Origin of the sequence: Aeromonas sp. FDAARGOS 1414 (genome assembly GCF_019047065.1) — a bacterium.
GTDB lineage: Bacteria > Pseudomonadota > Gammaproteobacteria > Enterobacterales > Aeromonadaceae > Aeromonas > Aeromonas veronii_A.
Map to the genome: position 1 here is coordinate 1550405 of NZ_CP077210.1, position 115343 is coordinate 1665747.

General features: G+C 58.1%; 105 protein-coding genes, 1 tRNA gene, 1 other RNA gene and 1 pseudogene (2 of these 108 running past the window's edge). 49 read left to right on the forward strand and 59 right to left on the reverse strand.

All coding sequences use genetic code 11. The features are described 5' to 3' along the window. The 4 genes from I6L44_RS06885 to I6L44_RS06900 all read left to right on the forward strand — a co-directional run. Window positions 1-248, forward strand: partial view of a DMT family transporter gene (locus I6L44_RS06885; RefSeq protein WP_254204290.1) — the end only. 595 nt of this gene lie to the left of the window's left edge; 248 of the gene's 843 nt are visible here — the last part of the coding sequence; its start codon lies beyond the left edge, outside the window; the stop codon is at window positions 246-248. Between the two features lie 85 nt (window positions 249-333). Further along, window positions 334-1512, forward strand: a complete 1179-nt coding sequence (gene purT / locus I6L44_RS06890; protein ID WP_216953653.1) for a formate-dependent phosphoribosylglycinamide formyltransferase — start codon at window positions 334-336, stop codon at window positions 1510-1512. Window positions 1513-1637: 125 nt separating this feature from the next. Beyond that, window positions 1638-2297, forward strand: a complete 660-nt coding sequence (gene hxpB / locus I6L44_RS06895) for a hexitol phosphatase HxpB (protein WP_115522396.1) — start codon at window positions 1638-1640, stop codon at window positions 2295-2297. Between the two features lie 272 nt (window positions 2298-2569). Next, on the forward strand, window positions 2570-2773 hold the full coding sequence (locus I6L44_RS06900) for a CPXCG motif-containing cysteine-rich protein (protein WP_042012540.1): 204 nt from the start codon (window positions 2570-2572) through the stop codon (window positions 2771-2773). Between the two features lie 80 nt (window positions 2774-2853). Here I6L44_RS06900 and I6L44_RS20510 read toward each other — a convergent pair. Both I6L44_RS20510 and I6L44_RS06905 read right to left on the reverse strand, forming a co-directional pair. Continuing rightward, a pseudogene (locus I6L44_RS20510) lies at window positions 2854-3142 on the reverse strand (IS5/IS1182 family transposase); the annotation flags it as partial. A 42-nt stretch (window positions 3143-3184) separates the two neighbouring features. Next, on the reverse strand, window positions 3185-3832 hold the full coding sequence (locus I6L44_RS06905; RefSeq protein WP_254204268.1) for an Arm DNA-binding domain-containing protein: 648 nt from the start codon (window positions 3830-3832) through the stop codon (window positions 3185-3187). A 188-nt stretch (window positions 3833-4020) separates the two neighbouring features. Here I6L44_RS06905 and sbcB point away from each other — a divergent pair, with 188 nt between their 5' ends. Together sbcB and I6L44_RS06915 are read left to right on the forward strand one after the other, a co-directional pair. Beyond that, window positions 4021-5436, forward strand: coding sequence for an exodeoxyribonuclease I (gene sbcB, locus I6L44_RS06910; RefSeq protein WP_216953654.1), 1416 nt, complete (start codon window positions 4021-4023; stop codon window positions 5434-5436). 155 nt (window positions 5437-5591) lie between these two features. Continuing rightward, the gene (locus I6L44_RS06915) at window positions 5592-6092 is read left to right on the forward strand and encodes a hypothetical protein (RefSeq protein ID WP_005360277.1); all 501 of its coding nucleotides are present in this window, start codon (window positions 5592-5594) and stop codon (window positions 6090-6092) included. 78 nt (window positions 6093-6170) lie between these two features. On the opposite strand, the gene I6L44_RS06920 is transcribed toward I6L44_RS06915, so the two are convergent. Beyond that, a complete protein-coding gene (locus I6L44_RS06920) occupies window positions 6171-7880 on the reverse strand; it encodes a glycoside hydrolase family 36 protein (protein ID WP_216953655.1) in 1710 nt (569 codons plus the stop codon). Between the two features lie 165 nt (window positions 7881-8045). Here I6L44_RS06920 and I6L44_RS06925 point away from each other — a divergent pair, with 165 nt between their 5' ends. From I6L44_RS06925 to cdd, 3 genes are all read left to right on the forward strand, one after another. After that, on the forward strand, window positions 8046-8402 hold the full coding sequence (locus I6L44_RS06925) for a CidA/LrgA family protein (RefSeq protein ID WP_005333279.1): 357 nt from the start codon (window positions 8046-8048) through the stop codon (window positions 8400-8402). After that, window positions 8399-9085 carry an LrgB family protein gene (locus I6L44_RS06930; protein ID WP_216953656.1) on the forward strand — a complete coding sequence of 229 codons (687 nt, stop codon included), beginning with the start codon at window positions 8399-8401 and terminating at the stop codon, window positions 9083-9085. Before I6L44_RS06925 ends, I6L44_RS06930 begins: the two co-directional genes overlap by 4 nt. Before the next feature lie 197 nt (window positions 9086-9282). Further along, window positions 9283-10167 carry a cytidine deaminase gene (cdd, locus tag I6L44_RS06935; RefSeq protein ID WP_005333283.1) on the forward strand — a complete coding sequence of 295 codons (885 nt, stop codon included), beginning with the start codon at window positions 9283-9285 and terminating at the stop codon, window positions 10165-10167. 135 nt (window positions 10168-10302) lie between these two features. On the opposite strand, the gene I6L44_RS06940 is transcribed toward cdd, so the two are convergent. Continuing rightward, a complete protein-coding gene (locus I6L44_RS06940; RefSeq protein ID WP_216953657.1) occupies window positions 10303-11688 on the reverse strand; it encodes a tryptophanase in 1386 nt (461 codons plus the stop codon). A gap of 460 nt (window positions 11689-12148) precedes the next feature. Here I6L44_RS06940 and I6L44_RS06945 point away from each other — a divergent pair, with 460 nt between their 5' ends. From I6L44_RS06945 to asd, 4 genes are all read left to right on the forward strand, one after another. Further along, window positions 12149-12313: a DUF2256 domain-containing protein gene (locus tag I6L44_RS06945; RefSeq protein ID WP_216953658.1), complete on the forward strand. Its 165-nt coding sequence runs from the start codon at window positions 12149-12151 to the stop codon at window positions 12311-12313. Next, on the forward strand, window positions 12313-13833 hold the full coding sequence (locus I6L44_RS06950) for a cryptochrome/photolyase family protein (protein ID WP_216953659.1): 1521 nt from the start codon (window positions 12313-12315) through the stop codon (window positions 13831-13833). The genes I6L44_RS06945 and I6L44_RS06950 overlap by 1 nt, the downstream gene beginning before the upstream one ends. 184 nt (window positions 13834-14017) lie before the next feature. Further along, a complete protein-coding gene (locus I6L44_RS06955) occupies window positions 14018-15283 on the forward strand; it encodes a D-amino acid dehydrogenase (protein WP_216953660.1) in 1266 nt (421 codons plus the stop codon). A gap of 361 nt (window positions 15284-15644) precedes the next feature. Further along, window positions 15645-16757 carry an aspartate-semialdehyde dehydrogenase gene (asd, locus tag I6L44_RS06960; RefSeq protein ID WP_216953661.1) on the forward strand — a complete coding sequence of 371 codons (1113 nt, stop codon included), beginning with the start codon at window positions 15645-15647 and terminating at the stop codon, window positions 16755-16757. 100 nt (window positions 16758-16857) lie between these two features. On the opposite strand, the gene fdhD is transcribed toward asd, so the two are convergent. From fdhD to I6L44_RS06985, 5 genes are all read right to left on the reverse strand, one after another. Then, window positions 16858-17727: a formate dehydrogenase accessory sulfurtransferase FdhD gene (gene fdhD, locus I6L44_RS06965; protein ID WP_254204269.1), complete on the reverse strand. Its 870-nt coding sequence runs from the start codon at window positions 17725-17727 to the stop codon at window positions 16858-16860. Continuing rightward, on the reverse strand, window positions 17724-19856 hold the full coding sequence (locus I6L44_RS06970; RefSeq protein ID WP_216953662.1) for a sigma 54-interacting transcriptional regulator: 2133 nt from the start codon (window positions 19854-19856) through the stop codon (window positions 17724-17726). Before I6L44_RS06970 ends, fdhD begins: the two co-directional genes overlap by 4 nt. A gap of 416 nt (window positions 19857-20272) precedes the next feature. Further along, window positions 20273-20671, reverse strand: a complete 399-nt coding sequence (locus tag I6L44_RS06975) for a hypothetical protein (protein WP_216954379.1) — start codon at window positions 20669-20671, stop codon at window positions 20273-20275. Window positions 20672-20767: 96 nt separating this feature from the next. Next, a complete protein-coding gene (gene fdhF / locus I6L44_RS06980; RefSeq protein ID WP_216953663.1) occupies window positions 20768-22912 on the reverse strand; it encodes a formate dehydrogenase subunit alpha in 2145 nt (714 codons plus the stop codon). Window positions 22913-22958: 46 nt separating this feature from the next. Further along, window positions 22959-23558 (reverse strand): 4Fe-4S dicluster domain-containing protein, encoded by a 600-nt coding sequence (locus I6L44_RS06985; RefSeq protein ID WP_100653847.1) that lies wholly within the window; start codon window positions 23556-23558, stop codon window positions 22959-22961. 715 nt (window positions 23559-24273) lie between these two features. Here I6L44_RS06985 and I6L44_RS06990 point away from each other — a divergent pair. From I6L44_RS06990 to kup, 4 genes are all read left to right on the forward strand, one after another. After that, a complete protein-coding gene (locus I6L44_RS06990; protein WP_216953664.1) occupies window positions 24274-25080 on the forward strand; it encodes a DUF3800 domain-containing protein in 807 nt (268 codons plus the stop codon). A 39-nt stretch (window positions 25081-25119) separates the two neighbouring features. Further along, window positions 25120-25650, forward strand: coding sequence for a hypothetical protein (locus I6L44_RS06995; protein ID WP_139731306.1), 531 nt, complete (start codon window positions 25120-25122; stop codon window positions 25648-25650). Between the two features lie 125 nt (window positions 25651-25775). Further along, complete coding sequence (locus I6L44_RS07000) at window positions 25776-26198, forward strand: GNAT family N-acetyltransferase (protein ID WP_216953665.1); 423 nt, start codon at window positions 25776-25778, stop codon at window positions 26196-26198. A 508-nt stretch (window positions 26199-26706) separates the two neighbouring features. Then, window positions 26707-28575 (forward strand): low affinity potassium transporter Kup, encoded by a 1869-nt coding sequence (gene kup, locus I6L44_RS07005; protein ID WP_216953666.1) that lies wholly within the window; start codon window positions 26707-26709, stop codon window positions 28573-28575. Window positions 28576-28798: 223 nt separating this feature from the next. On the opposite strand, the gene I6L44_RS07010 is transcribed toward kup, so the two are convergent. The 15 genes from I6L44_RS07010 to I6L44_RS07080 form a co-directional block, all read right to left on the reverse strand. Then, a complete protein-coding gene (locus tag I6L44_RS07010; RefSeq protein ID WP_216953667.1) occupies window positions 28799-29992 on the reverse strand; it encodes an alginate lyase family protein in 1194 nt (397 codons plus the stop codon). A gap of 111 nt (window positions 29993-30103) precedes the next feature. Further along, complete coding sequence (locus tag I6L44_RS07015) at window positions 30104-30733, reverse strand: bifunctional 4-hydroxy-2-oxoglutarate aldolase/2-dehydro-3-deoxy-phosphogluconate aldolase (RefSeq protein WP_216953668.1); 630 nt, start codon at window positions 30731-30733, stop codon at window positions 30104-30106. Window positions 30734-30747: 14 nt separating this feature from the next. Beyond that, on the reverse strand, window positions 30748-31713 hold the full coding sequence (locus I6L44_RS07020) for a sugar kinase (RefSeq protein ID WP_216953669.1): 966 nt from the start codon (window positions 31711-31713) through the stop codon (window positions 30748-30750). Next, window positions 31703-32230, reverse strand: a complete 528-nt coding sequence (locus tag I6L44_RS07025; RefSeq protein ID WP_216953670.1) for a YgjV family protein — start codon at window positions 32228-32230, stop codon at window positions 31703-31705. The genes I6L44_RS07020 and I6L44_RS07025 overlap by 11 nt, the downstream gene beginning before the upstream one ends. Window positions 32231-32282: 52 nt before the next feature. Continuing rightward, window positions 32283-33044 carry a 2-dehydro-3-deoxy-D-gluconate 5-dehydrogenase KduD gene (gene kduD / locus I6L44_RS07030; protein WP_216953671.1) on the reverse strand — a complete coding sequence of 254 codons (762 nt, stop codon included), beginning with the start codon at window positions 33042-33044 and terminating at the stop codon, window positions 32283-32285. Window positions 33045-33135: 91 nt separating this feature from the next. After that, the gene (gene kduI, locus I6L44_RS07035) at window positions 33136-33972 is read right to left on the reverse strand and encodes a 5-dehydro-4-deoxy-D-glucuronate isomerase (RefSeq protein WP_216953672.1); all 837 of its coding nucleotides are present in this window, start codon (window positions 33970-33972) and stop codon (window positions 33136-33138) included. A gap of 120 nt (window positions 33973-34092) precedes the next feature. Further along, window positions 34093-35487: an OprD family outer membrane porin gene (locus I6L44_RS07040; RefSeq protein WP_216953673.1), complete on the reverse strand. Its 1395-nt coding sequence runs from the start codon at window positions 35485-35487 to the stop codon at window positions 34093-34095. 24 nt (window positions 35488-35511) lie between these two features. Further along, window positions 35512-36252: an SIS domain-containing protein gene (locus I6L44_RS07045; RefSeq protein ID WP_254204271.1), complete on the reverse strand. Its 741-nt coding sequence runs from the start codon at window positions 36250-36252 to the stop codon at window positions 35512-35514. A 5-nt stretch (window positions 36253-36257) separates the two neighbouring features. Beyond that, window positions 36258-37415, reverse strand: coding sequence for a glycoside hydrolase family 88 protein (locus I6L44_RS07050; protein ID WP_216953674.1), 1158 nt, complete (start codon window positions 37413-37415; stop codon window positions 36258-36260). 11 nt (window positions 37416-37426) lie between these two features. Beyond that, complete coding sequence (locus I6L44_RS07055) at window positions 37427-38143, reverse strand: sugar isomerase domain-containing protein (protein WP_216953675.1); 717 nt, start codon at window positions 38141-38143, stop codon at window positions 37427-37429. Beyond that, window positions 38140-38637, reverse strand: a complete 498-nt coding sequence (locus I6L44_RS07060; RefSeq protein ID WP_216953676.1) for a PTS sugar transporter subunit IIB — start codon at window positions 38635-38637, stop codon at window positions 38140-38142. The genes I6L44_RS07055 and I6L44_RS07060 overlap by 4 nt, the downstream gene beginning before the upstream one ends. Before the next feature lie 18 nt (window positions 38638-38655). After that, complete coding sequence (locus I6L44_RS07065) at window positions 38656-39432, reverse strand: PTS system mannose/fructose/sorbose family transporter subunit IID (RefSeq protein ID WP_216954381.1); 777 nt, start codon at window positions 39430-39432, stop codon at window positions 38656-38658. Continuing rightward, entirely contained in the window at window positions 39425-40210 is a 786-nt protein-coding gene (locus I6L44_RS07070; protein WP_216953677.1) for a PTS sugar transporter subunit IIC, read from the reverse strand. The genes I6L44_RS07065 and I6L44_RS07070 overlap by 8 nt, the downstream gene beginning before the upstream one ends. Window position 40211: 1 nt before the next feature. Beyond that, window positions 40212-40646 (reverse strand): PTS sugar transporter subunit IIA, encoded by a 435-nt coding sequence (locus I6L44_RS07075; RefSeq protein WP_216953678.1) that lies wholly within the window; start codon window positions 40644-40646, stop codon window positions 40212-40214. Next, window positions 40621-41367, reverse strand: coding sequence for a GntR family transcriptional regulator (locus I6L44_RS07080; protein ID WP_216953679.1), 747 nt, complete (start codon window positions 41365-41367; stop codon window positions 40621-40623). Before I6L44_RS07080 ends, I6L44_RS07075 begins: the two co-directional genes overlap by 26 nt. 584 nt (window positions 41368-41951) lie before the next feature. Between I6L44_RS07080 and I6L44_RS07085 the strand changes: the two genes are divergently transcribed. The 16 genes from I6L44_RS07085 to hypA all read left to right on the forward strand — a co-directional run bounded on the left by I6L44_RS07085 (window position 41952) and on the right by hypA (window position 58759). Continuing rightward, window positions 41952-42617, forward strand: coding sequence for a 4Fe-4S dicluster domain-containing protein (locus tag I6L44_RS07085; RefSeq protein WP_216953680.1), 666 nt, complete (start codon window positions 41952-41954; stop codon window positions 42615-42617). Beyond that, window positions 42617-44488 (forward strand): hydrogenase 4 subunit B, encoded by a 1872-nt coding sequence (hyfB, locus tag I6L44_RS07090; protein ID WP_216953681.1) that lies wholly within the window; start codon window positions 42617-42619, stop codon window positions 44486-44488. The genes I6L44_RS07085 and hyfB overlap by 1 nt, the downstream gene beginning before the upstream one ends. Window position 44489: 1 nt before the next feature. Then, window positions 44490-45443, forward strand: a complete 954-nt coding sequence (locus I6L44_RS07095; RefSeq protein WP_005345231.1) for a respiratory chain complex I subunit 1 family protein — start codon at window positions 44490-44492, stop codon at window positions 45441-45443. An 80-nt stretch (window positions 45444-45523) separates the two neighbouring features. Continuing rightward, window positions 45524-47242, forward strand: a complete 1719-nt coding sequence (locus I6L44_RS07100) for an NADH-quinone oxidoreductase subunit C (RefSeq protein ID WP_017784116.1) — start codon at window positions 45524-45526, stop codon at window positions 47240-47242. A 9-nt stretch (window positions 47243-47251) separates the two neighbouring features. Further along, window positions 47252-47809 (forward strand): formate hydrogenlyase complex iron-sulfur subunit, encoded by a 558-nt coding sequence (locus tag I6L44_RS07105; protein ID WP_146062776.1) that lies wholly within the window; start codon window positions 47252-47254, stop codon window positions 47807-47809. After that, on the forward strand, window positions 47809-48624 hold the full coding sequence (locus I6L44_RS07110) for an NADH-quinone oxidoreductase subunit B family protein (protein WP_005333324.1): 816 nt from the start codon (window positions 47809-47811) through the stop codon (window positions 48622-48624). The genes I6L44_RS07105 and I6L44_RS07110 overlap by 1 nt, the downstream gene beginning before the upstream one ends. After that, the gene (locus tag I6L44_RS07115) at window positions 48617-49030 is read left to right on the forward strand and encodes a formate hydrogenlyase maturation HycH family protein (RefSeq protein ID WP_011706331.1); all 414 of its coding nucleotides are present in this window, start codon (window positions 48617-48619) and stop codon (window positions 49028-49030) included. Before I6L44_RS07110 ends, I6L44_RS07115 begins: the two co-directional genes overlap by 8 nt. Further along, entirely contained in the window at window positions 49030-49521 is a 492-nt protein-coding gene (gene hycI, locus I6L44_RS07120; protein ID WP_216953682.1) for a hydrogenase maturation peptidase HycI, read from the forward strand. The genes I6L44_RS07115 and hycI overlap by 1 nt, the downstream gene beginning before the upstream one ends. Window positions 49522-49734: 213 nt before the next feature. After that, window positions 49735-49826 (forward strand) — tRNA-Sec (locus I6L44_RS07125). 314 nt (window positions 49827-50140) lie between these two features. Further along, complete coding sequence (selA, locus tag I6L44_RS07130; protein WP_216953683.1) at window positions 50141-51619, forward strand: L-seryl-tRNA(Sec) selenium transferase; 1479 nt, start codon at window positions 50141-50143, stop codon at window positions 51617-51619. A 4-nt stretch (window positions 51620-51623) separates the two neighbouring features. Beyond that, window positions 51624-53549 carry a selenocysteine-specific translation elongation factor gene (gene selB, locus I6L44_RS07135; protein WP_216953684.1) on the forward strand — a complete coding sequence of 642 codons (1926 nt, stop codon included), beginning with the start codon at window positions 51624-51626 and terminating at the stop codon, window positions 53547-53549. Beyond that, window positions 53546-55984 carry a carbamoyltransferase HypF gene (gene hypF / locus I6L44_RS07140; protein ID WP_216953685.1) on the forward strand — a complete coding sequence of 813 codons (2439 nt, stop codon included), beginning with the start codon at window positions 53546-53548 and terminating at the stop codon, window positions 55982-55984. Before selB ends, hypF begins: the two co-directional genes overlap by 4 nt. Window positions 55985-55989: 5 nt before the next feature. Continuing rightward, window positions 55990-56241 (forward strand): HypC/HybG/HupF family hydrogenase formation chaperone, encoded by a 252-nt coding sequence (locus I6L44_RS07145; RefSeq protein WP_033115859.1) that lies wholly within the window; start codon window positions 55990-55992, stop codon window positions 56239-56241. Then, window positions 56235-57347: a hydrogenase formation protein HypD gene (gene hypD / locus I6L44_RS07150; RefSeq protein WP_216953686.1), complete on the forward strand. Its 1113-nt coding sequence runs from the start codon at window positions 56235-56237 to the stop codon at window positions 57345-57347. The genes I6L44_RS07145 and hypD overlap by 7 nt, the downstream gene beginning before the upstream one ends. After that, window positions 57344-58348 (forward strand): hydrogenase expression/formation protein HypE, encoded by a 1005-nt coding sequence (hypE, locus tag I6L44_RS07155; protein WP_216953687.1) that lies wholly within the window; start codon window positions 57344-57346, stop codon window positions 58346-58348. Before hypD ends, hypE begins: the two co-directional genes overlap by 4 nt. Window positions 58349-58417: 69 nt before the next feature. Then, window positions 58418-58759 carry a hydrogenase maturation nickel metallochaperone HypA gene (gene hypA, locus I6L44_RS07160; RefSeq protein WP_049047286.1) on the forward strand — a complete coding sequence of 114 codons (342 nt, stop codon included), beginning with the start codon at window positions 58418-58420 and terminating at the stop codon, window positions 58757-58759. Here hypA and I6L44_RS20515 read toward each other — a convergent pair. Continuing rightward, window positions 58737-59111: a hypothetical protein gene (locus tag I6L44_RS20515; protein WP_323912010.1), complete on the reverse strand. Its 375-nt coding sequence runs from the start codon at window positions 59109-59111 to the stop codon at window positions 58737-58739. The genes hypA and I6L44_RS20515 overlap by 23 nt on opposite strands. Here I6L44_RS20515 and hypB point away from each other — a divergent pair. Continuing rightward, a complete protein-coding gene (hypB, locus tag I6L44_RS07165; protein ID WP_216954382.1) occupies window positions 58992-59834 on the forward strand; it encodes a hydrogenase nickel incorporation protein HypB in 843 nt (280 codons plus the stop codon). The two genes, I6L44_RS20515 and hypB, sit on opposite strands and share 120 nt — an antisense overlap. A 293-nt stretch (window positions 59835-60127) precedes the next feature. On the opposite strand, the gene I6L44_RS07170 is transcribed toward hypB, so the two are convergent. From I6L44_RS07170 to I6L44_RS07240, 15 genes are all read right to left on the reverse strand, one after another. Then, entirely contained in the window at window positions 60128-60769 is a 642-nt protein-coding gene (locus tag I6L44_RS07170; RefSeq protein WP_216953688.1) for an ATP-binding cassette domain-containing protein, read from the reverse strand. Beyond that, a complete protein-coding gene (locus I6L44_RS07175) occupies window positions 60769-61557 on the reverse strand; it encodes an ATP-binding cassette domain-containing protein (protein ID WP_216953689.1) in 789 nt (262 codons plus the stop codon). Before I6L44_RS07175 ends, I6L44_RS07170 begins: the two co-directional genes overlap by 1 nt. Further along, entirely contained in the window at window positions 61551-62366 is an 816-nt protein-coding gene (locus I6L44_RS07180) for an ABC transporter permease (protein WP_216953690.1), read from the reverse strand. The genes I6L44_RS07175 and I6L44_RS07180 overlap by 7 nt, the downstream gene beginning before the upstream one ends. Beyond that, window positions 62356-63366 carry an ABC transporter permease gene (locus I6L44_RS07185; RefSeq protein ID WP_216953691.1) on the reverse strand — a complete coding sequence of 337 codons (1011 nt, stop codon included), beginning with the start codon at window positions 63364-63366 and terminating at the stop codon, window positions 62356-62358. Before I6L44_RS07185 ends, I6L44_RS07180 begins: the two co-directional genes overlap by 11 nt. After that, a complete protein-coding gene (locus I6L44_RS07190) occupies window positions 63351-64961 on the reverse strand; it encodes an ABC transporter substrate-binding protein (RefSeq protein WP_216953692.1) in 1611 nt (536 codons plus the stop codon). Before I6L44_RS07190 ends, I6L44_RS07185 begins: the two co-directional genes overlap by 16 nt. A 131-nt stretch (window positions 64962-65092) precedes the next feature. Then, window positions 65093-65632 carry a hydrogenase-2 assembly chaperone gene (gene hybE, locus I6L44_RS07195; RefSeq protein WP_216953693.1) on the reverse strand — a complete coding sequence of 180 codons (540 nt, stop codon included), beginning with the start codon at window positions 65630-65632 and terminating at the stop codon, window positions 65093-65095. Continuing rightward, entirely contained in the window at window positions 65614-66144 is a 531-nt protein-coding gene (locus tag I6L44_RS07200) for a HyaD/HybD family hydrogenase maturation endopeptidase (RefSeq protein ID WP_216953695.1), read from the reverse strand. The genes hybE and I6L44_RS07200 overlap by 19 nt, the downstream gene beginning before the upstream one ends. After that, window positions 66144-67847 carry a hydrogenase 2 large subunit gene (gene hybC / locus I6L44_RS07205; protein WP_216953698.1) on the reverse strand — a complete coding sequence of 568 codons (1704 nt, stop codon included), beginning with the start codon at window positions 67845-67847 and terminating at the stop codon, window positions 66144-66146. The genes I6L44_RS07200 and hybC overlap by 1 nt, the downstream gene beginning before the upstream one ends. Further along, entirely contained in the window at window positions 67844-69031 is a 1188-nt protein-coding gene (gene hybB / locus I6L44_RS07210) for a Ni/Fe-hydrogenase cytochrome b subunit (protein WP_216953700.1), read from the reverse strand. Before hybB ends, hybC begins: the two co-directional genes overlap by 4 nt. Next, window positions 69024-70070 (reverse strand): hydrogenase 2 operon protein HybA, encoded by a 1047-nt coding sequence (gene hybA / locus I6L44_RS07215; protein ID WP_201991513.1) that lies wholly within the window; start codon window positions 70068-70070, stop codon window positions 69024-69026. Before hybA ends, hybB begins: the two co-directional genes overlap by 8 nt. 2 nt (window positions 70071-70072) lie before the next feature. Further along, window positions 70073-71206 carry a hydrogenase 2 small subunit gene (gene hybO, locus I6L44_RS07220; RefSeq protein ID WP_047435203.1) on the reverse strand — a complete coding sequence of 378 codons (1134 nt, stop codon included), beginning with the start codon at window positions 71204-71206 and terminating at the stop codon, window positions 70073-70075. Window positions 71207-72177: 971 nt separating this feature from the next. Further along, on the reverse strand, window positions 72178-73314 hold the full coding sequence (locus tag I6L44_RS07225) for a glycosyltransferase family 4 protein (RefSeq protein WP_216953702.1): 1137 nt from the start codon (window positions 73312-73314) through the stop codon (window positions 72178-72180). Between the two features lie 12 nt (window positions 73315-73326). Next, the gene (locus tag I6L44_RS07230; protein WP_216953704.1) at window positions 73327-74598 is read right to left on the reverse strand and encodes a glycosyltransferase family 4 protein; all 1272 of its coding nucleotides are present in this window, start codon (window positions 74596-74598) and stop codon (window positions 73327-73329) included. Continuing rightward, window positions 74595-76001: an O-antigen ligase family protein gene (locus I6L44_RS07235; protein WP_216953710.1), complete on the reverse strand. Its 1407-nt coding sequence runs from the start codon at window positions 75999-76001 to the stop codon at window positions 74595-74597. Before I6L44_RS07235 ends, I6L44_RS07230 begins: the two co-directional genes overlap by 4 nt. Next, a complete protein-coding gene (locus I6L44_RS07240; protein WP_216953711.1) occupies window positions 75989-77308 on the reverse strand; it encodes a lipopolysaccharide biosynthesis protein in 1320 nt (439 codons plus the stop codon). The genes I6L44_RS07235 and I6L44_RS07240 overlap by 13 nt, the downstream gene beginning before the upstream one ends. A 299-nt stretch (window positions 77309-77607) precedes the next feature. On the opposite strand from I6L44_RS07240, the gene I6L44_RS07245 reads away from it, so the two are divergent. Genes I6L44_RS07245 through I6L44_RS07260 form a run of 4 tightly spaced genes read left to right on the forward strand, consistent with a single transcriptional unit; the run spans window position 77608 to window position 82584 of the window. Then, window positions 77608-78363 carry an acyltransferase gene (locus I6L44_RS07245; protein WP_216953712.1) on the forward strand — a complete coding sequence of 252 codons (756 nt, stop codon included), beginning with the start codon at window positions 77608-77610 and terminating at the stop codon, window positions 78361-78363. Continuing rightward, window positions 78360-79559 carry a glycosyltransferase gene (locus I6L44_RS07250; protein WP_216953713.1) on the forward strand — a complete coding sequence of 400 codons (1200 nt, stop codon included), beginning with the start codon at window positions 78360-78362 and terminating at the stop codon, window positions 79557-79559. The genes I6L44_RS07245 and I6L44_RS07250 overlap by 4 nt, the downstream gene beginning before the upstream one ends. Continuing rightward, window positions 79556-82096 (forward strand): hypothetical protein, encoded by a 2541-nt coding sequence (locus I6L44_RS07255; RefSeq protein ID WP_216953714.1) that lies wholly within the window; start codon window positions 79556-79558, stop codon window positions 82094-82096. The genes I6L44_RS07250 and I6L44_RS07255 overlap by 4 nt, the downstream gene beginning before the upstream one ends. 11 nt (window positions 82097-82107) lie before the next feature. Beyond that, window positions 82108-82584 (forward strand): hypothetical protein, encoded by a 477-nt coding sequence (locus I6L44_RS07260; protein ID WP_216953716.1) that lies wholly within the window; start codon window positions 82108-82110, stop codon window positions 82582-82584. On the opposite strand, the gene I6L44_RS07265 is transcribed toward I6L44_RS07260, so the two are convergent. Then, window positions 82562-83008 carry a hypothetical protein gene (locus tag I6L44_RS07265; protein ID WP_216953718.1) on the reverse strand — a complete coding sequence of 149 codons (447 nt, stop codon included), beginning with the start codon at window positions 83006-83008 and terminating at the stop codon, window positions 82562-82564. The two genes, I6L44_RS07260 and I6L44_RS07265, sit on opposite strands and share 23 nt — an antisense overlap. Continuing rightward, window positions 82995-83762 (reverse strand): hypothetical protein, encoded by a 768-nt coding sequence (locus I6L44_RS07270; protein WP_100645977.1) that lies wholly within the window; start codon window positions 83760-83762, stop codon window positions 82995-82997. Before I6L44_RS07270 ends, I6L44_RS07265 begins: the two co-directional genes overlap by 14 nt. Before the next feature lie 157 nt (window positions 83763-83919). On the opposite strand from I6L44_RS07270, the gene I6L44_RS07275 reads away from it, so the two are divergent. Further along, window positions 83920-84765 carry a DUF1194 domain-containing protein gene (locus tag I6L44_RS07275; protein WP_216953720.1) on the forward strand — a complete coding sequence of 282 codons (846 nt, stop codon included), beginning with the start codon at window positions 83920-83922 and terminating at the stop codon, window positions 84763-84765. A gap of 93 nt (window positions 84766-84858) precedes the next feature. On the opposite strand, the gene I6L44_RS07280 is transcribed toward I6L44_RS07275, so the two are convergent. The 3 genes from I6L44_RS07280 to I6L44_RS07290 all read right to left on the reverse strand — a co-directional run bounded on the left by I6L44_RS07280 (window position 84859) and on the right by I6L44_RS07290 (window position 88695). Continuing rightward, window positions 84859-85491, reverse strand: coding sequence for a hypothetical protein (locus I6L44_RS07280; RefSeq protein ID WP_216953722.1), 633 nt, complete (start codon window positions 85489-85491; stop codon window positions 84859-84861). 323 nt (window positions 85492-85814) lie between these two features. Beyond that, window positions 85815-86900 (reverse strand): hypothetical protein, encoded by a 1086-nt coding sequence (locus I6L44_RS07285; RefSeq protein WP_216953724.1) that lies wholly within the window; start codon window positions 86898-86900, stop codon window positions 85815-85817. Window positions 86901-87279: 379 nt separating this feature from the next. Next, window positions 87280-88695 carry a GNVR domain-containing protein gene (locus I6L44_RS07290; RefSeq protein ID WP_216953726.1) on the reverse strand — a complete coding sequence of 472 codons (1416 nt, stop codon included), beginning with the start codon at window positions 88693-88695 and terminating at the stop codon, window positions 87280-87282. Window positions 88696-88852: 157 nt separating this feature from the next. Here I6L44_RS07290 and I6L44_RS07295 point away from each other — a divergent pair, with 157 nt between their 5' ends. The 3 genes from I6L44_RS07295 to I6L44_RS07305 are packed head-to-tail and all read left to right on the forward strand — an operon-like array spanning window position 88853 to window position 91825. Then, window positions 88853-89968, forward strand: a complete 1116-nt coding sequence (locus I6L44_RS07295; RefSeq protein ID WP_216953728.1) for a glycosyltransferase — start codon at window positions 88853-88855, stop codon at window positions 89966-89968. 31 nt (window positions 89969-89999) lie between these two features. After that, the gene (locus I6L44_RS07300) at window positions 90000-91193 is read left to right on the forward strand and encodes a glycosyltransferase family 2 protein (protein ID WP_216953730.1); all 1194 of its coding nucleotides are present in this window, start codon (window positions 90000-90002) and stop codon (window positions 91191-91193) included. Continuing rightward, window positions 91190-91825: a sugar transferase gene (locus I6L44_RS07305; protein ID WP_042052827.1), complete on the forward strand. Its 636-nt coding sequence runs from the start codon at window positions 91190-91192 to the stop codon at window positions 91823-91825. The genes I6L44_RS07300 and I6L44_RS07305 overlap by 4 nt, the downstream gene beginning before the upstream one ends. 292 nt (window positions 91826-92117) lie before the next feature. On the opposite strand, the gene I6L44_RS07310 is transcribed toward I6L44_RS07305, so the two are convergent. From I6L44_RS07310 to I6L44_RS07335, 6 genes are all read right to left on the reverse strand, one after another. Beyond that, the gene (locus I6L44_RS07310; protein ID WP_216953732.1) at window positions 92118-93119 is read right to left on the reverse strand and encodes a glycosyltransferase family 4 protein; all 1002 of its coding nucleotides are present in this window, start codon (window positions 93117-93119) and stop codon (window positions 92118-92120) included. Between the two features lie 80 nt (window positions 93120-93199). Further along, entirely contained in the window at window positions 93200-94690 is a 1491-nt protein-coding gene (locus I6L44_RS07315; protein WP_216953734.1) for a SpoIIE family protein phosphatase, read from the reverse strand. A 23-nt stretch (window positions 94691-94713) separates the two neighbouring features. Beyond that, the gene (locus tag I6L44_RS07320; RefSeq protein WP_076493047.1) at window positions 94714-95382 is read right to left on the reverse strand and encodes a tyrosine-protein kinase family protein; all 669 of its coding nucleotides are present in this window, start codon (window positions 95380-95382) and stop codon (window positions 94714-94716) included. 1 nt (window position 95383) lies between these two features. Next, the gene (locus I6L44_RS07325) at window positions 95384-97489 is read right to left on the reverse strand and encodes an SLBB domain-containing protein (protein WP_216953736.1); all 2106 of its coding nucleotides are present in this window, start codon (window positions 97487-97489) and stop codon (window positions 95384-95386) included. Window positions 97490-97507: 18 nt separating this feature from the next. Then, complete coding sequence (locus I6L44_RS07330) at window positions 97508-97924, reverse strand: hypothetical protein (protein WP_216953738.1); 417 nt, start codon at window positions 97922-97924, stop codon at window positions 97508-97510. After that, window positions 97921-98271, reverse strand: a complete 351-nt coding sequence (locus tag I6L44_RS07335) for an STAS domain-containing protein (protein ID WP_050514374.1) — start codon at window positions 98269-98271, stop codon at window positions 97921-97923. Before I6L44_RS07335 ends, I6L44_RS07330 begins: the two co-directional genes overlap by 4 nt. 338 nt (window positions 98272-98609) lie before the next feature. On the opposite strand from I6L44_RS07335, the gene I6L44_RS07340 reads away from it, so the two are divergent. Continuing rightward, window positions 98610-99101: a molybdopterin-dependent oxidoreductase gene (locus I6L44_RS07340; RefSeq protein ID WP_043819743.1), complete on the forward strand. Its 492-nt coding sequence runs from the start codon at window positions 98610-98612 to the stop codon at window positions 99099-99101. 8 nt (window positions 99102-99109) lie between these two features. After that, complete coding sequence (locus I6L44_RS07345) at window positions 99110-100936, forward strand: ATP-binding protein (protein WP_216953740.1); 1827 nt, start codon at window positions 99110-99112, stop codon at window positions 100934-100936. 321 nt (window positions 100937-101257) lie between these two features. Here the strand turns inward: I6L44_RS07345 and ffs are convergent. The 8 genes from ffs to I6L44_RS07385 all read right to left on the reverse strand — a co-directional run bounded on the left by ffs (window position 101258) and on the right by I6L44_RS07385 (window position 109143). After that, an RNA gene (gene ffs, locus I6L44_RS07350) (signal recognition particle sRNA small type) lies at window positions 101258-101354 on the reverse strand. Window positions 101355-101456: 102 nt separating this feature from the next. Further along, a complete protein-coding gene (locus I6L44_RS07355; protein ID WP_203118038.1) occupies window positions 101457-102245 on the reverse strand; it encodes a sulfite exporter TauE/SafE family protein in 789 nt (262 codons plus the stop codon). 105 nt (window positions 102246-102350) lie between these two features. Further along, the gene (arcD, locus tag I6L44_RS07360) at window positions 102351-103787 is read right to left on the reverse strand and encodes an arginine-ornithine antiporter (RefSeq protein ID WP_005336921.1); all 1437 of its coding nucleotides are present in this window, start codon (window positions 103785-103787) and stop codon (window positions 102351-102353) included. A gap of 358 nt (window positions 103788-104145) precedes the next feature. Next, window positions 104146-104925 (reverse strand): SDR family oxidoreductase, encoded by a 780-nt coding sequence (locus I6L44_RS07365; protein WP_216953742.1) that lies wholly within the window; start codon window positions 104923-104925, stop codon window positions 104146-104148. Between the two features lie 52 nt (window positions 104926-104977). Continuing rightward, window positions 104978-105880: a 3-hydroxyisobutyrate dehydrogenase gene (mmsB, locus tag I6L44_RS07370; protein WP_216953744.1), complete on the reverse strand. Its 903-nt coding sequence runs from the start codon at window positions 105878-105880 to the stop codon at window positions 104978-104980. A 51-nt stretch (window positions 105881-105931) separates the two neighbouring features. Further along, on the reverse strand, window positions 105932-107044 hold the full coding sequence (locus tag I6L44_RS07375) for an enoyl-CoA hydratase/isomerase family protein (protein ID WP_216953746.1): 1113 nt from the start codon (window positions 107042-107044) through the stop codon (window positions 105932-105934). An 18-nt stretch (window positions 107045-107062) separates the two neighbouring features. Further along, window positions 107063-107845: an enoyl-CoA hydratase gene (locus I6L44_RS07380; protein WP_216953748.1), complete on the reverse strand. Its 783-nt coding sequence runs from the start codon at window positions 107843-107845 to the stop codon at window positions 107063-107065. A 140-nt stretch (window positions 107846-107985) separates the two neighbouring features. Next, window positions 107986-109143 carry an acyl-CoA dehydrogenase family protein gene (locus I6L44_RS07385; protein WP_216953757.1) on the reverse strand — a complete coding sequence of 386 codons (1158 nt, stop codon included), beginning with the start codon at window positions 109141-109143 and terminating at the stop codon, window positions 107986-107988. A gap of 320 nt (window positions 109144-109463) precedes the next feature. On the opposite strand from I6L44_RS07385, the gene I6L44_RS07390 reads away from it, so the two are divergent. The 5 genes in view from I6L44_RS07390 to I6L44_RS07410 are tightly spaced (at most 11 nt apart) and all read left to right on the forward strand, a layout consistent with a single transcriptional unit that may run on beyond the window. After that, window positions 109464-110606, forward strand: coding sequence for an isovaleryl-CoA dehydrogenase (locus I6L44_RS07390; RefSeq protein WP_144712818.1), 1143 nt, complete (start codon window positions 109464-109466; stop codon window positions 110604-110606). Further along, the gene (locus tag I6L44_RS07395; protein ID WP_216953759.1) at window positions 110603-112204 is read left to right on the forward strand and encodes a carboxyl transferase domain-containing protein; all 1602 of its coding nucleotides are present in this window, start codon (window positions 110603-110605) and stop codon (window positions 112202-112204) included. The genes I6L44_RS07390 and I6L44_RS07395 overlap by 4 nt, the downstream gene beginning before the upstream one ends. 11 nt (window positions 112205-112215) lie before the next feature. After that, window positions 112216-113052, forward strand: coding sequence for an enoyl-CoA hydratase-related protein (locus I6L44_RS07400; RefSeq protein WP_216953761.1), 837 nt, complete (start codon window positions 112216-112218; stop codon window positions 113050-113052). Continuing rightward, the gene (locus tag I6L44_RS07405; RefSeq protein WP_216953763.1) at window positions 113049-115019 is read left to right on the forward strand and encodes a biotin carboxylase N-terminal domain-containing protein; all 1971 of its coding nucleotides are present in this window, start codon (window positions 113049-113051) and stop codon (window positions 115017-115019) included. The genes I6L44_RS07400 and I6L44_RS07405 overlap by 4 nt, the downstream gene beginning before the upstream one ends. Then, on the forward strand, window positions 115016-115343 hold the beginning of the coding sequence (locus I6L44_RS07410) for a hydroxymethylglutaryl-CoA lyase (protein ID WP_064337796.1). The gene runs 641 nt beyond the window's last position; only the first 328 of its 969 coding nucleotides appear in the window; the start codon lies at window positions 115016-115018; its stop codon lies off the right edge, out of view. Before I6L44_RS07405 ends, I6L44_RS07410 begins: the two co-directional genes overlap by 4 nt.

Below are 115343 nucleotides of genomic sequence, written 5' to 3' on the forward strand. Positions count from 1 at the left end.
TGCTGGTAGCCGCCTCCGGCGTGGTGACGGCACTGGCCCAGATGTCCATCGCTCGCGCCTACAGCGTGGCGGAGGCCTCCTTCGTACAGCCTTTCGATTTTGCCAAGCTGCCGATGAACGTGCTGGCGGGCTGGCTGGTATTTGGCTGGGCGCCCCCAGGCCGTCTGTGGCTTGGCGCCGCCATCATCATTGGCGCCATTACCTTGCTGACCCATCTGGAGCAGCGCGCTCACAAACCCGTTTCCTGAGGTACGCCATGCGTGCCTCTTTTTTTGTCCGCTATTCGTGTAATAGCGATCATCAACAATGACCATCGACATCAGGAGAGATCGTATGTTTGGAACCGCAACCCGCCCCGGCGCCACCCGTGCCCTGCTGCTGGGCTCCGGCGAACTTGGCAAGGAGGTCGCCATCGAGTTGCAACGGTTCGGGATCGAAGTGATCGCCGCCGACCGCTACCCCAATGCCCCCGCCATGCAGGTGGCCCACGCAGCCCACGTGCTGGACATGCTCGATGGCAACGCCCTGCGTGCCCTGGTTGCCGAGGTCAAACCCGACCTCATCATCCCCGAGATTGAAGCGATTGCCACCGATACCCTGGCTGCCCTTGAGCAAGAAGGGGTCAAGGTAGTGCCCAACGCCCGCGCTACCCAGCTCACCATGAACCGGGAGGGGATCCGCCGCCTCGCCGCCGAGACCCTGGGTCTACCCACCTCACCCTACCGCTTTGCCCAAAGCAAAGGGGAGTTTGTCGCCGCCGTCGAGGCTATCGGCCTGCCCTGCGTGGTGAAACCTGTGATGAGTTCGTCCGGCAAGGGACAGAGCGTGCTGCGCGATCTCGCCAAGCTGGATGAGAGCTGGACCTACGCCCAGGAAGGCGGCCGCGCCGGTCGTGGCAAGGTGATCGTCGAGGGCTTCGTTCCCTTCGAGTACGAGATCACCCTGCTCACGGTACGCGCCGTCGATGGCATTCACTTCTGCGAGCCGATCGGCCACCGGCAGGAAGATGGCGACTATCGCGAATCCTGGCAGCCGCAGATGATGAGCGAACTGGCGCTGGCCCGATCCAAAGAGGTAGCGGCCAAGGTGGTTGAGGCCCTCGGTGGTTACGGCCTGTTCGGGGTCGAACTCTTCATCAAGGGGGATGAAGTGTGGTTTAGTGAAGTCTCGCCTCGCCCCCACGATACCGGCATGGTGACCCTGATCTCTCAGGATCTCTCCGAGTTCGCCCTGCACGTGCGCGCCATTCTGGGGCTGCCGGTCGGCACCATCACCCAGTACGGGCCGAGCGCCTCTGCCGTGGTGCTGCGCGAAGGGCACAGCCAGAATATCCGCTATCAGGGGATTGGTGAGGCATTGGCACTGGTGCCGGGCGCCCAGCTGCGGCTATTTGGCAAGCCGGAGATCGCCGGTCGCCGCCGTCTTGGCGTGGCGCTGGCCCGCGCAGCGGATTGCCAGGATGCGGTAGAGAAAGCCAAAGCCGTGGCCGCCAAGGTCGAAGTGCTGTTCTAAGGACTTTTTGCCATAGCAAAACAAACGTTTGCCGATGTGATCGGGCGCAAGGGGCATGGCAATGCCCCTTTTGCATTTGCCCGTCAGGCTTATAATCCCCTCTTCAAATTTGTCAGGAGTACAAGATGTTAGCTGCCGTGATCTTCGATATGGATGGTGTTCTGATCGACTCGGAACCCTTTTGGCAACGGGCCCAAATCGCCGTTTTCTCCGAACTGGGTCACCCCCACACCGTCGAGGATTGTGAATCGACCATCGGCGTGCGCATCGATCAGCTGGTCGCCCACTGGTATCGCCTGCGCCCGTGGAGCGGCCCGACTCAGGAAGAGGTAGTACAGCGCATTCTGGATCGGGTCAACGCCCTGATCCTCTCCGAAGGTCAGGCCAAAGCCGGCGTGCTGGAGGCGCTCGACCTTATCGAAGCAAGCGGCCTGAAAGTGGGTCTGGCCACCTCGTCCCCCTTTGCGATGGTAGAAGCGGTGCTCGGCAAACTTGGCATTCGCGATCGCTTTATGGCGGTGCACTCCGCAGAGGTGGAGCGTTTCGGCAAACCGCACCCGGATGTCTATATCCACGCCGCCGAGAAACTGGGGGTAGAGCCGGTTCATTGTCTGGCCATCGAAGACAGTTTTACCGGCCTGCTGGCGGCCAAGGCGGCCTCCATGACAGCGCTGATCGTGCCGGACCCCGCTTTAGTGGGTGACCCACGCTTGGCCATCGCCAACTACCAGCTGAGCTCGCTGGCCGAGCTGAATAGCGAGATGCTGGCCAGCTGGGTCAAGTAGCGCCTGTCGGCGCCTTGCTGCGCTCGCGTTCTCATATCCGCAGGGGGCATCCAGCCCCCTGTGATTGCCAAACAACCGTTGGCAATTCCCCTCTTTTCACCCGTCAATCACAACCAGATTGTGCTTCTCGCACACGACCACTCCAGCCGGTTGCACCTTGCCATCGCTCAGGCTTGATCTCTGTCATAAACGTGCGTTTGCTCGCGGTTAACCCCCTGCAGCCCGACTAGAATCAGGGTAGATAGGCGGCCTCAGGGCCCGAGGAGGTTATCATGATCGAGTACACCAGCAAGCGCATCGTCTGCCCCCACTGCGGTCACCATACCCGGGTCGAGCTGGATGCCAGCCAGGGTGATCAGGAGTTTTACGAAGATTGCATGGCCTGTTGCAATCCAATCCACCTGCGGCTGCATCGGGATGAGGAACGCGACCGTCTGCAGCTCTTTGTGGATGCCGACGACGAGCAACTGTTTTGATTGCGAGTCACAAAATGTCGAGCAGGGCATTGTTGCCTAACTCAGCCAGCAAGTCATGACTTCCGAAGCCCCATGTGCTGCTACAACACTTGGGGCTTCTTTACAGGCAGAGCAAGGAGTTCCGTTTGTTTATCGCACTCATATGCGCCACCACTTCTCCTACCTGACCGTTGCATTTCCTGAGAATGCTATTTCCTGCCAGCAACTGCTTGAACCGGTAAATTACCGTCACTGCCAACGGGCGATGGTGCTTCCCCTCCCTAATATCTTCTTTCGGTGCACCACTCTCTCCGTTTGCACCGCCTCATTCCTCGTATGCTCCTTTACCTATACCCCCGTATTTTAACGAGGAGGAATAGAGACTGATGCCCATGATGGTCGTGGTGAAACCAGTTGTTCATGACCTCGTTATCAACCCAGCAGGTGAGCCAGTTCTCGCTTGGTCGGCACGCGAGGCTCTCTCTCGGGTTGAAAGCCAACATGTTCGATACGTAATTTCGACTTCGGAGAGCCACCCATGAGATTACGTCGCATACAAAAACTCAGAATGGACTTTAACCTGCGCAATAAATGCCCTGCGTTTTTCGGCTTTTTCTTGCCAATCTTATCAAACCACTCCAGCCAGCTCGAAAACGGGATCTGTTCCACCGGAATACCAATAAACAGAGGTTCGAAATAGCGCTGCATGGTATGCTCATAGAGCATGACCGTATGAGGCCGCAGCTTGGGCAAATGGTGCTCACGAAAATGCTCGCAGCACTGTTTCAGGGTGACATCATGCTTCTGGTGGAGTTTATCCCAAAAAACTCTGGGATGTTCATTACGTTCAAGAGCGCCACGGATAGCAGGGATCAACGCCCTGGCATCAGCGAGTTTAAGGTCGGGATAGCGTCCAATTTTGAGTCTCGCCGCTTTTCCTTGCCAGCGATAGCGATATTGCCACGAGATGGTGCCTCGCTCGGTGATCCGAGCTGACAATCCATCACGGTCTGACAATTCCGTCTTGCCAAAGTAGGGCTGACCATAGAGGGCCCGTAGCTTCGTATCAGTAAGTGGCATATGACTCTCATGTGACTGGTTATCTGATTTTTCACTGACACATTAACGCGTCCTAACGTGTACACAGATATGTACCAAACTGGTCTGGAACGGACTGAATCAAGATCGGACAAAGTGAGACAATCTGAGATAACACCTCGTATAACGACTTGTTTTTCAAACATATAGACACAATTCAGAACCACGTAATGAACCAGCAGACAAATCCTACCTTCTATTTTCACGACTACGAGACCTTCGGCATCAGCCCCGCCAAGGACAGGCCATCGCAGTTTGCCGGTATTCGTACTGATGCGGATTTCAACATCATTGGCGAGCCGCTGGTCATCTACTGCAAGCCGCCGGCTGATTATCTGCCAGATCCGGAGGCGTGCCTGATTACCGGTATCACGCCACAAAAAGCGATGAAGGATGGGCTGTGCGAGGCGGATTTCATTCGCCAGATCCACGAGCAATTCGCCACGCCGAATACCTGTGTGCTTGGCTACAACAGCATCCGCTTCGATGATGAAGTGACCCGTTACACCCTCTATCGCAACTTCTATGACCCCTATGCCTACAGCTGGCAGAACGGTAACTCCCGCTGGGATATCCTCGACATGCTGCGGGCCTGCTATGCCCTGCGCCCGGAGGGTATCGAGTGGGCCTTTGACGATGAGGGGAAACCGAGTTTCAGACTTGAAAAGCTGACAGTCGCCAACGGCGTGGCCCACGCCAATGCACACGATGCACTCTCGGACGTGCTGGCCACCATCGAGATGGCCAAGCTGGTGAAAAAGGCTCAACCTAAGCTGTTCGGGTACCTGTTTGACCTTCGCAATAAGAACAAGGTGAAGGCCCTCATTGACGTGGTGACCATGAAGCCGCTGGTGCACGTCTCCGGCATGTTCTCCCCCTGGCAGGGTTGTGCAAGCTGGGTCTCGCCACTTGCCTGGCACCCCACCAACCAGAACGCGGTGATCATGGTCGATCTGACCTGCGACCCCACCCCGCTTATCGAGCTCACGAGCGAGGAGATCCGCGAGCGCCTCTACACCAAGAAAGAGGAGCTGGGGGATCTGGCGGGCATTCCGGTCAAACTGGTACACATCAACAAGTGCCCGGTACTGGCGCCGGCCGCCACCCTGACCGCGGAGCGCGCCGACGAGCTCGGCATCGATCGGGAGCAGTGCCGCAAGAGCCTGGATCTGCTGCGCGCCCACCCCGAGGTGCGGGAAAAACTTGTGGAAGTGTTCAATCAGGAGTTCGCCGGCAGCAATGAGAGCGACCCCGATACCCAGCTCTACGCCGGATTCTTTGGCCATGGCGACAAGTCCACCATGGATCTGGTGCGTGCCACCCCCGCGGATCTGCTGGGTGAGCGGGAGTTCGCCTTTACCGACGCCCGGCTGCCGGAGATGCTGTTCCGCTACCGCGCCCGCAACTGGCCGCACACCTTGAGCGAAGCGGAGCAGAAACGCTGGCGCCTGCACTGCAGCGACTACTTCAGCCGCCGTCTGCCGGACTACGTGCCCCATCTCGAGGCGCTGGCAGAGCAGAACCAGAGTAACGAACGGAACTTTGCGATTCTAAAGAGTCTTTATCACTATCTGGAAGATTTATGAGTTGTGAGTAGTTTCACAATAAATCCTTCCCGCCCATCCCCTTCTTCAGGTCATAATGACGAAGGGGATTTCCCCAAAAACCAATATCTTGCAACATCCTGAGCGGATGTCTCCCAAGCAAGAGATCTCTTTGGCCGAACGGAAGCCATTTGCTGATGCCTCGTCACCACGCACTGCTCGGATTACTGGCCCTGCTGCCGCTGGCAGCCAACGCCGCATACCGGTTCGATGTGCCGGATTATCTTGCTCGCCTGCCCGAGCAGACCTATCGCATCGTAGAACAGAACTTCAACACCCTTTATCAGCAGACTGATTTCACTCCCCTGATCACCAACAGCTACTTCAACGGCTCCCATCTCTACAAGTTTGTCGGGGTACCGCTGGCCATCAGCGCCCAGTCAGGTTTCCAGCTGGAGGTGTTTGGTCAGGTCTATAACCGCGCTTCGCAAGCCTATATGCACTTGAGCGAGGATATGTCCCTCTATCGGGTGATGCGGGTCGATCTGATGGGGAACCCCAATGATCAACTGGCCATCGGTTTTGGTCTGGGGGTGCCCATCACCCCGTTGCTGACCCTCAAGGCGATCGCCTCCGGCAGTGATATCCCGGGCTATGGCTCCGCCAAATACGCCGTTGGTTTTGAGTGGCGTTACTGAAAAACGTGACTGATAACCGCTGAATGAAACAATTCAGGCTCCGTGATGGAGCCTGAATTGTATGTGGTGATGCTGTGATCAGGTGTAGTGGATCACCCGCCCCTCGCCCCCTTGCAGGGTCACGGTTGTGCCGACTGCCTGCCCCTGCCAAAAATCGGTTCCCCCTTCCGGCAGCAGAAACTCCTGTGGTTGCCCCTCCCAGTTGAACAGGCAGAGCAGAGTGCCCCCCTCGGGCAGGCTTACTTCGCCGCAGGCAAAATCCATCGACTCGAAGCGGGCAGAGGGTGCCCGGGCCGCACAGAGCTCAAGCAGCTTGCGCAGTTGCGCAGCCTGCTCCTCATCGAGATCTTGCAGTCGATCACCCGCCAGCATCATGCCGCCGCTCGCCACCAGCGCTGCCAGATGGAAGCTGTAATCCGCCTTGCTTGCCTGCTGGCTCGGTCGATCCCGCAAGCAGATGCAGTCGGGGTCGAGGGCCCAGAGCTTGTCATTTTGCCAGGCGCGGCAGAAGGCTTCGCGGGCGATCTGGCGATAGCGGTGGCCGTTGCGCTCCACGTCATCGCTCACCCGCATGCCGTGCACCAGCCCAAGGCTTGGCCAGATGGGCGCATTGCAACCGAGCAGGAAAGCGCCATCGCCAGCACCACGCAGGATGGCCGCCATACCGCTCCGATAGGCTTCAACCCGGGTGGCTGCCGGATCGTGGAAACGGCCACCGTGGATGGCGCCCCAGAAGTTGGCATCGAGCTTGAAGTAGTGGATGCCCCACTGTTCGCGCAGGGTGCGGAACACCTGCTCAAGGTGCGCCTGCACCTCGGGGTGGGTGCCGTCCAGCACATACCAGGGAGTGCAGCGCCAGCCTCCGTAGGTAACCCGTTCGGAAGGGAGCGGCAGGCCGTCATCCCCCTTCACAAACCAGTCGAGATGATCCTGAAACACCTGTGAACCGGGCTCTGCAATAAAGGGTGCGACCCAGAGGGCGGGCTCGCAGCCAGCCTGTTTGATCTCGGCAGCCAGTGAAGCAACGCCTTGCTCGAACTTGGCCGATGGTGTGAGCCAATCGCCCATTTTGGCCTGATAGCCGTCGTCGATCTGCACATAACGCAGGACCGGGAAACGCTCGGCACGCACCTGCAGGTTCTCGCGAATGTCGGCAGCACTTACCTCGGCGTAGTAGTGATACCAGGAGCACCAGCCGCTCGGGCGCTCACTCACCTTGCCGATCAGCGAGCCATGTTCGACCTCGATCAGCCGTGCCAGCTCAGCCAGCAGATCCTCGCGCTCCGCCCCTTCGAGGCAGATCAGCGCCTCGCTCTGCCAGTGCCCACCGGCCGCAAGTTTTCGCCCTTCGCAGTTCATCAGGATCTGCAGGCGACCATCAGGATAGAGGCGAAACTCCCCACCAAAACGGTGGCAGCTGGCAAAGGCGAGCAGCAGCCACCCCTTGCCATGCTCCACCAGCAGCAGGTTGTGAATGGTGTGATAGCCATTGTCATCGGTGATGCGATAGACGCTGGCATCGGGGCAACGGCCGACATGTTGTGGAGATTGCCAGCTACCCATGGTCTGGGCCAGCATCTGGAATCCTTCGCCATAGATGGCGCTCTCCACCGGCAGGCTAAGCTTGCCGTCAAACAGCACCCAGCGGTCAACTGATGTGGCATCAGCGCCGGTGTTGTCGAGTCGCACCCGGCACAGGGGCCCTTCCCACTGACGGGTTTGCAACAGATGGGGTGGCAACGCGTTATCGTTCGCCAGCTGGCGAACTCGGGACAAGAGGGATGTCATCACTACTCCTTGTAGTTCGAAAAAGGGTTCTATCAGACGATGTTCAACAGATAATCTGCATACAAATCAGCTTCAAACGAACTGATTTCAGTTGTTATTGTTTTAATGCCGCGACCCGGCCTCTCTGGTAAACTGCGATTTTTCTTCCCAGTCGATGAGGTTCACGTGATCGCGCAACGCGCCTTGCTGTACTTTCGTGACTTTATGGTCATCGTCGCCTGCCTGCTGGCAGGTAAATCCGTGGCAGCCATCCTGCCGTTCGCCTTTCCCGGCAGCATCATCGGCATGCTGCTGCTGTTTGTGCTGCTCTCCCTGCAGTTGATCAAGCTGCACTGGGTTGAGCTGGGCGCTGGCTTGCTGCTGCGCCACATGGGCGTGCTGTTCGTGCCGGTTGCGGTCGGGCTGGTGGCCTGGCTTGAGCCCCTGCGCCAATCCTTCGGCGTCATCATGCTCTGCATCGTGCTCGGGATCGTGCTGATCCTCGCCACCGTCGGTCGGCTCTACCAGAGGATGAACAAATGATCTTCTGGCTAGCCATTCCCCTGACCCTGGCGCTCTATTTCGCCACTCGCGCCCTCTATCGCCGCCTGCCCTGGCCCATCATCAATCCGGTGCTGGTGCCGACCGCGGTGATCATCGGCCTGCTGCTCTGGTTTGATCTGCCACTTGAGCAGTACGAGAGCGGCAGCAGCCCCATTACCATGTTGCTGGAGCCCGCCGTGGTGGCGCTGGCGCTGCCGCTCTATCAGCAGGCGCGCCAGATCCAGGCCAAGCTCAAGCCCATCCTAATCTGTACCCTCGCCTCCGTCTTGATCTCGGTGTGCACAACCCTGCTGATCGGTCATTTTATGGGCACAGATCCGGCACTACTTGCTTCGCTTGCCACCAAATCGATTACCACCCCGCTCGCCATGAGCGTCAGCCAGTCCATTGGCGGCATTCCTGCCATCGCGGCCGCCGTGGTGGTGGTGGTGGGGATTGTCGGTGCCCTGATCGGCTATCCACTGCTCAAACTGCTGAAAGTGACCGACCCGGAAGCGCAAGGGCTCGCCATGGGAGCCTGTGCCCACGCCATCGGCACCGCCACCTCCGCCGAGAAGGGGATCACCCAGGGCGCCTTTGCCTCGCTCGCCATGGTGGTGTGCGGGATCCTCACCGCGGCCGTCGCCCCGCTGCTGTTTGCCATCTATCACTGGCTGATCTGATGACCCCATTGACCACCTGTTGACCATTCCGGGGGGCCTGCTGGCCTCTCGGGGTGCGACCTGCCGCACAATTTGCACAAGACAAACGTTTCCATTACCATCCCCCTCCGTTTGCCCGTCAGGGCGTGAGCCGGCTCACACATTTACCCGAGCTTGCTCCCTACAATGGCCGCCCAATTGGCCTTTGAGGACACACTATGCATCCCCGTTTTGCCAAGCCATTCGATACCCTCTCTGCCCCGCTCAAAGCAGCCGTGCAGCCCATGCTGGATAGTGCCGACTTCAACGCCCGCTTCACGCCGGAGCAAGTCGCCACCCTGAAAGCCGCCACAGGTCTCGATGATCGCGCCCTGCGCCTCGCCCTGTTGCCGCTGGCCGCCGCCTGCTCGGTAGCGCCCATCTCCAAGTTTTATGTCGGTGCCATCGCCTGTGGCCTGAGCGGCACCTGGTACTTCGGCGCCAACATGGAGTTTGCGGGGCAAGGTCTGTTCCACTCGGTCCACGCCGAGCAGTCCGCCATCTCCAACGCCTGGCTGGGTGGCGAGACCGGGATCTCTGAAATCACCGTCAACTACACCCCTTGCGGCCACTGCCGTCAGTTTATGAACGAGCTGAGCACCGCCAAGATCCTGAAAGTCTCTCTGCCCGATGACCTGAGCGCCCTGCAATCCTTCCTGCCCCACTCGTTTGGCCCGGCTGATCTCGACATCACTGATGCGCTGATGAGCCCGCAGGATCACGCAGAGCTTGAGCTTCAAAGCGAAGACCCGCTGTGGCAGGCCGCGCTGGCAGCTGCCCGTCAAAGCTACGCCCCCTATAGCCAGGGCTATGCCGCGGTGGCGCTGCAGTTTGCCGATGGCCGCATCTTCTCTGGCCGCTACGCCGAGAACGCCGCCTTCAACCCCAGCCTGCCGCCGATGCAGATGGCCTGCGCCCATGCGGTGCTTAACGGTGAAGATCTCGCCACCATCCGCCGCGCCGTGCTGCTGGAGAACAAAAACGGCCAGATCAGCCAGCGTGACTCCGCCCAGTCCACCCTCAAGGCACTGGGCTCGGTCGAGCTAGAGTATCAGGCGGTCTGACCCCCGGCTTTGCTTCGATAAACGAAAGCCCCCGCACCTTGGTGCGGGGGCTTTTTTACTGTGCCGTTTAACCGGGAGCAGCCGGTGATCCTCACGGCTTGGCGCGGTTGATCACCCAGTCTGACCGGTTGCTGATCAGACAGGTTTCAGCCGCGCGGTGAAGTGGCGCAGCAGCGGCGGTTCGTAGTCAAAGGTGAGTCCGCGAATGTCGCTGGCCCGTGCTTTCACCGCGATCAGGCAGTCGGCCACATAGTCCATGTGATCCCGGGTGTAGACTCGGCGCGGAATGGTCAGGCGCAACAGCTCAAAGTCCGCCGCCTCCTGCTTGCCGGTGGCGGGATCTCGCCCCAGCAGCAGGGAGCCTATCTCCACCCCGCGCACGCCCCCTTCCAGATAGAGCTCGCAGGCGAGCGCATGGGCCGGGAACTGCTCGGCCGGGATATGGGGCAGCAGCTTCTTGGCATCCACAAAGACCGCATGACCGCCGGTGGGGGTCTGTATCGGGATGCCTGCCTCGGCCAGCCGTTCGCCGAGATAAGCCACCTGACTGATGCGATAGGTGAGATACTCCTCATCCATCCCCTCGCGCAGGCCGATGGCGAGCGCCGCCATGTCCCGCCCGGCGAGGCCGCCATAGGTGACAAACCCCTCCATCGCCACGCAGCGCACCTGCACGGCGCGGAACAGGTCGAGATCTTCCTTGAAGCAGCAGAGCCCGCCGATATTGACCAACCCGTCCTTCTTGGCCGACATGGTGAAGATGTCCCCCAGCGCAAACATCTGGCGCACTATCTCCTGGATGCTGCGCTTGGCATAGGCCGGGTCCCGCGCCTTGATAAACCAGGCGTTCTCGGCAAAACGGGCGGCATCGATCACCACCGGAATCTGGTGGCGACGGGCCAGCTCGGAGACCGCCTCCATATTGGCCATGGAGACCGGCTGGCCGCCTGCGCTGTTGCAGGTCACCGTGATGATGATGCCGGCCACGTTGGCGGCCCCCAGGGTTTCGATGGTGTCGCTCAGGCGAGGGAGATCAAAATCCCCCTTCCAGGGGTAAGGGGCCGTGGTGTCGAGGGCTTTCGGGGTGAGCAGGTTGATGGCCCGCGCGCCGGCCAACTCCACATGGGCCTTGGTGGTATCGAAGTGGTAGTTGGAGATGAAGACCGGCGCCTTGCCCTGGCAGCGCTTGACCAGCTCGGGGAAGAGGATCTGCTCGGCCCCGCGCCCCTGGTGGGTGGGCATCACATGCTGGTAACCAAAAATCTCGCGCACCGTGCGCTCCAGCTCGACGAAGTTGCGGCTGCCCGCATAGGCCTCATCCCCCATCATGATGCCGGCCCACTGGCGGTCGGACATGGCACCGGTGCCGCTGTCGGTCAGCAGATCGATATAAACATCCTCGGCCAGCAGCAGGAAGGGGTTCCAACCAGCGGCCTCGAGGGCTGCGCGGCGCTCGGCGCCAGTGGTCTGTTTGATGGGTTCGACCATCTTGATACGAAACGGCTCGGGTATACGACGCATAAAAGACTCCTCACCGGCACAAGGCCAGTGTGTTTGAAATCGGGATTGGCAAAGAGGCCGGGGCGATCAGGGTCGTCCGGCTGACAAATTCAAACGGCGGGTGCCGCCAATCAGCGGTGAGGAAAATCGAGGGTCAGAATGGGATCCCGGGTGTACCAGTGGGCGAGCAAGCAGGCTGCCCGGGGCGTAGCTGTCACGATTGGCATCACTCCCCTCCATGTCGGTTGTAACCAGTCGGTGGCCAATAAGATCCATTGATGGATGCTGCCAACGGGCAGCCTCGCCACGTTAACGGCTGGTTAATTGGCAAACAAGGGGCGCACCGACGGGCTGTGCGCCCGCTCACAAAGTGGGCATCTGCGCGGCAAACCGGCAGTGAGGTTGATCCGTCCACGCCCCCGCTTCGTTATTCTCCCTACCCACACGCCACATCCCCCATCAGCCAAGGCCGGAAGCCATCATGCATCGCAAACCCCATCTGCCCGAGAAGATCTGCCCCGTCTGCCAGCGCCCCTTCAGCTGGCGGCGCAAGTGGGCACGTAGTTGGGAGGAGGTTCGCTACTGCAGCGAGCGCTGTCGCAACGCTCGTCACAGCAGCCAGCAACCTGTGGGAGAGCGAGTCTGATGGAGCTGCGTCTTGTTCTCGGCGATCAGCTGAACGCCGGTCACAGCTGGTTTCGCACCTCGGATCCGGCAACCTGCTATCTAATGGCGGAGCTGCGCCAAGAGACCGACTACTGCCGCCACCATCGCCAGAAGGTGCTGGCCTTCTTTGCCGCCATGCGCGCCTTCGCAGCAGCCCTTGGCAAGGCGGGCCACCGAGTCTGTTACCTGACTCTTGATGAGAGTGCCCGCTGGCCCGACTTGCCCAGCCTGCTGGCAGCCCAAATCGCGGCGCATCAGGCCGACAGCTTTGCCTGGCAGAGCCCGGATGAGTGGCGCCTAGCCAGCCAGTTGAAAAGCTGGGCGGCGGGCCTTGCCATCCCTGCCACCGAGGTGGAGAGCGAGCATTTTCTCACCCCCCGTGATGGCTGGCAGCGCTATCCTCACAGCCGGATGGAGTTCTTCTACCGCGCCCTGCGCAAGCAATACAGGGTGCTGCTCGATGAGCGCGGCCAACCCCTTGGCGGGCGCTGGAATTTTGATGACGAGAACCGCGCCAAGCTGCCGGCGAGCCAGCCCATCCCGGAACCCCTCACCTTTGCCAACAAGGTGAGCGAGATTGATGCCATGCTGACCCGCCACGGGGTCAGCACCATCGGCGAGGCAGATGCCAGCCAACTGCCGTGGCCCATCACAAGGCGCCAGAGTCGCGAGCTGCTCGCCCATTTTCTCACCCACTGCCTGCCCCACTTTGGCCGCTATCAGGATGCCCTGAGCGAGCGGGGCTGGAGCCTGTTTCACAGCCGTCTGTCGTTTTCCCTCAACAGCAAGATGCTTCATCCGCTTGAGGTGATCCGCGCCGCCGAGACCCACTGGCAGGCCAATCAGGCCACTATCACGTTGGCACAGGTGGAGGGGTTTATTCGCCAGATCCTCGGCTGGCGCGAGTTTGTCCGCGCCCTCTATTGGGAGAAGATGCCTGACTACAAACAGACCAATTTTCTCGGGGCCGACCGGCCGCTGCCCGGCTTTTTCTGGAATGGAGAAACCAAGATGGCCTGCGTGCGCCACGCCATTGGCCAGTCCCTCGAGCACGGTTACGCCCACCATATCCAGCGGCTGATGGTGACCGGCAACTTTGCCCTGCTGGCGGGGCTCGATCCTGACGAGCTGGATCAGTGGTATCTCGGCATCTATGTGGATGCCATCGAGTGGGTCGAGCTGCCCAACACCCGCGGCATGAGCCAGTTTGCCGATGGCGGCCTGATGGGCAGCAAGCCCTACGCCAGCAGCGGCGCCTATCTCGAGCGGATGGGCCACTACTGCAAGGGGTGCCACTATCAGGTGAAAGCGCGCCACAGCGACGGAAGTTGCCCCTTCAACAGCCTCTACTGGCACTTTCTCTGGCGCAATCGGGACAAACTGGGCGGCAATCCCCGCCTCGCCCTCCCCTATGCCAACTGGGATGGCCAACCGGCAGCGCAGCAGCAGGCCATTCTGGCCACCGCGGAGCAGTACCTGATCAAGCTGGAGCAGTTGTAAGCGGGCCATGTCCCTCACAACATCACAGCGATTTACGCTGGCAATCAGGCTTGTCATCGCACCAAACACCAGCCTGTGGCTGGCAGGCAGACGGAGATCCCAATCCTGCGCAGAGCGGTTGAATATCCTGTGGCGGCTGATTATGGTGGTGGCCACATCAGGAGATCAGTCAAGGAAAGACGATATGGAGATAGTGGTTCTCGGTGGCGGCGTGATTGGAGTAACCAGCGCCTGGTATCTGGCCAAAGCGGGGCACAAGGTGACCCTGCTGGAGCGACAAGGGGGCGTTGCCCTTGAAACCAGCCATGCCAACGCCGGGCAGATATCCCCCGGCTATGCGGCCCCCTGGGCAGCCCCCGGCATTCCCCTCAAGGCCGCCAAGTGGATGCTGCAAAAGCATGCCCCCTTCACCGTGCGCCCCACTGCCGATCCCTTCCAGCTACGCTGGATGCTCAGAATGCTCGCCAACTGCACCCCGACCGCCTATGCCACCAACAAGGGGCGCATGGTGCGTCTGGCCGAATACAGCCGCGACTGCATGAAGCTGCTGCGTGACGAGCTGAACATCGATTACGAAGGGCGCCAGCTCGGCACCCTGCAGCTGTTTCGCAGCCAGTCCCAGCTCGATGCCAGTCAGCGCGATATCGAGGTGCTGGAGGAGTATGGCGTCCCCTACCAATCCCTCGATGCCAGCGGCTGCGAAGCGGCAGAGCCTGCGCTGGCGCGGGTGCGCGGAAAAATCGTCGGCGGCTTGCGTCTGCCCGGCGACGAGACCGGCGACTGCTTCCGCTTCACCAAGGCCCTTGCCCTTGAAGCCGAGAAGCTCGGGGTCAAGTTCGTCTTCAACTGCGATATCGACGAGATTGAGCAAGCCCGCGGCCGCGCCGTGGCGGTGCGGGCGGGCGAGCAGCGCTATCGCGCCGATGCCATCGTCTGTGCGCTCGGCAGTTATGCCACCGGTTTTTTGCGGCCGCAGCTGCGCCCGCTCGGACTGGAGCTGCCGGTCTATCCGGTCAAGGGCTACTCCCTCACCCTGCCGATGATCAATGCCGAGGCCGCGCCGCGCAGTACCGTGCTCGACGAGACCTACAAGGTGGCCATCACCCGCTTTGACGAGCGGATCCGGGTCGGCGGCATGGCGGAGCTGTCGGGCTACAACCTAGCCTTGAATCCGAGACGCCACGATACCCTGGCGATGGTGGTCGGCGATCTCTTCCCCGCAGGGGGCGATATCAGCAAGGCTGAATTCTGGACCGGCCTGCGTCCCATGACGCCGGACGGTACCCCGCTGGTGGGGCCGAGCCCCATTCCCGGCCTCTGGCTCAATACCGGCCACGGCACCCTGGGCTGGACCATGGCGGCCGGTTCGGGTCAGCTGCTGTGCGATCTTATCAGCGGCAGCGAGCCCGCCATCAGCGATGAGGGGCTCACTCTAGCCCGTTACGGCTAAGCGCCCAAGCTGTCGGGCTGTTTCACTCGCCGACTGCGCCCTCAGACCACAGCAGAGGACGTCCTCAACCGCTTTATTGACAGGCCACCGCCATAAACGGTGGCCTTTTCGTCTGATGTTGACCTTCTCCCTCCCCGTCTACCTGAGCGGTGCTCTGGCTGCCGGTTAATGCAGCAAACGGCACAGAATATTGCGCAATTCGACTTGCGCACGCCGTCACAATCCGTAATGTGGATAGACGCATTTTTCGCAGCGCATATTTTTTAAATGGCCTGTAAACCGCTTGTAAACAGGCGTCGCCAGACAAGGGGTTACAGGTGTCATCGCAAGTTTCTTTAGCAGCAATCCAGGGTAGGACAATATGAAAAAAGTAGGTTTGGTCGGTTGGCGTGGCATGGTGGGATCGGTTCTGATGAGCCGGATGCAGGAAGAGCAGGATTTCGCCCATATTCAACCCACATTCTTCACCACCTCCCAGGCCGGTGAGGCCGCTCCCAACTTCGGCGTCGATGCCGGTACTCTGCAGGACGCCTTCAATATCGAGGCGCTGGCAAAGCAGGATATCATCATCACCGCCCAAGGCGGCGACTACACCAAGGATATCTATCCGCGCCTGAAAGCCGCTGGCTGGCAGGGTTACTGGATTGACGCCGCCTCCTCCCTGCGGATGGAGAAAGACGCCGTCATCATTCTGGATCCGGTCAACGGCGACGTCATCGAGCAGGCCCTGAACGATGGCATCAAGACCTTCGTCGGCGGCAACTGCACCGTCAGCCTGATGCTGCTGGCCCTCGGAGGCCTGTTCAAGGCCGATCTGGTGGAGTGGGTGAGCGTGGCCACCTATCAGGCTGCCTCCGGTGGCGGGGCCCGCCATATGCGCGAGCTGGTTACCCAGATGGGGATGCTGCGCGATGAAGTGGCGGTCGAGCTGGCCGACCCCGCCTCCGCCATTCTCGATATCGAGCGCAAGATCACCGAGAAGACCCGCTCCGGCACCCTGCCGGTGGACAACTTCGGCGTGCCGCTGGCCGGTGGCCTTATCCCCTGGATTGACACCAAGCTCGACAACGGCCAGAGCCGTGAAGAGTGGAAGGGTCAGGCCGAAACCAACAAGATTTTGGGTATCGAGAACGCCGTCATTCCGGTAGATGGTCTCTGCGTGCGGATCGGCGCCCTGCGCTGCCACAGCCAGGCGTTCACCATCAAGCTGAAAAAAGATGTGCCGCTGGCAGAGATCGAAGCGCTGCTGGCTGCCCATAACGACTGGGTGAAAGTGATCCCCAACGATCGCGATATCACAGCCCGCGAGCTGACCCCGGCGGCCGTCACCGGCACCCTCAGCATTCCGGTGGGCCGTCTGCGCAAGCTCAATATGGGCCCTGAGTATCTGGCCGCCTTTACCGTGGGTGACCAGCTGCTGTGGGGCGCCGCCGAGCCGCTGCGCCGCATGCTGCGTATCCTGCTGGCGCGCTAATTCGCCACAGCAGCAGATACAACAAGGGCGGGGAGTCACACTCCCCGCCCTTTTTATTGGCTGTATTTATAAGCCCTTTAGCAGGCTCTCACTCTTGCTGTTACTTAAGCAGGATACGCTGGCAGCCGCTGTAGATCTCGGCCCGCCCGGGGCGACAAAAGCCCACCAGGGTGAGCCCGGTCTGCTCGGCCCGCTCGACCGCAAGCTCGGTGGCGGCCGAGATGGCGAGCAAGATCTCCACACCGGCGCTGGCGCACTTTTGCACCATTTCGAAGCTGGCGCGGCTGGTCACCAGAATGGCGCCATCACGGCGACCGCTGCGTTGCAAATGGCCCACCAGCTTGTCCAGCGCAATATGACGCCCCACATCCTCGCGGATGGCGAGAATGTTGCCCTCACCATCCAGATGCACCGCCGCATGGGTGGCGCCGGTGCGCTGGCCCAGCAGCTGGAGCGGGCGCAACGCGCTCAATACCTTGTCGATATGGCCCACCGCCAGACGCTGACTATCGGGCAAGCTTGGCTGGGTGCGGATCACCTGCTCCAGACTCTCGCTGCCGCAGATGCCGCAACCGGTGCGCCCCGCCAAGGTGCGCCGCTTCTCTTTGAGGCGATGAACGCAGCGATTGGCCAACGTGATATGCAGCTCAATCCCCTGACAGCCGTCAATCTGCTCGATGTCGTGGATATCGAGCAGGCTGTCGATGATCCCCTCGGATAGCGAGAAGCCGATGGCGAAATCCTCCAGATCGGAGGCCGAGCACATCATCACGCTGTGGGCGATACCGTTGTAGACCAGCGCCACCGGCGTCTCGGAGGGGAGCGCCATCTCGCTGTCGCAGGTCAAGGTATCGGCGCGGTAGTGCACCACCTCGCGGTGGATGGCGCAACGTGCCAGTTCGTTCTGTTCGCTCGGTTCTCTCTGCTCGTTCTGCTCGCCACGCGCCTCAAGCTCTATGGCCTCTCTCATGGTGCGACCCCGTCAATGATCTCGGGATCTCTGGCCGAAATGCCGAGCCGCTTCATTTTCGAAAGCAAGGTGGTGCGCTTCATGCCGAGGCGGTTGGCCGCCCCCCGCTCACCAGCCACGATGCCGTTGCAGTCACGCAAGGCGGCGATGATCGCCTCGCGCTCATCAATCGGCTCCTCCTCGGCAAAGAGCGGCGTGGCGGGCTCGTCATAGACCAGGGTCTCAATCTTGTGGTAGCCCTTGAGGGGCATCAGCTCATCGGGCGAGAGGTTGAGCACATGGCCACGGGTCATCACCACGGCGCGCTCGATAATGTTCTCCAGCTCGCGGATATTGCCGTACCAGGGGAGCGACACCAGCATCTTCATGGCATCGGCAGGGATCGAGGTGATGGTGCGGCGCATCCGCTTGGCAATCTTTCTGACGAAGAAGTTGACCAGCAGCGGGATATCCTCGCGGCGCTCGCGCAGCGGCGGCAACTCGATGGGAAAGACGTTGAGGCGGTAGTAGAGATCGCTTCTGAAACGCTTGTTCTTGACCATGGAGAGCAGATCGCAGTTGGTGGCGGCCACCAGCCGCACATCCACTGCGATGGGGTTGCTGTTGCCCACCCGCTCCAGCTCGTGCTCCTGCAATACCCGCAACAGTTTGGGCTGCAAGTCCAGCGGCATATCCCCCACTTCGTCGAGGAACAGGGTGCCCTTGTGGGCCCGCTCGAAGCGGCCGATGCGCTGGGTCAGGGCGCCGGTAAAGGCCCCCTTCTCGTGGCCAAAGAGATCGCTCTCGATAAGGCCGGTCGGGATGGCGGCGCAGTTCACCTTCACCATCTCGTGGTCGTGGCGGGCACTCAGGGCGTGAATGGCCTGGGCGATCAGCTCCTTGCCGGTGCCAGTCTCGCCGAGGATCAGCACGGTACTGTCGCTCTCGGCCACCAGCCGCACCTTCTCCAGCACGCTCTCCATCACAGCGCTCTGGTAGATGATGTGGGGGAACTCCCCCTGCATCTGCGGCTCGTTGATGCGAATGGTCTTCTCGCGGGCCCCCGTGGTGTTGGAGATCTCCTGCTGGGCCTGCACGTTGTTCATGGCAATGGCCGTGCGCGCCGCCACCTGTTCCAGCAAGGAGATATCGATATCGGCAAAGAAGTCGGCGTTGGGGTGCGAGAGGATCAACACCCCCAGCAGGTTGCCCCGATAACGCAGCGGCAAAATGCAGGAGCTGTCGGCATCGGGGGGCAGGATCTGGGAGGTAAACCGGCAGCGATTGCTGCAGCCGTGGCCGTGTTCGCGATAGACAAAAAACGGCTCGCTATGGCAAAGGGCCCCCTGCAGGCACTTCTTTTCAAAACAGGAGTGATCGATGATGCCCGGCTGATCGCTCTGGTGCTGATTGACCAGATAGCTCTTGAAGCTGTCGGAGGTCGCGTTGTATTCGGCCAGACACAAGCTGCTGATGCCGAAGTGGTGATGCAGGATGGCAAACAGGCTCTTGGGCAGCTCGGCGATGCGCACCAGTTTGATTACCGCGTTGGTCACATCCACCAGAATTTTGCAGCTGTCGCGCTCAAGACGCAGGGAGTTGGCCTGCTCCAGGGTGCGCTCCTTGTCGAGCACGTTCTCCAGCGCAATGGCGATAATGGCCGCCAGCTGGGTCAGCTTGGCCAGGGTCTCCATGGTGAAGCTGTCGAGCTGGGTGTTGATAAACTCGACCCCGCCAAGGTGGCTGCGGGCGGTGGTGATGGGGAGCTGGCAGTAGGAGCGCAGCCCCCCGTAGACCCCTTCGCGATCCAGCGCCGGGCAGCGATTCTCAAAGCGGGCGGCAGCGAGAATGATGGCCTGTTCCGGGGTCTCTTTGGCAGGACGGGGGGAGAGGTGCAGCTCTGCCTTGGGGCAGACCAGATGCTTTGGGCCGGAATGTCCCATGAAGTAGAAGATGGCCTCCTCGTCCGCACCCATGTTGAGGATCAGATTGACCCGGGTCACGCCGCCGAAGCTGGCATCTATCTTGTTGAGTTTGTGGATAAAATCATCGAGCGTCACGGCCGACAGGAGGGATTTGGAGAGCAGGAGGAAACCGTCGTCCCAGATGGGAGAGATCTCGTCCAGGGGGATGGCACTCACATTTAGCATTGCGGCCTCACGTTATATCGATTTAGTCACCAGTCAGGCTGTCCATGCCATCGCATCACGACAAGCACCCGTCACCAAAATAAATAGCCGCAACCCGTAAAAGCGGCTGCCAATAAGAAAAGCGGTGACGAAAATTGTCGCATGTTGCAATTCCAGAGTTGTTATTAACGAACGACAACAAAAAGTAACATCGTTATCGGGGGATATATTGGAATGGCGACTCATCATAGATGAGCTCAAATTTCATTACAATCCGATTTAATATATCTGATGGCCATATTTAACCGGTTATTTCATCAGTTCTTGATCTCAATTAAGGCGCCCGAAAAGTGAGCCGCCGTCAACTGTCAGATCTGCCTCTCCTCTTCGCTGGCTGCGAGTTTCGAGATGGCGTTTGCTGCCCATCCATCGGCAGTTTATGAGGTGATGATCCGGCTGTGGCAGCACTTCAGGCCACCGAAGATAAATAGGGCCGACAGGCTCTGGAAGGCCATCAGCAGCCAGCTGGCGTTGTCGGCAAGCTCGGCGGCGACGCTCTGGTGCGTGAGGTAGATCAGCAGGGTGATCACCCCCAGCAGCAGGCCGTTGATCAAGGTGGTGGAGATAAACCCGATCAGCCAGGCACTGGAAATACTCAAGGCGGAAAATACGCTGCTCATGGCGAGCCGCGCTGCCATAAAACAGCCGAAAAAACCGAAGCCCAGCAGAAATATCATCTCGTCGTGCCAAATATAGCAACCTATTCCCAGCAATATCGCCGCCAGATAGGTGCCAATATAGAAAAGTCCGAATAAGCGACCAATTTCATGTTGCATCATTTACACCCCTTTCTTTGGGTAATAAAAGGGTGCCCGACTCGATAAATCCGAGTCGGGTTCCCTTATTTGTGCAGAACCTCTTTTTTAGGGCGATCAGCCTTTGGCTGCGCTGCGCAATTTCGCCTTGAGCGCGCTGTATTCAGTCTGGACGTACACTTCCGCCTCAGGCTGATTGTCGATGCGCTCGATCTTCACCGCGCAGTACTTGTACTCCGGCGTGTGGGAGACGGGATCGACGTGCTCGATGGTGAGCTCGTTGCAGGCCCCGATCCACCACTGGTAGGTCATGTAGACCACCCCGGCGTTGACCCGGTCGTTGTAGTTGGCCCGGGTGATCACCTTGCCACGGCGCGACGAGATCCAGACCAGCGCCTGATCCTTCACCCCAAGCTTTTTGGCATCGCTCGGGTGGATCTGCACATAGCCCGGCTCATCGGCCAGGGTTTGCAGCGCCGAGCAGTTGCCGGTCATGGAGCGGCAGGAGTAGTGACCCACCTCGCGCACGGTGGAGAGCACCAGCGGGTACTCGGCACAGGGCTGCTCCAGCGGCGGCCGCCACTCGGAAGCGATCAGCTGGCCCTTGCCGCTCGGGGTGGTGAACACGTTCCCCTCGAACAGGGTGCTGGTGCCCGGGTGATCCTCGGTCGGGCAAGGCCACTGCACGCTCTTGAGATCGGCCATCTTGTCGTAGCTGACCCCGGCATAGAGCGGGCAGAGCGCACGCATCTCGTCCCAGATCTCTTCGGTGTTGTGGTACTCCATGGGATAACCCATGGCTGTCGCCATCAAGGAGAAGATGGCCCAGTCCGGCTTCACGTTCTCGGGGGGCGTCACCGCCTTGTAGAAGCGCTGGAAGCCGCGATCTGCCGAGCTGTAGACCCCTTCGTGCTCGCCCCAACTGGTGGCGGGCAGAATGACGTCGGCCATCTCGGCGGTCTGGGTCATGAAGATATCCTGCACGATCACCAGCTCCATCCCCGCCAGAGTGCGGCGGAACTGACCGAGATCTGCCTCGGTCTGCGCCGGATCTTCACCGAAGATGTAGAAGGCCTTGCACTTGCCCTCCTCCACCTTGTGGCCAAGCTCGGTCAGGCGATAGCCGGGGTTTTGGGAGAGTGACTCCACGCCCCACGCCTTGGCGAACTTGGCGCTGATCTCGGGATCGGCCACCGACTGATAGCCCGGGAACTGGTGGGGCAGCATCCCCATGTCACAGGTGCCCTGCACGTTGTTCTGACCACGTACCGGCCCGCAACCGGTGCCGCGGCGACCGAAGTTGCCGGTCAGCAGCGCCAGACCCGCCAGCCCCTTGACCACGTCCACTGCCTGACCGTACTGGGTCACCCCCATGCCCCACAGGATCATGGAAGCAGGTGACTCGGCATAGGTGCGAATGGCGGCGCGGATATCGGCGGCTTTGAGGCCAGTGATCCCCTCCACATATTCCGGGGTGTACTTGGCCACCGTCGCCTTGAAGGTCTCGAACCCTTCGGTGTAGTTGGCGACAAATGCCTTGTTGTAGAGCCCTTCGTTAATCAACACGTTGGCGAAGGCGTTAACCAGCGCCATGTTGGAACCGTTTTTGAGCGGCAGCCACTGATCGGCGATGCGGGCGGTCTCCACCATGCGGGGATCACACACAATCACCTTGGCCCCGTTTGCCTTCGCCTTGAGGATATGGCGGGCCACGATGGGGTGAGAGTCAGCAGCGTTGTAACCAAACACCAGCAGGCACTTGGTCTCTTGAATTTCGGGAATGGCGTTGCTCATGGCGCCGTTGCCTACAGTTGTCTCCAGACCGGAGACTGAGGGGGCGTGTCACACCCTCGCGCAGTGGTCGACGTTGTTCGTCCCAATCACCGCACGGGCAAATTTCTGCATCACATAGTTGGCTTCATTGCCGGGGCCACGGGCAGAGCCGGTGGTCATGATAGCGTCCGGACCATATTTCGCCTTGATGGCAGAGAGACGGCTGCTGGCGAACTCGATGGCTTCGTCCCAGGAGACTGCTTCGAACTTGCCACCGCGCTCGCGGCGGATCATCGGGCTCTTGAGACGGGGGGTCAGCAGGTTGGTGTCGTTCAAAAAATCCCAACCGTAATAGCCCTTGAGGCAGAGCTGCCCCTCGTTGGTCCGGCCGTTGGCGCCTTCGGCCCCCACCACCTTGTCGTTTTCAACCAGCAGGTTGATTTTGCAACCGGTGCCGCAATAGGGGCACACGGTAATGACTTTTTTCATGACTCACACTCTTGTTTGTTAACGAAAAACGGCTCGGCAAGCCCGCTCACACCCGCGCCGGCATCGCCAGCAGTGCCTCGGCACTGGCCAGCTGCTTCTGCCGGTTCAGGTTTTCAAGATGCTCCGGCGTGACCAGCCGCAGCGCCTGGGTCGGGCACACCTCGACACAGGCCGGGCCCGCCTCGCGGTGACGGCAGAGATCGCACTTGAGCGCCTGCGCCTTGGTCTGCGGACGCTTGAAGAGCGAATCGGCAGTCGGGGGCACCTCTTTGAGCACCACCGCCATGGCGCCGTAAGGACAGGCCACCACGCAGGACTTGCAGCCGATGCAGCGCTCCTGCAACACCTTGACGCAGCCATCCTCGCTGACGATGGCATTGTTCGGGCAGGCCATGGCGCACGGCTTGTCTTCACACTGGCGGCAGAGCACCGGCGTGGTCACCTTGCTGCCCACGATCACCTTCAGGCGCGGCTGAAAGTAGCTGTCCCTGGAGACCAGATGTCCATCCTCGATGGCAAGATGCAGGCCGCCCTCCCGCTCAAGGGTCCCGCTGCAAGACCCTGACTGGTGTGAAACGGCGCAGGCCACCTCACAGGTACGACACCCAATACAGAGACTGGGATCTGCAATCACGAAGCTGTTCATAGAGAGGGATCCTAAATGGTTCGTTACACCGGGCCGCCCGCCGACAGGCAAAGAGGCGGCCAGCCCCCCCACAAAGCATTTATCAGACCAAAACGGGCCAAAGGTGCGATAAAAAATCACAAGCAACTGAAAATAAAGGAGTAATTAGAAAGAGATGCGTGCTAAATGCCACTACTAACGAGAGTGACGACGGGGTGGGAAGTGTGATCGACACGACAAAAGTGACGAGCTCGACACCAGCTGACTAACCCCTGCCCCAGCCGTATAACGGAGCCGTTCAGAGGAGTTTGCAGCAAGGTTCGGCCATCCCAAACCGGGCAAGCGGAGGAAGGAACACCGGGGAGAAAAACCATAGCAAGGGCCAAAAATGGGCTGCTCAGCACGCCAAAGCCGCTTGCGGCGGTGGCCAAGTTGCTTGGTTTTGCTATCGAGCTGGCAAGTCATCATCAAGTCAAACCGAACAAAAATGGGCCGCTTATTGACTGATTTGTTGAGCCAGAGCCGGTTTTAGGCCCCTGCCCCTTCAGTTTTCTCTCCCTCCGGTTAATATGTGCCAGTTGGCAACCAGCTCCGTTGGGGTCGTTTCTATGCAGATAAGCTGCAAGATTGTGCAGGTGAACAACAGCAAACTAAAGGCCAGTTGGACATTATATGATACATGGCCCCCATATATTTCATTTAACCCTATTTAGAGGGGTAATATACCGAGGTCAACATGGACGCTCCAGGTAAATTGATTTGGAATATTGCGTGTGATGAATCTGGTGTTGACGGAGCCAGATACTATGGCTTTGGCAGTATTTGGATGAAATGGCAGCGACGTGGTGATTTCGCCAAGCTAGTAACAGATTTAAGAGAAAAGTATAACTATCATGATGAGATAAAATGGCAGAAAGCTCATAGCAAACAATTTAGAAATTTTTATTTAGATCTCATCGACCTCTTTTTTAAAAGAGAATGGCTTGCTTTCCACTGCATAATAATAAAGAAATCTGATGTAAAGAAAGAATATCATAATGGTGATTATGATCTAGCTCGCCGAAAGCATTTTAACCTTCTGCTCAGTTCCAAAATAAAAGCAGTACTAAAGGCACATCCAAGTAGAGAATGTCAATTTCGTATAGTTGTAGATCCTATTGCATCTAGATACAAAAAAGCTGATGAGGCGTCACATGTCATTGTGAATAATCAAGTAAATCTAAGCACAAATTTAAGTGCCGTTATAGACAGTTATGTAACTAAAGACTCTAAAACGTCTGCTCAAATACAGCTCTGCGATTTATTATTAGGAGCGGTAATGGCAGCTTGGCAAAAAAAAGCCTCGTCTGAAGGCAAAATTTTAATTCAAAAAACAATTTCAGGTTACCTTGGTTGGAATGATCTAGAAGCGGATACAAATCCATCTGAGCGAAAATTTAACATCTGGTATTTTTATGATAAAAACTTAGGCCCACGTGAGGTAAAAACCAGAGTCGTAAAATTAAAACATCCCTTACCAGTCCGTGGCAGCCAAAATATATAAACATAGATCACATCAAGAAATGTCAGACGTGGAGTTTTTATGGCAACTACTTATTTAGAGATTTTGGATACAACAATAAAGATTGGGCTCGGAGCACTGATTAGTGGAATTACTACTTGGCGTATAACTAAGCTTCAACATAGAAACGATGATGAGAAACAAAAGAAAATTAGAAGGATTGAAAACTTGGAACTTGTTGCAGAGCAAGTAGAAGTATTTTCACATCATGCAATGATTTATTGGACAAGAATTGTCGACTTTACTCGTCGTCAAGAAAATAACATTCCACATAATGAAGAGCAACTTAAAGAATTACGTGATGCACGAGCAAATGTTTATGGGTCATATAAAAACCTGAACAGTGCAGAATCAAAACTTCTACTCCTTGGGCTCACAGAAAGTCAACAAACATTACGTTCATTTGGACAGGCTGTATCAATTTTTTATGCCGAAATATACATCGGCAATCATGGGAAGTCGTTGGAGGAGGTTAAGAAATGGCGTGAAGATCTTTTAGAGAACCGTAGAATATTTTTCAAGTATTTAAGTCTTGCTTATACTCTTTCATAAATAAACGCATGGTATCGTAGGGTGTAATAAGCGCAGCACATTGCACCTCTTGCTTCTTTCAATATTTGGTGCAATTCACTTCGTTCATTGCACCCTACTATTACATTTAAATGGAATAAGATTTGATGAATATTCAAATCCATAATGAACATAAAGATGACATCTTCAATCTACTTGTTGATAACCTTAGACAATTTAACTTTGATAAAATGGGTGAGGAACGCTCCCAACCTTTAATTGTTGCTATTCATGATGATAATGACGAAGTTGTCGGTGGCATTGCCGGACGAACTATTTATCATCAACTGTTGATCGAAGTACTTTGGGTACACAATGACAAGAGAGGACAGGGTCTCGGCATTAAATTAATGGAGATTGCTGAACGTGAGGCACAAAAACGGGGATGTATTGCTGCTCAAGTCGACACTCTCTCATTTCAGGCACCCAAATTTTATGAAAAAATGGGATTTAAAATAGTCGGTAAAGTGAGCGGCGTAAAAAATAGTCCTGACCGCTACTTTTTATTGAAGCACTATCATGGAGAGTAATAATTACCGTAGCACCTCTTGCCTCTTTTAATACTTGGTGCAATTCACTTCGTTCATTGCACCCTACATTTTCTCCTTCCAAATAAAGACTCCATTGCTACCCAGCGCCCTCCCCTTTGCCATCCTGCCAGCAATTAATTAGTCACTATTTTATCGTCTATTTTTCACTCGTCTCGGTAAAAAATAGTGGCCAAACCGCTTCCCCAGATAAAACAAACGGTTGCCCGCAGAGCGGGTGAATACTTCAATCAACGGCCAATTAATAACCTTACTCAAAAGGACGTTTTGATTATTTATACCTGAGCATGAACCCGCAGAGTGTGTGTCATTATAAGCTTAACGACAGATGAACAGACTGTGTCCCATGAAACGCATCTTTATATCCGATTAGCTCCCTTCCCATCGCAATCCTTTGATTTCCCCCCGATGTTGTATCCACACATACCTGATGTGTTCGGGGCGATCTGCTGTGGCAAACGTGTAAACATCAAACTGACAAGATGAACTCATGAACTGTGATAAACAACAAGCCATGTCCGGCGTCATGCTGGCGGCGATTGGCGTAGTCTATGGCGATATCGGCACCAGCCCGCTCTATACCTTGCGCGAGTGCCTGTCAGGTCAATTCGGGTTCGGCGTCGAGCCGGCCTCCATTCTCGGCTTTCTCTCGCTGATCTTCTGGCTGCTGATCCTGGTGGTGTCGGTCAAGTACCTCTCCTTTGTGATGCGGGCCGACAACGCCGGCGAGGGTGGCATTCTCACCCTGATGTCGCTGGCGACCCGCAACGCCTCCACCCGCTGGACGCCGCTGCTGATCATCCTCGGCCTGATTGGTGGCAGCTTCTTCTATGGCGAGGTGGTGATCACCCCGGCGATGTCAGTGATGTCGGCCATCGAGGGTCTGAGCATTCTCACCCCCGCCCTCGACCCCTATATCGTCACCCTCTCGGTGCTGGTGCTGACCCTGCTCTTTGCCATCCAGAAACATGGCACCGCCATGGTGGGCAAGCTGTTTGCCCCCATCATGCTGATCTGGTTTATGACGCTGGCGGTGCTGGGGCTGCGCGGCATCATCCACAACCCCGAGGTGCTGGGTGCGCTCAACCCAATCTGGGCGGTGCGCTTCTTTGTCCAGTACCAGACCACCTCCTTCTTTGCCCTCGGCGCCGTGGTGCTGGCCATCACCGGGGTGGAGGCGCTCTACGCGGATATGGGCCACTTTGGCAAAAATCCAATTCGCCTCGCCTGGTTTATCGTGGTGTTGCCCTCGCTGGTGCTTAACTACTTCGGTCAGGGGGCACTGCTACTAGATAACCCGGCTGCCATTGCCAACCCCTTCTTCCTGCTCGCGCCGAAATGGGCGCTGGTGCCGCTGCTGCTGCTGGCAACCATGGCGACGGTGATCGCCTCGCAGGCGGTGATCTCCGGGGTCTTTTCGCTGACCCGGCAGGCGGTGCGCCTCGGTTATCTCTCCCCCATTCGCATCGTTCATACCTCAGAGCAGGAGTCCGGCCAGATCTATATTCCGGTCATCAACTGGATGCTCTATATCTCGGTGGTGATCGTCATCATGAGCTTCGAGCACTCCAGCAATCTGGCGGCGGCCTACGGCATCGCTGTTACCGGCACCATGGTGCTTACCTCCATCCTCTCCTGCTCGGTGGCCAAGAACAGCTGGCACTGGAACAAGTATCTGGTGGCCATCCTGTTTGCCGCGCTGCTCTGTATCGACGTGCCGCTGTTTGCCGCCAACCTCGCCAAGATCTTCTCCGGCGGCTGGCTGCCGCTCACCCTGGGGGCGGTGATGTTCACCGTGATGACCAGCTGGAAGAGCGAGCGTTTCCAGCTTATTCGCCGCCTGAACGAGCACGGCAACTCCCTTGAGCCGATGATCGCCTCGCTGGAGAAATCCCCGCCGACCCGGGTAGCCGGCACTGCCGTCTATATGTCGCGAGTGGTCAATGTGATCCCCCATGCGCTCTTGCACAACCTCAAGCACAACAAGGTGCTGCACGAGCGGATCATCCTGCTCACCCTGCGGGTGGAGGATGTGCCCTACGTCCACAATGTGCGCCGGGTCTGCATCGAGCAGCTCTCCCCCACCTTCTGGCGGGTGGTGGCCAGCTATGGCTGGCGCGAGACCCCGAACGTGGAGGAGATCTTCCACCGCTGCAACGCCGAGGGGCTCAGTTGCCGGATGATGGAGACCTCGTTCTTTATGGCCCACGAGTCGCTCATCATGAAAGACCGTCCATGGTATCTCTATCTGCGCGGCAAGCTCTTTATGCTGCTGCAGCGCAACGCCCTGCGCGCCCCGGATCAGTTCGAGATCCCGCCCAACCGGGTTATCGAGCTGGGATCCCAGGTGGATATTTAAGCGATGCAAGCCACACCAATGGCTTATGTCAATCAGCTAAAATTCCCTATGCTTTTCATGCCAGGTTTTAAATATCGTAGTGAAGTCGATGAAAGAGACCGTAATGGTCATAGAACAAGCCCGAACTGATACCTGAGTAGCATGATCGTAATAAAATACGGCCTGTATTTACAGGCCGCACCCTCTCCCTGTTACACATATATTAACAAGAATAACGTTTATGTTATTTAGTATGAGTTAGTTCTTCCCACAAATAATGAAAAAAACCTTGTGGCCGTTGACTACCATTTTCAAGCAGCCATTTTTCAGTATTGGGGAGATAGACACCATTTATTTTAGATAAGTGGTTATACGCAATGTGCATAGTTCCTTTCAATCCACCTAAAACAGGAACATTCATGCCACATTCGTTTAGCAAATCACGGTTCCCGGCCATATCTAATGCAGCATTAAATTCCATAACCGAGATAAACCGCTCTTTTTCTTGACTATATAGATCAACACCTTGCACATAGGCAGTTTGTGCCGTATTAACAAACCCAGCTATTCCATAAGCCAGATGCTCCAAATCTCTACACGTTTCTTGTGCATGACCTTGTTTTAATGGTGTTGTCTTATTAGTGATACTCCAATATGAGTTGAATTTATCTAGTTCATCATGGGAATAACAGCCTGCTATTGGTTTTGGCAAACCACCATCAGAATATAAGTAAACATATGTTGGAAAATACTTATGGAATCGCTCTAAAGATTCATCGAACAGTTTTTGATCATCAAGGAAAACTGCAGAATTTAATTTTGCTTCCGTGATGACGGCCTGCCAATTCCCAAAATGACAATCTGTTTTTTGTCCATTTATATCGTCAATATAACGACTTCTGAGCATATGCTCAAATTTCTTTATTTTATCTGAATTCCATTTTGAACTGCCGTCGATAATATATGTATGTTTGATTATCTCAGCAGCCCTGGCCCATACTGCGGCAGCCCATGATGCCTGAAGTGCTTGGTTTTGCCCAGTGTGATGCCCTGTAAACTGTTCAGACCAAGCATTCATTATATTTATCGAGTTTTCGGCATACACACTATCCCCGCTATATAACCAGGCAAGAGCTTGGGTATATGCAGCACGAGCATCCTCTCTCTCTATTTTGCAGCGTTGGGCAATTCCCTCGCCATCAGGACCACCACACGCCATGCTGTCCCATTGGGCAGTGGGCAAATAGCTTCGATTAGCTAATGGGGAGGCAAGCATACTTTTATATGATGAGAACCATGGCTCAACCTCATTGGAAACTTTTTGTCTAACAAATTCTATGTCTGTTTTATTAAGTAATACGCCGGGATGTTCAAAAGCGAATACATTATGTGCAGCACAGAATAATGAAAAAACAAAAACAAGCTTTTTTACTTTCATAACGTCTCCAATGTCTTTATCGCGACAAATCCTTCATCAATTACAGTAAATGGGCCACAAATTCATCCTCGTCACCATGTGACCCACCATTGCTTAGTCAGCCCTATAAAATCACTGGGACAGAAATGCCACCGCTTCACGAGTGAGTCGGCCAATCTCTTCCCACTGTTTCTCTGCGATCAGTTTCTTGTCGACCATCCAGGATCCACCACACGCAATGACCCGCGGGATCGCCAGGTATTCATTGATATTGTGAGTCGAGATCCCGCCAGTGGGCATCAGCGTGATCTGGGTATAAGGTGCCAGCAGCGCCTTGATCATCGCGCTACCACCCGATGCTTCGGCCGGGAAGAACTTCAGGGTCGTCAGCCCCATCTCCAGCGCCGCTTCAATGGTGCTGGGGTTATTGACCCCAGGGATGATGGGGATGTCGAGCTCCTGACAGGCCTTGACCGTATTGGGGTTAAAACCGGGGGAGACGATAAAGGTAGCGCCCGCCTCTTTGGCTGCGCTCACCTGCTCGCGGTTGAGCACGGTGCCTGCGCCAATCAGCATCTCTGGATATGCCTTGCGCAGCAAACGGATAGCTTCGACAGCCGCGGCGGAGCGGAAGGTGATCTCGGCAACCGGCAGCCCGTTATTGGCCAAGGCTGCCCCCAGTGGAATGATATCTTCAGCCTGCTCGATGGCGATCACCGGGATCACTTTCAGCGCCTGCAGTTGTTCAGTAATGGATGACATTCAGTTGACCTCGTTTAGTGTGATGCTGGTTTGATGAAGCTGTCGGTGACACTGCGGGTGGCACTTTCCGCAATAATTGCCCCCTTGTGCTGGATGACGATCCCCGCCAGTCGGTGGCCCATGCGGGCACACTCGTCGATCGCCCGTCCTTGCAGGTAGCCAGCCAGAAAACCGGCATTGAAGGAGTCACCGGCCGAGGTGGTATCCACCACCTTGCTGACCGCTTGGGTAGGGATAGTGATGGCAGGTTCCCCGGTTTGCAGGGCCTGGTAACAGCAGCCAGCCGCCCCCTGTTTGACCACCGCCTGCTGCACCCCGGCCGCCTTGAGGCGCTGCAGGGTCCGGGTCACATCCTCGTCCCCCCACAGGGCCTGCTCATCGTCGTCGGTGACCAGGGCCAGCGCGGTGATGGCCAGCAGTTGCTGGTAACAGGCCCGGGCGTCGGCCGGACTCTGCCACAGGGCGGGGCGATAGTTGCTGTCAAAGATGATCGCCACGTCCGCCCGGTGCAGTTCAGCCAGCCACAGCAGCAGCGCCTGCCGATCTGCCGCGGGCAGGATCGCCAGCGAAATACCGCTGAGATAGAGCGCATCCACGTCGCTGACGGCCTGCTTGAGCTGTGGCAACTGCGGATGCTGCATCAGGTAACGGGCAGCCGAATCGTTGCGCCAGTAGAGGAAGGTGCGCTCGCCGTGCTCATCAAGCTGGATTAGATAGAGGCCGGGATGACGCTGTTGATCGATGAGCACCGTACTGGTGTCGATCCCGGCCTGTTGCCAACGCGCAATGATTTGCTGGCTGAGCGGGTCTTGGCCCATGGCGGTCAGGTAGCTCACCTGAATATCGGTGGGTTGGGAGGCTCGCGCGAGATAGATGGCGGTATTGAGGGTATCGCCCCCAAATGCCTGCTGCATGTCGCCAAAAGGTGTGCCATTGAGTTCAATCATGCACTCCCCGAGCAGGGCAATCTTACTCAACATAATCGATTTTCTCCTTGTTTATCCGGATCCCATAAACCGTTAAAATCGTGTAACTGTTGATGAGGAAAAAACCCCCTTCCAATAAAATCCCCCCCCATGATCCCGCCCAAATATTGTGGATCAACCAAACGACAGTGCTGGCCAGCATACATAACCGAAGGGGCCCACCATCCAGCCGAAACAAAGCGTAAGTGCTGAGCGTTGTTCCCAACACCGTCAGAAACTGCATGGGATGTTCCAGATATGGAATTACAAGACCACATGATGCAATCATGAATATCAACATGACTGCTTGGGTACGGTAATAACCTGACACCCACGTTCTCACCGCACATAACAGACAACTAATTGCAGCAGCTACCGCGCCCAGCATTAAAAAATGTATCGATAAAAGCGCACCATTGAGGCAAAGCAGTGATCGCAGTTTCATATCTTGCCGTTGTATAAATGCCAACGCACCAATCATACAAGCCAGCAATCCGATCAATTGCGCTAAAATCTCAACATAATTAGTCATACAGTATTCCAGAAAAACGCCTATCAAGTGGTAATGCAGCAATGCTTGATCATTAACGAGCCAGCCAGCCACCATCCACGGCCAGGGTATAGCCATTAATATAATCTGAAGCTGATGATGCTAAAAATACCACTGGCCCCATCATGTCATCCGGAATGCCCCATCGACCAGCAGGAATACGCTGCAGGATGGCAGCATTACGATCATCATCAGCACGCAGTGCAGCGGTGTTATTGGTTGCCATATAACCGGGAGCAATAGCATTCACATTGATCCCATGACTGGCCCATTCATTGGCCAGCAAACGGGTCAGTCCCATTACTCCACTTTTTGAAGCCGTATAAGAGGGAACGCGGATCCCGCCTTGATATGAAAGCATGGATGCGATATTGATGATTTTGCCACCATTTCCCTGTGCCATAAACTGCTTGGCAACCGCTTGCGACATAAAGAAGAGGCTCTTGATATTGATGTCCATCACCTCATCCCAGTCTTTTTCACTGAAATTGATCGCATCATCACGGCGAATAATACCGGCATTGTTAACCAATACATCAATGTGACCAAAATGCGATACGGCCTGCTCAATCAACAGTGGCAGCTCGCTAACTTTACTGACATCAGCCTTGAGACTCAAAAAGTTTTGGCCAATCGCTTCAACTTTGATCATGGTGTCCGTTGGTTCAACAATATTGATACCAACAATATCACAACCAGCTTGTGCCAGGCCCAATGCCATTCCTTGTCCAAGGCCAGTATCACAACCGGTTACGACGGCGACTTTACCTTTCAGATCGAATGCGTTAAGAATCATGCTATTTCCTATGGCACGAGATTACGTGCACCAGATTTAAAGTAAGATGCCGGTCGAAGCGAATCGACCGGCAATATGGATATATGATATATTAGCGCAGTTCCTTGATAGCAACATGGTCCATGTCACCAAATACCTGGTTTTCACCGACCATACCCCAGATAAAAGTATACGCCTGTGTACCTACACCAGAATGGATAGACCAACTGGGAGAAATGACTGCTTGCTCATTTTGCACAACAATATGGCGAGTTTCAGCTGGCTTACCCATCATATGGAATACGGCAGCATCGTCCTGCATATTGAAATAGAAATAGACTTCCATGCGGCGCTCATGAGTATGACACGGCATTGTGTTCCACAAACTACCATACTCAAGTTGGGTCATCCCCATCAGCAGCTGGCAGGTTGGCAATACATCAGGAACCAGATACTTGTAAATAGTACGGCGGTTGCTGGTAGCAGCATCACCCAAGGTTGTCGGAGCAGCTTCATCCTGAGTGATCTTTCGAGTCGGGAAAGCAGTATGTGCTGGGGCGCTATTGTAATAGAATTTTGCAGGTTTATCGCTGCTAACACTGGCAAAACTCAGTTCACGCGCACCCTTGCCAACATATAATGCCTCGGCACTACCAATTTCGTAGGTAGCACCATCAACCATGACAATCCCCGGGCCACCGATATTAATAAGCCCCAGCTCACGACGCTCCAAAAAATAGGTCACACCAAATGCCTTGCCAAGATCATTGGCAATACCCAACTCTGATGTAACAGGCATTATTCCGCCAAAAACGATGCGATCAATATGGCTATAGGTCATACTGACTCTATCAGCCGAAAAAATATTCTCAACTAGAAATTCGTTGCGCAAGCCTTCGGTATCAAGTTGCTTTGCATGTTCGCTATGAATACTTTCACGAATATCCATGATTTATCTCTTGTATCAGGTAGATAGTAAAGAGTGATGATATAGCCGATGGGCTATTAGTCATGTAGGTGTACATTCATCATGTAGCGCCATCAGTGATCAACTCTCATATAGAATGCATTAGTTCAACAGACTCAAAGAGTGAGTAAAAATAACTCTGATATCATTTCTATCTTGCTTGGCATTGGTGTCTTTAGACCTGAACAGTGCCGGCAGTACCGTCATATTGATGTCCTTCACTGCACCCGCATTAAATTTATAGGTAATCAAAAAATCCAATGACTGCATGGTGCCATCATAAGTTCTCTGCTCATTTATTTTCGATACATCAGATACAACATGCCATGCATAGTTTGCGGACGTACCAAGTGTTAAATTCGGGAGGCCAAAATCGAGCATGTTATATTTGATGCCAACCTTAACAGCTTTCGCGCCTGCCACATTATAATCTTCTAATGATGACAATGTTTGCTGGAAATCTCGTTTGTCAGAGTTAGCCCATGGTGTCAATCTAAAATTGTAATCCTTAGTTGACTCTGATTTATTTTGGCTATAACCAGTGAAATATGTCACGTTATCTTTGGCAAGTGAGAGGCCAGCACCGACATAGTACTCCAGTGATGGGTCTTTAACGTTGGATTTTTCCTCAAGATATTTACCCCCCTGATAATAGCCTGTGGAAGTCAGAACCGCACCATTATCAAACTTATGATTATCTGTCACCAACAGATGCCAGTTCTTCCGGTAACCTTCACCTTCACCATATGCCAGGTCATACAAAGTGTCACCGATATTATACGAGATGCCCGCCGAATGAATATAGTCAATAATCTGTCCTGGTTTAACACCACTCACATTTGATGCTTCATTCTGATGCCAGGTATTCGTCATATCATGGAATGAATCGGTCCAATCATTTCTAAATTGGTCTGCCCACGCATATGTCAACTTCCAGTTATACAATGCTAGTGAGCTATCAATACCACGATAGGCGTGAGGGTTTAGGCCCCAACTATTTTTGATAGTACCTGAATTTATTGTGGTATACCCACCTGAAATTTTAAACAAAACATTGTCATCACCATACTTTGCCTTTAACGCAGCAATGGGGATGGCAGCATAACTGCTCTCACAAGGATTTAATGTGCCATCACCTTTACAATCGTAATCATAAAGCAGGATTTCAGACTGGCCTACCGACGATCCCAACTTGATATTGCTGGCAGCCATGAAGTCCAAACCAACAATGTCTTTATAATAGCCACTATTAAAGTCAAGAGCGATATTGGCAGTCTGGTTCTTAATACCGCCCTGGGAGCCATCAGCTGAATATGAGCCAGTATTAGCATCCTTAACATCACGATGTCTAAAATACAAAGCACTATTGAGACTTAGCCTTGAGTCATTAATAAATGCCTTTTGAAAATCATCGCTAACAGCACTGGCGTTAGCATTTCCATATACGGACATCAGCCCCAACATAATCAAGGTCGGAGTAAAAACATTTCCTTTCATAGCTTGTCACCTTTAGAGGATATTTTAATTATTAGCGGTTAATTCTGGAACTTTGTCTTTATACAGTTTTACAAGCGATTCATTATGCTCAGACGAACCGGAAATATTTCCACTTTTAAATACTGGAGGATTTATACCAGCATCAGCAATCTCTTTTATTAATTCAGAAAACAATGACTGAATGATATATATACCGTTAATCGATGATATTGGTGTGAACGATGTACAATCACCGTGATTCAAAATCGCATCACCAATTGGCACATTATTATCAATCGTGATGCAAGCAACATCCCTTACGTTTTTCCCAGAAGAATGTCGAGATGATTGCGTATCGCAATACTGATAGCTAGTAATTCCTATCGTCAATGCACCACACGATTTTGCCCAGTTAATCGCCTCCACTGGAGCAGGATTAATACCAGAAGTAGATATAACAATCAGCGCATCTTTATCAGTAATATTATATGCAGATAATTGCTCTGTGATATACCCTTCTTGCTTTTCCAAGTATGACGATCTTGCGGCACCTTCATGCAACATCAAGGGCTCAATAAAAATTGGCCGTACACAGGCTATCCCGCCAGCCCGATAAAAAACATCCTCAGCAAAAATGTGTGAATGGCCACAACCCAAGATATAAATGATGCCATTATCACAAACTTTATCTGACAGTTTTTTAGCAATATCAGCAATAATCGGACGCTGCGATTCATGAATGGTTGACAAGCTCTTCATTACGCAATTAAAAAATGTATCTTGCATTTTTATTACCAATAAGTTCGCCATTGATTTGAATGAACTCGATACAGGGCTTCCATATAATAATAGTCCCCCCATACGTTACATTCATCTATGCCTTTGCCTAGAGCAAAGGCATAGACACCATGTTTCAATAACCCGTCACAATCCTCATTACCTCTCGATGTCATGTGGTCACTGAGGCTTTTCAGTAATTTTCGAGATATGTACTGGTAATCTGTATGCTCAAATAGCGCGCTCGCTTCAAGTAGTCCACAGATGGCAATTGACAATGCTGAACTGTCTCTGGGTTGATTATCTTCAGCCTGAAAACAGAGATCCCAATATGGAATGCCATCTTCAGGCAAATGTGAGAAAAAGTACTCACATACTGCCGTATATTTTTCAATATCAGTCAGTTCTGGATGATATTTATAAGTTAATGGTAACCCTAGTAGAGCCCATGCCTGACCACGGGCCCAGCATGATGAGTCATTATACCCTTGAAATGTTTCCCCTTTCAGCGGCAACTTACTGACTCGGTCAAAAAAATAGGTATGATAACTTGAATTATCTTCTCTGAAGATATTTTCAGTTACTCGCTTGAAGTGATTCACTGCTACGCTAGCGTAATTAGAATCACCTGACATTTCGTGAGCCCGATATAACAATGGCAAGTTAATCAATGAATCGATGATGAGTCGATATTCTTGATCATTATCCATGTCTCCCCACGCTTGAATGAATTTAGCATCAGAGTGATATCTGGCAAGCAACTTGTCGGCTGCCAATACAATGGCGGAGTCGAACTCTTCAGTTTTAAAGACCTGCTTAGCTGCAAGCAATGACAAGCTGTAAAGAAAGCCGATATCATGGTGTTCCAATACGACATGATTAGTCAATCTGGACACAAAGCTATCGATTATTTCTTGTAGCTTGTTTTTAAAAAACACATCGCCAGTAAACTCATACGCGATGAGCAACATGCCGGTCCAAAATCCATTGGTCCAATCGTTGTTATCTTTTAGCAAATACCTGTTATTAACAGCACAAGCTGATGGAAACTTGTCACCCATCTTTATTGCAAGGGTTTTAATTTTATGACAAGCCCATCTCAACTCATCTTTGACTTCCACATCAGTAATTGGAGTCAAGGTATCAAACTGAGCACTATTTAGCTTTTTCATTTTGAAAGTCTCTAGATAGTAAACACTCGACTTCTGTATTCACTCAATAGTTTTAAATTATACTCATTACCACCCGGTTGATTAATAGAACGTAAAATTGGAACAGGAATACCAGCGGCACAAACCAATTCCGTGGCTCGAATTGATATACAGTTTGCTATATAGGCAACAGCAATCGATGAAGTAGGCCCAATTTTTAATTCAGACTCAGGGATCTCAATTGAGCAATCACCTTTAAAACAGCAGTTGTCAATAACTACATCCGCAAGATCAGCAAGCTTTAGACCACTTGAGTGTTTTGCAATGGACTTATCAGCATCTTTCCTGTTAACAATGGCAATTATCTTGATGCCTGCGCATTTTAGTTTTTGTGCCAATTCAACCTGCAATGCTTTGTTGCCAGAGTTAGAAATTATGACAAAGGCATCGTTTTGTTGAAGATCAAGGAGAGATGCAAAAACATCTCCAACCCCTTCAACATTCTCAAACCAGCCACTATGGCCATAAAAGTTATCCAATGCTCTAGTATTTACAAATCCCCCCGCTCGACCAGCAAACTCTACCGCCCCAGCAAATGAGTGGCCGCTACCGATAGCATAAACAATACCTTTATTCTTGACCGTGTTTTTGAAAATTTCAGCAGCACATTCAATTTGCTCAGTTTGGGTCTTACTAATCTTTTCAATGATGCTAAAAATATTATTCTTAAACTCAACGAGATGGCTCATGATGCAATCCAGAAATTACTAGTAAATGATGTAATAAGTTCTTCACCATCATCAGGAACCATTCTTGCAGTGATCTTGATGCCTCGATTAATCAACTCAATTATGTCGAGTTTTTCAATATTGGTGACACTGATGGAACGCTTCACTTGTGTGGTCTCGGGACGATTGGACATGTTTCCGATATTGAACTCTTTAATTTCAAGACCAGCATCCACTAGCTTTTTTATTACGCCTGGATGCTTAACCAATACCAACACTTGCTGACCAAAATATTTACCTGAAGAAATATTATCTATGGCCGTCTGTGTAGAAATGATTGATGTATTAACCCCAGAAGGTGCGGCCATTCTTAATATATTCTTTTCAACATCATTGCTTGCTACATGATCATCGATCACCATGATTCTGTTGGCAGAATAATAGCTGACCCAGCGTGTAGCGACTTGACCATGAATCAATCTATCATCAATGCGGATATGTGCGATGCCTTTCATATTATTACCTGTTTGAGATTAAAAAATGCCAAGATTATAAGTAACGATACCAAAGAACATCAGAATGAAAATCACTTTGGTTGAGTTCATGCCTTTCAGACCTAATAGCCAATAGGTCAGCAGTACAACAAATAATGGCATCAAGCCGGGCATCAGTTGATCAGCAATATTTTGCAGTTTCAGTGAAACATCGCCATAACTAAACTCAAAGCTCAACTTGGCTTTCACCACAGTCGGAATAAGAGCACCAACGACAGTTAATCCCAATATATTTGCTGATTTTGTTATTTTATTTAGTTTGGTGCTAAGTTGCCCGACCAGTTTAACCCCTTCGTTATAACCGACTTTGAGGCTATAGCGCATAAACATTAAACGAATCAAACCAAAGGCTGGCCACAGCAACAATCCCAGAGGATTACCTTGTAGTGCCAGATATGATGCAATTGAACCACAAATTGTCGTCGGGATAACAAAAAAGAGGGTATCTCCAATCCCAGCCAACGGTCCCATCAAACCCATCTTGGTCGATGTAATTGCATCTTTTCCTTCAGTGCCAATATCATTTTCCAGCGCGATATTAACACCCAAAATTGATGCTGCCATCGTATTATTACAATTAAAAAACTGGACATGATTATCAGCGGCAGAAACCAGTTCTTTTTCGGATCTATACTTGTGTTTTAGAAATGGGATAATGCTATAGAGGTACCCCAAGCCTTGCATTGTTTTATAGTTCCAACCAGCCTGACCAAAAAAGAACCAGCGCCAAAACACTTTATTTGTTATTTTATTCATCACCCATAACCTCATTTTGTACATTAGTGGTTGCTTGAACAACATCATCATTGCTGTTGAAATATGCTATGGCGATAGCCACACCAACTAATGCAACCCCTAACACAGGTACAGACAAATAGGCAGACAAAAAGAAACCAATGATCAAAAAAGACATGTTCTTTTTAATTGGCAAATATCTTAACAGAATGGCAATACCCAACGCTGGTAACATTCCACCGGCTACTTTCAGGCCATTCATAATCGCCTCAGGAATGTAGGAGACGATATCATTAACAAACACCGATCCTAACGACAAAGCCAAGAAAACAGGAATCATACGGGACAGCGATGTGGGAATGATCCCTAGTAAATTCATTTTCGCCGCTTTACATGGCTCGCCATTTGCAATAAGTCGCTCGGCTTTATTCTGAATGAAGGTATTGGTAAAGCGAGCCAAGACATCTAATTGCACCATTAGCAGGCCGATCGGGATTGCAATGGTTGCACCAAACTCAGCGCCTTTACCGCTCATCACAGCAAATGCAGTGCCAAGCAGTGCCCCAGTCATATAATCAGGTATTGATGCTCCACCAAAGTTACCGACACCCAGTACCAGCAGGTTCAATGTACCACCTACCATCAACCCTGTTTGAATATCGCCCATAATGACGCCGGCAAAAAATCCAGCCATGGTCGGTTTAACAAGACCAAAGGTTGTGTTATTTCCATCATAAATAGCCAGGGCAGAATATGTAGTCAATAGCAATATTTGCCACATTTCTATATGTTCAAGCATGTTATTCATCACCTGTAGAGATTGCTTTATTATAATCGCTTGGTTGCATCATAGAAATTCCATCTATGGCTGTATCAATAACGGTATTCAGTTCAATACCAGTTACGCAACCACCATCAAGCATAATGGTTTCCAATACCATATTTAGATTCATTCCTGTGAGTAATGAGACTTTATCAGCCAGATCATTATTAATGATATATGATACAGCAGTATTGTATGGCGACCCATTTTTCAAATCTGAAATGATAATTATGTTCTGACTTTTTATTATTTTGCTAGAGATGTATTGAATAAGTTCAGTAGCAAATCCACCAACACCACCAACTGCGGTTAACTCAATAACATGTAGATTTTCTTGCGGACCTAGAATGAGTTCAGCTGACTTTTTTGCTCCACTCGCGATACCATCATGAGATATCAACAGTATTTCCACTTCCTGCTCCTCTTACCGATTCAAATTTTAAATAGAATGACTCAACTCTTTTAAAAGTCTCGATATACTCGATAATTTCACCAGATGTTTTATAGGTAGTTCTTAATATTTTAACTACGGCACTTCCCTCTGGGATGGATAGAGCTTTAGCTATATGAACATCAATGTTACTAACTACCGTCACCTCTTCAGTGAATGGCATCGAGTACATGTCAATTTTATTAAACTCTGCCAGATGCTCGTATAATGATAAATACCCGCTTTTTTCAGCCAGTTTCTTTGAATCTAAATAGTTTTCTGGTATGTAAGATGTCTGCACTGCATAGGGAATATCATTATCTGACTTCAATCTTACAATCTTATAAAAATAAGAATCGAATGATCTATTCAATATTTTGTTAATCGACTCAGAAGCCTCTTTCGCAACATTGATCAATGTTACTTGTGATTTGTTCAACTTGACACTCAGATCACTCTCTGAAACCAACACATGCTTGTTTTTTTTAGACTTGGAAATAAAAGTACCTTTTCCTTGCTGTCTAAATAAAAACCCCTCATTGACCAGTTCATGGATGGCTTTTATCACTGTTGCTGAACTGACACCATATTTTAATTTTAATTCTGCTTCGCTATAAAATTTTTGTCCGGGAGTATATTTCCCTTCATTAATTTCTTGTATCAAGTCATTCTTGATAGTCAAATACTTTAAACTGCTAGACATTTACTGACCTCATACAAAGTGACTTCTCATATTTAATAATTTTAAACTATCTGGTTAGGCAAAGAAAAGTCTCGATACCCGACGTGCTGTGCTGTGCTCAAAACATCCGCTGGATACGAAAAACACCATAAGTGCTAATGAGCTCACAATCTCAGCGTTGAACGGGTAAAACTATCGGTGCCATATCGTCATGCTGTCAGTCTGTCTCTTCACTATGAACACAGCTTAACAGGTTAACCGGTTAAGTTAATATCTGATCGACTCAGTTTGTGATGAAGCTCTGCATTTTTCTATAAAGTCATTATAAAACATAAACTTAATATACAAGCCACTAATGGTCTGAGAATGCTGCTAATCCCGCATCTCATTGCACATCACTATTCGTGGCATCAGTGTCATGGTTCGTCACAAGTGACGAACGTCACAGTTCGACAGCCACATCAGCGCTTCGACCCAATCAGTACAAGATTTTTTACTCATTTAAAAACAGCAACTTAAAACCAAATTCTCTGCAAAAACCATTCTGGCCCGTATCTTGCCAACCTGCCCCTACTTTCTCCGTTCGCGACACGACAAGGTAGGCTATGAACCGCTTCGTTATCGCTGACCCCAAGCTTTGTATCGGCTGTGGCACCTGTATGGCGGCCTGCAGCGAGGTACACAAGGCACAAGGTTTGCAGCAAGCCCCCCGTTTAACCGTTATGCGACACGAGCAGGCGACCATGCCGGTTCAGTGCCGTCACTGTGACGATGCCCCCTGCATCAAGGTGTGCCCGGTCGAGGCAATTCGCCAGACCGGCGATTGCGTGCAACTCAACGAGTCGCTCTGCATCGGCTGCAACCTCTGCGCCGTGGCCTGCCCCTTTGGCGCTATCCAGAGCGGCGGCAGCCGTCCGGTGGCCGTGGCCACCAGTTACGACACCTATATCCCCTGCTCCATCCGCTCCAGCAACCCCTCCACCTCCGCCGGCCTGCGCTGCTTTGGCGAGGATCTGCTGAGCTGGGAGCCGGGGGTGCGCAGCATCGCGGTCAAGTGCGACCTGTGCGAGTTTCGCGCCGACGGCCCGGCCTGTGTCGGTGCCTGCCCCTCCCAGGCACTGAAGCTGGTCAATGACGGCGACACCGAACGCGCCGCCCGTATCCGTCGCCAGCAAGCGGCCGACACCAACCCGCAAGGGGCCTCCGCCTTCTCGGCGCCTGCCACGATGCTCCCTGCATCCGATTTATCCACCACAGAGGGAGTTCGCTGATGTTGTCCCCCCTTGTTATGGCCACGCTCCTGCTCTTTTTGCTGGGCGCTGCCGCCGGTTTGCTGCTGCAAAAGCTGCCCGCACTGGCCAACCGCCTCAATAGCGGCTTTGCCCTGCTGGGGTCACTCGCGGGTCTGGTCGCCGCCATCCAGATCTTTGCTCAAGGCACCCCCGTCGACGGCCAGCTTTGGCTGCTGGGCTCAGTGCACCTCGACATGCTGGCCGCACTGATGCTGCTGGTGATTAGCACCGTCGGCGTCGCCGTCGCCCTCTACTCCTTTGCCTATATCCGCGAATATCAGGGCAAGGGGGATGTGGCCATCGGCGCGCTGATGAACCTCTTCCTCTTTGCCATGGTGGGCATGGTACTGGCCGACAACGCGCTCGGTTTCTTGCTCTGCTACGAGCTGGTGACCCTCACCACCTACTGGCTGGTCAAGACCAACCCCGAGGCCGCCAAACAGAGCCGTCTCTATCTGGTGATGAACCATATCGGCATGGCACTGGTGCTGATCGCCTTCTGGCTGCTCTGCCGCGAAAGCGGCTCGCTGGAGTTCGCCGCGCTGCGCGAGCACCATCTGGCGGGCGGATTGGCCTCCCTGGTGTTCCTGCTCAGCTTCTGCGGCTTTGGCCTGCGCGCCGGTTTCGTGCCGCTGCACGGCTGGCTGCCGGTGGCCGAGCCCGTTGCGCCGTCCCATATTTCTGCGCTGATGTCTGGCGTCATGGTAAAACTGGGTCTCTTTGGCATCTTGCGGGTCAGCATCGATTTTCTCGGCGCCAGCCAGCTCTGGTGGGGCTATGTAGTGCTGATCTTCGGCGCCTGCTCGGCAGTGCTCGGGGTGCTGTTTGCGCTGGCCGAGCACGATCTCAAGCGGCTGCTCGCCTACCACACGGTGGAGAACATCGGCATCATCCTGATGGGGATGGGGATCGGCATGATCGGCATCGCCAACCAGCAACCGGCGCTGGTGGTGCTGGGGCTGCTCGGTGCGCTTTATCACCTGCTCAACCACGCCATCTTCAAGAGCCTGCTCTTTATGGGTACCGGCTCTGTGATGTTCCGCCTGCACACCCGCGACATGGACAAGATGGGGGGGCTGGCCAAACTGATGCCCTGGACCGCGCTGGCGTTCCTCATCGGTGCCATGGCCATCTCGGCGCTGCCGCCGCTCAACGGCTTTGTCAGCGAGTGGTTTATCTACCAATCCCTGCTCTCCATGACCAAACTCGGCACCTCTGTCGTCGCCCCGCTCGCGGTAGTGATGCTGGCGGTGACCGGCGCCATGGCGGTGATGTGTTTCGTCAAGGTGTACGGCATCTGCTTCTGCGGCGCACCGCGCAGCGAGAAGGCGAGCCACGCCCGCGAAGTGCCGGGCGCCATGGTGGCAGGTACCCTGCTGCTGGCCGCCGTCTGTCTGGTGTTGGGTCTGGGCGCCCCCTGGATTGCCCCCCATATCGCCAGCTATGGCCAAGCCTTGGTTGCCAGCCAAATGAGTGTCGCCACCGGCGCCACCCTGCTGCCACTCGATAGCAGCCAGGCGATCCTCTCCCCGCCCGTTATCGCCATCACCCTGCTGGGTCTGTTCCTCATCCCGTTGCTGGTACTGGCCATCTTCAAGGGGCCCAAGCTGGGTCGTCGTCACGCTGGCACCCCGTGGGCCTGTGGTTACGCCTATGAGGAGCGCATGAGCCTTACCTCCGGCGGTGTCACCCACACCTTGCGCCAACTCTGCGCGCCGCTCTATCGCAAGCAGCCGCAGCTCGATCTGGCCAGCGCCCTGCACGGGGTGAGCGATACCTGCGGGACAACCGGCTGGTTGCTGCATGGCGTGGTGCTGGCGCTCTTTATCCTGATGGCTGTAGGAGTCTGATATGCCTGTTCTTGAAATGCCGAGCTGGGGCATGGTTGCCCTCGCCCTGACCCAGGCCATCGCCATGCTGGCGCTGGCGCCGCTCGCCACCGGCTTCAACCGGGTACTGCGGGCCAAGATGCACTCCCGTCAGGGGCCGGGCCTGCTGCAGGATTACCGGGATATCGCCAAGCTCCTGCGCCGTCAGGAGGTAACCCCCGAGCCTGCCGGCATCATCTTCAACCTGATGCCTGCGCTGCTCATCGCCGCCCTCTTGCTGGTAGGGATGGCGCTACCAACCCTGACTCACGAGTCCCCCTTCCCCATCGCCGGGGATCTCATCACCGATATCTATCTGTTCGCCATCTTCCGCTTCTTCTTCTCCCTCTCGGGGCTCGACAGCGGCAGCATGTTTGCAGGGATCGGCGCCCGCCGCGAACTGACTCTCGGCATTCTGGTAGAGCCCATTCTGGTGCTCGCCTGCTTCATCATGGCGATGATGGTGGGCAGCTCGGATCTGGGCAACATCAGCAGCTATGTGGCGACCCAGCCGCTGGCCGCGCCCATCGCCACCCTGCTGGCCGGTGCCGCCTGCGCCTTCGCGGTGTTTGTCGAGATGGGCAAACTGCCCTTTGACTGCGCCGAAGCCGAGCAGGAGCTGCAGGAGGGGCCACTCACCGAGTACTCCGGTGCGGGGCTGGCCCTGCTCAAGCTCTCCATCGGCCTCAAGCAACTGGTGGTAGTGCAGCTCTTTCTGGTGATTTTCCTCCCCTTCGGCAAGGCGGCCAACTGGAGTCTGCCTGCGCTCATCGGCGCGGCGCTGATCCTCGCCTGCAAGCTGCTGGTGGCCTTTTTGCTGGCCGGCATCATCGAAAACGCCATGGCCCGTACCCAGTTCGTGCGCACCCACAAGCTCACCCGCTACGGGTTGGGGCTGGCTCTGCTGGCGCTGCTCGCCTATCTGGTCGGGATCTGAGTCATGCCCGCCAGCACAGCAACTTTTTCCGATTTCATCATTTGTGAATGCTCATTCCCGAACATTAAAGTGAGAACTGCATGACCATCGCCATTTCGGATCGCATCGGCTGCGACTACATCCAGCAGGTGCGAGCACAACTGCCCCACGCCATCGTCGACGAGGAGTGGCAAACCGCCGATCAGGCCACCATTACCGTCAAGCCCACCAGTCTGGTCGAGACGGCCAGCCTGATCTTCCATCAGCTGGGGGGCTGGCTTCCGCTCTCCTTTGCCAATGACGAGCGCAGCCTCAACGGCCACTTCGCCGTCTACCACGTCTTCTCCATGGAGGGCGACACCAAGTGCTGGATCACCGTCAAGGTGCTGGTGGATGCCGATACCCAGGAGTACCCCTCCATCACCCCGACCATTCCGGCGGCGGTGTGGGGCGAGCGGGAGATCCGCGACATGTACGGCCTGCGCGCCATCGGCCTGCCGGACGAACGCCGTCTGGTGCTGCCGGACGACTGGCCGGAGGACATTCATCCCCTGCGCAAGGATGCCATGGATTACCGCCAGCGCCCCATGCCCACCACCGACACCGAGACCTACCCCTTCGTCAATGAGCTCGGCAGTGATGCCAACCGCATCGTGCCGGTCGGCCCGCTGCACATCACCTCGGATGAACCGGGCCACTTTCGTCTGTTCGTCGATGGGGAAGACATCATCGATGCCGACTACCGCCTCTTCTATGTCCATCGCGGCATGGAGAAGCTGGCGGAAACCCGCATGGGCTACAACGAAGTGGCGTTTCTGACCGACCGGGTCTGCGGCATCTGCGGCTTTACCCACAGCGTCGCCTACACCACCTCGGTGGAGAACGCCATGGGCATTCCGGTACCGGAGCGGGCCAAGATGATCCGCGCCGTGCTGCTGGAGGTGGAGCGCCTGCACAGCCATATCCTCAACATCGGCCTGTCGAGCCACTTCACCGGTTTCGACACCGGCTTCATGCAGTTCTTCCGGGTGCGGGAGAAATCCATGACCCTGGCCGAGCTGCTGACCGGTGCCCGCAAGACCTACGGCCTCAACCTGATTGGTGGGGTACGCCGCGATATCTTCAAGGAAGATCGCATCAAGGGTGCTCAGCTGGTGCGCGAACTGCGTGATGAGCTCAAACCCCTGGTAGCCATGCTGCTGGATACCGCCAACATCTCCTCCCGCCTCATCGGTATCGGCAAGCTCGACCCGCAAATTGCCCGCGATTTCAGCTGCGTCGGCCCCATGGTGCGGGCGAGCGGCTTCAAGCGCGACGTGCGCCGGGTCCACGACTTTGCCGGTTACCGCGAGCTGCCGATGGAGATCCAGACCAAGGCGGGTTGCGATGTGCAATCCCGGGTGCTGGTGCGCATCCACGAGCTCTACGACTCCCTCGACATGATTGAGTTCGGTCTTGAGCACCTGCCGGAAGGGCCACTGCTGACCGAAGGCTTCACCTACCAGCCGGGCAAGTTTGCGCTGGGCTTTACCGAGGCGCCCCGCGGCGAGAACGTCCACTGGAGCATGACCGGAGACAACCAGAAGCTGTTCCGCTGGCGCTGCCGCGCCGCCACCTACGCCAACTGGCCCGCCCTGCGCTACATGCTGCGCGGCAATACCGTGGCGGATGCACCGCTCATCATCGGCAGTCTGGATCCCTGCTACTCCTGTACCGACCGGGTCACCCTGGTCGACCCCAAGAAGGGCAAATCCACCGTGGTCTCCTACAAGGAGATCGAGCGCTACGGCATCGATCGCAAAAACTCTCCGCTGAAATAAGGGGTCATCATGATCAAGCTGTTCAAGACCATCCTCAAGGCTGGCACCCCGACCGCCAAATACCCCTTCGCCCCTTACGAGGTGAACCGGGATTTTCGCGGCAAACCCAAATATCAGGCGGATCAGTGCATCGCCTGCGCCGCCTGCACCAAGGCCTGCCCGGCCAACGCGCTGGTGATGGAAGTGGACATGGAGACCGGCGAACGACGCTGGGAGATCTCCATGGCGCGCTGCATCTTCTGCGGCCGCTGCGAGGAGGTCTGCCCGACCCGCGCCATCGCCCTCTCCCCCGAGTTCGAGCTGGCGGTGACCAACAAGGCGGATCTCTATGAGGAGGCCCGCTTTGCGCTGGCCCCCTGCACCCTGTGCGGCACCTACTTTGCCCCGAGCAAGCTGGTGGCGCTGGTGGAGGACACCCTCAAGCAGGCGGGCACACCGCTGACCAACCCGGAGCGGCTGCACCACTGCCCCGACTGCAAACGAAAACAGAGCATGCTGAGCCAGCCTGACTCGGCCCTGATCACACCGATAGCCACACCGATGGCCGCACAAAAGGAGTGGATGTGATGAGCAAGATCAAAGGCATAGAACCGGTTGTCGGCCATGCCCATACCCGCGCCGTGCCGCTGGCACAGGATCCCGAGATCACCAAACTCAAGAAGACCCTGCTCAAGGACATTCGCCGCTCGGCCTATGTCTACCGGGTCGATTGCGGCGGCTGCAATGCCTGCGAGATCGAGATCTTCGCCACCATCACCCCGCTGTTCGATGCCGAGCGTTTCGGCATCAAGGTGGTCGCCTCTCCCCGTCACGCCGACATCCTGCTCTTTACCGGCGCGGTGACCCGGGCGATGCGGGTACCGGCCCTGCGCGCCTACGAGGCGGCGCCCGATCCCAAGATCTGCATCGCCTACGGCGCCTGCGGCTGTGACGGCGGCATCTTCCACGACCTCTATTGCGTATGGGGCGGCACCGACAAGATCGTGCCGGTAGATGTCTATATCCCCGGCTGCCCTCCGACACCGGCGGCTACCATCTACGGCTTTGCGGTGGCGCTTGGTCTGCTGGAACAGAAACTCAAAGCCACCAGCCACGAGGTGCAACCGGGTGAGCGGGTCGAGCTGCGCCACACCGGCATCCCCAATGAAATCCGGGTGATGATCGAGCGCGAAGCGCGCCGCATGGCCGGGTATCGTCAGGGGCGGATCATCGCCGACGAGTTCATGGCCCTGCTCGAAGGGGCGACCCAGCAGGATGTGGATCTGCGCATCCAGAGCTACCTCGATCAGCACGACGATCCCCGCCTCTCGGAGATCGTCAACAACCTCGCAAATGCCTGCCTCAACCGGGCGGCCGGCAAGGGAGAGGCAGTGCATGGCTGACGAGGTTTTTTTCTACCGCCTCTCGCGCAAGTTCGTTGACGAGCAGTTCGACGTGCCGGAAGAGGCCAAGGAGGTGATGTACTACAGCCTCGCCATCGGCCACCACCTCGGCATCGTCGATTGCCTGCGAGCAGACCTGGTCTGCTCGCTGACCGGTTATCGCGACTGGGTAGCCAAGCTGCCAGAGGGGAGTGAAGCGCGCCGCAAGATGGAGGGGTTTCTCACCTTTGGCGAGATCACCATCTATCGCGAGCACTGCCATATGCTGGCCTGCGCCTTCGACCGACTGCGCAAAGCCGACAATCTGCTCGATGAGCAAGAGCTGGGCTGGACCAACACCTTTATGGATCAGCTCACCGCCCTCTTTAACGACCCCCATATGTACCTGATGGTAAGGAGCCGCTGATGGGCTGCAATCTCGTGTTGACCGTGGGCAATGCCATGATGGGGGACGACGGTGCCGGCCCCTATCTCGCCGACAAGCTGCAAGCCGCCCCCCTGCCCGGCTGGATCCATATCGACGGCGGCATCGCGCCGGAAAATGTGGTCTACAAGGTGCGAGAGCTGCAACCGGAGCGAGTGGTGCTGGTGGATGCCGCCGAGATGGGCGAGAAGGCGGGTACCCTGCAGGTGATCCCCCCCGAGACCATCGCCGAGATGTTTATCTTCTCGACCCACAATATGCCGCTCAATTTCCTGATCGACGAGCTCAAGACCTTTGTCCCAGAGGTGATCTTTGTCGGGGTACAACCGGCCATCGTGGCGTTCTCTTTCCCGATGACCGAGATGGTGAGCGAGGCGATGGATTATCTTTATCAGCACCTTGATGCCGCCAAGGATACCGACTTGTTAATAGAGAAACTAGAGCAGTGGAATATTGCCAACGCCAAGCGATGATTATTTATCGAGTTGTTAACGACCGTTATTGACCGACGGTTCCGGCAATGTGATCGATGCCCGATGTTAAATTAAAAACATCGGGCTAATTGTGCTGAACTTGATATAAAACAAGGTTCTTTGATTTTTTCAGAAAATCGCTAACTCTCGCTTTTTTATGACAAAAAAAGCGTTGCCAGTCACAGAAATTTGCCACAAAATGGCGACCGTTACGGAAGTTGATGGGGTCTGGTGGCCTCCTCGGTCTTCAAAACCGATGTGAGCCGAGAAGGCTTTGGCAGGTTCGATTCCTGCCTCTTCCGCCAAATTTATCTATTGGACAAATACTCTCCCGCTGATTTTTTTGGCCTGAATGTTATTTCCATTGTTTGTTCAATATGTTTGAAGTAATACCTTAAAAAAGGTGCTTGCCGCTTGCCAATATAATCCGAACTCAGGTTATCTCGCTGGCCAAAAATTAATTTATCAGCATCGATGCAGCATTAATTTATACCCGCTCATTGATGCACCCAGTTTGCATTCATCCGCAAATCGCCAGCAGTGCCATAACCCGTCAGCTCGGCCTCTCTATCGGCAAACCGGTGCGCATCCCGAACCCACGCACTGCACTGGTAATCCCATGCCGAACTCGTCTCACGCGCCAGCCATCTCCCACCGCCAGCCCGCATCAGGTACGGCTGCCGACGATTCACCGCCAGATTCACAGCCACAGCCCAGCCAGCAACCAACGCGCCGTCTGCCACAAGTGGAACAGCTGCTGCAGCAACCCTTTCTCGCCGGGTTTATCGAGACGCTGAGCCGCCCGCTGGTGACTCAGGCGGTGCGCGACACCCTGAGCGAGCTGCGCCAGAGCGAAGATTTTCGCCAGCATGGTGTTGCCCCCGAGCAGATCGAGGCGCTGATTGCCAAGCACTGCCGACAGCAGTTGCGCCAGCGTCAAACCCGGGTGATCAACGCCACCGGCACCCTGGTGCATACCAATCTGGGGCGCTCGCCGTTAAGTGCCGATCTGTGGGATGAGGTGCGTGACCTCAACACCGGCTACAACAATCTGGAGCTGGATCTCGCCACCGGCAAGCGCGGCGGGCGCAAGGGGCTGATCGCCCCCCTGCTCCGTTGCCTCACCCAGGCCGAGGATTCGCTGGTGGTCAACAACAACGCCGCCTCGCTCTTTTTGCTGCTGCAGGAGGTGGCCAAGGGGCGCGAGGTGATCGTCTCCCGCGGCGAGCAGATCCAGATTGGCGGCGGCTTTCGCATTCCCGACATTCTGGCGCTCTCCGGCGCCAAGCTGGTGGAGGTGGGCACCACCAATATCACCACCGCCAAAGATTACCTGGATGCCATCACCGATCAGACCGCGCTGGTGCTGATGGTGCACAGATCCAATTTCGCCATTCGCGGCTTTACCGAATCCCCCGATATCGGCGAGGTGGCACGCGCCCTGCCCGAGCACGTGGTGCTGGCGGTGGATCAGGGCTCCGGCTTGACCACCGAGGAGTTTGCGCCGGATGAAACCTCGGTGCGCCAGTACATCAAGGCAGGGGCGGATCTGGTCTGCTACTCAGGCGACAAGCTCTTGGGCGGCCCGCAATCGGGCATCATCAGCGGCCGCAGCGACCTTATCAAGCGGCTGGAAAAACACCCCATGATGCGCACTTTCCGCCCGAGCCGCATCGTCTACGCCCTGCTCGAACGCCTGCTCATCCACAAGCTCAACAAGTCCCCTATCGGCGAGGGCATTGCCCAGCGCACCTTGAGCAACCCGGCCGCCATGCAGGCCAGAGCCGATCAGCTGATGGCCGCCCTGCCCGGCTGCTTTGTGCCGGTCCCCGCCCAGCTGGTGGTGGGCGGCGGCACCCTGCCGGACGAGTTCTACCCGGCACCAGCGCTCGAATGCACCGACCCGCGTCCGGCCCAGCAGCTGCTCGACGCCCTGCGCGAACTGCCGGTGCCGGTGATTGCCACCGTGCGCCAGCAGAAGGTGCAGCTCAATATGGCGACCCTGCTGCCTACCGAGATGGAACTGCTGATCGCCCAACTCAAGGAGTTGCTGCTGCCCGCCCCGTTCAATGCAACAAATGCGACCGAGGAGCCCTGATCCCATGACCCCCTATCGCGCCGTTATCGGTCTTGCCGGCCACGTGGATCACGGCAAGACCTTGCTTATCAAGGCGCTCACCGGCATCACCACAGCCCGCGCCCATGAGCAGGCCATCGGCATGACTCAGGATCTCGGCTTTGCCCACTTTGACGACGGTCAGGGCAACACCATAGGCGTCATCGATGTGCCCGGCCACGAGCGCTATATCCGCAATATGGTGGCGGGGCTCTGGAGTCTGGATCTGGTGCTGCTGGTCATCGCCGCCGACGAGGGGTGGATGCCGATGACCGGCGATCACCTGCGCCTGCTCAAAGCGATGGGGGTACCACGCCTCTTGGTCTGCATCAACAAGTGCGATCTGGTCTCCCCCGACGAGCTTTTGCTGTTGGAAGAGAGCCTGCTGGAGCGGGTAATGGACGAGAGCGGCATGGTGCCCGACATCGTCAGCGTCAGCGCCAAAACCGGTGAGAATATGGCTGCCCTGCACGCCGCCATCGTGCGCCAGCTTGCCGAACTGCCAGCCTCACACGCAGCCCGCGAGCAGAGCGCCCCGCGACTGTATGTAGACAGGGTCTTTACCGCCAACGGCACCGGCACAGTGCTTACCGGCACCTTGCAGCAGGGCAGCCTCAAGGTGGGGGACAAGCTGCGCCTCTACCCCGCCGATCGGGAGGTGCAGGTGCGCTCCCTGCAGGCCTATCACCAGAGCCTTGATGAAATTGGCGCCGTCTGCCGGGTGGCGGTGGGCCTTAAAAAAGTGCCTCACAAGGAGGTGGCACGCGGTCACTGCCTCACCAGCGCCACTGGCCAGTGCGAGGCGGCAACCCACCTTATCGTGCGACTCAACGCCGAGAGCCTGAGTAGCAAGACACTGCGCCCCTTTCTGCACAACAAGGAGGTCGAGGTGGCCCTTGGCAGCTGGCATGGCCGGGCCCGTTGTGTGCCGATAAAAGAGGCACCTATAAAAGAGCTGCCCATCAAGGATACCCGGCTGGCGCGGCTGATCTTTACCAGCCCCATCCCCTGCTTCTTTGGCCAGCCGCTCGCCATCATTCGCCACGGCAGCAGCGAACTGCTGCACGGCGCCCGCATCGTCTGGTGCGGCGACATCCACCCCGCCAGACGCAAGGCACTGCACACTCTGCTGGGCGAGCTGCCTGATGACTTGGAGCGCTACAACCCCGCAGCCTTGCAGCTGGGGCTCAATGGCTATGTGCAGGCTAGCCGCTTTGACCAGCGGCCAGAGCAGGTCACCCCTCTCGGTGAGTGGCTACTGGATAACTGCTGGCTGGCCCAGAGCCGCGACCAGCTGCTTGCGACGCTGAAAAGTGAACCGCTTAGTGCCGCCGAGCTGGCAACCCGCTTTGGCATCGCACTGCCGGTCATTCAGGCCCTGCTCCAGCAGCTCAAGAGCGAGCAGCTTGTTCGCCTGCACCATGAGAAGTGGCAGCAGGGCAGCGGCGAGTCGGAAGATGATTTGGGGGAAGAGGCGCAGCTGGTGCTCAAGGTGGTGCGAGATCAAGGCAAGGAGGGGTACGAGCCCGGTAAACTGGGCCCCGGCGGCGTGGAGCTTGATCCCTTTATCACCCGCCAGCTGCCCGCGGCCCTGCAGCAGGGCCTGCTACAAAAAGGCGCGTTGCAAAAGCAGCTGCGCAATCTGGCGAGACTCAAGTATCTGGTGCAGCTCGATGGCCCCATCTACTACGACGCCGAGCTTTACAACCAGATGGTCGCCGCCGTGCTGGCGGGCCAGCAGGTGGGAGATCTGATCGACATGGCATCCCTCAAGGAGATCACCGGCTTGTCGCGTAAATACGCCATTCCGTTCTGCCTGCGCATGGAGATGGATGGCTGGGTGCGGCGCGAGGAGAACGAGCGCCGGGTGCTGCGTTTGCCAGCCACTCAAGATGAGATGGAGCTGGCATGAGCGCCACCATCGCCCCCTCTGGCTCTGCCAATCCTGTGGCCAACCGGCTGCGCCGCGAATTTCATATCGACGGCATCGTACAGGGGGTCGGCTTTCGCCCCTTCGTCTATGGGCTGGCGCTGCGCCACGGCCTTGCCGGTTATGTGCTGAACGATGCCAACGGCGTCACCATCGGCGCCGAAGGATCCCCTGAGCAGCTGGCCAGCTTTGCCCGCGAACTGCGGGAACTGGCGCCGCCACTTAGCCGCATCGATCATTTCAGCGAGCGGGAACTGCCCCTTGCTCATGATCCCGACTTCGATGGCCAATTTCATGGCCAGTTTCGAATTAAAGCGAGCCAGCAGCAGAGCGCGGCCACGGTCGCCATCTCGCCGGATCAGGGAATGTGCGAGGCATGCGCCCGGGATGTGGCCAGCCCCAACGATCGCCACCATCGCTACCCCTTTACCAACTGCACCCACTGCGGCCCGCGCTACACCATCATCCGCAGCCTCCCCTACGACAGACCCCATACCGCCATGGCGGGCTTTGCCATGTGCCCGCGCTGTGCGGCAGCCTATGAAAACCCGCTGGACAGACGCTACCACGCCCAGCCGGTGAGCTGCCCCGAGTGCGGACCCCATCTCAGCTGGCGAAATGGCCGTGGCGATGCGCTGGCCGAGCGCGAAGAGGCGCTGCACGCCGCCGCCCGCGCCCTGCAAGCGGGGGCGCTGATTGCGGTCAAGGGGATGGGGGGTTATCACCTGATGTGTGATGCCCGCAATGAACAGAGTGTTGCCAGATTGCGAACACTCAAGCGGCGCGCGCGCAAGCCGCTGGCGGTGATGATGGGCTCCCTTGCCGAGGCCAAATTGCATGTCACCGGCTGCGAGGCCGAGTGGAAGCTGCTCACCTCTCAGGCCAGACCCATCACCTTGCTGCGCAAGCGCAAAAACGATGATCGGCTCTCAGAATCCCTACTGACAACCGCGCCGCTGGCCGAGAGGATCGCCCCCGGCATCCCCTACCTCGGCATCATGCTCCCCTATACCCCGCTCCATCAGCTGCTGCTGGACGCCTGTGCCATGCCGCTGGTGGCCACCAGCGCTAATGGTCGCGGCAGCCCGATCCTTATCGAGTGCGAGGCGGTGGTCAGGGAACTCGGCCGCGAGATTGACGGCATCCTGGATCACAACCGCCCCATCCTGCACCCTTGCGACGACAGTCTGGTGCAGTGGGCCGGCGGGCGGCGCCAGACGTTGCGGCTAGCCCGGGGCTATGCCCCCTGCACCCCCAGCCTGAAAGAGGCGGTCAAGGCGCCGCTGCTGGCGGTCGGGGCGCAGCAGAAGAACCAGCTGGCGCTCGCCTTCGGCCGCCAGCGCATCTACAGCCCCTATATCGGCGATCTGCACAGCCTGCCGATGCAGGAGCACTTCGAGCAGACCCTGGCCACCTTTCGCGAACTCTACGACCTCAAGCCAGAACTGCTGGTCTCGGATCGCCACCCCGGCTACCTCAGCCATCAGTGGGCCAAGGGCTATTGCCAGGATCAGGGTGCCACCCACCTCGAGGTGCAGCACCATCACGCCCACCTGCTGGGGGTGATGGCCGAGCACAACATCACGGGCCCGGTGCTGGGTGTTGCCTTCGATGGCACCGGCCTTGGCGATGACGGCACCCTCTGGGGCGGCGAGCTGCTGATCGCAGACGTTCAGGGCTTCGATCGTGTTGCCCACCTCGCGCCTTTCAAGCTGATCGGCGGCGAGGCGGCCATTCGCGAGCCGGTGCGCCAGCTGCTGGGGCTGCTGTTTGAGTCATATGACGTGGAGCAGATCAGTACCCTCGATATTCCGGCGATCAAGCAACTGCCCGCTGAGCAGATCAACAATCTGCACCAGCTCTGGCAGCTGGGTCGAAACGCCCCCAACACCAGTTCCATCGGTCGGCTGTTCGATGCGGTGGCGGCGCTCTTGGGGGTAATCGACACCCCCGATTACGAGGGCGAAGCCGGGCTCCTGCTGGAGGCAGCCGCCTTGCAGCTGGCCCCATATGAACAGCCCTTCCCCCTCGCCTTTGATCTCAGCCAATCAGCGGAAGGGCCGCAGCAGATCGAGTGGGCCGAGCTCATCAATACCCTTGTCAGCGAGCGGCGCCAAGGCACCTCCACCGCCAGCCTGGCCGCCGGTTTTATCCGCGCCATCAGCAATCTGGTCATCGCCCTTGCCGAGCGCTTCCCCGGCTATCCGGTGGTACTCGGGGGCGGCGTCTTTCAAAACCGGGTGATGATGGACCAGCTGGTGCCCGCACTCGAAGGCACCGGCCGGCAGGTATTGACCAGCGAAACCCTGCCGCTCAATGACGGTGGCATCGCCGCCGGTCAGCTCTGGTTTGCCATCCACCATCTTGCCACGCATCAGCCTGTCACCACCGGCTGTGCCACCTTGTCGGAGTCCTGAAATCCATGTGTCTATCCATCCCCTCTCAGGTGGTGCAGTTGCACCCCGAAGATAACTGCGTCACCGTCGATACCCTGGGGGTGCAGCGGCGCGTCAGCTGCATGCTGCTCGAAGAGCCTCTCCAGGTGGGCGACTATGTACTGCTCCATATCGGCTTTGTGATGAGCAAGATTGACGAAGCGGAGGCACAGGCCAGCCTCGAGAGCTTCCGCCAGATGGTGGCCCTGATGCCCAAACAGGATATCTTGCCATGCTGACCCTCAATGATCTCTTTCAGGGCTTTCGCCAGCCCGAGGTGATCCGCGCCCTCGCCGCCCAAATTAATGAACTGGCCCAAGATCTGCCCGAGCCGCTGCGGGTGATGGAGGTGTGCGGCGGCCATACCCATACCATCATGAAGTACGGCCTGCACCAGCTGCTGCCGGCCAGCATCGAGTTCGTTCACGGTCCCGGCTGCCCGGTCTGCATCATGCCCAAAGAGCGCATCGATCAGGCCATCGAGCTGGCTAGCCAGCCCAGCGTCATTCTGGTCACCCTGGGGGACATGATCCGGGTGCCGGGCTCCAAGGGCACGCTGGCCCAGCAGCGCGCCAAGGGGAGCGATATCCGCCCGGTCTATGACCCCCTCGATGCCCTGCGCATCGCCCGTGAGAACCCGGAGAAAACCGTGGTCTTCTTCGCCATCGGTTTCGAGACCTCTACCCCGATGACGGCCGCCTTGTTGGCTGCCGCTGAAGAGCAAGAGGTCGAGAATCTGCTGTTTCATATCAACCATGTGCTGGTGCCGCCCGCCATTCATGCGGTGATGGCCGACGGGGTCGCCAAGGTGAACGCTTTTATCGGCCCCTCCCACGTCAGCGTCATCACCGGCGCCGATATCTACCTGCCCATCGTCGATCGTTATCAGGTGCCTGTGGTGGTGAGCGGTTTCGAGCCGGTGGATGTGATGGAGGCGCTCTTGATGATGGTGCGCCAGAAGGTGGAGGGTCGCTACGCGCTGGAGGTGCAATACAGCCGCGCCGTCACCGCCAGCGGCAATAAAGCCGCCCAGCGGCTGGTCGAGCGCTTTTTCGAGACCCGCGAGCACTTTCGCTGGCGAGGTCTGGGGGATATCAACGCCTCCGCCCTGCGCCTGCGCGATACCTTTGCCAAACGCGATGCGGAGCGCCACTTCGCGCTCAATCAGACTCCCATCGATGACCACAAGGCGTGCCAGTGCGCCGATATCCTGCGCGGCCTGGCCAAACCGAACCAGTGCAAAGTCTTTGGCCGGGGCTGCACCCCGACCCAGCCCATGGGCAGCTGCATGGTCAGCTCCGAAGGGGCCTGCAATGCCTACTACCGATATATGGGGATCCAATGAGAGAAATTCAGTTAAGCCACGGCGGCGGCGGTGTGGAGATGAACCAGCTGATCAATCAGCTCTTCTTTCGCCACTTTGGCAACGAGATCCTGCTGCGCGGTGAAGATGCCGCCCTGCTGCCGGTAAACGGCCCAGTCGCCTTCACCACCGACAGCTTTACCGTCTCGCCGCTCTTCTTCGAGGGGGGCGATATCGGCAAGCTGGCCATCGCCGGTACGGTCAACGATCTCGCCATGATGGGGGCCAAGCCCGAGTATCTGAGCTGCAGCTTTATCATCGAGGAAGGCTTCCCCTACGCCGATCTGGCCCGCATCGTCGAGTCGATGGCGGCCGAGCTTGCCAACAGCGGCGCCCGTATCGTCTGCGGCGACACCAAGGTGGTGCCCAAGGGGGCGGCCGACAAGATCTTTATCAACACCAGCGGGGTCGGCACCTTTCCGCGGCCTGAGCAGAGCCGTGGCATCTCGGTACGCAACCTCAAAGCCGGTGACGCCATTCTGGTGTCGCGGGATATCGGCAGCCACGGCGCCTGCATCCTGATGGCCCGTGACGCCCTGCAACTGGGCTCCGATCTCAAGAGCGACTGCACCACCCTATGGCCGCAGGTAGAAGCGCTGCTAAAAGCGGGGATTACCCCTCACGCCCTGCGCGATGCCACCCGCGGTGGCCTTGCCGCCGTGCTCAACGAGTGGAGCAGCGCCTCCGGTGTTGCCATCGAGCTGGAGGAGTCAGCCATTCCGGTGTGCGATCCGGTGCGCGGCCTGTGTGAGCTCTACGGTTTCGAGCCCCATGATCTCGCCAACGAGGGAACCATGGTGCTGGCCCTGCCTGCCGAACAGGCGCAGGACGCGCTGGGCATCTTGCAGCAATTCAACCCCGCCGCCAGCCAGATCGGCGTGGTGCAGGCGAGCGATCGCCACAAGGTGATCCTCAACAACCCCTGGGGCAGCCGCCGCTATCTGGAGCTGCCGCAAGGGGAGCTGCTGCCGCGGATCTGTTGAGCAGCCATGCCGTTCCGTCAATTACAGGGAGGAGTCACTGCTTCTCCCCATAACGGTTAAGGAGTCACCATGCACGAAATGTCTCTGGCCATGGCTGCTATCGATCTGGCGGCCGAGCAGGCCACCCAGCGGGGGTTTACCAGGGTGACCGCCCTCTGGCTCGAGGTCGGCAGCTTCTCCTGCGTCGACCCGGACACCATTGCCTTCTGTTTCGAGGCGGCCGCCAAGGGCACTGCCGTCGAAGGGGCCCAGCTTCACTTTCAGCACCAGGCGGCAGAGGCCTGGTGTTACGACTGCAACCAGACGGTCACCCTCACCGAACGCGGGCAGGCCTGCCCCGGGTGTGGCGGATACAAATTACGAGTCGCGCAGGGTGATAGCCTGCGCATCACCGACATCGAGGTAAGTTGATATGTGTAGCGTATGCGGATGCGGCCAGGCGCGGATCGCCGGCCATGAGCACGATCATGAGCATCATCACGAACATGAACATCACCATGAACATGGGCATGGCCATCATCATGCTCATGACGCCCATCACCATCATGACCACGAGCAGAGTGCGCCGCGAACCCTGATCATTCACCACCACTATCACCATCAGGGAGATGTCCATCACCACTACCACGGGGTGCGGGCTCCCATAAGCCATGAGGGGCATGATCACCCACACGACCATCATCATGAACATGCCCACTCTCATGACCACAGCCATTCCCACGCGCATCCCCATGATCACAGCCATGACCATGACCATGACCATGACCATGACCATGACCATCAGCAGGGTGATCTGCACTATGGCAAAGGGGAAGCTGGATTGTCGGTGCCCGGCATAGGGCAGCGTCAGCTGATCGCCATCGAGATGGATGTGCTGGCCAAGAACAATGCCTTGGCGGCCCATAACCGCGAACACTTCGACGAGGCAGCCCAGCTGGTACTCAATCTGGTGTCGAGCCCGGGTTCAGGCAAGACCACTTTGCTGTGCGAAACCTTGCGCCAGCTGGCCGACAAACGCCCCTGCGCAGTGATCGAAGGGGATCAGCAGACCAGCGCCGATGCGGATCGCATCCGTGCCACCGGCGTCCCTGCAGTGCAGATCAACACCGGCAAGGGCTGCCATCTGGACGCCAAAATGGTTCACGACGCCTGCCACCAGCTGCCCGCCAATGAAGGGGGCATCCTCTTTATCGAGAACGTGGGCAATCTGGTCTGCCCCGCCAGCTTCGATCTCGGCGAGAAGTACAAGGTGGCGATCCTCTCCGTCACCGAGGGGGAAGAGAAGCCCCTCAAATACCCGGACATGTTCGCCGCCGCCCAGCTAATGGTGATCAACAAGATCGATCTGCTGCCCTATGTCAGCTTTGATGTGGCCCGCTGCATCGAGAACGCCAAACGGGTCAACCCCTATATTCAGGTGATCCAGGTCAGCGCCACTACAGGCGAAGGGATGGATGCCTGGCTCAACTGGCTGGCCAGTGCTTGAAATCAACCGGTTAAACGCCGCTGATAACGGTAGAAAACAAAAGAGGGAGGCTGATGCCTCCCTCTCTTTTACCTGCACACTTTGCCAACGGTTCGTTCTGTAAAGAATGGCCAGCATTTTATAATCGCGCCCCTAACCCTGGCCCTCTCCCCAGGGAGAGGGAAGCAAAGAGTCGACACCGATCATGCCCTGCCAGTATCCAGATTCGCCGAAGAAAATCTTACTGGTGAACAGCATATTTGCTCCCTTCTCCCCTTGCGGGAGAAGGGCTGGGGATGAGGGGGAACTAACCCTCAGGCCGCACTTTCGGCCAATACACCCGTAGCAAGAGGCGCCTCACCAAAGCGCAGCACCCGATGGCAGATCTGGCGCAGCAGCGCCTGCTGATGACTGAATATCACCATGCCAAGCCCGCGCTGCTCGCATTCAACCATCAACTCCAGCCAGAGCTGGCGCTGAACTTGCGGGTCCAGCTGGGCAGTCACCTCATCGGCAATCAGCAGACGAGTGCGAGGATCGAGGGCGCGCAGCAGCGCGATGCGGGCCAGCTCGCCGCCGGAGAGTTGACCGGGTTTACGGCCGAGCCACTCAGGTTTGACCATAAAGCGGGCCAGCATGGCGTCATCGGGGCGCCACACATCCCAGAGCGCCTGCCCGGTGGTGCGATAGGGATTGAAGGTGAGCTCCGGGTGCTGGGGCACCAGCTGGATGGGGTTATAGCCTTTGACCTCTTCAGGCACCGGCTGCCCATCCAGCAGGATCTGCCCGCCGGCCCCAACCGGTTGCCAACTCGCCAATACCCGCCCCAGCGTGGTCTTGCCATAACCGCTCGGGGCGGAGATACCGAGCCGTTCGCCCGCTTTCACCGTCAGCGACAATCCCTGCCAAAGGGGGCGTTCCCCCTGGGCGATAGTGAGATTTCGTACTTCCAACATCAGGAAACCTCCGGCACAGAGAAGAGTGCATTGAACTCCGGCAGCGCCTGCCAGTGGGCGCGCAGCATCTCGCTCCCCTGCCCCTGGCGCAGATGGTGACAACTCAAGGTATCGCTCACCTGGCCCTGATGCAGGGCCACGATGCGATCGGCAAAGCGAGCCGCCAGCGCCAGATCGTGGGTCACCCAGAGGATACCGCTGCCCTGATTGGCCAATTCACGCAACTGGCCGAGCAGCAGACAGGCCAGCCCCTCTTCGAGCCAGGCAGTGATCTCGTCTGCCAGAATGAAGCGGGCACCGCCGAGCGCCGCAGTGCAGGCCAGAATGCGCTTGGCCATGCCCCCGGAGAGCTGACGCGGATAGCGGTCCAGAGTGGCAGCGGGCAGCTGGTAGCGCAGCAGTTGCTCGCCGAGCCGCTCGCGAGAACCGCTCTGGCCGCAGAGGCGTGCCGCACGTCCCAGCTGACGCTCCACCGTCAGCAATGGATTGAGGGCGCTTACCCCCTGCGGCACATAGCAGAGGGTGTGCCCGCGCAAACGGGCCCGGCTGGCATCGCACAGAGGAGTGCCATCAAGAGAGATGGCGCCGCGCATCCGCAGATTGTCCGGCAGCAATGTCAGGGCGCTTTGCAGCAGCAGGCTCTTGCCCTCACCGCTCCCCCCCACCAGCGCCACTATCTCCCCCGGCGCCAGTTGCAGGCTGATATCGGTCAGCAAAGGCTGCCAGCTGCGCCGCCCCAGCCAGGAGTAGTGGGCCGCCTCTATGGTCACCTGATCAAAACTCAGCATGGTTCACTCCTGTGCCACAACAGCTGTTGCAAGGCGCGGGTAGCCTGATCAAACAGCAGAACCAGCAGCAGCAACATCAGGCCGGGGAAGAGGGCCAGCCACCAACCGCCACCGGCCAGATAACGCAGGGCATCGGCCAGCAGCAGGCCCAGCGAGGCCTCGTGGGCCGCCAGCCCAAAACCGAGAAAGCTCAAGGCCGCGCTGTGCAGCACCGCATGGGGAAACATCAGCAAGGTGCCGATAAACCACTGGGGCAACAGCCCCGGCAGCAGGTGGATGCGCCAGCGACGCAGCGCCCCCATCCCCTGACAGCGGGCCAGCACCACGTAGTCGCTGCAGGCGATCCGCCGCGCCTCGGCGCAGAGAATGAGCGCCAGCTTGGGCCAGTGGGTGAGCGCCACCGCCAGGATCACCCCGCGCATGCCGCCCCCCACGGTAAAGCAGATCAGGATCAGCAGCAGCATATGGGGCAGCGCCAGCATGGCATCGATCAGCAGCCGCACCGCCACATCGCATCTGGGATGAATGAGCGACACGCTTGCCGCCACCATGGCGAGCAGGCCACTGCAGAGAGCCGTGCTGATGCCAAGCTCCAGACTGGTGAGGGTGCCCTGAAAGGCGCGCAACCAGAGATCCCGCCCCATCTGATCGGTACCGAACCAGTGGGTCAGCGAGGGAGGCTGCTGGCGCGCCAGCAGATCCATCGGCACATCCTGATGAGATAGGCTCCAGCCGTAAGTGGCCAGCAGCGCCAATCCGAGCAGGGCAAAACCCAGCCGCAGTATGGAGGGAAGCGGATTAAACAGCATGCTCACCCTCCCAGCCCTGATTGATGCGGGCCAGCAGCAAACTGGCCACCGTGTTGCCAATAAAGACCAGCAGGGTGCAGAAGAGCACGATTCCCATCAGCAGGGGGATATCGCCCCTGAGCCCCGCATCCACGGTGGCCTGGCCGAGCCCCGGGTAGGAGAAGACCTTCTCTGCCAAGAGCGATCCGCCAATCAGCTCGCCAAGGGAGGCAAACTGCAGGCAGAGCGCCGGGGTCAGGGCGTGGCGCAGCACGTGAAAACGCAGCATGGGCCAGCCGCCATCCCCCTGAGCGCGGGCGTAGCGGATAAAGTCGCTCTCCAGCACCTCGGCCACCCGCCCCCGGGTATGCAGGGCAATGTTGCCCACCCCGAGCAGCGCCAGGGTCGTCACCGGCAGCAATAGATGACGCAGCCGCATGGCCCAGTCCACCTCATCGGCAGCAAGCCCCGGCGTCCAGGCGCAGCAGACCGGCAGTAGCGGCCAGTGCACCGCAAACAGGGCGAGCAGCAACAGGCCGACCCAGAAGGTGGGCAGGGAGGCGAGCAGGTAGGCAAAGCGGCAAATCAGGCGATCGGGCCAGCGGTTGAGATAGCGACCAGCGCAGAGGCCCAGCAAAATCCCGAAAAAGCCGGAGAGCAGCCAGGCGCCCGCCAGCAGCAGGAAGGAGGCAGCAAAACGCTGGCCAATGACCTCACCCACAGGCGCGTTGTAGAGCATGGAGTAACCGAGATCCCCCTGCAGCACTTGGGTAAACCAGTGCCAGTAGCGCAGCCAGAGCGGTTGATCCAGCCCCCAGCGGGCTGCGATGCGGGCGTATTGCTCCGGCGGCACATGCAGCAGATCGTTGCCGATATAGGCCTTGATGGGGTCGATGGGGGAGTAACTCAGCAGCACAAAGGTGGCGACCGAGACCAAACATAACAACCCTGCCAGACGCAGCAGGGCTTTTAGCAACAGATAACCGGAGTGACTCAAGGGCGAACTTAACGGCACGTCCACCGCCAATCCTGCAGGTTGTTGAGCAGGGACCAGCTACCGTGGATTTCCGGCGCCCCCTTGCCAAGATCGATGCAACGGTTGGCCAGATAGGTATGCTGCACATTGAGCAGCCATGCCCAGGCGGCATCTCCCTGCACTCCGGCGCCCGTTTTGCCATCCCACTCCACCTGCTGCCAGAACGGCACGGCCGCCTGCCAGTTCGGGGCATCCAGCGCCTGCTTGAGGTGGCTATCCACCACAGGGTTGCTGTAGTAGCCCGGGTTGTAGAACTCCACGCCACCCGAACCGCTCTGGTAGTGGTGATAGAGCTCCATGGGATCCAGACTCCCCCACCCCATCAGCACCGTATTGGCATGCATCTCCCGCTCCACCTGCTCCCAGCTGCCGGACTTGAGGCTCACCTCAAGACCGATGGGTTTGAGCATGGCCCGCACCGCTTCCGCCAGATCACGGCGGGTGCTGTCGCCACTGGTGTACCAGAGGGTAAAAGCGGCGCGCAGATTGCCCTTGTGGCGAATGCCGTCACTGCCCATCTTCCAACCCGCCTCGTCGAGCAGGGCGTTGGCGTGGGCGGCATCGCCATCCTTGAAGGCGGTGGCTTTGTTTAGCCAGGGCAAGCCTTCCACCGCGCTGTAGGCGGGGATGGCGTGCCCTTCCAGCAGTTGATCGGCCAGCAGCTTGCGGTCGATGGCGTAGTTGATGGCGCGGCGCACCGCTACATCCGAGGTCACGTCGTTGCCGATGGGATAACCCTTGGCATCTTTTTTACCCGCAGGAGGAATGGGGAAGACGATACCGCGGTTCTCCACGCTCGGCCGCACCCAGAGTTTGAGGGAGGCAGGCACGGTGGGCGCCAGCGACGGGGCAATGCGCACCACATCGAGCTGGCTGCTCTGGGCGGCGGCATAGGCGCTCTCTTCATCGATAAAGACAAAGACCAGCCGTTTGAAGTCATTGTTGCCACCGGCGTAATAGGGGTTCGCCTCCACCACCAGCTGTTGACCGGGCAGGAAGCTCACCAGCCGGTAAGGGCCGGCACCGACCGGCTTTTGGGCATATGCTTTTGCGTCGTAATCCTTCTTCGACACTATCCCCAAAGATCCCAGCACGTTGACGAAGGTGCTCTGGGGGGCACTCAAGGTGATGGCAACCTCGGTGGGCGAGCGCACCTTGGCCGAGACAAAGTTGCCCATGTCGATCTTGCCGCCGCCCTTGGCTGCGCTGTTGTAAGTGAAGGCCACATCTTCGGCGGTGAGCGGCGCACCGTTGGAGAATTTCAGTTCAGGCTTGAGGGTAATGAGCCACCCCTTGCCATCCTTGTTCGGGGTCACCGACTGGGTGAGCACATTTTGCCAGCTGAGATCGGCGTTCTGCTTGAGCAGCGGGCTATGCAACAGCAGGTAGCTGCCGTGGCTCCAGCCAAGCAGAGGGTCAAACCCTTCGGTGGGCTCACTGCCGATGGCGAGCTTGAGCTCGGCAGGCACAGGTTGGGCAGCGGCCAGCGCCGCGTGAGAGGCAGTGCCCAGCAGCAGGGCCAACAGAGCGGTAGCGCTGGATCTAGCGTAATGGAGAAGGGAATTGCGAGAAACAGTCATGGGGATCCTTCTTGTTTTGTACCACTCACGGATCATCACTCAAAAAAGAGGCGAAATGCGTGTCTGAACATGGGAGTGAGGGGCCAAAATGGCCCCCTATTCTAAACTTGATTTCGCGTGAAACCTAGCGACTATGCCGGTTGACTGCGCCGGGCACCGAATAGTCGTCTGCGACCCAGATCCACGCCGCCAGCCCCTTGCTGCACCGGCAAGGAGAGCAGCATCTTGAGGGTGCTGCTCACCAGTGCTCGCCCCTCCCCGGCTCCGAGATGGGGATCGAGCGGCGACATCAGGGAGCAGGCCAGCAACTGTCCTGTCTCGGGCAGTTCACCCACCATAAAGGTCATGTTGCCGCAAGGGAGCTGCAGGGCGAGCCGATCGCTGTTGCTACGCACCGGCCAAAGCTGATCCGGCCCCGGCAGCACCACCACGCTCAGCATCCAGGGGGTGAGCACGCAGCCGAGCCACTGACCTTCAAACACCACGCACTCCGCAACGATTGGCATGTCCGGGTGATAGAAGGGCAACGCCTGCATCTCTTCGCGAGCGATCCGCTCGTACTGGGCTACCAGCAGAGGCGCGGGATTGCTGGCAAAGCCGGCAAACTCCTGCGCCGTCTCCGGTACTCTCTCCAGCACTCTCTCAGCCTCGCTTAAATTGGACTGCGCCATAGGCCCTCCCGTGCTTGTTCAGCTTTCTCCTGCTCAGAGAGCACAATGGCGGGCGCGCCAAAGGCGGCCAGCAGGGTCAATATCCGATCCGTCGCCTCCCCCATGGCAGCCGCCACCACAGGGGTGAGGCCGATGCGGGGCTCGAGGGACTCGGGCTCGACCCCGATCAAGGTGAGCCGCTTTGGCGACTCCCCCGTCATTTGCAGCGCCGAGAGCACGTCCGCCAGCCCCAGCTGGTGCGGGGAGATCTTGCGGCCAAACAGGGTCGGGATCTCCTCATCCTTCAGGGTCACCACTGTGCCCGGCGGATTACCGCTGCGCACCGCATCCACCAGAATGATGTGATCGCGACTGGCCATCGCTTCGAGCAACTCCATGCCGGCGGTACCGCCGTCGAGCAGCTCGATGCCGGGGGCGAAACGGTATTCGCGCCCCAGCCCCTCGACGATGCGCACGCCGACGGCCTCGTCACTCAACAGCAGGTTGCCCACGCCCAGGATCAAGGTGTTCATCACAGCACCTTCACCTGAGTCGTTTCACCATTTTGGGTATCCATCACGTGGACCGCGCAGGACATGCAGGGGTCGAACGAGTGGATGGTGCGCACCACTTCCAGCGGTTTGGCGGGATCCGCCACCGGGGTGCCCACCAGCGATTGCTCGTAGGGGCCGGGTTCATCGTTGAAGTTGCGCGGGCCCGAGTTCCAGGTCGATGGCACCACCGCCTGATAGTTCTCGATCTTGCCGCCCTTGATGACGATCCAGTGGGAGAGCATGCCACGCGGCGCCTCTTCAAAGCCCACCCCGCGAAACTCTTTATCCGCCGGGATCTCTGCCTTGATATAGGCGGTAGTGTCCCCCTTGCCGATGTTGTCGACCAGCGCCTTCCATTGATGGGACAGGGTATCTTTCAGCACGCAGCAGCGCACCGCGCGACCGATGATGCGGCCCATGGTGGAGTGCAGCTGTTCGGTCTTGATGGCCGAGCCGGTGAGCGCCTTGTAGATGCCGTTCAGCTGCTCGAAATGCGCCACCGTCTCCGGGTGTTTTGCGGCGAGCTTCACCAGCAAGTCGGCAAGCGGCCCCACCTCCACCACCTTGCCGTAGAAGGTGGGGGATTTGACCCAGGAGTATTTGCCGTCATCCTGCCAGCCGGTGTAATCGGGCTCGGTCTTGCCCTCCCAGGGTTTGAGGGGCTCGTCATCCTTGTACCAGGCGTGCTTGTTGCTCTCGGCGATGCCGTCCATCAGCCAGCCATCCTGATGGCTCTCGATGGGGCGATAACCCGCCAGATTGCCATTCTCGATATAGCCGCCCGGCATCAGGAAGCTGCCGCCGTTGGCATCGGTGGGGAGCTCTGGCACGCTCAGGTAGTGCTTGGCCCCCTGCCCCAGACTCAGCCACTCGGGGTAGTGGGCAGCGATGATGGCGGCATCCACCTTGTAGACCTGCTCGATAAACTCGCCGAGCCGGTCGATAAAGCTCTTCACGTAGAGCAGCCGCTCCAGGTTGAGCACGCTAGGTGCATCCAGATTGATGGGGTTGGCCACGCCGCCCACCGCCAGATTCTGGATGTGCGGGCTCTTGCCACCGAGGATGGCGACGATGCGGTTGGCATCGCGCTGGCACTCCAGTGCCTGCAGGTAGTGGGCCACGGCGATGAGGTTCACCTCCGGGCTCAGCTTCATCGCCTTGTGACCCCAGTAGCCGTTGGCAAAGATGCCAAGCTGGCCGCTCGCCACCAGGGCGCGGATTTTATCCTGCACCTTGGTCAGTTCATCGGCACTGTTGAGGGACCAGGTTGATACCCCCTTGAGCATGTCCGCCGCTTTTTGCGGATTGGCCTCAAGGGCCGCGGTGATGTCCACCCAGTCCAGCGCGGAGAGCTGGTAGAAGTGGACGATGTGATCGTGGATGTTGTGGGCCGCGATGATGAGGTTGCGGATGTACTGGGCGTTGACCGGCACCTTGGCACCGATGGCGTTCTCCACGGCCCGCACCGAGGCGATGGCGTGAATGGAGGTACATACCCCGCAGATGCGCTGCACTATCATCCAGGCATCGCGCGGGTCGTTGCCCTTGACGATCTCCTCCATCCCGCGCCACATGGTGCCGGACGACCAGGCTTTGGTCACTTTACCGCCTTCGATTTCGCAGTCGATACGCAGGTGCCCCTCAATGCGGGTGATGGGGTCTATGGTGATACGTTGGCTCATACGTTGGCTTTCCCTCGGGCCTGATAATCTTGGTGAACACGTTCAAGTGATGGCAGTACCGGCAGCAGCCGGATCAACAGCAAATAGGCACACACCTCGATGGCAACAAAGCCCAAGGAGATCAGCACCTCCTCCGCGGAGGGGAAGTAGTGGTAGCCATTGCCGGGGTTGAAGGCGAGCAGGGAGTAATCCAGTCGCCAGAGGGCTGCGCCCAGCAGCATGCTGAGGGCCCCCAGGAACAACATGCGCGAATCCCGGCGGCTCTTGTCCCAGTGGAACACCAGCAGCGGGAAGATCATCAGCGCAATCTCGCTCCAGAACATGATGGAGTAGCGATTGAGCTCGGAGAGGTATTCCGACTTGTCGTGGATGACGATCTCGGCAAAGCGCAGCGCCACAAACAGGATCAGGAAGATGTCGATCACCTGGGTCAGCTTGTAGAAGAGCGACTTCTCGTTGGGGCCCCGCCCCGCCAATCCGGCCTGCACCAGGGATCCTTCAAACACCACGATGGAAAAACCCATGATGAATGCGGTCAGCAGCGAAAAGACCGGCAGCAGCTCGTAGCTTTGCCAGAGCGGATGGATCTTCTCCCCCGCCACTATCATCAACGAGCCCATGGAGGATTGGTGCATGGTGGGCAGCAGAGCCCCCAGCGCCAGCACGAAGAACATGATCTTGTTGAGGCGAATGAGTGACGCCTTCCAACCGAACTTCTCCAGCAGCACGGGAGCGAACTCCAGCGCCATAACCCCGATATAGATGGTCATGCAGACCGCCGTCTCGAACAGCACCGAGGAGGTGTTGAAGTGACCGGGCAGGTAGAAGTACGGCAGGTTCCAGTAACGCCCCACGTCGATGGTGATGGAGAGCCCCCCCAGGGAATAACCAAAGAGGCTCGCCAGCAGCGCCGGACGCACCAGGGGGTGATACTCGCCCCGGTTGAACACGTAGACGGCCCAGGCCAGCGCCCAGCCACCGCACGCAAAACCGGTGCCGATCAAGAGATCGAACGAGATCCAGAGTCCCCAGGGATAACCGCCATTCAGATCGGTGACCGAGCCCAGCCCGAAGACGAGGCGTTTTAAAATCAACATGCCGCACAGCACGGCAAAGGGGGCCAGCACCAGCACAGGCCAGCTGACCAGCTTGCCGCCGAGGGGATACGCCTTGTGATTACTCATGATCCTTGCCTCCCTTTGTGGTGCCCTGATCCTTGATCTGCGCCCTCCCCTGATCATGGCCATCATCGTGATGATGATCGTGACCATTCTTGGTGTTGCGGCGAATGAGCACCGAAAGGCCAGTCAGCACCACCATGGGCAGCACCATCCCCTTGTAGAGGGTGTGCTGGATATGCTCGGAGCGGGCACCGGAGGAGAGCTCCGGCAGATCGGGCATGTCGAGCTTGGTATAGGGCACCCCGGCCAGCACCAGCACCTGGGTGCCGCCCCCCTCTTTCTCGCCATAGACGTAAGGCTGGTAGTTGGGCACCTCGTGCAGGTAAGGGTCGTTGGCAGAGAGGGTCTGGCGCGGATAGGCGTACTCACTGCCCGGAGTCGCCAGCAGACGACGCTTGGCCTCGGCCATCAGCTCCTCGCGGGTGCCAAAGATGACGGCGCCGGTGGGGCACACCTCGACGCAGCCGGGCAACTTGCCCTGATCGATCCGCTCAAGCCCCTTCTGGTTGCAGAGCTCGCACTTGTGGATCGCCCCCAGAGGGTTGTCATAGTCATATTTGGGCACATCGAACGGGCAACCCACCATGCAGTAGCGACAGCCGGTGCAGACGCTCGGGTCGTAGTGAACGATGCCTGTCTTGGGATCTTTTTTAAGAGCCTGCACCGGACAGACAGAGACGCAGTTGGGATCGACACAGTGCATGCACTGCTTCTTGATGTAGGCATAGCCATCCACCAGCTGATCCTTGTGCTCGCCAGTGCCGCTCTTCCACACCTGAATGATGTTGTTGGTGTAGGGGGTCAGCTTGTCGTTGTTGGACCAGGTTTGCGCCCCGGCTGGATTGGCCGGATTGCCGTTAAGGCGCTGACACTCCGCCACACAGGCCTGACAGCCGACGCAAAGGGTGGAGTCATACAACATACCGAGCGCGCCGGGAATGGGCGGCTTGTTCTTGGCCGCCGCCAGTGCGGTGCCGGGTACGGCTGTGCCCGCCGCCAGCGCACCGACGGAGGCAAATTTGAGGAAGTTGCGTCTGTTCACGGTTACTCCTCCCGTGATGGGTGCTGCCCGGCTTCGTGGCGCTTCTGCTGGCGACCGAGTTCACGCACCGTCATCAGACTCACCCCCACCAGCACCCCGAGGGCGCCACCGATCAGGCCAGTCGCGGTGGGCGAGGTATAGCCCCCCTCCTGAATTTTCACATCGGGTTTATCCACCCGCGGGGTCGGGTTCTCGACCTTGGCGAGCTGGAAGATCCCCTTGCTAAAACCGACCCCCTGCTCGTTGCAGCCATAACAGGGGTGACCGATGCCGACCGGCCAGATGCCGCCGCCCACATCGCAGAACTCCAGGGTCGAGCAGTTGCCGTAGGTCTCCGGCCCCTTGCAGCCCAGATGGTAGAGACACCAGCCCTGCCGGTGGCCCTCATCGCCAAACTCCTTGGCAAAACGCCCTGCATCGAAGTGCGGACGGCGCTCGCAGTTCTCGTGGATCAGCCGCTCATAGGCAAACAGCGGACGCTTCTTGCTATCCAGCGCCGGCAGCTTGCCGTAGGTGATGTAGTAGGCAACCGTGGTGAGGAAGTTGTGGGGATTGGGCGGGCAGCCCGGGATATTGATGATTGGGGTGCCGATATTGCCGAGGGCTTCTTCGAGACTGACGGCACCGGTCGGGTTGCCGCCGCTAGCAGGCACACCGCCCCAGGCGGCGCAGGAGCCGATGGCGATGACGGCAGCGGCATCACTGGCGGCACGGCGAATATGGTCGACGATAGGCTCACCGGCCACCATGCAGTAGACACCACCATCTTTGAGCGGAATGGAGCCATCCACCACCAGCACATACTTGCCTTTATAGCGCTTGATGGCGTTGTGCTTGTTCTCTTCCGCCTGATGACCAAAGGCCGCCGAGAGCACCTCGTGGTACTCCAACGAAATGGTGTTGAGGATCAGGTTCTCGATGGTGGGGTGAGTGGCGCGCAGCAGCGATTCGGTACAACCGGTGCACTCCTGCGCCCCAATCCAGATCACCGGCGGCCGCTCGGGGCTGGTGAGCGCGGTGGCCATCTTGGCGACGGCATGCTGACTTAATCCCAAGGTTGCGGCCATCCCGGCACACAATTTCATAAAATCACGGCGATTAATCCCATGAGCCGATAAAAAATTATCCTCGACCATTCTAGTTATTCCCGTAGTGAGCACTTGTTTGGTAAATGCTTAATAGGAGAAATGCTAAGGACTCACCCACATCACAGTATTGATCTCTATCAACTTCGACCGGCTTCCCCCTATTTACATAGCGAGCCACATCACAAACAGAATTAATTACCCCCAAAGAGATATTTGGCAGGGAAATAAATTTTATGAACTTAATTGGACAGCAAATAATTAATCACCGGACCAAATACCCTTTTGTTCCCAGTTAAATTAACATGCGGAATGACTGTGCCATGCCGCTTATTTCACAGTATTGACACCCGACAATAAATGTTCAATCAAATATACCTTTACTCACTGAATTGCATATTTTACTGGCTTTATATCTGACTCAGCACGGTTTGCAACACCAAATCATGGCAGGAACAAGAGACCCGCTCAGCCCTTGCTGCCAGGGCCTTCATGGCAGAATTTCCCGTAAATTCGCGCAGATGGACTCTGCCGGAAAGCACTAGCGGCAGCGCCCCTGGTTGCATCCCCGTCTGTTGAACCTGAGCAGTAAGAAGATGCAGATGATGTATTCATATCGGAGGGTATCCAGATATGCTTTATCATCCGATGTCGAGACGAGTAAAATATCGCGACGGTGGATATGTTTACGCATCATCATGAATTCACATTCAATTTTACGGTAAGATAAACAGTTCATCAGCAGACCATCTGCAACAAAGTGATAATATTTAATTGGCGGCGAACTCGTTTATCAGGTTACAGATGTTACCGCTCACACTCATACTATTTACCTTAACGTCACCTTGACTAATTAACCAAAGCGTAAATATCCCTCTTCATCAGCAACGATGATAATTGTTCTCGTTCAGTAATAGTCAGCAATAATGAGAGAGGGATAAACGGGCCAACCAAGAAAAATCCGTGGACCTTCAGTTGAGCAGTGGCACCGGCAACCGCCACGCCTGCTGGCCAAGCAAGCGCTAACCACTCACGGCAAGGCTCAACGCATCCCATCGCAACATACCTTCCCACTGATCCAGTGTGCTTTGATAGGTATCCGCCGCGTTGTAATGGACCATGGCATGCAGGCGGGCATGATGGCCAAGTCGCTTGACCACGTCGGGCATGGCATTGAGGCTGGCCAGCACCCGCGCCAGATCGCCGGGATCGTTTGGCTGATATTTGCAGCAATTCACGTCATCGGTGAGGTGTCGATCCCACCAGGCGCCATCGGCCGGGATCACTACGCATAATCCTGCCGCCATGGCCTCCAGAATGGAGAGACCAAACGGTTCCTGATGACTGGTGGAGACAAAAATGCCGCATCGAGATCGGATCTCGTCAAGATTGGCGGGGTTGGCATACCAGTGCGTGTCTGGCAGCTGTGGCTGAGGCTGGCTGCAGGGTTGCAGCGTGCCCTTGGGCTGCAGATAGCACACCATCAGCTCGGGGCGAGCGTCAGGGATCAGTTGATGGGCGGCCAGCATGGTCTCCAGCCCCTTCCAGCGCAACAACGAAGCCGCCCACAAAATACGAGGCCCCCCCAGAGTCGCTTTGGGCCAATCAATCTCGCTCAAACCATTGGTAAATGGCTGCCAGTGTGACGGGAACTCGGTCTCGCCAAGCCTGGCCAGCAATGCCGCCAGGGAGCTGCGGGTTGATTCGAGATAAAAGACAAAACTCGCCCGCTGCAGGGCTCTGGCAGAGAGCCCCGAGCACCCCACAGGGCCATGGATCAGCTGAACCACCCGGCACCGCAACCAGCGGGCAGCCCAGTAACAGCAGAGATCCACCCCCGGCCCGGACGCCGCCACCAGGCACTTCACCTGCCCCAGACGCAACACCAGCCAGAGGATCAGCAGGGTCTGCCACCCCTGTTTAAGCAGATAACCGATGCCGGACTCCCGCCCCTTCAATATGTGGGGCAACCAAAGAGGATGATGCTGACAACGGGACCAGGAGTCGGGATCCTGGGTCAACACATGGCATGTGAGCCCGGGCATCCGTTTGGCCAACTCATCGAGCAGCACTTCGGTCGCAACCTTGGAGCCACCGCGAAACGGGATAGGATCCACAACGATGACCTTTCCGAACACCGGCTCAGTTTGCATGCTCATCTTGCTGCTCCCTTACTCTGGCACCTTGCGGCGGCCAAACCCCAGTTGCACTTTTTGCGCCACTCTTGCCATCCCACTCGCCAGCATATTGCGACCTCTGGCAAGGAGGCGTTGCCCCGCCCAATGCATGAGTGGTCGGAAGGGTGTGGGGGCCGTGGCGTGCCAACGACCAGCCAGCGCGGCGTCCCACACCGCCGTGACCCCGTCGACATAGCGCGCCACCGTGAACAACTGTGCGGCACGCAACTGAGCGGCCCGCCCCATTTCACATCGGCGCTGCGGATTGCTCAATTGCCGCCAGTGATCAGCCATCTCGGCCCAATCCCCCGGGGTTGCCAGCAAACCGGTCACCCCCTCTTCCACCACTTCGGGGATGCCGCCCACTCGGTAGGCACTGACCGGGAGCCCCAACATGCCCGCCTCCGCCAACGTCAGACCAAACACCTCCTCACGGGCTCCGGAGACCAGCAGATCCACCCCGCCTCGCAAGATAGCGGCACTGTCCGACCGCTCGCCAAGAAAGTGGACCCGCTCGGCCACACCGAGCTCGACAGCCAACGCCACCAATGCTTCCCGCTCCGGACCGCTGCCAATAATCAGCAACTGAGCCTCCTCCCCCGATGCCATCAGGGCAGCCAGCGAGCGGATCAGCAGATCAATCCCCTTGCGTTTGATCAATGAGCCGACGGTTGCGATGATCATATCCCCCGGGGGCAAGCCCAGCATGCCGACGACCGGCCAGTGAGCACCACCATTCAGGCGAGCGGCATCCACCCCGTTGGGTACCCGGATCAACCGCTCGGCCGCGCAGCCATCCTGGCGCCAACCGGTCAACACCGGCTCGCTCACCCCGATCAGCACGCTTGCCTGATGAACCCGCAGGCTGAATCTGTCTCTTGGCTGGTAACGGGCATGGAGGTGGCACACCAGCGGTACCTGCAACGCCCGACAGACCCCCACCAGCCACTGACAAGGGGCCGCGCTGTTGGCATGCACCAGCCCAATCTGCCGCTCGGTGATGAGCTCTCTGGCTCGCCGGGAGAGGCGCCGATGGGCCGCAAGATCAAAACGTGGCGCCTGCCATCCCAGCAGCAGGCTGAACGGCTCGACCATGGTTTCGACCCCGAGGGTGGTCGCCTCTGCCGCCAGCGTCGGGCTATTGCACCAGAGCAACGGCGTAAACCGGCTGCGATCGAGGTGGGCCAGCAGATCCAGCAGGCAGCGTTCGCTGCCGCGGATCCAGTCCTCTCCGTAGTGAACCAGCAAAACAGGGGTTGCGTTCATCCTCTTGCTCCCTTTGGTGGCACTGCCGGCAACCGGGTTGCCTCCTGATGATCCTCAGAGGTGGCCTTCACCTCTCTGGCCGCCTGCTGCACGTACTTGATGACGGCGACGGCCAGCGCCAATTCCAGATAGATGGGCCAGGTAAAGCCCTGGGTCAGGAAGGATCCCGAAATCACAAACCCCACCATGCTGGCCATCACCCCCTGCATCGCCGTGATCACTGCAGGAGGCATGCCAGCGAGCTGGCAACGCCAGCAACTGCGCAGGGTCACCGTCACCATGCCGATAAACAGCGCCAGCCCGACAAAGCCGGTTTCAGCCAGCACCCCGAACCAGGTGGAGTGCACCGCATGATTGAGTCCATCCCAATGGGGGCTGTAGAAGAAGTAGTTGTAATAGAAATTGGACAAGCCCACCCCTACCAGCGGATGGCCCAGCGCCATCCCCCAGGCTGCTTGCCAAGCGTAGATCCGCCCCATGGCCGAGGCATCGACCCCGCTCTCGGCGGCGCCGCCAGATGCCCGGTCGCTGATCCCGGCAGCGGCAAACAGCACCACCAGCGCGACCATCCCCAGCGAGATCAACAGGGTTTTCGACTTCACCCGCTGCCAGGCAAACAGGCCACCAACGGCGCAGATACCCAGCAGACCACCCCGGCTCTGGGTGGCGATAATGGCGGCCGCAGTCAGCGCAAAGCCAAGCCCCCCCAGCAAACGCCCCCCCACCCCATTGCCCTGATTGAGCAGCAAGCTCAGCGAAAAGCCGGCAGGAAAGAGCAGCACCAGCGCCAGATCGTTGGGATCCCCCAGCACAGAGCCCAGCTCGCGCCCTATGGTCACCCGGGTCCCCTCCACCAGCCCGATCCCGCTCGCCTTGTTGTAGAGGGCCACCAGTGCCACCAGACAGCCCGCTACCACGAAGGTGCGCACCGCCAACGCAAAATCCCCCGGGGTACGCACCAGCCAGGCGGTGGCCAGGGTCATCAGATAGATCTTGCTGTAGCTGCCGGTCCAGGTGGCGATCGCCTCGCCCCGGTTGCTGGCAAACAGCACACCGATGGAGACCATCACAAAGAAAGCCGTCAGCCAGCTCAGCGCTGGACTCCAGTAGGGCTTGATCCGGCCGGTCAGCAAAATGTGCCAGACCAGCGCGCCGATGGCGGCCAGCGAGAAGAGCAGCGGGATCTTGAGGGGATAGAGCTGGGGGAACACCTCATGCAGCCGAAAAAAGGAGAAGGTGACAAATCCCAGCACCATCAAGAAGGGCCAGCGCAGGGCAAACCAGATGGCGGGAATGGCAAGGCCGAGCACCGGCAACAGCAAGGGATGGGGAAGCCGCCACCAAAGCAGGGCCAGCACCAGACAAATGGTGCTTGCCCAGATGGCTGGCGTTAGACGAGCCATGATCCTGCCCACCATTGGCCGAGCCAGACCATGGCCAGCGCCCCGAGGGAACTGGCCCAGAGGGTCGAGAGGCGATACGGCAGCGGCAGCAACCGCTGGCTCACCAGATAAAAGGCGAGCGCCCGCACCAGATAGACCAGCAGCAGGGTCCAGATCACCCCGGCGACCCCGAAGGGGGGGATGGCGAGCAGAAAGCCTGCGACCCCAAGGGCGCTGCAGCCCAGATTGATCACCATCTGGGCGTTGCTCTTCTCGCCGCTAAAGCAGCCGACATTGAGCAAGTCCGAAACATTGCGCACCGCCATACCCAGCACCAGCAGCGGAATATAGGCGATCGCCCCGTGATAGCTCTCCGGGGTCAGCCAGCGAATAAGCAAGGGAGCGGTGAGCCCAACAATCCCCGCGGTGACAAACCCCAGTACCGACCCCATCACGCTGTAGTGGGCATTGAGCCGCAGTCCATCCGGCTCGCGCAGCAGCATGAAACGGCGGGGATACCACCAGAGGGCAAAGGGTTGCAGCAACAACCCCACCGCCAGCGCGAGCTTGCCCGCAACGGCGTAGTAGGCAAGCAGCGCCTCCCCCACCACATCGGCCAGCAACCAGCGATCCAGTCCGCTCAGGGCAAAGCCTGCCAGCCCGCTCACCACCAGGGGCAATCCATAGCGCAGCAGCGGCCGATAGTGTTGCCAGTCAAAGCGGATCCCGCTATCTCGCCACTGCCAGAGACTCAGCAGCAGCGCCAGTGCAACGCAGGTCAGGGTGCCGGAGGCCAGCACCCCGCTCACGCCCCAACCGAGCCAGAGCCACCAGCCGGTCAGCAGGGACTGGATCACCGCCTTGCCTGCGGTCGCCACGAAAAAGAGCCGCGCCTGATTGCGCATCCGCAGCCATGCCAGCGGCACGCCGATCACCCCTTCAAACGGCAGGGCGCAGAGCACCCAGCGCACATCCGCAAGGTGGGTTTCCACCGGCAGCCAGGCTTGCACCAGAGGTGCCAGCAGCCAGAGCAGCACCAGACTGGCCAGGGCGATCAGCCAGACCAGACCAAACATGCGGGCCACCACCTGCTGGCGCTCCTGCTCATCTTTCGCCAATCCGGCAAAGCGGTAGAGGGCATCCACCAGCCCGAAGCCCAAAATAAGGGAACCCAGATTGATGAGGGTCAGCAGCACCTCCAGCTGGCCGTATTCACGAGGGAGCAGCTGATGGGTCAACACCGGCAGCATCAGCAGGGAGATCCCTTTCATCAGGAGCAAGCCACCGGCGTAATAGAGCATGGCAATCTGGTTCACACCAAGTTTCATAGGGCCTCCCAGCCACCCGAAGCATCCCGCTTCGGGTCAGCTACCGCTAATGCAAAGCCCACGCCACTCACTCCCGCCCAGATACGATAGCCCCTCTGTGCGGCTTAACCGGCCTGAACAGGCCCAGAATGAGACTGGCATTTGCGTTTTGCACAACGCTGGCTGCAAATTGCACCGACCAGCGCAATCTGCCCCTCCTCTTAGCCCCATTTGGCCCGTTCTAACTGGGGTCGTCCTGTTGGCCCGATCCCTGCTTTCTGCTTAGCGAGCAACGGACTGCACCAGAGGGAGAGGTCGCCATGAACACCATCAACCTGCACAGGATGAAAAGCTGGGCCAAACAGGGGGATACGCCACTGGCCCGCCGGGTATGGCGACTGGCCAAAAGTGCCCGCCACTGGTCATTCCCCGTGATCCCACCCCTGCATCGGCTGCTTTATCGGCTCTATTTGCTCGGCAGCAACGCGTTGGCGACCCTGACCCGCACCCTCTGGTGGACCCCCTTGTTTCAATCTCGCCTCACGGCCCCCGCCCCACGCCTCTACCTCTATGGCGGCATCCCCTATATCAGCGGTCCGGTCACCATCGAAATTGGTGCCGACTGCCGCCTCAGCGCCGCCATGACCATCAGCGGCCGGGCATCAAGCCAGACACCAAGGCTGGTGATTGGCCGCAATGTCGGGATTGGCTGGCAAACCACCCTGGCGGTGGGCAGCAAGATAGTGCTGGGGGATAACGTCAGAATTGCTGGCCGTGCCTTTCTGGCGGGCTACCCGGGGCACCCAGTCAACGCCCGCGATCGCGCCCGGGGCCTGCCGGATCTCGATGAACAGGTGGGCGCCATTGTGCTGGAGCAGGATGTCTGGCTTGGCACCGGGGTGATGGTGATGGCCGGTGTCACCATAGGCGCCGGTACCATTGTCGCCGCAGGCAGCGTCGTCACCCGGGATCTGCCCGCAGGTGTGCTGGCAGCGGGTGTACCGGCCACCGTACTGCGCCCGTTGCAGCCACAAGATCACAGCGACCCCGCACACGCTTCGGAGACCTTTGCATGAAACCAAACTCACTGCCGCAACTGGTGGTATTGGGAGAGGATTGGGGCCAGCACCCCTCCAGCACCCAACACCTGATCAAGCGTCTGTTGCACGATTATCAAGTGCTCTGGGTCAACTCCATCGGCATGCGTTGCCCCCGCTTTACCCTTCATGATCTCACCCGCATCGTCCGCAAACTGGGGGCGGTGCTGCGCGGCGCGCGCCATGCTGGCGGCCAGTCGGTTGCGCCATCCGAAGCCAGCAGCCCCCGGGTTCTGCCGCCGCTCGCCTTGCCGCTGCCGGGCAGTCGGCTGGCGGGCAAGATCAATGGCCACTGGCTGGCGGCGCAGATCCGGCGTCAGCTGCCCGAGCTGGATCGCCCCTTGCTCTGGATCTCCCTGCCCAGCGCCGTCGATCTGATTGGCAAGCTCGAAGAGCGGGCGGTGATCTACTACTGCGGCGATGACTTCTCGGCGCTGGCAGGGGTGGATCATCAGGCCATTGCCCACTGCGAGGCCCGACTGGTGGAAAAAGCCGATCTCATTCTGGCCGCCAGCCCCGCGCTGGCCAGCCGGTTTCCGCCCCATAAAACCCGGCTCCTCAGCCACGGCGTGGATCTCGAGCTGTTTATGCCCCCCAGAGAGCGCCCGGCGGATCTCCCCTCCGGCCGTCCCATTGCCGGATTTTACGGCAGCCTGAGCGACTGGATTGATATTCCCCTTCTGGCAGAGACGGCTGCCGCCCTGCCCCACTGGGATCTGGTGCTGATTGGCCCGGTCCAGACCGATATCTCCCCCCTCAAGGGGCTCCCCAATATCCATCTGCTGGGGCCCCGTCCCCATCACACGCTGGCGGCCTATGCCCAGCACTGGCAGGTGAGTCTGCTGCCCTTTGTCGACAACGCCCAGATCCGTGCCTGCAATCCGTTGAAATTGCGTGAATATCTGGCCGCAGGGCGACCCATCGTCAGCACCGATTTTCCGGCTCTCGATGGCTATCGGGAGCAGATCCAGCTCCCCCACGATGGGGAGAGCCTGGCCCAGGCCATCAACCGGGCCGCCTTTGATCAATCCAATCCGGGCTGGTTTCAGGAGAGTGGCTGGGAGGGGCTGACCCGCAGCGAAGGGCGCCACACGCGCCAGCAGCAGGTGGCCCTGCAAAGCTGGGATCACAAGGCTGCCGAGCTGAACAACTGGTTGAAGGGGCTGGCCGGATGAGCAGAGGGCTCTGGCTGGTTATCCTGCTCTGCGCCAATGCAGCGATGGCCACCACCCGGCTGGAGGGGCTGACCCCGCTGCCCATGACAGGTAACCAGACACCCCAGCGGCTCGATCTGAGCACCCACAACTGGCCAATAGGCAGCGATGATGAACTGGTGATCGAGGGCCATAACCCCAGCGCCCGCCCGCAAACCCTGATCCTGCGTATCGACGATGAGGCCTCGGTCAACTACCGCAGCCGGGTCAATCTGGAGCGGATTGTCGCCCCCGGCCCCTTCACCCAGCGCTTTGCCTTGAGTGAGTGGCGCACCAGCCAGCCCAGAGCGCTGGCGCTGGACAAACTCACCAAGCTCTATCTCTTTATGGCCGATAACGCCCCCTCAATGACCATTCACCGCTGGTACTGGGAGCCCGGTCTGACTCTGCCTGCGGGCACCATTGCGCTGGATCTGGGGGCGGCGGCTGCGCCCCGCTTTACCGGCTTTGAGCCCCTGAGCCCGGGGGATCCCCGGCTGATTGGCCACCCCACCGCCATCTTGCGCCCCTCCGGCGATGCCCTGGTGCGCGATGGGCTGCGCAATCTGGATGGCGTACGGTTGGAAGTCGCCAAGGGGCGCTACCAGCTCACCCTCTGGCTGGATGACCCCGGCGAGTGGGAGTATCTGCCCCACCCCTTCGAGCGCAGCGTTCTGGTCAATGGCGAGCCCATCTGGGCCGAGCAGTGGCAACCGCAGGAGTGGCTAACGCAGCGCTATCTGGCGGGACAATCCCGCGAGGCACTGCCAAACCCGGATCCCTGGCAGCTGTTCGGGGCACGACAGGGCGGCCACGTTCATGTCACCCTGAACCACCCAGGCGGCCCGCTCACTATCACACTGGTAGGTCACTCACCGGATGCCAAGTACCTGGCGGGACTACTGCTTGCCCCCTATCCGGCCCCCACCAGCAAAGAGGCGCTCCCGAATAGTGGGAAAGATCACGCTGTATTGGCCGACGCTACCGCCATCGTGCTGACCAAGCAGCGCCAGCTGTTTTTGGAGAAGTGGACTCTGGCCCCCTATTCCCCAACCCCAGCCCCTGCTTCGCAGCAACTGAGCCTCACGCCGATTACAGATGCCGCCCCAACCCTGCAGATCGCCCCGCTATCTGCGGCCGATGCGTTGCAGCAGGCTTCACAACCGGTGCTGGCGGCCCGTGGCAGCCAGCTGTTGCTGGAGTTTGCCATACACGCCGCCACCGACGATCCGGCCCCCTTGCTGGTGATCCAGCCCCCCGAACAGGCAGGATCACCGCTGGCGCTGATCCCCTATTACGGCAAGTGGCATCTGGTTCGCCCGCAGGCGAGCGGCACCCTGTTGGCCCCCTCGGATCAGGAGCTGGTCGAGGGGATCGCCGGGCTCACCCTACTGGCAGGGGTGCCACGGCGTCTGGTGCTGCAAATGACCGTCCCCAGAGACGCCCCGGCGGGACGCTATCTGGGCAATATTCAGCTGCTCAGCCAACAGCAACTGGTGCAGCTGCCACTGACTATCGAGGTGCTGCCGTTGACCCTGTCCGCGGCCAGCAAGCCGGTCGGCATCTATGTCGAAGCCCCCCCCTATCTGAACTGGCTAAGCCCAAACCCCGAGGCGCTAAAAGAGCAGATCGCCACGGCCAGTCGCTGCGATCTGGAGCGGCTCGCCAAGCTGGGGATCAGCGGCCTCTCGCCCGCCCTGCCACAAGATGAAGCAGGGATGCGGGAGATCATGGGAGAAGCGGCCGGGCTCGGCTTTGTGCCCCCCCTGCTGGCCTATACCCCGCTCAAACGCTGGGGGGGCGACCCTGCCAGCCAGCTTGATCAGTGGCAAGCGCGGCAACAGGGGCTGACCGCCAGCGGCTTGCCCCCGCTTGCATGGAGCCTCTTTGATGAGCCCGATCTTGCCACCCTGCCCGCCATCACCACCTTGGCGCGGGAGATGAAACGGCGGGATCCGGCGGTGATCCGCGCAGGCCACTTCAATCATCCGGGTCAGGTTGGTCTGCTGGCAGAGGTGGAGATTGCCCTGATCAACGCAGGCTTTGGCGCCGACAAGGCCGATGTGGCGCGGGTGCGCCAGCACAAGGTCACCCCCTGGTTTTACAATCTGGGCACCCCGAGAGCCGCCGGGTTCTATCTGTGGCAGAGCGGCGCCGAGGGCTATTTGCAGTGGCATGGCCGCATGCCCACCGCCCTGCCCTATGACCCCACCGATGGGCGGGAGAGCGACTTTATGCTGCTCGGCCCGCAAGCCTGCGAGGCGCACCGCCTCTCTCACGATCTGTTACTGTTGCAGCAAGCCATCGAAGATCTGCGCTGGCTCGCCTGGCTGGAGCAGGAGGCCCGCTATCAAGTAGAGGCCGCCCTGCTGCTGGAGCGCCTGCGGGATCAGATGCCGACCCGCTGGCAGGTGGCAGAGCAACTGCCCTCTGCCGCCTGGATCCAGTGGCGCCGCGAGATTGAACAACTGGCCAAGGGATTGAAAACATTGCAAACTGGTGCCAACTCATCCTCCTGAAGTGACTGCGTATGGCCAACCAGATTCCCCGCTCCACAGCAAAAGACAGCGCCCTGCCCCGCCTGTTGCCTCTGATGCTGCCGCTGCTGATCCTCACCGGTTGCGCCCGTCAGGAACCGGTCAATGAGACCCTGCCGATCCTCAACCAGTTGCGGGAACAACAGCTGGCCGAACAGCCCCAACTGCAACTGCAGTACCAGCAAGCGGAGACACAACTGCCAGCGGATCAGGAGCAGCAGCTGCATCAGTTTTTGGGACGCAAGGATCCGGCCCGGATTGCGTTGATAAGCGGCCCCGGGTTGCAAACCGACATGCTGGAGAGTGCGCGGATAGCGAGCGTGCGGCTGACTGCCCTCACCCGCTTGCTGGGAGCTCGCGCCATTGAACTGGAGCCCCGCTATGACCCCATGCTGGCCCCCAATACCTTGCTGATCCGCATTCTGCCAAACGGTGAACCGGGGTCGGTCACCCCAGCGGCGGCGCAATAAGGTCAATGCAAGAAGTCGGCAAGGCCACCCGATAGAGGGGATAAGGGGCCAGCCCCCACAATTTGCGCCAACCCTGGGTCAGACGGTACGAGAGCAGCGGCGGACTCTGGTGTAGCTCGCCTAAAAACATCACCCCTTGGCTCATCCCTTCACCCGCCAGCGTCACTGACATCGCCTCGCTATCAGGCGCCACCAGCATGGACTGCAGCAGGCCGTCACAGCGGGGATGGGCCAGCTGATAGCTGACATAGGTGCCGCCCAATACCGGCGTAGCCACCCGCAAGCGCCAGCCCATCTGGACCAGCTCCAGCAGCATCGGCTTGGCTCCCTCGTTAACTGCCCGGTTCTGATAACGCCAGCCCATGGCGGCAGCACTGAGCAGCGCCACCAGCAACAGCAACAGATATCCCCTAGATAGATGCATCACGGCGTCCCCGGATAAAGAGGATGGTCATCACCAGCAACATGATGGCCCACTGGTAGAGCTGGGCCAGCGAGCCGGTATGGAGCCAGCCGTACCAGCGCAGATCCAGACTCATCAGCACCAACCGCAGCTGATTGGCCCCGATATAGAGCAGGCAAACCAGCAGCAACATGGGCCACTGCCGGTAGAGGGGCCGATCCGGCGCCAGCCAGCAGCAGGAGACCAGCCAGGAGAGCACCACCAGATAGAGTTGAGAAAACGAGGAGCACCCCTTGAGCACAATCAGCGCATGGCCCCCCAACCGCTCGATGCGATTGCCATCAAGGCGAGTCTCCCAGCCCAGCAGTTGCAACCACTGGCCCACCCCCCAGGCATCGAGCGCCAGCACAGGGCCGGAGAGCAGGGCAAACACCTGCTGCCCCCACAACACCGCCACGGTAAAGGCGAGCACAATCTGCAACACCGCCCGCTCATCGCCACTCTGATGACGGCGCCATAGCGAGGCCACCAGCAACAGACAAGCCAGCGCCTTGCAACTGGCGCTGGGGATCAGGATCAGCAGGATAAAGAGGGCGAGCGCCAGTGGATGCGGGCGCCAGCTCGGTGCAACCCGCGATGCAATTTGCCACCAGATAGCAATCAGCAACACCACCAGCAGGTTGAAGTGGCCCATATTGAGCCACACCATGCCCCACTGATTGGCCAAACCAAGTAGCAGCCAGTTGGGTGCCCACTGCCAGGGACGGATCTCCATCGCAACTCCTGCCGGTTATCAGCGCTTTTGACCGCTGTCGCAAGTTCCATGCCTGCCCGACCTCACCCGGACCAAGCCAAGTCAGAGGATGCAACAAAGCTGGCACGCTTTATTCATTCCCCCTGCTGGCACTAGCGCCAGGGAGAAGGAGTGAGCAATGAAACTCAAACCGTTGGCAGGGCTGCTGGGGATGTTGTTGGTAACCTCCCCCGCATACGCCTTGACCGAAGTCGATACCGAACTGCAACTGCTGATGGATGTGTCAGGCAGCGTCAGTTCATCGGAATTCAATCTGCAATTACAGGGGTATGTGGACGCCTTTTACAGTCAGGATGTACAAAGCGCCATCCTCGACACCAGTGGCGGCAAACTCGGCTCCATCGCCGTACAGATGATCATGTGGAGCAGCAGCAACCAGCAAAGTCTGATGACCGACTGGTTCCACCTCTACGACATGACCTCCATCAACAACTTCGCCGCCACTCTGGATGCCCTGGTACGCCCCTATGCGGGGATGACGGCCCCCGGTTCGGCCATGGCCTTTGGTGCCCAGCAGTTTGATACCAACAACTTCACCGCCGCCCGCCAGGTGATGGATGTGTCGGGTGACGGTATCCAGAACAACGGGCTGGATACCTCTACCGTGCGGGATCAACTGCTCGCCTCCGGCATCGATACCATCAACGGCATCACCATAGGTCAGGACTATGCCGATGGGGTACTGCAAGAGTGGTATGTGGAGAACGTGGCGGGCGGTCAGGATGCATTTGTCATCAATGCCACCACCTTCGCCGACTTTGGCAATGCGCTGGAGCTCAAACTGGCGGCCGAAATTGAGGGGGGCATTATTCCGGAAGGGGCACTGGCCGCCCCCATCGAGGAGATCCCGCTGGCCGCCCAGTTGCTGCTCGGTATGCCGCTACTGCTGGCCTGGCGCTATCAACGCCGTAATCAGGGACGCCTGCAGCCCGCCAACGGGCAACTGGCACCCGCCATCGGCTGATTTATCCCCCCGTGTGTTGCGATTAGGGAGCTATGGCTCCCTGATTTTTGCAGCAGCTCTGATACCTCAGAACATGGGGCTGGAAACGTAGTCTTAGTTCTTGCGTTTGATCGTAAATTCGCCATCAGCGGCCGCTTTAAACAATATAACTTGGTTGCTACCTTCTTTACGCTCAACAAGCCAAGCTCCATTTAAATCAGAACCTCTTACTACTGATATATACCTAGTCATCATATCCTGTATAGCTAAGATCTCATTTGGTATATCTTTCGCTATATTTTCATAACCTTTATCATTACCCCATGGATTATCCGCATGCAAAAACTTCCCTAGACGATCATATAGTTTTTCAAAAGATGCCTGAGGAAATTTATTTATCCGCTGATCTAAATGATAACTTCCATCCGCTTGCAGCTTAGGCGCTTCATAAGGGATAGGATAAAAATCAGGGTTGATTTTCCCTAAAGCCTGAAGGATTCGCTTACCGTGATAATCATTTTCAAAGCTGCCTCTACTTGCTTCCTCTCTAAACCTTTTATATTGTTCTACATTTGGGGCGATATTTGAAAAAACTATACATTCAAGAGCCTTCCTAAGTTGTAAAATAGCAGACTCCAAGTCAAATAAATGACCACCATCATTATAATGATTCAAGTAAATTAACGAAGCATCTAGCCTAAGTAAAGATTCTGAAATTTTATCTTGAAATATTTTCTCAGGGTTCACTTAGATCTCCTAAAGATATAAAAATCAGAACTGTAGGTTCGATTAGCGAAGCCTAGTGAGACGTTCGCAGCCTTTCTACAATATATTTATTTAACTCACTCTCATCTTGCCACTTCTTCCATCCCAAAAACGCACTCTCGAACTAACACCGGTCTGGACGTACTTGTAACATTGGCGGAGAGTGTCACTGCGGACCCCGATTACGACTATAGGCTAATCGAACCTATGAGCTGATGCCGCCGAAAACCACCTTAAATATGTAATGTAATGCATAGTGAGAATACTATGCATTACAAATTATTCATTATTTGATTTTTATATATCTATTTCCCAATGCTTTTGATCAAATCAGCTACTACTTTAGTTGGGATTGGGTTTTCAACAGGTGTAACACGACTATCAAAGATAGACGATTCACCTTTTTTCAAAATGAAATTCCTTTCTGTTGAAGACAAACTACTTAATACATTAGCTAAATTTTCTTCACTATTCCAGTTTAAAGACATAACTAGAGCATCTCTCTTTGATTCATGATTTGTAATCTCATTGTTAATATAAAGAATATTGCTCAGCGTAGCTTTATATAAATTTAGAAAAAAGATGGAAACACCTTGAACTAACAACACTAAAAATAGCCTAGAAGTATAATAAAATATTGTATCAATTTGAGAATTCGTCTCTGGTGCTTGAGTATTCATTAGCAAAAAGACTAAAAGCATGATTGCTCCAATGGTAGAAGCAATACCATATATAAGATTCACCGAAGCTTTCTTTTTAAGATCTTCATTGTATGCTTCGAGTCGAGAGATTGTACTGTTAAGTAACCTCTCTGCTTTGCTAGCCAACTTGTCTCGATACACTGTATTTCCATACTTACTTTCGATCATTTCCAATAAGCTGGAATTCAGTTGAGACTCAACAGTCTGACTTATAGTAGAAATAACTTGCTGCCGCTCTTGCTCTGAAAGGGCACTTTCAAGCTTTCCTTTTTCAATAGCAGTATGTAAAGAGTCTAATAACTTGACAATCTCTTTTTTCTCATCAAGATCGAACTGTTGTTCCTTGTTGCTTACCTTTCTTTTACGTAATCCTCGTGGGTTGAACCCAACCATAAATAAATAAGAAACAAACACTGTTGCAAAAAGCAAAAGGAATCCAGATATAACTTTTATATTATCAATCACCTCTTTTTTGACCGCATTAGAAGCATACGGATCAGAATAACGATAACTGAATGTTGACGCCACTATCTCCGCTTGAACCCAAAAAAATATGCCCAACATAATAGTAAGCACCGTCAATACAGCTAAAAAACTTTGCAGAGCATCACTTTTTTCTCTTTTTTTCTGATTTACCTTCAAGCGTTCAAGTGCTATATCCTCTGCACTTGCAGAAACTTGCTCGTTCATTTTTTTCCTTTCTTATTAATTGAATCAAAAAAAATACATAACAATCATTGAAGAGAAGGTGCAATTAATATGTTAGCAACACCTTAAATCCAACTCCGTCCTACAAAATGTCACTACAACCTATAAATCATTTTAAAGTCATTATATGACCAACCAGCATCCGACTTATAAGCCTATTATCAATAGCCTTGCGCCGGCTCCACTTGTACCACTGGGTAAAACTACCGTCAAGAAACGCAAACAGAAAATGAAGCCTATCTCCTCTTTTATGGGCCTGCCGCGATGTTTACTCCGCTATCTGCACGATATAAAAAAGGCCTTATCACAAGGCCTTTTCAGAAATATTCAGATTCCGGTTGATAGCCCGTTTTTACGGCAATCAACCCGGTTCCGGTGACAAGGGAAATACCTGCCCATCCAGCGCATGATCACTATGGGATGGATAGTCCGGCACTGGCTCGCAGTAGGGAATCCGGCTTAGCACCGGTGCCTTGACCAGGGCGGCCAGTTGATCGGAGCGGCGCAGGCTGGCATCCGCCAGTTCGGCCACCAGCGCCAGACCGCAGCCGAGCCCCAACCCGCCAACAATGCCCGCCAGCAGAAACAGCCAGAGAGGGTAGTTGCTCGGTTTGCTGGGGGCAAAGGGTTTGTCGATCACCTTGATCCGCTCTCCCTGCTCGAAATTGCCCAGATCGCCGGTTACCTTGGCTTTCTCATAGCGCAGCAGCAAATCCTGATAGAGAGTGCGTTTGACCGCCAGATCCCGCTCCAGCTCTGCGAGTTGGCGCTCGGTATCCCCCTGGGAGTCGACCACCTTGTCCAACCCATCCAGCTGACTCTTCAAGCCAGCGGCGTTTTGCTCCGCCTCCGTCAGCTGCGTCTGGGCCAGTTGCCACTCGGGCCCGCGGGCCATATCCGGTTGAGATTTGAGCTGCTCGAACTCCTGCTGCAACTGGTCAATCTGATAGCGCAGACTCTGCACCTTGCTGTGCTCGTCGCTGTAGCGGGCCCGCAGCAACACCAGCTCGGTGCGCATCAGCTGCAGCTTCTCATCCAATTGGCGGGCCAGCTGGCTCTCCTGCCCCAACGATAGCTGATCGACCCGGGCCTTGGCCTGCTGCAGGGTGATCAGGCTCTCGGCATAACGCTCCTGCAAGCCATAGAGACGGGCGACGTTGGTACTCTGCTGCTGGGGCAAGGCGCTGGCATGCTCCCGTTTGAAGTCGGCGAGCAGCTGCTCAGCCGCTTGCAGTTCGCTGCGGCGGCTGTCGAGCTGGCTTTGCAGGAAACGTTCGGACGATTCCGCCGACTGGCGCCCCTTGCTGAGCAGGTTGAAGAAAAAGCGCCGCGAAATGGCTTCGAGCAAACCGGCGCTGTTGGCCGCCGAATCCGCTTTTACCTTTATCTCGATCACCTCATCGCCGATCAGCCGCAGCGAGACGGCACTCGAGAGCCAATCCATGATGGCATCGCGCTGGGCAGGCGGGGTCTCGTCATTGACCAGACCGCGATCCCGCGCTACCCCATCCAGCACATAACGGCTGCGCAGCAGGGCTTCGAGCACCGCAAAGCGATCCTTGAGACTCTCCTGAGTGATCAGATCCTTGAGGGTCGGGGTCTGGTTGGCATCTTGCGGCACCATAAAGGTGGTGCGGCTCTCATACTCCTTGGGGGTGAGCAGGCCGACCGTCACGCCCACCAGCGGCATCACCAGTACCGGGATCACCAGCAGATAGCGACGGCGCCAGGCGGCAAAGAGAATGATGTAGAGGTTGTAATAGAACTGGACAGGCATGGCATCACTCCCTGAGAAAAGCCCTCCCCCCGCACGATGCAAAGGCAGTGCCACCAGAGGAGCTGATCGCTTCTGTGGGCAGATCGCAAGAGTGGTACAAGATTCGCATTCTCCCGCTATCCGGGGTGTCACCCCTTCCCTTGCCGGAGCGCGAACCATGTTGTCATCAACCCCGTCGCACAGACCCCATCCTCGCAGAAGCTCCATCGTACAAATCGTGCAGCACCTGCAGCCCGGCGGGCTGGAGACCATGGTGCTCAACCTCACTCAGGCGAGCCCCGCCGAGCAGCCGGTGCATATCATCTCCCTCGAAGGGCGCAAAGAGGATGTGCTAAGAGCGTGGCCAGCCCTGCATCCCTTTGCTGGCAATATTCACTGTCTGGAAAAGCCCGCGGGCTGGTCGCTGGCGACCCTCTGGCGGCTCACCCGGCTGCTGCGCCAACTCAAGCCCGTCGCGGTACATACCCACCATCTGGGGCCCATGCTCTATGGCGGGCTGGCCAGTCGGCTGGCCCGGGTGCCCACCCTGGTACACACAGAGCACGATGCCTGGTATCTCGATGATCCCCATCAGCGCACGCTGGCCCTGTGGGGGCTGCGCGCCTTCAAGCCCATTCTGGTGGCCGATGCCACGCCGGTGGCCAACCAGCTGCTGGCCAAGCTGGGACAGTTGTCGCCAACCGTGATCCCCAACGGCATCGATGAGCTGCGCTTTGCCCCGGGCGCCGCCGCCCTCGCCCGTCAGGAGATGGGGCTGCCGCAAGGGGTCAAGTTGATTGGCTGCGCCGCCCGCCTTGAGTCGGTCAAGGGTCACACCTTGCTGCTGGAGGCGGTCCGCACCCTGCCACAGGAGGTGCATCTTGCGTTGGCAGGGGTCGGCAGTTTGCAAAATGCGTTGCAACAACAGTGTCAGCAACTGGGGATCGCCCATCGGGTCCATTTTCTGGGGCTGGTCGAAAACATGCCACGCTTCTATCAGGGGCTGGATCTCTTCTGCCTCCCCTCGCTGGCGGAGGGGATGCCGCTCTGCGTGCTGGAAGCACAGGCCTGCGGGGTGCCGGTGGTGATGAGCGACGTGGGGGCGGCCAGAGAGATCGTCTGCCAGGCCAGCGGCCATATCCTGTCGGAGCGGGATCCCGGCCGCCTTGCCCAGCTTCTGGCACAAGGGTTGCTGCAGTGCCATAGCCTGCGTGCCGTCACCCGAGAGTTTGTGTGCCAGCAAAGCTGCTTGAGCCGGATGGCTCAGGCCTATCAGCAGCTTTACAGCCGCTGATCAAGTGACCCGATGACCAGAGGAGCATCCCATGGAATGGATCATGATCGTGTTCTGGCTGTGCGCTGTACTGGTGGTCTACCACCATGTGGGCTATCCCCTGCTGCTCAAATTCGGTGGTCGGCAGGCGCGCAAGGTAGCCAATCCGCCCCGCCCCCTGGATCGGGGATTCAAAACAGACGCCACCGATGAGGCGCTGCCGACCATCACTTTGCTGATGCCGGTCTACAACGAGGCGGCAACCATCGCGGCCAAGCTGCAAAACCTCGCCAGCCTCGATTACCCCGCCGACAAGCTGTGGGTGCATGTGCATTTCGACGGCTGCAGCGACAACAGCTACCCCATTGCGCTAAGCCAGCTCGGTGATCCCGCCCTGCAGCAGTTGCAGATCAGGCTGTTTGATCACCCCCGCAATCGCGGCAAGGTCGCCGTGCTCAACGAGGCCATGACCCGGGTGCACAGCGATCTGGTGGCCCTCACCGATGTCTCGGCCCTGCTGCCCATCGACAGCTTGCTGCTGGCGGTCGCCCATTTTGCCGATCCCAAGGTAGGGGTGGTCGGGGAAGCATACCGCTTCTGGCAACCGGGCTCACAGGGCGAGGAGAGTTACTGGCACTATCAAAGCCAGATCAAGCTCTGCGAGTCGGCCCTTGGCGGCATGCTGGGGGCCCACGGGGCCTTTTACATGATGCGCCGGGAGTGCCTCACCCCGCTGGCCGCCGATACCATCAACGACGATTTCATCCTGCCGATGCAGGCCATCGCCAAAGGGTATCGGGCGGTCTATGACAATCGCTGCGCCGCACTGGAGCTGGAAGTTTCCGATGCCGTGCTGGAGGCGACACGGCGCCAGCGGATCGGGGCCGGCAACACCCAGCAGCTGCTGCGGTTGCTGCCCCTGCTGCACCCCAAGTTCGGCTGGGTTGCCTTCAACTTTGCCAGTGGCAAGGGGCTGCGGGTGCTGATGCCGCTCTGCCTGACCCTGCTGTGGCTCTGCGCCATCCCGCTGGCCACCCAATCCCTGCTATTTCAGCTGTTGCTGGGGCTGCAACTGCTGGGGTATCTGCTGGTCATCCTGATCCAGCTGACCCCTGTGCACCCCTGGCCCAATCTGTTTCGCAAGATCCACTATCTGGTGCTCGGACACTGGTACAACGGCATGGGCACCCTGCGCTACTGCCTGCGCGCCCCCATACGTTTCATGTCACAGGAGAAAGCCGTATGACACACCCCATTCCAAGATTGACCCTGGTGGTCAAACGCAGCATGGATCTGCTCGGTGCCACTCTTGGCCTGCTGTTGACGCTGCCGTTGTGGCCGCTGATCATGCTGGCCATCCGGCTCGATAGCCCGGGGCCGGTGTTCTTTCGTCAGCTGCGGATCGGGCGCAGCCACGCCACCCATACCGAGCTCTTTTTCATGATCAAGTTTCGCACCATGCGCGCCGACGCCGAGGCGGCTACCGGGCCGGTCTGGTGTGGCAAGGGGGACAGCCGGATCACCCGCAGCGGCGACTTCCTGCGCAAAACCCGGCTCGATGAGCTACCGCAGTTTATCAATGTGCTCAAGGGGGAGATGTCGCTGATCGGCCCCCGCCCGGAGCGACCCGGGATCGCCAACCGGCTGGAAGATGCGGTGCCGTACTTTATCGAACGCACCTATGAAGTGGCCCCCGGCATTACCGGTCTGGCGCAGGTCAATCAGGGTTACGACGAGTCGCTGGATGATGTGCGCAGCAAGCTGGCGTTCGATCTGGCCTACTCGGTTGCCCTGCTCCACCCCTGGCGCTGGCTGGTGCAGGATATGCATATCATCGGCAAGACGATTGCCATCATGGTCGGCAAGAAGGGGCGCTAATTCCGCCGCGCCGACCTCAACCATATCTCAACGCCCATCAGGCCATTGCCACTGCAATGGCCTTTTTTATGGCGCATCTTTGTGGCACGTCCGCAGTGATCACTGAGAAGTCAGCGATCTGATCGCCATCATCTGGCCCCATCCATCCACAGGCCGGATGTCCGCTTGACCAACCGCAGAAACCCGAGCGTTGCGTGATCACAGAAGCAATCCGCCCCCTGCAACCCCTAACACCGGCACATAAAAAAACGAGTGGCCAGCGGCCACTCGTTTTGACAGGTTTCTCCGTGATTCAGGCGCCGTAGACGGCCAGAATATCGGTCACTCTGTTGCTCACGCTGTATCCGCGGGCGATGGTGTTGCGGGCCGCCTGACTCATTTTGCTGCGCACCACCCCATCGCTGCGCAGCCAGTAGTTGACCAGCTCCGCCATATCCCGCACATGGCCGGGCTCCACCAGCCAGCCATTGGATTTATGGTCGATCAGATTGACCAGGCCCCCCACCGCAAAGGTACAGACCGGTATGCCGTGAGCCATCGCCTCCAGGGCCACCAGCGGCAACCCTTCAAAGCGGGAGGTGATGCAGAGCAGGTCGATGTTGTGCCACTCATTGGCCATGTTCTGGAAACCATGAAGCTGGACGCGATCACCATACTGCTGCAACAAGGCACTTTTCATGGGGCCATCCCCGTAGAGATGAAACGCCCCATCCGGGCAGAAGGCGGCCAGCTGGCAGAATGCCTCCGGCCCCTTTTCCGGCGAGAGGCGGCCGACAAAGGCAATCCGGTTGCCAGTTACCGTAGCCGGCGTCGCAGGCATGGGGACGAAGTTGCTGATCACCGTGCTCGGCACAGGCAATTTGCGAGCGATGGGCTCGCTTACTGCAATACACTTCGCAAAACGCGCTGTAATGCGATCCAGCCAGCTGTAAAACTTCAGCAATCCCTCCCCGTCATCCCCACTGTGAAAGGTCGAGACCACCGATTTACCGGTGAACCTGGCTGTCAGCCGCCCCAGCACCCCGGCCTTGTAGCCGTGGGTATGGATCAGCACAGAAGCAGGCTGGCGGGCCAGACGGCGCATAAAATCGCGGCTGTTTTGGCACACCTCGTAGGGCAAGCCCTGTTGTTTGAGCAGGGTCGTAAAGGGGGTCATGCCGTGGTTGCTCACCAGCACTATGGTGGGGCGAAATCCCCTGGCCAGCAGATCGTTGGCCAAGTGGATAATGTGAACTTCTATTCCACCGACCTGACGTGCATCGATGGCCAGCCAGATCTGCTGCATGGGTAACATAAGGCCCTCCTCCCGTGGCTCCATGCCACCTGAAATGAGGCGTTGCATAGAGCGGGCCAGTCAGGCAAAGAGGGGCTGGATCAGGCGCCGGGACAGGCGACCAGCAAGAGGGTCATGTCATCGAGGGCGGCATCATTGATGCGCTCATCAAACCAGCGGGCGATGCGATGAGCCAGTTGCTCAAGACCGGGCCCCGAAGTCAGGCAGATCTCTTTTAGCTGCGACTCCCAGCGCTGGCGCTCTGCGGCATCACGGCTATCAAGCAGGCCGTCGGTCCAGAACAGCAGGATCTCGCCGGGCTTGAGCTGACGCTCATTGGTCACGAAGTGGGGATCCGGGCGCAAACCGGGCAAGGGGCCGGTCACGCCGACCTGACGGATGGTGCCGGGCCCAACCAGCCAGGGCGCCGGGTGGCCCGCGCTGGCCCACTGCACCCGCCCCTCGTTGCCGAGTTCAATGCAGAGGGTGGTGAGCAGGGTAGCCCCAAGGAGCGGATCACTGTGAACCGCATTGGACAAGATGGTCAGCAAACGGGCGGGGGCGCGCTCCAGATCGTGCGCCGTCAGCAAACCGCGCAGATAACCGGCATAGGCATGGGCAAAGAACTTGGCTTCTGCATCGTGACCCATCACATCCCCGAGCCACAGCACCCGATCCTTGACCAGCAGAAAGTCCCCGCCCCCCACGGTGGCCGCGCGGGTTTGCAACGCCAGCTGGTATCCCCCTATGGAGGTGGCGGGCAATAACGGGCGCAGCGCCGAGGTCATGCGCTGATCCAGCTGTTCGCCCCATTGCGACTTGAGCTGCTGCGAGCGTTGCAGCACCCGCGAAACCGCCAGCAACAGGTCCTGCTTGGTGATGGGCTTGACCAGAAAGTCATCGATCCCCAGCGCCCCCGCCCGACTCTGGGTCCACTGATCCTGATGACCGGTCAGGAAGATAAAGGGCACCCCCTTCATCTTGGGATCCTTCATCAACTGCTGGCGCAGCCCAAAGCCATCGATCCCCTCCATCTCGATATCGGAGAGCACCAGCGCGGGGGGCTGCTTTCCAAGCGCCAGCAGGGCGGCATGGGAGTCGGCATAACTTTCAACCCGGTAGTGCTCATGGAGATAGGCGGTGAGCAGGGCACGCATCACCTTGTCATCGTCGATCACCGCGAGCACCGGCAGTTGGTTGACCGGGCCCTGCTGGCGAAGAGTCACGCGATTGCGCTCACCGTCGCGAGAGAAGTGCACCTCGGCAAACAGCTGGTGCACCAGCGCCAGCCCGTATCCCCCCTCCTGCAGCTCATCGGGTAACGGCGCGCTGGCAAGACCGGGTTGCGGGCCGCCATCATCCTCCAGTATCAGACTCAAGCCCGTTTCATCTTCTTTCAGCGTGAGCCAGAGCCGGGTCGCAGGAGGAGCTGTGTGTTTGACGCTATTGGTGGCCAGCTCACTGAAACAGAGCAGCCAGTTGGCTTGATCCTTTGGGGAGACCTGAAACAGGGAGAGTCCCTGTGCCAGCCGGTTGCGCAGTTCGCGCACCGCCTGCAGGGTTGCCGGAGCAGATCGCAACCAGTCATCCATATCGGGCCTCCATCAGCGAGCGATCAGATCCGGAAATTGAGCAAGGCGCTGCGCCGACACCAGCGCTTGAGCCATTCGGTCACCCGGTTACTGGGCAGCCGGTTGAGTTCGCGCAGGATCTCGCTGGCCAGCCCCGGGTTGAGTTTGTCGTTATAGACAGCGCCAACCAGATTGGCCTCGGCACGGGTCAGTTTATCCACCGCACTTTGTACCACGGTCGTCGGGGTCACCCCGGCCAATACCACCAGCAGCGCCCCTTCACAGGCCCCACACACCTGATCGGCCGGAATATTGCCCCGATTGAGGGCGGTGAGCGGCGAGGTATCGAAGATCACCACATCGTAATGCTCCAGCCAGCGAACCAGCAGCTGACGCAAGGTATCCTTGTTGCGAAAGGCCATCAGATCCTTGCCCGGCGCCGGGAGCAAGGACAAGGAGCGGCCAGTGGCCACAGGCTCGGGCACATCATTGGGACCCCAGGCAACCGCCGTGGCGCGGCCGGGGTGATAGAGATTGAGATCCACCAGCAGGGTGCGCAGCCCATCCGCCTCCGAGCGCCTTGCCAGCGCATCGCAGATGGAGCTCACCCCCTCTCCCCCTTCTGACGAGGTGACCGCCAGCGAGCGGATCCCCCGGGCGACCGTCGCCGCGTAGAGGGATTCGAGCTCCAGATATTGAATGGGGATGCTCATATCAAAGCGTCCCGACCAGGGCCACCACCGAAATCGTGGTCAAAATGTCGCGCATGCCATCCATGAAAATGGCCCAGTTGCTGCTCTTGCTGTCAGGGATAAAGACGGTGTCCCCTGCGCGCAGCACCGGTAACTGGCTAAAGTCGGGCTCTTTGGCAAAGCCGTCGAGATCGAAGCTGCGGGCCTGATCCCCCTGACCACTGGTGGCCATGTTGATCACCACAATCTTCTTGATATAGGCGCTGCTGGTCGGGCCCCCTGCCTCGGCCAGCAGATCCAACAGGGTCATGGAGGAGTCAAAGCGGTAGCGACCGGGACGGGCTATCGCTCCCAGCACCCGAATGGTGTTCTCCTTCGGCTCGTCGAGCCAGGGACGATTCTTCTCCGGCAGGTAGATGGAGTCGCCGGGCAGCACCTTGGGCAGCAAGGTTTCATCGCCGGTTTCAAAGTAGAGAGCAAGGTCGAGCTTGCTGACCCGCGCCGTGCTGCCACTGCGATGGGCGATACGCACATTGCGCAGATCCGCCGCCGCAGTCGGACCATCGGCGGCAGACAGGATGTCGATAAAGCCCATCTGCTCATTGAAGGCATAGCGACCGGGGGCTCCGACCTGACCGAAGATATAGATGGAACTGTCCGGTGACTGGCGCACCCACTGGGACTTGTTGTCACTGGGATCGGTGGGCAGCTCGGGGATCATGATGGTGAATCCGGCCCGGATCTTCGGCAGGCTGGCCAGCGCCCCGCCCTGATGAAGGAACTTGTCGAGATCAAACAGGGTCGGCGTGGCCTGCCCCCCTTCGGCGGTCAGGATCTGCACCTTGGCGATATCGGCCCGCTCGTTGGGTCCTCCGGCGTGGGCGATCAGATCCAGCAACGACATCTCGTCAGACCATTCATAGCGGCCCGGGATCCGCACCGCCCCCATCACCATCACCGCCCGTCCGGGTGCCACTTTCAACCAGGACTTCTCGTTGATATCGGTCTTTTCCGGCACAAAAATGGCATCACCGGGTTTGACTTGGGGAAGCGCCTTTTGCATCCCTTCGGTATAGGCCTGCAAGTCGATGGGTTCGATCGTGCCATCGGTGCGCAGCAAACGGATCTGGCGACTCTCGGCATAGCGGGTCGGGCCGCCGGCATTGGCCAGAATATCGAGGAAGGAGTCCCCTTCCCGCCCCTCATAGGCGCCGGGTTTGAACACCTCGCCCATGATGTAGATGGTGCGCGCTCCCCGTTTTATCTGCTCTTCATCCTTGGGCACGAAGATGGTGGCGCCCGGCGCCAGATTAGGGAGCAGCTTGTTGTTGCCGGAGTCGAGATAGGCTTTGAGATCGAACAGTTCGGGGGCATCACCATTGATCACCCGGATCCGCTCCACCCCGGCAAAGCGGGTCACCCCACCGGCTCGCATCAGCAGATCCACGATAGAGTTGCCGCTCTTGAAACTGAAGGCGCCGGGGCTGTTGACCTCGCCAAATACCTTGATCGCCTTGCCGGTATCGCCATCCCCACCTGCCGCCAGGGTCGCCGCATCAAAATCGATCTGCACGTTGCCGATCAAAGGCGATGCGGGCACGAACACCACATCGAGGGATTGCAATGGCGGCAACACGCTGGCATCGCCGGTATCGAGATAACGCTTGTAGTCGAAGCTAGAGACCGTGCTGCCACGCCGCACCTGCATATTGTTGAGCTGGGCACCAGGCACCAGACCGCCAGCGGCATCGAGGGCCATCTGCACGTTGCCATCGGGCGCCAGATCATAACTGCCGGGTTTTTTGACATAGCCCATCACGCTGATCAGCAGCCGCTTTTCCAGCAAGGTGACGGTCAATTGAGAGAGGTTGTTGTAAACAGGTTTGAGGGCGGTACGGATCAGTTCATCCGCCTGTGGCAGGGTCTTCCCCCCCACCACGACATTGCCAACTTCAGGCAGTGCAATCTCTCCCTGCTTGTTGATCTGGAAAGGTTGGTCAAAAGCAGGCTCACCGGGTTGCACTATGGCCAACCGATCACCGGGAGCCAACAAGGTGGAAGCCAGTAACGGGCAGGTGAACAACAGCAAGAGAACACAGATCAATCCTTCGAGAGAGCCCCGTTTCATAGACATCCTTTTCGTCTGTTACGTCTGCCCCCATTGGCGTAAGGGGTGCCCTGACCAATCAGCACGACAGCCATCCGCTGTTGTCTGTTGCAGCCGCAAACGTACTTGTTGTAGTGATTGTGCCAACACGGTCTGACGCCAGGCTACATCCGACCAGAGCCGTCCGTGCATATCCCGTTCGATATCAATACGTTGAGATTGTAGTCTTTTCAACTCGGCAGGCATACACCCCTGCAGACTCGCTTGCTTTAATTCCGTCAGCTGCAAGTCGAGTTCCTTCTGACGCTCATCATAACGAGACCAGACCCGCCGTTCATCCTCATTGACCGGAATTCGGGTGGGTCTTGCCTCCGCCATGCCGCCATACCCCTCCGGCGGCCACTGCGCGCAACCCGACAGCAGGATGGATGAGAGCAGGATACCAACCCGCTTCATGATGCAGCGGCCATCATGCCGCGAGAGCGCATATAGGCTTTGATGCTCTCATGGCAGGGGATCACCCGGTCGATATGCAGCATCTCCAGCAGGTCATGAGGTTGGCCAGGCCCACAGACAAGCGCCATCTGATGCCCGTTCATAATCAATCTTTTATAGAGAAATACCAAGGCTCCGATACCCGACGAGTCGATAAAGTGAACATCGCTGATATCGGCCAGGATATCTCCCGGGTGGGTCGAGAGGGTTTCAAACAACGGGCGGAGCTCACTGACGGCCATTGCGTCAAACTCGTTTTCCAGTACCACGACCTGGGTATCATTAAGGGTGTAAGTCATGCTTTCCATTGCTAGCTCCTTGTCGATTCTCAGACTATTTGCTGTCACGGCATTCAGCACTTTGCAAATGTTATGCCGGGCAGTGCCACGGCACTTGTTCTCCAAATGATACTCTTTGCGCCTTATTCGCCGACACCCACGCCTCGTTTTGATTGCCAAATTGCAATTAACCTCCCCCGCACGTTGCAAACTGCAATTCACCTGGGCCGAGATCGCCCGATAACAGGCTAAATGACTGATAATTCAAGCCCATTAGACCGGGCCCGATTATTGCTTGCCTTTGCACACAGCTCACAAGCCACCGTTGGCTCGGCCCCCATGCCGCCATATTCCAGGAAGGAGAGATCATGAAAGCAGGCCTTTACATCGCACCACTGTTGGCAGCCCTTTGCGGCACCGCATACGCAGCCCCCTCCCCTGACAGCGCCGTGTTGAAGGTTGAAGGCGCCATCAGCAGCCCCACTCATCAGTCTCTGGCCCTGTGGGACAGCGCCATGCTGGATCAACTACCGGTACACGAAATCAAAACCCATACCCCCTGGTATGACGAAGCCAAGACCTTTCGCGGCCCGCTGCTGCAAGATGTATTGGCCAAGGTCGGGGCAACCGGCAAACAGCTCACCATTACCGCGCTCAATGACTACTCGGTACAGGTGCCGACAAGCGATGCCGAGCAGTATCGGGTCATCCTCGCCCGCACGATCAATGGCAAGCCACTGTCGGTGCGTGACAAAGGGCCGCTGTTCCTTGTCTATCCGTTCGATCAATATCCCGAACTGCAAAACAAGCTCTATTACGGTCGGGCTATCTGGCAGATCAGTGCGATAAAAGTGGAGTAGATCCCATCATGCGTTCCATGGCGGCCAGTCAACGTTTCTTGTTTGTGGTGCTTTGTGTGCTGCTCCTTGCCTTTGCCGGTATTGGTACCATCCAGTACCGGCAATTTCAGGATCTGCAGCGCAGTACCAGCCAGGGCGAAGACAACGTGATGTGGAACTATTTCCAGCTCTATAACGAAGCGCTGCGTTTTCAAAGCTCGCTGCTCCATGAGTCGCAACCGACCTTCCAGCTCAGATACGATATTCTGGTCAGCCGCATGGATCTGGTGTTGGAGAGCAAGGATCGCAGCCTGCTTCAGCAAACAGAGATCTACCAGCAGGCAAGCAAAGCCATTCGATCCTACATCTCTCTGGCGGATATCTGGCTCGGCCCGGAAGCCACCAAGCCGCTCGACAATCTTGCCCATCAGGAGCTGCGCCAACAGCTTGCCTCCCTGCTCCCCCTGCTCCATCAGCTGACTCTGGAGGTGAACCAGCAGGCGACCCTGTTTGATGTGGCGCGTCGCGACAGCGTGAGGGAGCAGATCATCACGACGACACTCATCGCAACCCTGCAATTTGCGCTGCTCTTTGTGCTCGCCCTGCTGATCTGGCGGCAAATGAATATCTCGTTTCTGCAGCACAAACTGATGCAGCAGCTCAATGACAAACTGCTGCGGGCAAATCAGGCGGCAGAGGCAGGCACAAGAGCCAAAAGCAGCTTTTTGGCCAACATGAGCCATGAAATTCGCACCCCCATGAATGGCATTCTCGGCATGCTCTCACTGCTGGCCGACCGGGATATGGATCCGAGGGAGCGAGACTATCTGGAGACGGCGCGGGAATCGGCAAACCATCTGCTCGGTCTGCTCAACGACATTCTGGATGTATCCAAGCTGGAAGAGGGCAAGATCGAGCTGCAACTGGCCCCCCATCACTTGCCCCAGCTGCTGGAGGATATCCGGGCCCTGATGCAGAGCAACTGCGATGCAAAAGGGATCAAGCTGACCCTGGCTGTTGCCCCCGATACGCCGGAGTGGTTGATGATCGACCCGCTGAGAGTGCGCCAGATCCTCTTCAATCTGGTGAGCAATGCCATCAAGTTCACCCATCAGGGAGAGGTCAATATTCGCGTTGATAGCACCCTGTTGGAGCAGGATCGCCACTCGATACGCATCTCGATCCAGGACACCGGGATCGGCATGAGCAAAAGTCAGCTAAAGAACCTGTTTCAACGTTTCGCCCAGGCGGATGTCTCGATCACCCGCCAATATGGCGGATCGGGCCTGGGACTTGAAATATCCCGTAACCTCGCACGCCTGATGGGCGGCGATATCTCGGTAGAGAGCAGCGAGGGACATGGCAGTACTTTTACCTACATCTGGCCCGCCAGAGCCACGACCCCCTCGATTGTTTGCCTGCCGTCCAAACCGCTGGATCAGGAGAGTTATCGCATCTTGCTGGTTGATGACAATGCCACCAACCGCAAGGTGATCGGCGCCATGCTCGACTCCGTGGGCCATCAGGTCACACTGGCCGTTCAGGGAGAAGAGGCGCTGGAGAAACTGGGTCACACCGAATTTGATCTGGTGTTGATGGATGTCCAGATGCCAGTGATGGATGGCCTGGTGGCCACCACCCGGATCCGCACCTCCCAGATGCCTTGGGCAGATATCCCCATCATCGCCCTGACGGCTGATGCGATGCCGGAATCCAAGCAATACTATCTTTCCCATGGCATGAATGGATATATCACCAAGCCCATCAATAAAGAGACGCTGCTAAGCGAGATAAACAGACATATTTCCCATGGTCGGCTCAAATACAACGCCACCCTGCGTGTCACCAAGCAATAACCCCCCCCCCTGATTCCGGGCTACTGATTGCTCATGTGGGGCAACATTGACGTCTGCAGGCAACTGAATGGGCTTGGGTCTGGAACCCACGCAGGCAAGCCGCTTCGCAACAGCTGCACGGGCCGTCGGCTTGTCTCGGGTATGCAGGGATTTTTTGATCTCTTTGCGGCGACCACAGGGGAGCGTGGTGACTTTCCGGTAATACCAGATGTCGTGGGGACTGAGCCAGAGATTCATCGATGAGCTCCTCGTCGTCCACACAAAGTGGATGACCAAGGGCTTTAGGAAGCTAACTTATTGAATTGCAGAAACAAGTGGTGGCCCTACCAGCCACATCCCGGCACTCGAGTCCCCCGCCTTGGCTGCTACCTTCCGGTCCTGACCAGGTCGACGGGTTATCAATGCGAGAGGACCAATAGGACCACCGGCGAGGAGAATAGGCAAACTGGGCGTTCAATGCAACGGCTTTCTACCCTCCAACAGATCGTTTGCCTTATTTTTCAACAATCTGCCGAATGAATCAGCTAAACAGCATAAATTTCGCCCCCACCAGCAGCATCAGCAGAGCAAATGCCTGCTTGAGGCGTCTTGGTGACAATCGGTGTGCCAGCTTGGCACCAAGGCGGGCAAACTGGGTACTGGTCAGCACAATGCCGAGCAGCGCTGGCAGATAGATGTAGCCCACACTCCACTCGGGCAGATCGGCATGACCCCAACCCGCATAGAGGTAGCTGAGGCTCCCCGCCAGCGCGATGGGCATGCTGCAAGCTGCAGAGGCCGCTACCGCATTGCGCATTGGCACCGAGTTCCAGCTCAGGTAAGGGACGGTGAGCGAGCCACCGCCAATGCCAAACAGCGCTGACATCCAGCCAATGATGGTACCGGCGATGCCTGTGCCGAACGCTCCTGGCAGGTGTCTTTCCGCCTTGGGCTTAAGGTTAAGCCCCATCTGTAGCGCCATAGTCCAGGCGAAGCAGCCGATAATGATATTGAGGGTACTGGCACTGAGCAGATTGGCCGTCATACCACCGAGCCAGGCACCAACCAACATACCAGCCCCTAATCGGCGGATCATCACCCAGTCGACGGCGCCCGCTTCCTGGTGCGCTCTAAGCGAGCTGAATCCGGTAAAGATCATGGTGGGAAGGGAAGTGCCCAGGGCCAAATGGGTAATGATTTCGGGTTCAAATCCCATCGCCCGAAAACTGACCACCAGCACGGGAACAATGATCAATCCACCGCCAATCCCGAACAACCCCGCCAGCATACCGGCAAAGGCGCCCAGCAGGAGGTAACCCATAAACAGCATAAAAATTCCTGTGTTAAACAAAAACTGGCCAACACGGCCGGGCAACAGTGGATATCTGCATGAAAAAAAAGAGATGGCGCGAGGGCCATCTCTTCATTGTGCCGTTTAGTGCAGTGGAATGGTACCGTCCATCACCTTGTAGAAGGCCAGCACGGCACAGCCAAGCAGGGCCGCCGTCATCCCCTGCTCCAACCGGTTAAGGCCGCGCAGACCGTGATGCTGACGTGCCTTCCAGTAAATGAAGATGCCCGGACTATAGAGCAGCGCCACCAGCAACAGGTACTCCACACCAGCAGCGTAGACCAGCCAGCAGCCGTAAACCGTCGCCACCAGGGCCAGCAGCAGGTCACGCTTGCGCTGATGAGGTTGACCCTGATAGGTCTCCCCTTTCAATGCCAGCTTCAGGCCATAGGCACCGGAGAAAACGTAGGGCACCAGCGCCGCCGAGGTGGCGATGTTGACCAGCGCCAGATAGGTGCTGCTCTGGAAGTAGATGATGATCAGGAAGATCTGCACCAGACAGGTAGAGCACCAGAGGGATACCTGCGGCGAGCCGTTCTTGTTCTCCTTGGCAAACCAGCCCGGGAAGACGCCGGTCTTGCCTGCGATGTAGGGCACTTCAGCGGCCAGCACGGTCCAGCTGAGCAGCGCCCCCATCACCGACACCACCAGACCGATGTTGATAAGCCAGGCGCCCCAGGGGCCGACCACGGCCTCGAGGATCATGGCAGTCGAAGGGTTCTTGAGCGCCGCCAGTTGCGGCTGGCTCATGACACCCAGCGAGAACAGGGTCACCATCACATAGAGTGTCAGGGCGCCGAGCAGCGCCAGCACGGTGGCACGGCCCACATCCTTGCGATGACGGGCACGGGCAGAGACCACCACGGCCCCTTCAATCCCGATAAAGACCCAGAGGGTCACCTTCATGGTGGACTTGACCTGATCCATCACGGAGCCCAGCTCCATGTTGTTCTGGCCCCAGATATCCAGAGTGAAGGTATCCATGTTGAAGGCCAGCAGGATCGCGACACAGAAGACGATGAGCGGCACCATCTTGGCGATGGTGGTGACGATATTCACCAGCGCAGCGACCTGCACCCCGCGCAGCACCAGCGCATGCACCGACCAGATCAGGATGGAGGCCAGCGTGATGGCGACCGGCGTATTGCCGTCACCGAAGATGACGTTGTCCGGCGTATCGAAGAAGTAGCTCAGGGCGCTGAACACCACGATGGCGTAAGAGACGTTGGCCAGCAGTTGGCAGAGCCAGTAACCCCAGGCGGCGTTGAAACCGATGAAATCGCCGAAACCTGCTTTGGCATAGCTGAAGATACCGCCATCGAGATCGGGGCGGCGCATGGAGAGGTTCTGATAGACCAGCGCGAGACAGATCATGCCAAGACCGGTGATGGCCCAACCCAGGGCGACCGCCCCGGCACTGGCATGCGCAGCAATGTTTTGTGGCAGACTGAAGACCCCGGCGCCGACCATGGAGCCGATCACCAGCGAAATGAGGGCGCCCAGCCCTAGTTTCTTGTCCATTTCAATCCTGTTTATTTAGGCGGCGGCAGAGCGTCCGTATTCATACTGCGCGCAATATGGGAGGGGCTGGGAATCCTGACCCCGTGAAAAAGGCGGCAACTATATTGCATGACTATTCCGACCGCAATCCCTCGTCCCGTCAATCATGCACCGCCTTGACCGCGCGCAATTTTACAGCACTGACCCATATGGCCTGTGAGCTGGCTCAAATTAACCAAGACCCATTGATATTTCTCATTTTTCTGCCAACACAACCTGACTCGCATGGTTCCTGTGCATCGCCATTCAGGCGCTCTCTGTATAAATAATCTGCATAAAAAAGCCCCGGTGGAAACACCGGGGCCCATTATGTAAATCCCTATAAACGCAAACCGCCATCCAGTTCTATCATTCTTCCCGACAGATAGTCGTTGGCAAAAATAAAGCTCACCGTCTCGGCCAGCTGTTGCGCCTCACCAAGGGTGCCGACCGGAATAGCCTGCTGCATCCGCGCCATCGCCTCAGGCTTCATCGCCGCCGTCATGTCGGTGGCAAACACCCCGGGGGCAATCCCCATCACCCGAATGCCATGGCGCGCCAGCTCCCGCGCCCAGGTCACCACCAGCGAGGCAACCCCCGCCTTGCTGGCGGCATAGTTGCTCTGGCCAATATTGCCGGCGCGGGCGATAGAGGAGATGTTGATGATAACGCCCTCCTGCCCCCCTTGCGCCATCAGCGCCGCCCCCTCGCGACCGCAGAGGAAGGTACCTGTGAGGTTGACGTCAATCACGCTCTGCCACTGGGCCAGCGTCATCTTCTCCACCAGCTCACCCTCTTTCACCTTGATCAGCATGCCATCGCGCAAAATGCCGGCACAGTTGATAAGACCGTGCAGCACGCCAAAACGCTCCTTGATGCCAGCAAAAACCGACTCAACCTCGGCTTCGCTCGCCACATTGCAGACAAACAGCTCACACTGGCTATCTTGATCGCACTGATCATTCTGACTGCGCACCAGGGCTGCGGTCGCCTCCAGATCGGCGCGATTGATGTCGAGCAGCGCCAGCGTCGCCCCCTGTGCGCCCAGGGCCAGCGCAATGGCCCGTCCCAAGCCACGTCCAGCGCCGGTAATAACGATGACCTTATCTTTGATATCCATCAATGCTCCTTGTAGCTGGTCGAAGGGAGATGCCTTGAAGAGAGGTGGCCCGTCAGGCGGGATCCTGTTTATCCAGATAGAGTTCGACGATGCTGGAGAAATCACGGCTCCCCTGCCCCTGAGCGGCATGCAGGTTGAACAGGTTACGCGCGAGCGCCCCCATCGGCACAGCGCTGTGGCCATGCTCGGCCAGCGCCATGGCCAGCCCCAAATCTTTCACCATCAGCCGGGTCATAAAGCCCCCCTGATAGTTGCGGGCGGCAGGGACATTCTCCATCACCCCGGGCCAGGGGTTGTAGCGCTCCAGACTCCAGTTGTTGCCGGAGCTCTTGCCCATGATGGTGGAGAGCACGGCGGGATCCAGCCCCTCCTTCACCCCGAGGGCCAGCGCCTCGGCAGTGCCCGCCATATGGATCGCAAGCAGCATGTTGTTGCACATCTTGGCGATCTGCCCTGCCCCCAGCGTCCCGGCGTGAAACAGGTTCTGCCCCATGCAGGCGAGCAGAGGTTTCGCCGCCTCGAAATCCGCCGCGTTGCCGCCAACGATAAAGGTGAGCGTCCCGGCGGCCGCACCGGCGACACCGCCCGATACGGGGGCATCAATAAAGCGCAAACCGCGTGCGCGGGCCGCCTCCCCGACCTGACGGGCAGAGTCGACATCGATAGTGGAGCTGTCGATCACCAGTGCACCAACCGGCAGGGCTGCCAGCAGATCCTGCCCCTCAGACAACCAAAGGTCGCGCACATGCTCCCCCGCAGGTAGCATGCTGATCACCACCTCGCAGCCGGTCACCGCCTCTCGGGCATCCCCCGCTGCGATGCAGCCAGAGGCGATAGCGCGCTCAATGTTTTGGGCAACCAGATCAAACACCTGCACCGTCTGCCCGGCCCTGGCCAGATTGGCCGCCATGGGCCCCCCCATGTTGCCGAGCCCGATAAACCCTATCCTTGTCATCCCGCTTGCTCCTTGCGTTGCTGATGGCGGCGTCCGCCGGTTGCCAAGATGTTATTCCTTGCAGGCCAACGGATTGCGCCCCTGCGGCCAGCGATAGAACTCGTCCAGCCACTCCCCCTCCGGTGGCAACTGTTGCCAGCGGGGATCTTTATCCTTGTCGATCAGCAGTGCCCGTACCCCTTCCACAAAATCCCCCTTGAGCACGCAGTTGACCGAGAGGGTCAGCTCCTCGGCAAATACTTCAGCCAGGGAGTAACGGCGAGCCTGCCAATATTGACGCCACAAAATGGCGCGGCTGATGGGGCTGCCGGTGCGGCAGAGCTGCTGCGCCTGCTGGAGTACCGTCTCCTGTTCATCGAACTGGGCTTCGAACAACCGCGCCAATACCCCTTGCAGCGTGCGTCCCGCCAGCAGGGCATCGATCCTCTGTTGATGGGGCAACAATACTGGCGCAGGCAACCGAGCCGCCACCTCACCATGCAACCCCGTGAGCAGCAGATCGATCTGCTCACGGGGATCACCACTGCCAGTCCACTCGAGCACGGCGAGGCGTGACAACAGCGCACTGCGCTCGCCACTGGCGATGGCGTGATCCGCCAGCCCAAGACCGATGGCATCACTCCCGTTGAAGCGGGCGCCAGTCAGACCGAGCCAGAGCCCCAGCCGCCCCGGCAGCCGGCTTAAAAACCAGCTCGCTCCCACGTCGGGGTAGAGGCCAATGGTCACCTCCGGCATGGCAAACAGGCTTCTTTCGGTGACAACCCGAAAATCGGCGCCAGCAAACAGGCCAATGCCGCCCCCCATGCAGATACCGTCCGCCACGCAGATCAGGGGCTTGCGGTAAGAGTGGATGTGGTGGTCGAGCCGGTACTCCTGCTCGAAAAAGTCGCGGGCATATTCGAACAGTTCCGATCCGCTTGCCTCCTGCTTGCGGTAATAGAAGGAGCGGATATCGCCACCGGCACAAAATGCCTTCTCACCCATCCCCTGCAGCAGTACACAGACGATGGCGGGATCCTGCTCCCAACGGGTCAGCGTCTGTTGCAGGATCTGGATCATCGGCAGGCTCAATGCGTTGAGAGACGCAGGGCTGTCGAGGGTCAACACCCCGATCTGATGGCCATCTTCGGTGGGATAACAGCTAACCTTGACCGGCTCACTCATAAACGGCTCCGTATGGATTTACTCTGTTGGGCCATATTGCCAGCGCGGTAAGCGTTTCTCCAGGAAGGCGGCCACCCCTTCACGCTGATTGGCATCGCTAAAGAGATCGAGAAACAGCGACCGCTCAAGGGGCAAGGCGGCATCCCGCGGGCCACTGCGGCCCTGATTGATCAGGGTTTTGCAGGCGCGCAGGGCGCTCGGGCTCTGGCGCTCCACCAGATGGGCCATCTGGTGCGCCGCCTCCCATGCCTGACCGGTTTTCACCACCTCCTCCACCAGCCCCATCTCGTAAGCCAGCGAGGCACTCACCTTCTCACCGCAGAGGATCATCCGCTTGGCCCAGCCCGGCCCCACCAGCTCGGTCAAACGCTGGGTGCCACCGGCACAGGGAAGCAAGCCCACCGAGGCCTCCGGCAGTCCCAGCAACGCCTGCTGCTCGGAGATGCGGATATCACAGGCCAGCGCCACTTCCAGACCACCGCCCATGGCATAACCATTGATGGCGGCGATACTGACGCCATGAAAACGGGCCAGCGCCTCGAAGGCCTTGCCAAAGGCCTCGGCTACTTCGCGGGCCAGCTCGACATTCCCCTCGACAAACATATTGAGGTCGGCACCGGCGCAGAAAAATTTGTCGCCCGCACCGCGGATCACCAGCGCCACCACATCGGGACGACTGTCGAGCTCCACCATCATCTGCAAAAAGGCCTGCAGGCTGGCGAGGGTCCAGGTGTTGGCAGGGGGATGGTCGAGGGTGATATAGGCCACGTGGCCATGATATTCGAGTCTGATCCTTGTCATAACATTGTCCTTGTCGATGAAGCTGCCGCCATGATGACAGGCTTGAATGACACCAACCTGTGGCTGGCTCACAAAGCCGAAACCGGCATGGCACGGTGCAAATCGGGTGGCAGGCAACACACCCTTGATGCGACCACCGGTTAGCCCAGCGTCAAACCGGGATCGGTCAGCATGCTGCGCGCGATGATGAGTCGCATCACCTCGTTGGTGCCCTCCAGAATGCGGTGTACCCGGGTATCGCGCAGATAGCGCTCGAGCGGATACTCGCGGATATAACCATAGCCGCCAAAGAGTTGCAGAGCCTCATCACAGATTCGATAACCCACATCGGTGGCAAACCGTTTGGCCATGGCACACCAGGCACTCTTGTCCGGTGCCCCGCGATCCAGCTTGTCGGCGGCCTGACGCACCAGCAAACGGGCGGCAGCCAGCTCGGTCGCCATATCGGCCAGGCGAAACTGCACGCTCTGGAATTCGCTGATCGGATGACCAAATTGCTGGCGCTGCTGCACATAAGCCAGCGCATCGTCCAGCGCCTGCTGGGCGGTGCCCACCGAACAGGTGGCAATATTGATGCGCCCACCATCGAGGGCCTGCATGGCGAACTTGAACCCTTCCCCCTCCTCACCCAACCGATAGCAGGCAGGAATGCGAACCCCGTTGAAAACAACCTCCCGGGTCGGCTGGCTGTTCCAGCCCATCTTCTCTTCTGCCTTGCCATAGACGATACCCGCGCTATCTGCCGGCACCATAAAGGCAGAGATCCCCTTCGCACCTTCACCACCGGTACGGGCCATCACCACCAGCACGTCAGTGCTGCCCGCTCCCGAGATAAAGACCTTGGTTCCCTCGATGAGGTAGCTATCACCCTCGCGAGTGGCTCGGGTCTTGAGCGCCGCCGCATCTGAGCCTGCCCCCGGTTCGGTGAGGCAATAGGAGCCCAGCAGCTCGCCACTGGCCAGTTTGGGCACCCACTCCTTGGCAACCTCGGTGGGCAACCAGCTACCCAGCATCCAGCTCACCATGTTGTGGATGGTCAAATACGCCGTGGTCGAGGTACAGCCCATGGCGAGGCGCTCGAAGATGAGGCTCGCATCGAGGCGAGGTAGCCCCAATCCGCCAAACGGCTCCGGGGTATAGAGGCCACAAAAACCTAGCCCGGCCGCCTGCTTGATGGTCGGGATCGGAAACTCATGCTCCTTGTCCCAGCGCGCGGCATGGGGTTTGAGCGCCTCATCGGCAAAGGCGGCGGCCGCCTCCACATACGCCTGTTGATCATCGGTCAGGGTAAAATCCATCTTGTCGTTCACTCCCTTGTTGCCCCACGCTTGTTACCCCGCGCTTACTTTCCTGAGTTAGTGCTTTATGACGCGACGCCCACACGCTGCGTCAGTCGGATCTGCCACTATGGCGCTGTTGTCGTGGTAGCTGATGACGCTCTCATAACTACCTCTCTATCGACACACAACAGATTAACAATTGATTTACGTTTACGCTAACGTAAACTTGTGGCAGAAGTGAAGTACAAAAATGGACCGACCACTGCCAGCCGTAACGCCGAGTCAGCCGGTCGAGCCAACCTTCCTACCCGACTGTCATATCCGCAAGGAGAGCATGGATGCAGATGGATGAGACCCTGAATGCCCTGACCGAACAGGTTGCGGCCTTCTGCCAGAAAGTGATCGCCCCGCGCGCCAGCGAGATCGATCAGAGCAACGCCTTTCCCCGTGATCTCTGGCCCCGGATGGGTGAACTGGGGCTGCACGGCATCACGGTGGTGGAGGAGTATGACGGGGTGAATCTCGGCTATCTGGCCCACGTGCTGGTGATGGAACAGATAAGCCGCGCCAGCGCCTCGGTCGGCCTCTCCTACGGCGCCCACTCCAATCTCTGTATCAATCAGATCCACCGCCACGGCACGGCGGAGCAAAAAGCACGCTATCTCCCCCCGCTGGTGAGCGGCGAGCATGTGGGGGCGCTGGCCATGAGCGAACCGGGAGCCGGGTCCGATGTGGTTAGCATGCGCCTCACCGCGGAGCGCGAGGGCGATCACTTCGTGCTGAACGGCAACAAGATGTGGATAACCAACGGACCCGATGCCGACACCTTCGTCATCTATGCCAAGACAGATACCAGTGCGGGCCCCAAAGGGATTTCTGCCTTTATCGTTGAAGCCGGCACTCCCGGTTTTTCTACCGCCCAGAAGCTCGACAAGCTGGGGATGCGCGGCTCCAGCACCTGCGAGCTGGTGTTCGACAACTGCCGAGTGCCGCAGGAAAACCTGCTGGGCCCCCTGCACGGCGGGGTCAAGGTGCTGATGAGCGGGCTCGATTACGAGCGGGTGGTGCTGGCTGCGGGCCCCCTTGGCATCATGCAGGCCTGCATGGATGTAGTGCTGCCCTATGTGCGTGAGCGCAAGCAGTTTGGTCAAGCCATCGGCGAGTTCCAGCTGGTGCAGGGCAAGCTCGCCGACATGTATACCCGCCTCGCCAGCAGCCGGGCGCTGGTCTACTCGGTGGCGAGCGCCTGCGATCAGGGGCGCACCAGCCGTAAAGATTGCGCCGCAGCCATCCTGTTTGCCGCCGAAAACGCCACCCAGATGGCCCTCGACGCTATCCAGCTGCTCGGCGGCAACGGTTACATCAACGAATACCCCACTGGCCGCCTACTGCGGGACGCCAAACTCTACGAGATCGGCGCCGGCACCTCGGAGATCCGCCGCTGGCTCATCGGCCGCGAGCTGATGGGAGAAAATGCATGAGTCGTATCCACTCCCGCCTCGACACGGCGAGCCCGGAATATGCGGCCAATCGGGCCGCCATGCAGGGGCTGGTCGACGATCTCCACGCCCGCATTGCCGAGATTGCGCAAGGAGGCGGCGCGGCCAACAACGCCCGCCATCAGGCCCGTGGCAAGCTGCTGCCCCGCGAGCGCATCAATCAGCTGCTGGACCCGGGCTCCCCGTTTCTCGAGCTCTCGGCGCTGGCTGGCTGGCAGGTCTATGACGAGCCAGTGCCCGCCGCCGGCATCATCACCGGCATCGGCCGGGTCTCTGGGCGCCTGTGCATGCTGGTGGTGAATGACGCCACCGTGAAGGGCGGCACCTACTACCCGCTCACGGTGAAAAAACATCTACGCGCCCAAGCCATCGCCGAGCGGCTGCGCCTCCCCTGCCTCTATCTGGTGGATTCCGGTGGCGCCTTCTTGCCGATGCAGGACGAGGTGTTCCCCGACCGGGATCACTTTGGCCGCATCTTCTACAACCAGGCCCGCATGTCGGCCCAAAACATCCCTCAACTGGCAGTGGTGATGGGGCTCTGCACCGCCGGGGGCGCCTACGTGCCCGCCATGGCGGACGAATCCATCATGGTCAGGGAGCAAGCCACCATCTTTCTGGCGGGTCCGCCGCTGGTCAAGGCCGCCACCGGCGAGGAGATCAGCGCCGAGGCCCTGGGCGGCGCCGAGGTACACTGCGCCCACTCGGGCGTTGCTGATCATATGGCCCGTGACGATGCCCATGCGCTGGCCATCGCCCGCACGCTGGTTACTCATCTGGGTAACGAGCCGATAGAGAGCAGCCCCGGCTACGAGCCCCCCTGCTACCCGATCGAGGAGCTCTACGGTCTGGTGGGCACCAGTCTCAAACGCCCTTACGACGCCCGTGAACTGATTGCACGACTGGTGGATAGCTCTGACTTTGACGAATTCAAGGCGCTGTTCGGCACCACTCTGGTGACCGGCTTTGCCCGTATTTGCGGCATGGAGGTGGGGATCCTCGCCAACAACGGCGTGCTGCACAGCGACAGCGCCCAGAAGGGGGCCCACTTTATCCAGCTCTGTAACCGCCGCACCATCCCGCTGATCTTTTTGCAGAACATCACCGGCTTTATGGTGGGGAGCAGCGCGGAAAAAGAGGGGATAGCCAAGCACGGCGCCAAGCTGGTCACCGCCGTGGCCTGCAGCCGGGTGCCCAAGATCACCCTGATCGTCGGCGGCAGCTTTGGTGCCGGCAACTACGGCATGTGTGGCCGCGCTTATGAACCCGATTTGCTCTTTAGCTGGCCCAACAGCCGTATCTCTGTCATGGGGGGCGAGCAAGCTGCCGGGGTGCTGGTGCAGGTGCGTCGGGACAAGCTGGCTACCGAGGGCAAAGACTTGAGCGAACAGGAAGCGGCCGCCATCCGCGCGCCCGTGATCGAACAGTATGAGCGCCAGGGTCACCCCTACTACGCCAGCGCCCGCCTCTGGGATGATGGCGTCATCGACCCGGCCCAGAGCCGCACCGTGCTGGCGCTGGCGCTCGCCGCCTGTCAGGGTGCCCGCATTGAACCCGAGCAGTACGGCATCTTTCGGATGTAAGGAGCAAAACGATGTCAGATCCACTTACTTCCTCCCAGAACCCGTTTCGGCTGGAGCGGCACGGCCCGCTGGCCGAGCTGGTGCTGTCGCGCCCGGCCCGCCACAACGCCTTTGATGCCGACCTGATGCTGGGGCTGCTCGACTGCCTCGATGATCTGGCCCATCTCCATGGTCATGATCTCACCGAACGCCCTCACGCCCTGCTGCTACGTGCCGAAGGCAAACACTTTTGCGCGGGCGCCGATCTCAACTGGATGCGCAATCTGGCTCACGCCGATTTTGAGCACAATCGCGAAGACGCCCGGGTATTGGCGCGGCTGATGCAGACCCTCGACGAACTCCCCTTCCCCACGGTGGCACTGGTACAAGGGGCTGCCTATGGCGGGGCGCTGGGGCTGATCTGCGCCTGCGATCTGGTGCTGGCCAGCGATGATGCGCGCTTCTGCCTCTCCGAGGTGAGCCTGGGGCTGGTGCCTGCGGTGATCAGCCCCTACGTGGTGCGCACCATGGGAATGCGTCAGGCGCGCCGCTACATGCTCAGTGCCGAGCCGTTCGATGCCATCACCGCCTGTCGGCTCAATGTGGCGCATCAACTCTGCAAACCGGATCAACTGCTGGCGGAAGGGCGGGCGCAAGCCCTGCGCCTGTGCCGCAACGGGCCGGAAGCGATGAAAGAGACCAAACGACTGCTGGCAGCGATAGAGGCCCACCCGTCCCGCCTCTACGAAGAGAAAACCGTCGAGACCATCGCCCGGGTACGGGTGGGGCTCGAAGCCCAGGAGGGGATGCAGGCCTTCTTCGACAAACGTCCTCCTGCCTGGCGTCCCCGTTTCAAGGATGAGACATGACCCATCACACTCAGATTAAACGCCTGCTAATTGCCAATCGCGGCGAAATCGCCGTGCGCATCATCAAGACGGCGAAACGCCTCGGCATTCACACCATCGCCCTCTACTCCGATGCCGACGCCCTTGCCATGCACACCCGTCTGGCCGATGAGGCCTGGCATCTGGGGCCCGCACCGGCCAGAGAGAGCTATCTCGACACCGGCAAGGTGCTGAAGATTGCCAAAGAGGCGCACGCCGATGCCATCCATCCCGGTTACGGTTTTCTGTCGGAAAACAGCGATTTTGCCACCGCCTGCGAACAGCGCGGCCTGCGCTTTGTCGGCCCAAGCGGCGCCGCCATTCTCGCCATGGGCGACAAATCGGGGGCCAAGGCGCTGATGCAGGCTGCCGGTGTACCTGTACTGCCTGGCTATCACGGCACGGATCAACGGCCGGACTTCTTGCGCGATCAGGCGAGCCAGATTGGCTTCCCGCTACTTATCAAAGCGGCCAGTGGCGGCGGTGGCAAGGGGATGCGCCGGGTCGATCAGCTGGCCGACTTTCACGAGTCGCTGGCAGCCGTCAAACGGGAAGCCAAGGCTGCCTTTGGTGACGATCTGGTACTGCTCGAGCGCTATCTGCCCCAGGCTCGCCACGTGGAAGTACAGGTCTTTGCCGATAGCCTCGGCAACGCCATCTATCTGGGGGACAGGGACTGCTCCTTGCAGCGACGCCATCAGAAGGTGATCGAAGAGGCGCCCGCCCCCGACATCCCTCCGGCTCTGCGCCGCGCCATGGGGGAGGCAGCCGTGGCCGCAGCCAAAGCCATCCACTATCAGGGGGCTGGCACCATCGAGTTCCTGCTCTGCAAGGATGAGTTCTTCTTTATGGAGATGAACACCCGGCTGCAGGTGGAGCATCCGGTCACCGAAACGGTGACCGGGCAGGATCTGGTGGCCTGGCAGCTGGCCGTGGCCGAAGGCAAGCCGCTGCCACTCACCCAAGAGGAAGTGGTGCTGCGCGGCCATGCAGTGGAGGCGCGCCTCTACGCCGAGGATGTGGCGGCCGGTTTTCTGCCCGCCAGCGGGCCTATCCACTGGCTCCACTGGCCCGTTGGCGTGCGCATCGACACCGGCGTCACCGCTGGCGATGAGGTGAGCCCCTATTACGATCCCATGATCGCCAAGCTGATCGCCCACGGCCAGAGCCGCGCCGAGGCGTTCGCCCAACTGGCCGATGCGCTGGCGGCACTGGATCTCGGCCCGCTGGTGCACAACGGCGCGCTCTTGCTGCGCCTTTGTGAAGAGCCTGACGTCCTGGCCATGGGCCACCATACCCAGTGGCCCATTCCCACCACAGCGCAGCCCATTCCTGAACTCGCCTGGCCGCTGGCCACCCTCTGGCTGGCGAGCCGCCCTGCGGGCACCGCCCCCTGGCAGCAAGCCTGCGGATTTCGGCTAGGGCCGGCTCGCTGCTGGGCAGCGGCGGTACGCATTGGTGATGAGCACCGGGTATTGACCCTTAACGATCATGGCGGCCAGTTTGAGTGGCAAGGGGAGACCCGTTGCTACCAGAGAGGTGACGATAATATCCGGCTGCAGCAGGGTGACTGCTGGCAACAGATCCCCATTCAGACGGTCGCAGGCTCGGAGGCAGCCTTCATCATGACCCTAGGGGGCCAGCGCATCCGCTTCGCGGCCGATGATCAGCTGCACAGTCACTACCATGATCAGGCAAACGAGAAGGTGCAGGGCGCCATCGCCCCCATGCACGGCATCGTGGTAGCCGTGTTGGTCGAACCCGGCCAAACAGTCAGCAAGGGACAACCCCTGCTGGTGCTGGAGGCGATGAAGATGGAACACCAGTTGCGTGCAGAGCGGGATGGGGTAATTGAAACCCTGCAGTGCAAGCAGGGCGAGCAGGTAAGCCAGGGGGCCGTGCTGGTGCGCTTTGTCGAAGAGACTGCTTCACAGGAGGAACACCCATGAACCGATCACAGGACGTCCGTGACGACAGGGTCAGTCTGGTGGAGATGGGGCCGCGAGATGGCCTGCAAAATGAAGCTGCGCCCCTCTCCCTGGTACAGCGGCTGGAGCTGATCCAGCGCCTTACCGACAGCGGTCTGCAGCGCATCGAGGTCGGTGCCTTTGTCTCTGCCAAAAAGGTGCCGCAGATGGCGGACTCCGCAGCGCTGTTCGAGGCACTGCCGCGCAAGGGCTCAACCCGTTACGGCGCACTGGTGCCTAATCTGCAAGGCTTGCAGGCAGCCATTGCCGCCCGCGCCGATGAGATTGGCCTCTTCACCGCCTGCT

What these genes read in the sequence shown, in the direction of transcription:
- I6L44_RS07025 (WP_216953670.1), bottom strand. Translation starts at nt 32,230, where the DNA reads ATGACTAATTATGTTGAGATTTTAGCGCAATTGATCGGATTGCTGGCT.
- I6L44_RS07300 (WP_216953730.1), top strand. Translation starts at nt 90,000, where the DNA reads ATGGAATGGATCATGATCGTGTTCTGGCTGTGCGCTGTACTGGTGGTC.
- I6L44_RS07335 (WP_050514374.1), bottom strand. Translation starts at nt 98,271, where the DNA reads ATGGAAAGCATGACTTACACCCTTAATGATACCCAGGTCGTGGTACTG.
- I6L44_RS07085 (WP_216953680.1), top strand. Translation starts at nt 41,952, where the DNA reads ATGAACCGCTTCGTTATCGCTGACCCCAAGCTTTGTATCGGCTGTGGC.
- I6L44_RS07285 (WP_216953724.1), bottom strand. Translation starts at nt 86,900, where the DNA reads ATGAACGAGCAAGTTTCTGCAAGTGCAGAGGATATAGCACTTGAACGC.
- I6L44_RS07060 (WP_216953676.1), bottom strand. Translation starts at nt 38,637, where the DNA reads ATGAAAGGCATCGCACATATCCGCATTGATGATAGATTGATTCATGGT.
- I6L44_RS07315 (WP_216953734.1), bottom strand. Translation starts at nt 94,690, where the DNA reads ATGGATGACTGGTTGCGATCTGCTCCGGCAACCCTGCAGGCGGTGCGC.
- I6L44_RS07020 (WP_216953669.1), bottom strand. Translation starts at nt 31,713, where the DNA reads ATGTTGAGTAAGATTGCCCTGCTCGGGGAGTGCATGATTGAACTCAAT.
- I6L44_RS07175 (WP_216953689.1), bottom strand. Translation starts at nt 61,557, where the DNA reads ATGCTGAGTTTTGATCAGGTGACCATAGAGGCGGCCCACTACTCCTGG.
- I6L44_RS07325 (WP_216953736.1), bottom strand. Translation starts at nt 97,489, where the DNA reads ATGAAACGGGGCTCTCTCGAAGGATTGATCTGTGTTCTCTTGCTGTTG.
- I6L44_RS07145 (WP_033115859.1), top strand. Translation starts at nt 55,990, where the DNA reads ATGTGTCTATCCATCCCCTCTCAGGTGGTGCAGTTGCACCCCGAAGAT.
- hybB (WP_216953700.1), bottom strand. Translation starts at nt 69,031, where the DNA reads ATGAGTAATCACAAGGCGTATCCCCTCGGCGGCAAGCTGGTCAGCTGG.
- fdhD (WP_254204269.1), bottom strand. Translation starts at nt 17,727, where the DNA reads ATGAGAGAGGCCATAGAGCTTGAGGCGCGTGGCGAGCAGAACGAGCAG.
- I6L44_RS07380 (WP_216953748.1), bottom strand. Translation starts at nt 107,845, where the DNA reads ATGACAAGGATCAGACTCGAATATCATGGCCACGTGGCCTATATCACC.
- I6L44_RS07295 (WP_216953728.1), top strand. Translation starts at nt 88,853, where the DNA reads ATGTTGTCATCAACCCCGTCGCACAGACCCCATCCTCGCAGAAGCTCC.
- I6L44_RS07040 (WP_216953673.1), bottom strand. Translation starts at nt 35,487, where the DNA reads ATGAAAGGAAATGTTTTTACTCCGACCTTGATTATGTTGGGGCTGATG.
- hycI (WP_216953682.1), top strand. Translation starts at nt 49,030, where the DNA reads ATGGGCTGCAATCTCGTGTTGACCGTGGGCAATGCCATGATGGGGGAC.
- I6L44_RS07225 (WP_216953702.1), bottom strand. Translation starts at nt 73,314, where the DNA reads ATGAGCATGCAAACTGAGCCGGTGTTCGGAAAGGTCATCGTTGTGGAT.
- hypF (WP_216953685.1), top strand. Translation starts at nt 53,546, where the DNA reads ATGAGCGCCACCATCGCCCCCTCTGGCTCTGCCAATCCTGTGGCCAAC.
- I6L44_RS07260 (WP_216953716.1), top strand. Translation starts at nt 82,108, where the DNA reads ATGGCCAACCAGATTCCCCGCTCCACAGCAAAAGACAGCGCCCTGCCC.
- I6L44_RS20515 (WP_323912010.1), bottom strand. Translation starts at nt 59,111, where the DNA reads ATGGTCATGGTCATGGTCATGGCTGTGATCATGGGGATGCGCGTGGGA.
- I6L44_RS07070 (WP_216953677.1), bottom strand. Translation starts at nt 40,210, where the DNA reads ATGCTTGAACATATAGAAATGTGGCAAATATTGCTATTGACTACATAT.
- I6L44_RS07310 (WP_216953732.1), bottom strand. Translation starts at nt 93,119, where the DNA reads ATGTTACCCATGCAGCAGATCTGGCTGGCCATCGATGCACGTCAGGTC.
- I6L44_RS06995 (WP_139731306.1), top strand. Translation starts at nt 25,120, where the DNA reads ATGGCAACTACTTATTTAGAGATTTTGGATACAACAATAAAGATTGGG.
- hybE (WP_216953693.1), bottom strand. Translation starts at nt 65,632, where the DNA reads ATGGCGCAGTCCAATTTAAGCGAGGCTGAGAGAGTGCTGGAGAGAGTA.
- I6L44_RS07290 (WP_216953726.1), bottom strand. Translation starts at nt 88,695, where the DNA reads ATGCCTGTCCAGTTCTATTACAACCTCTACATCATTCTCTTTGCCGCC.
- purT (WP_216953653.1), top strand. Translation starts at nt 334, where the DNA reads ATGTTTGGAACCGCAACCCGCCCCGGCGCCACCCGTGCCCTGCTGCTG.
- kup (WP_216953666.1), top strand. Translation starts at nt 26,707, where the DNA reads ATGAACTGTGATAAACAACAAGCCATGTCCGGCGTCATGCTGGCGGCG.
- I6L44_RS07345 (WP_216953740.1), top strand. Translation starts at nt 99,110, where the DNA reads ATGCGTTCCATGGCGGCCAGTCAACGTTTCTTGTTTGTGGTGCTTTGT.
- asd (WP_216953661.1), top strand. Translation starts at nt 15,645, where the DNA reads ATGAAAAAAGTAGGTTTGGTCGGTTGGCGTGGCATGGTGGGATCGGTT.
- I6L44_RS07000 (WP_216953665.1), top strand. Translation starts at nt 25,776, where the DNA reads ATGAATATTCAAATCCATAATGAACATAAAGATGACATCTTCAATCTA.
- I6L44_RS06915 (WP_005360277.1), top strand. Translation starts at nt 5,592, where the DNA reads ATGCCTCGTCACCACGCACTGCTCGGATTACTGGCCCTGCTGCCGCTG.
- hypE (WP_216953687.1), top strand. Translation starts at nt 57,344, where the DNA reads ATGAGAGAAATTCAGTTAAGCCACGGCGGCGGCGGTGTGGAGATGAAC.
- I6L44_RS07270 (WP_100645977.1), bottom strand. Translation starts at nt 83,762, where the DNA reads ATGGAGATCCGTCCCTGGCAGTGGGCACCCAACTGGCTGCTACTTGGT.
- I6L44_RS06955 (WP_216953660.1), top strand. Translation starts at nt 14,018, where the DNA reads ATGGAGATAGTGGTTCTCGGTGGCGGCGTGATTGGAGTAACCAGCGCC.
- I6L44_RS07250 (WP_216953713.1), top strand. Translation starts at nt 78,360, where the DNA reads ATGAAACCAAACTCACTGCCGCAACTGGTGGTATTGGGAGAGGATTGG.
- I6L44_RS07190 (WP_216953692.1), bottom strand. Translation starts at nt 64,961, where the DNA reads ATGACTGTTTCTCGCAATTCCCTTCTCCATTACGCTAGATCCAGCGCT.
- I6L44_RS07105 (WP_146062776.1), top strand. Translation starts at nt 47,252, where the DNA reads ATGATCAAGCTGTTCAAGACCATCCTCAAGGCTGGCACCCCGACCGCC.
- kduD (WP_216953671.1), bottom strand. Translation starts at nt 33,044, where the DNA reads ATGATTCTTAACGCATTCGATCTGAAAGGTAAAGTCGCCGTCGTAACC.
- I6L44_RS07015 (WP_216953668.1), bottom strand. Translation starts at nt 30,733, where the DNA reads ATGTCATCCATTACTGAACAACTGCAGGCGCTGAAAGTGATCCCGGTG.
- cdd (WP_005333283.1), top strand. Translation starts at nt 9,283, where the DNA reads ATGCATCCCCGTTTTGCCAAGCCATTCGATACCCTCTCTGCCCCGCTC.
- I6L44_RS07395 (WP_216953759.1), top strand. Translation starts at nt 110,603, where the DNA reads ATGAGTCGTATCCACTCCCGCCTCGACACGGCGAGCCCGGAATATGCG.
- I6L44_RS06900 (WP_042012540.1), top strand. Translation starts at nt 2,570, where the DNA reads ATGATCGAGTACACCAGCAAGCGCATCGTCTGCCCCCACTGCGGTCAC.
- I6L44_RS07200 (WP_216953695.1), bottom strand. Translation starts at nt 66,144, where the DNA reads ATGAACACCTTGATCCTGGGCGTGGGCAACCTGCTGTTGAGTGACGAG.
- I6L44_RS06940 (WP_216953657.1), bottom strand. Translation starts at nt 11,688, where the DNA reads ATGCGTCGTATACCCGAGCCGTTTCGTATCAAGATGGTCGAACCCATC.
- I6L44_RS07405 (WP_216953763.1), top strand. Translation starts at nt 113,049, where the DNA reads ATGACCCATCACACTCAGATTAAACGCCTGCTAATTGCCAATCGCGGC.
- I6L44_RS07115 (WP_011706331.1), top strand. Translation starts at nt 48,617, where the DNA reads ATGGCTGACGAGGTTTTTTTCTACCGCCTCTCGCGCAAGTTCGTTGAC.
- I6L44_RS07385 (WP_216953757.1), bottom strand. Translation starts at nt 109,143, where the DNA reads ATGGATTTTACCCTGACCGATGATCAACAGGCGTATGTGGAGGCGGCC.
- I6L44_RS07330 (WP_216953738.1), bottom strand. Translation starts at nt 97,924, where the DNA reads ATGAAGCGGGTTGGTATCCTGCTCTCATCCATCCTGCTGTCGGGTTGC.
- I6L44_RS07355 (WP_203118038.1), bottom strand. Translation starts at nt 102,245, where the DNA reads ATGCTGTTTATGGGTTACCTCCTGCTGGGCGCCTTTGCCGGTATGCTG.
- I6L44_RS07050 (WP_216953674.1), bottom strand. Translation starts at nt 37,415, where the DNA reads ATGAAAAAGCTAAATAGTGCTCAGTTTGATACCTTGACTCCAATTACT.
- I6L44_RS06930 (WP_216953656.1), top strand. Translation starts at nt 8,399, where the DNA reads ATGATCTTCTGGCTAGCCATTCCCCTGACCCTGGCGCTCTATTTCGCC.
- I6L44_RS06970 (WP_216953662.1), bottom strand. Translation starts at nt 19,856, where the DNA reads ATGCTAAATGTGAGTGCCATCCCCCTGGACGAGATCTCTCCCATCTGG.
- I6L44_RS07320 (WP_076493047.1), bottom strand. Translation starts at nt 95,382, where the DNA reads ATGAGCATCCCCATTCAATATCTGGAGCTCGAATCCCTCTACGCGGCG.
- I6L44_RS07305 (WP_042052827.1), top strand. Translation starts at nt 91,190, where the DNA reads ATGACACACCCCATTCCAAGATTGACCCTGGTGGTCAAACGCAGCATG.
- I6L44_RS07240 (WP_216953711.1), bottom strand. Translation starts at nt 77,308, where the DNA reads ATGAAACTTGGTGTGAACCAGATTGCCATGCTCTATTACGCCGGTGGC.
- I6L44_RS06975 (WP_216954379.1), bottom strand. Translation starts at nt 20,671, where the DNA reads ATGCAACATGAAATTGGTCGCTTATTCGGACTTTTCTATATTGGCACC.
- kduI (WP_216953672.1), bottom strand. Translation starts at nt 33,972, where the DNA reads ATGGATATTCGTGAAAGTATTCATAGCGAACATGCAAAGCAACTTGAT.
- hyfB (WP_216953681.1), top strand. Translation starts at nt 42,617, where the DNA reads ATGTTGTCCCCCCTTGTTATGGCCACGCTCCTGCTCTTTTTGCTGGGC.
- hybO (WP_047435203.1), bottom strand. Translation starts at nt 71,206, where the DNA reads ATGGTCGAGGATAATTTTTTATCGGCTCATGGGATTAATCGCCGTGAT.
- hxpB (WP_115522396.1), top strand. Translation starts at nt 1,638, where the DNA reads ATGTTAGCTGCCGTGATCTTCGATATGGATGGTGTTCTGATCGACTCG.
- I6L44_RS07255 (WP_216953714.1), top strand. Translation starts at nt 79,556, where the DNA reads ATGAGCAGAGGGCTCTGGCTGGTTATCCTGCTCTGCGCCAATGCAGCG.
- I6L44_RS07045 (WP_254204271.1), bottom strand. Translation starts at nt 36,252, where the DNA reads ATGCAAGATACATTTTTTAATTGCGTAATGAAGAGCTTGTCAACCATT.
- I6L44_RS07365 (WP_216953742.1), bottom strand. Translation starts at nt 104,925, where the DNA reads ATGGATATCAAAGATAAGGTCATCGTTATTACCGGCGCTGGACGTGGC.
- I6L44_RS07065 (WP_216954381.1), bottom strand. Translation starts at nt 39,432, where the DNA reads ATGAATAAAATAACAAATAAAGTGTTTTGGCGCTGGTTCTTTTTTGGT.
- I6L44_RS07055 (WP_216953675.1), bottom strand. Translation starts at nt 38,143, where the DNA reads ATGAGCCATCTCGTTGAGTTTAAGAATAATATTTTTAGCATCATTGAA.
- I6L44_RS07010 (WP_216953667.1), bottom strand. Translation starts at nt 29,992, where the DNA reads ATGAAAGTAAAAAAGCTTGTTTTTGTTTTTTCATTATTCTGTGCTGCA.
- I6L44_RS07080 (WP_216953679.1), bottom strand. Translation starts at nt 41,367, where the DNA reads ATGTCTAGCAGTTTAAAGTATTTGACTATCAAGAATGACTTGATACAA.
- I6L44_RS07235 (WP_216953710.1), bottom strand. Translation starts at nt 76,001, where the DNA reads ATGGCTCGTCTAACGCCAGCCATCTGGGCAAGCACCATTTGTCTGGTG.
- I6L44_RS07110 (WP_005333324.1), top strand. Translation starts at nt 47,809, where the DNA reads ATGAGCAAGATCAAAGGCATAGAACCGGTTGTCGGCCATGCCCATACC.
- I6L44_RS06985 (WP_100653847.1), bottom strand. Translation starts at nt 23,558, where the DNA reads ATGAACAGCTTCGTGATTGCAGATCCCAGTCTCTGTATTGGGTGTCGT.
- I6L44_RS07390 (WP_144712818.1), top strand. Translation starts at nt 109,464, where the DNA reads ATGCAGATGGATGAGACCCTGAATGCCCTGACCGAACAGGTTGCGGCC.
- mmsB (WP_216953744.1), bottom strand. Translation starts at nt 105,880, where the DNA reads ATGACAAGGATAGGGTTTATCGGGCTCGGCAACATGGGGGGGCCCATG.
- sbcB (WP_216953654.1), top strand. Translation starts at nt 4,021, where the DNA reads ATGAACCAGCAGACAAATCCTACCTTCTATTTTCACGACTACGAGACC.
- I6L44_RS07180 (WP_216953690.1), bottom strand. Translation starts at nt 62,366, where the DNA reads ATGCTGTTTAATCCGCTTCCCTCCATACTGCGGCTGGGTTTTGCCCTG.
- I6L44_RS07245 (WP_216953712.1), top strand. Translation starts at nt 77,608, where the DNA reads ATGAACACCATCAACCTGCACAGGATGAAAAGCTGGGCCAAACAGGGG.
- hypA (WP_049047286.1), top strand. Translation starts at nt 58,418, where the DNA reads ATGCACGAAATGTCTCTGGCCATGGCTGCTATCGATCTGGCGGCCGAG.
- I6L44_RS06990 (WP_216953664.1), top strand. Translation starts at nt 24,274, where the DNA reads ATGGACGCTCCAGGTAAATTGATTTGGAATATTGCGTGTGATGAATCT.
- hybC (WP_216953698.1), bottom strand. Translation starts at nt 67,847, where the DNA reads ATGAGCCAACGTATCACCATAGACCCCATCACCCGCATTGAGGGGCAC.
- I6L44_RS07100 (WP_017784116.1), top strand. Translation starts at nt 45,524, where the DNA reads ATGACCATCGCCATTTCGGATCGCATCGGCTGCGACTACATCCAGCAG.
- I6L44_RS07170 (WP_216953688.1), bottom strand. Translation starts at nt 60,769, where the DNA reads ATGTTGGAAGTACGAAATCTCACTATCGCCCAGGGGGAACGCCCCCTT.
- arcD (WP_005336921.1), bottom strand. Translation starts at nt 103,787, where the DNA reads ATGGACAAGAAACTAGGGCTGGGCGCCCTCATTTCGCTGGTGATCGGC.
- I6L44_RS06905 (WP_254204268.1), bottom strand. Translation starts at nt 3,832, where the DNA reads ATGCCACTTACTGATACGAAGCTACGGGCCCTCTATGGTCAGCCCTAC.
- I6L44_RS07230 (WP_216953704.1), bottom strand. Translation starts at nt 74,598, where the DNA reads ATGAACGCAACCCCTGTTTTGCTGGTTCACTACGGAGAGGACTGGATC.
- I6L44_RS06920 (WP_216953655.1), bottom strand. Translation starts at nt 7,880, where the DNA reads ATGACATCCCTCTTGTCCCGAGTTCGCCAGCTGGCGAACGATAACGCG.
- I6L44_RS07095 (WP_005345231.1), top strand. Translation starts at nt 44,490, where the DNA reads ATGCCTGTTCTTGAAATGCCGAGCTGGGGCATGGTTGCCCTCGCCCTG.
- I6L44_RS07340 (WP_043819743.1), top strand. Translation starts at nt 98,610, where the DNA reads ATGAAAGCAGGCCTTTACATCGCACCACTGTTGGCAGCCCTTTGCGGC.
- I6L44_RS07265 (WP_216953718.1), bottom strand. Translation starts at nt 83,008, where the DNA reads ATGCATCTATCTAGGGGATATCTGTTGCTGTTGCTGGTGGCGCTGCTC.
- I6L44_RS07375 (WP_216953746.1), bottom strand. Translation starts at nt 107,044, where the DNA reads ATGAGTGAGCCGGTCAAGGTTAGCTGTTATCCCACCGAAGATGGCCAT.
- I6L44_RS06950 (WP_216953659.1), top strand. Translation starts at nt 12,313, where the DNA reads ATGGAGCTGCGTCTTGTTCTCGGCGATCAGCTGAACGCCGGTCACAGC.
- I6L44_RS06945 (WP_216953658.1), top strand. Translation starts at nt 12,149, where the DNA reads ATGCATCGCAAACCCCATCTGCCCGAGAAGATCTGCCCCGTCTGCCAG.
- selA (WP_216953683.1), top strand. Translation starts at nt 50,141, where the DNA reads ATGCCGAACTCGTCTCACGCGCCAGCCATCTCCCACCGCCAGCCCGCA.
- selB (WP_216953684.1), top strand. Translation starts at nt 51,624, where the DNA reads ATGACCCCCTATCGCGCCGTTATCGGTCTTGCCGGCCACGTGGATCAC.
- I6L44_RS07275 (WP_216953720.1), top strand. Translation starts at nt 83,920, where the DNA reads ATGAAACTCAAACCGTTGGCAGGGCTGCTGGGGATGTTGTTGGTAACC.
- I6L44_RS07400 (WP_216953761.1), top strand. Translation starts at nt 112,216, where the DNA reads ATGTCAGATCCACTTACTTCCTCCCAGAACCCGTTTCGGCTGGAGCGG.
- hypD (WP_216953686.1), top strand. Translation starts at nt 56,235, where the DNA reads ATGCTGACCCTCAATGATCTCTTTCAGGGCTTTCGCCAGCCCGAGGTG.